Consider the following 115,343-nt stretch of genomic DNA (forward strand, 5'->3'; position numbering starts at 1 on the left):
TACTGATAATGTTTTACCTCTTGCCATGACTTAATTTACTAAGAATCATGGTTCCAAGATATTTTTTCGTCCTTTTTTTTACTAAAAATAAAGAGGGTGCCTCAATTACTTTTGAGACACCCTCTTTATATAGTTTAACCGGTGTACCGCAATTTTATTCTTCATCTTATATCAGGTAGCTGGATTAATGCTCACTTACAATAATTTGTCTACTGATCCAGGTGTCGTTGCTACGGATACGTAGTATATACATGTCTGCTGGCAAGTTGCTTACGTCGACGGATATATTGCTGGTTCCTGATGGATATTTTACAACCTTTTTAATATTGTTAAACTTATCAACGATCATAATCTCATTGATCTGGACGGGTTTCGCTGCCGCCTTAGTGTTGGTTTTAGCAGAAATCCTGTTTTGAAGACTGACAGTGATATTTGTGCTAGCTGGATTCGGAGAGATGAGGAAAACCCCCGGGTCTGCAACAAATACATCTAGGTAGGCAACAATAAAGCTACCACAGGTAGCTGGGTGATTTGATACAACTACGCCCACTGTTGTAGGAACACCTCCTACTCCTTGTGGCCATTCTGCCCTTATTTTATAAGAGCCGTCACCATTTCTGATGATAGCGCCCCCAGGCTGCCATTCATAGGTTGCACCAGCCAAAATAGGACTACATATATAATCGGAAATGTCGCCTGCAGCCACCATTGTTGGGCCCGTGACTCTCAGTTGGATCTGACCTACAGTTAATGAACCACTGGCTGCCAACGTCTGACCACAAGCAGAATTTACTGTCACAGTGATATTGGTATTTATATCGGTGCTGCCGGATGTTACAGTAACGCTGTTGCCGTTGCTGTTGGCTGGAATGGTGACAGGAGGTGTCTGGTTATTGATCTTTATACCCGGTTGGCTGGAATTCCATGTATAGTTGATGGCATTGGCATAAGGTTGTACTGTAAAGGTCGTTGTTGCATTACGGCACATCTGCGTCGGCTTTGTGGTAAAAACCGGGGCAGCGAGGCTGTTACTCGTAGGCCTTGTGACGTTAAATGTCTGGCTTGATGCCGGAAGATTTGGACAACCCGAATTACCAAACGAAATTGTTACCGTACCTGAGCTCGTATTGTTGATATTGTACGTTACATCCGACATTTTAATACCTGCCTGCCCATCATAAGGTGGTTGTATTTGTCCCACTTGTGGCCATCCGGCAGTATTGCTCCAGCTGATATTCGTAGCTTCGGCAGGGTCCATGCCATACTTGAAAGTATAGTTGCCGCTAAACTCACAAGGAATGCTTAGAGAAGAAGAAGAGGCACTTGTCATTTTAACCGTTACCTCCTTTACGAGATTGCCGACAGCAGGTGTTGTATTCTGACAGCTATAACTGGCCAGAATACGAAACGGGGCGCTGCCGGAGACTTGTGGAAATATAACGTCGATGTAGCTGTTGGTTCTGGATACAACCGTTACCGGTAGCGGCCCTTGTACATCTCCAAATATTACACTCGAACAGCCGGCGGGTTTGAACTCAAATCGTACGGTGGTATTAGGGCATACAGATGATGGCCCATCTATATAGGGGGGAGTTTGCGCTAATAATGGTAATTGAAGACAAATGAAAAATATGGCAATTAGCCATCGCATAGTAATAATGAATTTCATAAAAAGTGGGTTGAATTTGGTAAATGGTTAGGGAAAAATTGAAATTGGGTTTCCGGTTTAAAATATTGAGTATTCAAATATAAAAAATATTAAACTATTAAAGATGGAAGGTCGGTTATTTTATTATTACTTATACTTTGATTATAACTCAGAAGAGTATTGATACCAGAACTATCTTTTTCGAATAACTATATGTTAAACCGCACACCTCTATATCTTTTTAAGAATTTTTATATCTTGTGATACTTTTAGCTTGACTGGCTGTTTTTCAAAATAATAAAGACACGGGGACAATTGACCACATTTAACCACAGATGTGGGTATTTTAATCTTGGTACTATCACTAATGCTGCTTCCTGCATTAATTTAAAATCTGTTTGATGAAAAAAGGAGTATTCCTGTATCTGTTTTCATTAATGGCTGTGCTGCCTGCTCTTGCACAGATGAGGACACTTACAGGCACTGTCAAAGCCGAGAATAGCGGAGCACCGCTATCTGGCGTTACTATCCACATTAAGGGTACTACCTATCGTGTAGCCACCAATCCAGACGGCTCTTTTTCCCTGAGCATCGGAGGGACGCCTGAACTGCAATTCTCCATGGTAGGGTATGAAACCCACCAGGTGAAGGTTGCTGAAAATGTCTCCTGGCTGGATATAAAACTGCACCCCGCATCTTCCCGGCTATCTGAAGTGGTCGTGGTGGGATATGGAGAACAGGCGCAGCGGTATACAACTGAAGCTGTATCCGTAGTGAAAGCCAGCGAGATAACGAATGTACCGGCTGTATCGCCCCAGCAACTGCTGCAGGGACAGGTAGCAGGGGTAAACATGACCAATTCTTCCGGTTTACTGGGTAATTCCTCTCTCCTCCGGGTAAGGGGAACTGCTTCCATTACAGCCGGAAGCCAGCCATTGTTTGTGGTGGATGGGGTGCCGCTGAACGATGGTGCCTACAACACCCCCTATGGCGGTGGTGCCAATCTGAATCCACTGCTGGAAATCAATCCGGAAGATATCGCATCTATCAACGTGCTGAAAGATGCAGCAGCTGCGGCCATTTATGGCTCCAGGGGCTCAAACGGAGTGATATTAATAGAAACAAAGAAGGGGGCCCTGAACCATAAAACACAGCTTAAACTGGATTACTATACCGGTTGGGTAAGTCCTACGGACAAGCTGAAGGTCATGAACGGGGATGAATACCGTTCTTTTTACAACAACTATATCACCAAGGTAAAAGGCATCGCACCGGTCGATTTCCCGGCAAAAAGTACTGACTGGCCTTCCCTGGTCACCAGGACCGGCCGTACGAACAACTATGCGCTTTCTGCCAGCGGAGGAGACGAGAAGACCCGTTTCTATGTAGGAGGTAACTATATGGACGATGGCAACTATGTGATCGGTAACAATCTGCAAAGATTGTCCGGAAGACTGAACCTGGAGCATACCGCCAACAAGTACTTACAGCTGGGAGTTAACTTCAGTACTGCTTACACAAACATGGATCGTATTTACCAGGAGGGAAATTCCAGTGGCAACAACAACCAGCCACCTTATACAGCAGCCTTCCTCAATACGCCATTCACTCCCGCTTATACAGATGATGGCCAGTTTGCCAATCCGACCACCAATACACTCGCCAACATTGCATTAAGCACTAATAAATATTACACCCGCCGCAATACAGGCAATGCCTATGCAAAGGTGAATATCACGAAAGACTTCTGGGTAAAGACCGATTGGGGTATTGATCTCCTGGAAACAGAAGAACGTATCCGCAGGTCTGCTAAACTAACAGGCGCCACTACCAGTCCCGGTTCTGCCAGCCGTACCATCTGGCAGGATAACAAGTGGTTAAGCACTAACAGCCTGAATTACGATAAAAGGATCGGCAAAGACCATCAGGTAACGTTGTTAGCCGCGTATAGCTATGAGACGGCAAGATATGATGATATCAAGGCAACAGGTACGGGCTTCGTAAATGACCAGCTGCCCAATGTGGGATCGGCCGCGGTGACCACAGGTTCTGCTACCGGTAAGCGCTGGGCAATGGAATCTTACATTTTCCGTGGTAACTATCGCTTCCAGGATAAATACCTGTTTGAAGGATCATTACGCCGGGATGGTTCTTCCCGTTTCGGAGACAATAAGAAGTATGGTAACTTCTGGGCTGTATCCGGTGGGTGGATCATTTCACAGGAACAGTTTATGAAGGAGGTACGTTTCATCGACTACATGAAACTGACAGCCAGCTATGGTGTAACCGGTAATGACCGCATCAACTACTATGATTATCTGGGGTTATATTCTGCCAGTGACGCCAGCTATGCAGGACAGCCGGGATTAAGACCTACACAGATCAAGAACCCGAACCTGAGCTGGGAAGAAACCAAACAATTTGACCTGGGCCTGGCCGTAAATGCGCTGGACAACAGGATACAACTGACGGTGGATTATTATAGCAAGAAATCACAGGACCTGCTGTTGTACTTAGCAGTACCTTCTACAACAGGTTTTGGCTATGCCACCCGCAATGCTGGAAAAATGCGTAACCGCGGTGTAGACCTGCAGATAACAGGAGTGCCTGTACGTACAAAAGATCTTCAGTGGACTACGACCCTTAACCTGGGCTTTGTGAAGAACAAGGTATTACAGCTGTCTTCAGATACCAGGGATGAACAAGGAAGAAACTATATACTCAGTTCATATGGTGGTCAGCGTGTTATACAGGGCTATGCACTGAACTCGTTCTATGTACTCAATTATAAGGGTATTAACCCGCAAACAGGAGATCCTGAATGGTATACCAAAGACGGAAAAGCTACGACTACTCCTACTGCCAACGACCAGATAATAGCCGGCAATGCGATGCCGAAATTAACTGGCGGATTCAATAACACCGTACGGTATAAACAATTTGATCTGGGCGTTAATTTCTACTTCTCATATGGTAATAAAGTTATGTTGGATGAATTCCAGACCCTGGATAATGCAACACTGACTACTTCCAATCTGAGCAAAGACATGCTGAACTACTGGCAGAAACCAGGAGATAACGCATTTGCGCCGGCAGCAACCAGCGCTTCCTGGAAGACCATGCCGTTTTACCAGTTATCTACCAGACAGTTGTTTGACGGGTCTTACCTGCGCTTAAAGACATTGACATTAGGATATAATCTGCCATCAACGCTGCTGAGCAATACGCATGTATTGAGTGGCGCAAGGTTATATGTGCTGGGACAGAATCTCTGGACAGTAACAAAGAAGGAATTCCGTGGTGCTGATCCTGAGGTATCCCTGTATGGCTCGAATGGCCAGGTAGCCGGAGAGTCCTACTTTTCCCTGCCTCAACCTAAGACAATCACTGTGGGTGTGAACCTGTTATTCTAAAAAATGAAAACAGCCAAAATGAACGGGCAAAAAAAGATATTGATATGGCTGCTGGCAGGTCTTACCTGTACCAGCCTGTTTTCCTGCAGCAAAGACCTGGACCAGAATCCTGAGCAGCAGATTCCTACTGACGAGGTATTTACTTCCGGACCTACTGCTTTAAGCGCATTATATGGCGTTTATAGCCGCTCTCAACGTCCGGAGGTATGCGGAGGTCAGACGCAGATTATCGCCGATTTTATGGCAGATAATGTCAATTATGTGGGTTCTTCCATGAGTGATATCAGCAATTTCATCACGTCTCCTGCCAGCTCTATTGTGAGTGAGATGTGGCGTATTCACTTTGATGCTATCATGGGGGCCAATGCAGTGGTAGACAAAGTGCCGGGTATAAAGGACGCTTCGTTTACAGCGGCTGACCGGAAGATGTATATAGCAGAAGCAAAATTCATGAGGGCTATCCTCTATTTTAACCTGCTGAACCTCTTTTCGCAGCCTTATCAGGTATCGCAGGGTGGAGCACCTGGTATTCCGGTGGTAACCGCCGCTTTTGATGGTACCATTACCTATCCTGCCAGAGGTACGGTAAATGATGTACAGGCGCAGATAGAAAAAGATCTGCTGGACGCATTACCTGACCTGAGCGATACTTTCAGTGATCCTATGCTGGCAAGAGGCCGCGCTACCAAAGGTGCAGCAAATGCACTGTTGTCAAGACTGTACCTGTACCGTGAGCAATGGGACAAGGCCGCGCAGTATGCAAAAGCGGTGCTGGATGCACCTTACTATAAACTGGCCGGTGATTATGCTTTCTATGATGGCAATACAAAGGAAGATGTGTTTTCCATTCAGAATACAGAAACTGATAATTACGGTACTAACAGCCTGGCTGGGTACTATCGCCCGACAAGTGTCGGTGGCAGTGGTTTCTGCCCTTTTTCTCCTGAATTGATACAGGCATTTTCTGCTGAGGCAATTGACAAAAGATTTGCGATGAGTGATGAAGGTACCGCCACTAATCTCGAAAAGAGAAGATTCACACTGAAGTTCCCGGATGTATCTCCTGCAAAGGATAACGTACCGATGATCAGGGTGACTGAGATGTACCTGAACAGGGCGGAGGCATTGGCTGCTACAGCTGGTGTGAACCAGGAATCTATAGACCTGATGAACGCCTTGAGAACACGTGCAGGACTCCCGGAATGGACCATCAGCACTTTTGCTACCGGCGATGCGCTGATCACTGCTATCCTGAATGAAAGACGTAAAGAACTTTGTTTCGAAGGTCATCGCAGAATGGATGTATTAAGAAGAGGACAATCATTGCGTGCGAATGATCCGGATAAAAAAGCAGGCGCGGACAGGGTGATACTACCTATCCCGCAACGCGAAATAGATCTGAGCCCTTCATTGAAAGGTCATCAGAACCCTGGCTATTGATCTGATACCAGCTATTATACAAAAAAGGGCGGCTGTTCACAGTGAACAGCCGCCCTTTTTTTGTGTTCAGTTTCCCATTATACTCATATATGGTAAGCGGTGCTATCGCGCATAGAGATGGATATGCAAGGGTTATACGGAAACATTTTTCTTACATTATATTGAAAAAAATGTGCAGGATAATTTCGCGTGATTTCATTATATTGCATTAGAACGTATTGTGAGTATTTTGAACCAAAATCTGAATCCGAATTCCTTAGAGTGAACCCGATTACCACTTTAATTGCCCGACGAAAGGAATTGTAATTATTGTTTAACAAGTGAACTGACAACCCGGTTTTTCTCTGTAATGACTGATATGGGGGCTGCATTCCTATTACCTAAGGAGTAACCCACAACCCATCCTGCAGTTAAATCCGTAAAGCAGTAATGCATGTGTATATCCGCTGCACATGATTGCTGACGTGTCGCACTATCCTAAACATTCTTTTTATGTAGCAGAAATAACCGGACGTTTTTTCATCAATCAAAATCGCTTATGAAACACATTGTACTCCTATGGCTATTCGTGGCCATCAGCGTGATGCCCGCGCTTGCCCAAACACGAACGATCAAAGGAAAAATTACAGACGCCAAAGATGGCGCCGGCGTACCCTACGCCACTGTCAGGATCCAGGGGGCTAACAAAGGAACAACAACTGACCAGAATGGAAATTTTAGTATTGAGATCGGCGCCAATCAGTCGCTGATCGTTTCCTCCATCGGGTTTGCTGCGAAAACAGTGAAACCCGGTAATAGTGGGTCACTAATAGTGTCGCTTATTGCTGATAATATGCTGAGTGAATACATTACTACCGGTTATGGTAACACGAACAGACAAAGGAAAGTTAGCTCGGTTGCTGAAGTAGCTGGTGAGAAAGTGGCCAACACACCATTCGTTGATATTAACCAGGCCTTACAGGGTAGAGCAGCAGGTGTATTTATCGGCGGTGCATCCGGACAACCAGGCGCTGTGCAGAACGTAAGGATCCGCGGCGTGGGTTCTATCAGTGCCGGTGCTGCACCATTGTATGTAATAGATGGTGTTATCGTAGATGGCAGGGACATTAACGGTACTTCCGGTCTTGCCTTACAAACGAATGACCTGCTGGCTAACCTGAATGCCAATGATGTTGAAAGCGTTAACGTACTGAAAGATGCTGCAGCTACTGCATTGTATGGCTCTCGTGGTGCTAATGGCGTGATCGTGATCTCCACTAAAAAAGGGAAGGCCGGCGTTACTACTTTCTCTGCAAGAGCGCAGTATGGTACCGCAAAAGCCAGCTTCGGTAAATCCGGTATGTTATCGCCGGCGGAAGCACTGGCCTACGACCGCGATGTGTTGGCTATCAACGGCGCCACTCCTGCAGAAGTAGATCAGGAATTCCCTATGTCATTGATGCAGACTGCCTTTGACTGGCACAGCGCCGGTTTCCGCAAAGCAAGTACACAGGATTATGGGATTGCTGCTTCTGGCGGAACAGAAAAAACAAAGTTTTACATCTCCGGTGGATATCAGAACCAGGAAGGAACCGTGATCAATTCCTGGTTTAAAAAATATACTGTCATCTCCAATGTTTCACAACAGGTGAATGACCACCTGGACATTGCAATGAACCTGAACCTGTCGCAGAGCAACGCGAATAATGCAATGGGTGGAAACTATTACTCAAGCCCGATATTGGGAGCCTACTTTGTATCTCCTTTTCAGAGTCCCTATAAGCCCGATGGCTCATTGTATACAGGACTGGAGCCCGACTACAATGCCGCCAGTGGCGATAACTTCCTTTACTCCGTACCACTGAATGATAAACGCCTGACCAACTTCAGGGGCTTAGGCGGACTCACAGTAGGGTACCGTGTGTTTGACTGGCTGAAGGTGCAGGAAAAAGTGAACATGGACCTGGTATATGGTGAAGCTTCCCTTTTCTACGATCCTACTACCGGCGATGGTATCAATACTGCGGAACCTGCGAAGAGTGGTGAGATCTATAATGCGAATGTGAAGAACACGACACTGACCAACCAGTTGTCAATCAGTGGTGCCATTAAGATCAGTGAAGATCATCAGCTGGACTACCTTGCACTCACTGAATATAACAGGTTTAAATCAAGATCTATCAGTGCAGATGGTATTGGTCTTGTAACAGGTAAACTGAAAGCACTGGATGTTACTGCTGTTCCACAGGACGTAGGCGGTAACGGTACAGAATATACGTTCCTGTCATACCTCGGACAGTTGAACTACACTTTTAAGAACAGGTACAACCTGAGCGGTAGTGTAAGAACAGATGGTTCTTCCAGATTTGGTGTGAATAACCGTTATGGTACATTCTATTCTGTGGGTGCTTCCTGGAAAGCGATAGACGAACCATTTATGAAATCGCAGAAAGTCTTTTCAGATCTGCGTCTGAGAGGTAGTTATGGTGTGACTGGTAATGCTGACTTTGACAACTTTGTAGCAACCGCTTTGTATGATTATGGTACAGCTTATAATGGCGAACCAGGCAACGCTCCTTCCACAATTGGTAACAGAAACCTGACATGGGAACGGAACAAATCATTTAACATCGGTCTGGACCTTGGCTTCTTTAATAACAGGCTGACTGCTGTCATTGATGTGTACAGGCGTCAGACAGACGGACTGCTGATGAATACACCTGTGAGCTCCACCAGTGGCTTCCTGACACAGCCCGTAAACGTTGGTTCACTGGAGAACAAAGGTATAGAAGCGCTCATCACCAGTAAGAATATAGATGCTCCTTCCGGGCTGAAATGGACGACTGAATTGAACGTATCTACAAACAAGAATAAGATCCTCTCACTGTATGGCGGACAGGATGTATCTGCCTCTACCACACAATTACACAGAGTAGGTGAAGCAGTACAGAGCTGGTACCTGAATGAATGGGCCGGTGTTGATAAAGATAACGGTGATCCGCTATGGTATACAGCAGACGGCAAAACAACAAATAATATCAACTTCGCACAAAGAAAAATAGTAGGTAATAGTCAGCCGAAATTTATCGGAGGACTAACAAACACACTCTCCTATAAAGGTGTTTCCCTCAGCATATTCTTCTATGGCGTGACCGGTAATAAGATCCTCAACAGAACAAGGATACTGGGAGATGCTGACGGTGCTTATTTCGGATATAACTATGATAAGCTGACTACCAAGAACTACTGGCGGAAGGCTGGTGATATAGCAGACCGTCCCAAACCGATTCCCGGTGGTAATCATGGTGCTAACAATGCGCAGTCTACGAGATACCTGGAGAATGGTTCCTTCCTTCGTTTGAAGAACATCAACATTAGTTACAGTCTTCCGAAGAGATGGATGCGGGCTGTTAACCTGAGTGATGTGAAATTCTATGCACAGGCAGCGAATATCGCTACCTGGACAGGATATACAGGCTGGGACCCTGAGCAGGATATCAGCGCAATGGAGTTCTTCAGATATCCTCCTGCCAAGAGTATCACCTTCGGCGTAAACGTTAATTTCTAATTCAAGTAAAGAGCTTATATGAAAAAAATATTCGTGTATACTGTTATGTTAGTCCTGTTATATGCTGCTCAGGGCTGTAACAAAGAACTGACGCTTTCGCCGGCGGATAAGTTGCCGACGGATGAAGCCTTATCAAATATCAAGGGAGTGAACGCCGCTGTAAACGGTATGTATGCCGGGATGAGATCTACTGACTACTATGGGAGGAACTACCTGATATTGGGAGAGATCACTGCTGATAATGTATACCTTTCTACCAGCAACAGTAACCGTTTCCTGCCCAGCTGGCGATTGAGCTGGATCGTTTCAGATGTGGATGCCACTGCAATTTGGAACAGGGCCTATGCTATCATCTTAAGGGCCAACAATATTATTAATAGCGTGCCTGTTATCAGTGACGGTACTGAAGCAGAGAAAAAAGCGGCTAAGGGACAGGCGCTGTTTATCCGCGCACTGGCACACTTTGACCTGTTGCGTTTCTTTGCTGAGCCATATATTATCGGGGGGGGTACATCACTGGGCGTACCCGTGATAACAAAATTCGAAGTAGGCTTACCAGCAAGAAATACGGTAGACCAGGTATATGCACAGATCATTGCCGATCTGACCGAGGCCAAATCAATACTGGCTGAGGATATCACCGATCCTTTCAATGCCAGTTCCTTTGCAGCATCTGCATTGCTGGCCAGGGTATACCTGTATAAAGGCGATAATAACGCTGCCATCGCAGAAGCTACAAGAGTGATTAACGCAGGGTATGTTATTCAGCCGGCAAACAACCTGGCGGATTTTTACAATACACCTGGTACAAAAGAAGATATTTTCACTTTGAAGATATTGGACACGCAGACAGCTGGTTCTGACAACCTGGGCCAGATGTTTAGAAAACCAGGTTATGGGGATATACGCGTATCTCCCGACCTGGTGAATGTGTTGGAGCCAAACGATGCAAGAAGGGTTTTCATTTCTGCATTTAATGGCAGTCCTTCAGAATTTCAGAATAATAAGTTCACCGGCCAGCAGGGTATTTCAGGATTACATAGTCCTAAGATACTGCGCATTTCAGAGATGTACCTGGCGCGTGCAGAAGCGTATGCAAAGGCAGGCAATTACGTTGCAGCACTGGCAGATGTAAACGCGATCCGTACAAACAGGAATCTGGGAGCATTGGAGAATGTGGCAGACAATGCCGTACTAACAGCAGTGCTCAAAGAGAAACGTGTTGAGTTTATGTTTGAGGGGCATCGTTATTTCGACCTCTTAAGAAATAAGCTGGATATTGTTAGAACCCATTGTAATAATCCGGAGCAGTTGAATACGCCGAGATGTGTGATTGAAGCAACTTCTAATACGGCTATTCTGCCTATCCCGCAAAGGGAAACAGATGTGAACCGTAACATGGAACAGAATCCGGGGTACAAAAAATGACAGTGGCCAATCCCTAAATAAAAAAAAGCGTCTGCCAATTGGTGGACGCTTTTTTTTATGCGGTGATAATTTTATTTCAACACTTCCTGAAGCTTAGCCTGTAATTCAGGACCTCTTAATCCAACGGCAATTACCTTTCCTTCCGGATCGAGCAGCATGTTGGATGGAATAGAGTTCAGTCCGTATAAAGGCACTACTGCAGACTCCCAGAATTTCAGATCACTTACATGTGTCCAGGTGAGGCCATCGGCCTGTATTGCTTTTGCCCATGCCTCTTTGGTTCTGTCGAGAGATACACCGAGGATGGTGAAGTTCTTATTCTTGTAGGTGTTGTAAGCCTGTACCACGTTCGGATTTTCCATGCGGCATGGTTTACACCAGCTGGCCCAGAAATCTACCAGCACATATTTTCCTTTGAAGGAACTGAGGCTGGTGGCTTTTCCTGACAGGTCAGGCAGGGTGAAGTCAGGTGCAACCTGGCCGATCTTTACAGCGGTCATATTCTCTTCTTCGCCGGCCATCGCATCTGTTGCCGGAGAAGCATTCTTTTGAGATATTTCATTCAGCTTGTTGGTAAAGCTGGTGATCAGCGTATTTTCAGGAAAACGGGTCTTTATCTCGTTGATCACTTTCTGATCCTGCAGCAAAGTGGGCGTGCTCACCATACTTAACGCGAACGCAGCTACGGCAGGCGATTTTGTGTCTGTTGCTGCTTTCATGATGAACTGCTCAAGTTCCTGTTTTTTGGTTTCGAAAGCAGCCATCTTTGGTTTCAGGACACTGTCAGGTGTTTTAGCCTGATAGAGACTGTCAAGGGTTTTCATTTCTGCCGTCAGCGCCAGGTTCTTTGTGCTGGCCTCATTGAGCAGTTGCTGTATTTCTGAAGATGCTTCAGAATTTTCAATTTTAACCTGTTCCAGGTGATTGTAATCACCTTCGATGCTCATGGTACCAGCATCGAGTCCCAGCAGGATAAAGCGGTTATTCTCAGCAAAACGGATGCGGTAGAGCGCCTGTTCAGGGAGTATACCTTTCAGGGTGAATTTACCGCTGGCATCTTTTATCACAGCAGTATCCACCACCTTCGCTTCCTCAAGTGTCAGTTCCTCCAGATATATTTTGCCCAAAGGAGCGTTGTCTATATGTGCGTTGATAACAAAATCTCCCTTCTCTGTTTGTTGCGAACAGCTGGCCAGGAATAGTCCGGCTACTGCCCATAAAGCAAATTTCTTCATATTGATCAGTTATAATTATTTCAGTTTTTCTGCCAGCAGCTGATTTGTCAGTTTAGGATCAGCTTTGCCTTTGGAGAGTTTCATCACCTCTCCTACAAAGAGTCCCATCAATCCTTTTTTACCACTGCGGAATTCGGCTACTTTGTCCGGATACTTAGCGAGGACTTCATCAATAATAGGTGCAATGTTATTTGCATTGTTATCCTGAAGGAGGTTAAGGCGGGTAGCAATATCCAATGGCTGTTCTGCAGGGTGTTGCAACAGTTCCGGGAAGATGCGGGAAGAAGCGATGGAGAAGCTGACCTTTCCATCTTCAACAAGTTGTATCAGGCCGGCCAATGCAGCTGGTGCCAACGGGAATTCCGCCATAGACACACCCTGCTCGTTGAGGGTGGATTTAACGGGGCCCAGTAACCAGTTGGCCACTGCTTTATATGCAGGAATGATCGTGGCTACCTGAGAATAATAGTCTGCCGTAGCCTTGTCATCACAGATCACGCGGGCGTCGTATTCGGGCAGGCCGTATTGACTGACAAACCGTAGTACCATGGCATCCGGCAGTTCGGGCAGTGCTTTCAGGATACTGTCCAGGTATTCGTCTGTCAGATGGAAGGGCGCCAGGTCTGGTTCAGGGAAATAACGGTAATCATTCGCTTCTTCCTTGGAACGTAGGGAGAAAGAGGTGCCATTGCCGGCATCAAAACTCCTTGTTTCCTGCATGATGGTGCCGCCGCTTTCTACGATAGTGATCTGGCGTTTTATTTCTCCCTCTACCGCACGTTTTACGTTACGGATGGAGTTGAGGTTCTTTACTTCTACCTTGGTACCTAGTTTGGTCTCTCCTTTCAGGCGGATGGAGATATTGGCATCACAGCGCATGCTTCCTTCCTCCATGTTACCATCGCACACATCGAGCCAGCGTACCAGCCTGCGGAGGGTGGTCAGGAATGAATATACCTCGTCACTGCTATGCAGGTCGGGTTCTGTCACGATCTCTACCAGGGGAACACCGGCACGGTTGTAGTCCACCATGGTGAAAGATGGGTCCTGGTCGTGCATGGATTTTCCGGCATCTTCTTCCAGGTGGATGCGGTTCAGTTGGATCTGCCTTTCTCCGTTAGCAACGGGAATGGTGACGATACCTCCATCACAGATGGGGGCAGTATGTTGCGAGATCTGGTATCCTTTCGGAAGATCCGGGTAAAAATAGTTCTTACGGGCAAAATAGTTGTCCCTTTCAATCCTGCTCTGGCAGGCCAGTCCCAGCCGGATGGCATATTCCACCGCCTTGCGGTTCAGCATGGGAAGTGTACCGGGATGACCCAGTGTAATAGGACTGATATGGGTATTAGGCGCGCCTCCGAAAGCTGCACTGTCTCCACAAAATAATTTGCTTTCTGTCAGTAACTGGGCATGTACTTCCAGACCAATTACTACCTCATATTTATCAAAATCGATGGCTGCGCTCATGATGATCTTCTGCTATTAGCGCAAATATATATAATGAAGGGTAGAAAGGGGAATCCGGAGAATATTATTGGAATTTAACAAAATTTTAGTATTCTTGTGTTGCAGAACCATTCAACCTATATTCTGTTTTCCTATACCTCCCTTCCGGAATAAGCGAACAATCTCCACTTTTATCATTTTCAGTACCTTCAGGGTAGTATGAATACCCAGGATGTTTATAACGTACAGCAAGACTTTTTTGCGTCAGGCAAGACCCTGCCCTATACATTCCGCCGCCGTCAGCTTAAGCTGCTGAAAGTGGCTATTAAAAAGCGGGAAAAGGATATTTTAGCCGCTTTGCATGCCGACCTGCACAAACACCCTGTCGAGGCTTACAGCAGCGAAATAGGGTTCCTTTACGTCGAAATAGCCTATCTGCTCAGCAACCTGAAACGGTGGATGAAACCGGAAGATGTGAACAGTCCCTTTATCATGTATCCCAGCAAGAGCAGGATACACCGCGTACCCCTGGGACTCACCCTGATCATCGGGCCCTGGAATTATCCTTTTCAGCTGATCATGGCACCGCTGGCAGGCGCTATTGCCGGCGGAAACTGTGCAGTCGTCAAACCATCTGAACTGGCACCTAATACATCTGCAGTAATAGCTGCCCTTATCAAAGAAACTTTCGATCCGGCTTACATTACTGCCGTAGAGGGAGATGGTGGCGTGGTCATCCCCGATCTGATGCAGCACCGTTTTGATCATGTGTTCTTTACCGGAAGCGCTGCCATTGGCCGTAAGGTCATGGAACTGGCTATCCCTCACCTGACGCCTGTGACGCTGGAACTGGGAGGGAAATCTCCCGTGATTGTGGATGATAAGGTAAATATCCGGGTGGCTGCTAAACGCATCGTATGGGGAAAATTCTGGAACGCCGGACAAACTTGTATAGCGCCGGATTACGTACTGGTACACAGCAGTGTGAAGGAGGAGCTGGTAGCCGCCATGCAAAAGGCCATCGTTAAATTTTTCGGGAAAGACCCTGTTAACAGTCCGGACTATGCCCGGATCATCAATAAAAAAAGGTTTGCTGCCCTGAACGGGTATCTGCAACAGGGAAAGGTCCTGCATGGGGGAACTGTTGATGAAAATGCGCTGTTTATAGCGCCTACCCTGCTGGAAGATGTTGCCTGGGATAGTCCCGTCATGCAGGAGGAGATATTCGGCCCTATCCTGCCGGTGCTTACTTTCAGTGCCCTGGAAGAAGCTGTCAGGCTTGTTAAGCAGCAACCAAAGCCATTATCCCTGTACCTGTTTACAAAAAGAAGCGATACAGAAAAGATGGTTACTGAACAGCTGAGTTTCGGCGGCGGATGTATCAATAATACCCTCGGGCATTTTACAAACCCTGAACTGCCTTTCGGGGGCGTTGGGCAAAGCGGCATGGGGCAATACCATGGGAAATACAGTTTTACGACGTTTACACACCCGAAAAGCATCATGAAAACCGGTACCTGGATCGATATAGCGATGAAGTATCCGCCTTTCAAAAATAAGCTCAAAATAGTCCGCTGGCTGATGAGATAAGCGACTGATACTATTTTGATATGATGTTTTAGGCTAATAATATAGTTGTTAAAAATGCAACTAATTGTTTGTTAATTGATTATGTTTTTTGACCCCTCTTTTACCTGAGAGAACAAGCGTCGAAGAAGCGGAGAAGACGCGTCGAAGAAGCGACGGTAAAGCATAGAACAGCTGGCAATATAATACCAGTACCAGCACTCACTGCCATTTCCAAATAAGTAAGATTATACAGTTCAATACCTGCCTGGAGTACGGTCTTGTCGTACTCCTAAGCTAGTGTTATACCTGTGTGTTCTCTATGATAACTCATCTATAAACCATCATCCAGCCATATATAACCCATATATAACCCATATCTCTCGAATATGGATTATATATGGGTCATATATGGCTTATATATGGGTTATATATGGGTTATCTCAGGAAACACACTATGATAGCAGCTTTGCTGAGACGATATAAATACCTTGTTATGTACTGATTTATAAAGGAATGATCTTTATAGTAGATAAATGCATTATATCTCCCTTGCCATACCTTACACATGTGGTTGAGGTAAACCTTTGGTAAACCTATCCGGACATAAAAAAAGGATGCTTCCTGAGGGAGAAGCATCCTTTTTTTGAACAGCGTATCTACTTATAAATCAGCCTTATGCAGTTTCTTAGGGACTTTAATTTCCAAAGTCTTCTGCTGACCATTCCTTTTCACCTGGGCAGTGATGGTACCCTTATCCTTATTGGAGCGATAAGCATTGGCCACATCGCGGGTAGAATTAACATCGTCACCCGCCAGCTGCGTAATAATATCCTTCGCTTTAAATCCGGCTTTTTCAGCGGCGGAGCCAGGGGCTACACTCAACACCTCTGCGCCATTGCCCTCTTCGGTATCCTGTACGGACAATCCCAGCTTAGCGTCATTGTCCTCATTGAAACCACGGAAGTGGTTAGGTCCGCCAAATCCGGGGAAATTATCTCCGAAGTTAAATTCTCCGCGGGGAGCACGACGGAAGCCCTGTGCGCCACTACCACGAGGGAAGAGTTGCAGTGTGCCAACATCTTTTCTTTCATCCAGCGTAACTGTAGCTGTATTCTCTTTTTTGTCGCGCAGGTAAGTGATGGTCACCTTATCACCAGGATCGTGAGCGCCGATCTTTTCAAACAGGTCATGTGGTTCACTGATCTTATCCGCATCTACACGGGTGATGACATCTCCGGGTTTGATACCTGCTTTTTCTGCAGGACTCTCTTTCGCGACTTCTCGTACAGTTGCGCCTGCGGCTTCTTTCTTTTCAGTGAATACACCCAGTACCGCTTTCCCTGGCTTGATATCCATCATGCCACCGGCTGTATCATCGCCCTCATCGTCGTTGAAAAGCTGTACTCCTCCACGGGGGGCGAAGTTGAAGTTATTGCCATCTACAGGCCTGATGCGGCGTCTGTAAACAGAAAGATCCCCGTCTTTATAAGCATCCATTTTTTCCCCGTCTACCAGAACATTGCCATCCTTGATCTCGATGGTCACTTTCCCATCTTTGTTACTGTTGCGTTTGATAACGATCTCATCGTACTCTCCCAGTTTATCGCCCTTCTTATCCTGCGCGATCGTGGCAGAGCTAAAAGCAAAGCAGGTAATGCTTGCCAGTGTGAGGGTTTGCAATAGCTTGCTCATAATTTCCTCCTTTTTATATAGTGATATTGTAGTTAACAAAGCAAATTTAGGAGGGGTTGTAATAAACGAAAAGTTAAAATAGGCGAAGTGGGGAAGTATTGATGCCTAAAGAATTATTTTCGATAAAATCCCTATTGTTATTAGATCTATGAAAAGAAACATTCCGTTTAAAATAGACATCCCGGTGCCATGCACACAGTCATGGGACGATATGCATCCTGTGGATAGCGGGAGATATTGCGGACATTGTTCGAAGACAATAATCGACTTTACCAAACTCGCCGATCATGAAGTTGCAAGGATATTCCTTGATAGTAAAGGACCTATATGTGGACGATTCAGCGAAAGTCAGCTTAACAGGGATCTGTTGGCTATAGAAAAAGAACGGGCAAATGCCCTTGTGCCCGCGTTACTGGTGAGTACAGCATTGGCGGCAGGTATCGCCTCAAATGCCGTAGCCAATCAACACCCGGTAGATCTTGCTCCGCAGATAGAGCAAAAGGACACTACCGACGTGCCAGCTGGATCACAGGTAAGCAAAAGTGATACAACCGGAATGCCTGCGACAGAAGGGCCTATGCTGGTGCCGGATTCTCTTTCAAAAAACAATTGGGAAGTTGTAGTGACGAATTTGTGTATTGAACGTTTGAACATAGTTTCGACTGGTTACACGGCTACGTGGATCCCTAAATCAAAGCGTGAGCGCAGGAAAATAGAGCAGCAATATCAGAAGAAGCTGGCGGAGGCCGTCCGTTCAAAGCCTCTCCGGATAACCACATTACCTCCGGAGGATGATGTGAAGAAATAATGTAAGCTTTGTGACATAAAAAAAGAGGATATCAACACTGATATCCTCTCTCTGTATGTCTTGATTTTTCTAATCTCTTACAACATCGCCTTCACCTGTGTAATCACCTGATCCAGCTGACCCGCTTCCTGTCCGCCGGCAGTTGCGAATGATTTCTGTCCGCCGCCGCCGCCTTTGATGATCGGGGCGATCTTTTCTTTGATGATCTTCGGCGCTTCCAGGCCTTTCTCAGCTACCAGGTTGTCAGAGATCATGAGGGCCACATTCGCTTTACCGCCGATATTCGCTGCAAAGACCAGCACGTGATTCTCAATTTCATTCTTCAGGGCGAAGCACAGCTGTTTCAGCGCATCTGCGTTGTTGACATCTACGATCTTGCCGAGGAAGTTGATACCATTGATCTGTTCTACCTGTTGCTGCAAGCCGGCTGACAACTGACGTACCTTCTCCTGTTCCAGCACTTCGAGTTGTTTTTCGAGGGATGTTTTATCCTGGAGCAGGGTCTCAACAGCTGTGACAGGATCTTTTGGATTCTTGAGGGCTGCTTTGATCTCCTTCAGCTGTTTCAGCTGTGCATCTACAAATGCCAGTGCATTGCTGCCGGTTAAGGCTTCAATACGACGTACACCTGCAGCTACCGCGCTTTCAGCGGTGAATTTGAAGAGGCCCAGTTCTCCGGTAGCACCGATGTGGGTACCACCACAAAGCTCTACAGAGTAGGCGGGATCCATAATTACTACACGTACGATATCACCGTATTTCTCACCAAAAAGCGCCATAGCACCTAGTTTCAGGGCTTCATCTTTCGGCAGTTCCTGAATTACTACAGGTATATTGGCACGGATCTTTTCGTTAACAATGTTTTCAATTTTTTCAAGCTCTTCATCCGTCACTTTCGCGAAGTGAGAGAAGTCGAAGCGCAGATATTCCGGGTTTACCAGGGAACCTTTCTGTGCCACGTGTGTACCCAGTACCTGGCGGAGTGCCGCGTGTAAGAGGTGGGTGGCAGAGTGGTTCAGCGTGGTAGACTGACGGTTTTGTTTGTTGATCACGGCTTTTGCAGTAGTGGTAATATCTGCAGGCAGTTTATCTACAAAGTGAACGATCAGGTTATTTTCCTTCTTAGTGTCTGTTACGTTGATGGATTCACCATTGAAGGTCAGGGTGCCGGTATCTCCTACCTGTCCGCCGCTTTCTGCGTAGAAAGGCGTCTGGGACAATACCAGCTGGTACTGCTCCTTACCCTTTGCCTTGATCTTGCGGTATTTGGTAACGGAAGTTGCTGTTTCTGATAGTTCGTAGCCAACAAAAACAGATACCGGGTTCTCATCCAGTACGGTCCAGTCGCCCATATCCAGCTCAGTTGCTGCGCGGGAACGGGTTTTCTGTTCTTCCATGGCAACTTCAAAACCTTTCTCGTCTACAGAGAAGCCTTTTTCACTGGCTATCAGGCTGGTAAGGTCATATGGGAAGCCGTAAGTATCATATAATTCGAAGGCTGTTCTGCCGTCAACAGCTTTCTGTTTGGCATTGCCCATGAAGTCTTCTATTCTGCGGATACCACTTTCCAGGGTACGGAGGAAGTTATTTTCTTCTTCGAATACCACCTTGGTCACAAAGTCTACCTGCAGCTGCAGTTCCGGGAATACCGTGGCAAACTGCTGTGCCAGTACCGGTACCAGTTCATGGAGCAGGGGCGTTTTCCGGTTCAGGAAGGAATAATAATACCTCACCGCACGGCGGAGGATACGGCGGATCACATAGCCTGCGCCATTGTTAGAAGGTAGCTGACCATCGGCGATAGCGAAACAGATAGCGCGGATGTGGTCTGCCAGTACGCGGAATGCCACGTCCTGTTTACTGTCGGTACGACCGTATTTCAGCCCGGTCAGTTTCTCTGTATGTTCGATAGTGCCCGAGAAGATGTCTGTATCGTAGTTGGAGTTCTTACCCTGCAATACCCTTACCAGTCGCTCGAAGCCCATACCGGTATCCACATGTTTCGCAGGAAGTGGTTCCAGTGACTTGTCTTTCAGGCGGTTGAACTGCATGAATACGTTGTTCCAGATCTCGATCACCTGCGGATCATCGGCATTTACCCTTGTTTTACCATCCACCAGGGCTCTTTCACTATCCGGACGGCAGTCAACATGGATCTCGGAGCAGGGACCGCAAGGACCGGTATCTCCCATTTCCCAGAAATTGTCTTTCTTATTGCCCATCAGGATACGGTCTTCTGAAATGTGCTTTTTCCAGAAATCGTAAGCTTCCTGGTCTTTTTCCAGGTTTTCCTTTGCGTCTCCTTCAAAAACAGTTACATAAAGACGGTCTTTCGGTATTTTATAGACCTCTGTGAGCAGTTCCCAGCTCCAGTCGATCGCTTCTTTCTTAAAATAGTCGCCAAAGCTCCAGTTACCCAGCATTTCGAACATGGTATGGTGGTAGGTATCGATGCCCACCTCTTCCAGGTCGTTGTGTTTTCCGCTTACGCGAAGGCACTTCTGGGTATCCACCACTCTCTTCCAGGCCGCCGCCCTATTGCCCAGGAAGTAGTCTTTAAACTGGTTCATGCCCGCGTTGGTAAACAGCAGGGTAGGATCGTTTTTTACTACGATAGGAGCAGAAGGCACGATGTGGTGGCCTTTGGACACAAAAAAGTCCAGGAATTGCTGACGAATCTCAGGAGCTGTCATAAGTATTTGAAATAATTGGTATGTATTATAATTTTGTGTCACCTAAATGGCTTTAATTTGTATTTTAGGCCAACTAGTGGTGTTTAGAAAATTGACATTCAAAAGATTGCCCTTTTACGCTATTTCCATTAGGTTTGCACACCCTGCCGCCTGGGCGGAAGGAGTGCAAAAATATTGAAAAAGTCTATATACCCTCTCATCCATATCTGTTTAACCCTATTTAAAAGTAAAACAAGGGACTTCCATTGGGAATGTAGGTTCTGCTTAAATGCTTAAGGCCGGTACATGAAGAAGGTAAAATACTTTTATAATACACAGACACTGAAATATGAGAAGCTCGTAGTGTCGATGCGGGTGAAACTATTGAGGATACTGGGATTTGTCTCTGCTGCCATCGTAACAGGGTTTATATTTTTGTCAATATCCTATCGTGTACTGGATTCCCCCAAAGAAAAGAGACTACGACGGGAGATAGAGGTGATGAATGAGCGCTATGAAGCCATGGAAGACCGCATGAATGACGTAAAGTCCAAGCTGGCAGAACTGGAGCATCGTGATAATGAGATCTACCGTGTTATCTTCGAAGCATCCCCTATTCCGGACAGTGCCCGCGCGGGAAGTAAGGAAAAAGAGGAAGAGCTGACCCAGTTACAGTCATTCTCCAGCAGCGAGATCATTGCCAGTACCGGCGCATTGCTGCAGGAATTATTACACCGCATCGCCACACAGGCAAAATCTTATGAAAAGATCGACGACCTGGTAAAGAATAAACAGAAAATGCTGGCGTCTATTCCGGCTATTCAACCTGTGGCCAACAAAGACCTGAAACGTATCGCTTCCGGTTTTGGTTATCGTATTGACCCCATCTATAAAACTGTAAAATATCACTCCGGACTGGATTTCGCTGCTCCTGCAGGTACTCCTATCTATGCTACCGGCGATGGCGTTGTGGAAGATGCCAGCTCCAGCGCAGTCGGTTATGGTAACCACGTACTGATCAACCACGGTTATGGCTATAAGACATTATATGGTCACATGCTACGTATAAAAGTGAAACCTGGCGCTGTCGTAAAACGCGGCGAAGTACTGGGTTGGGTAGGTAGCACCGGTAAATCCACAGGGCCTCACTGCCACTATGAAGTAGTGAAAAACGGAGAAAAAGTTGATCCTGTATACTTCTTCTTTAATGACCTTTCGCCCGAAGAGTTTGACCGTATGTTGAAAATTGCCGCCTCTGGCAACCAGTCATTCGACTAACTTGTTAAAGCTGAACCTGCAATAACAGTGGAGAATTTTGTAATTTGGTGCCATGATGCAACAACTGGACCTCTTTTCTTCACCGGATCCGAAACCGAAACCGCCAGTACCAGAACCGGTACCTGAGCCGGTTACTGTTCAGAAGCCGCCTCCTAAGCCCTTGCCGGAGGTGGAGATTCCCGTGAAGATACAGGTGCAGATGCCGCCTGATAATCTCCCGCCCGTTCCTTTTACAGGCACAGGCACATCCGTTACGGCCATACAGCCACCGCAGAAAAAACGCGGCAGAAAATCATTGAAGGAAGTAGCAGATGATCCGGACCTGATGAAGGCGCTGGATGCTATTCCGCTGGATAAGCAATACTACTCAATCAGTGAAGTGGCAACGATGTTCCGTGTAAATACATCATTGATCCGTTACTGGGAAAATGAGTTTGATATTTTACAGCCTAAAAAGAACCGTAAAGGAGACAGATTATTCCGCCAGGAGGACATTCAGCATCTGAAACTGATCTATCATTTACTAAGAGAAAGAAAATACACCATTGAAGGTGCAAAGCAGAAATTAAAAGAAGATCGCAAACTGGCAGCCCGCAGTTTCGAAATGGTACAAGCTTTGCTAAAGGTAAAGGGTTTTCTAACTGAACTCAAGGAACAATTATAAAAATACATCATGCGATTGAAATCACTACTCCTGGTTGGCGGTCTGTTACTGTCAACCCTGACATGGGCGCAAACCACAGCAAGCCGTGCATCCAACGGTAAGAAGGCGCTGAAAGGAAAAATAGAAATGAAGACATTAATGAATGACAGCGCTTTTGCCTGGTTCTATACTGGTGTGAACGGATATCAGCCTAATGATAACATGCTGAACTACATCAAGGACAATCGCGGTAAATTCAATGTAGTGGCTGTAGTCGGTACATGGGAAGACCAGAGCCGCCAGCTGCTGCCTGCATTATATAAGATCATGATCCTCGGCGGAAGCCCTGAAGAACAGGTGCTGACCTATGGCGCTGATGAAAAACTGAACAGCGACGCTCCCATAAATTATAACGTAAAGAAACTGCCTACCTTCATTATGTTCCGCGACGGAAAAGAGATCGGTCGTGTAAGCGGAGAAGTGGGTGAATCCCTGGAAAGTGATATGGCGAAGATCCTGCTGAAAGCAAACAGGAAAGATAAAGACTGAGTTTAATTATCCAGTATAAACAAAAATCCCGGGCAGGTTAGCTGCCCGGGATTTTTTTATTTTTCGTGGATCTCCACTTTTGTACTTGACAGCTTCACACCCCTCTTTTCCATGATGGCAATCACTGCCAGGTTGATCTCGTTGCGAAGGGCATTGTATGGTACTCCCTCAATAACGGGCGTCAGGTAAATGATCTGGATCACATAAGTGTCTTTGGTGAATTCATTCAGGTTCACAATAAAGCCATCCTGCACTTTTTCATTGGCGGTCAGTAATTGTTTGATATCCTGCAGTACCTGCATCAGATTATCCGCAGGGGTATCGCCTGCCACTTCTACTCTCAACGCAGCACGTTGGTGCGTACGCAGGGTAAGGTTATCCAGCACACTATCCACCATCTTTTTATTAGGTACGGTCACATATGTTTTTTCCAGTGTGCGGATGCGGGTGCTGCGCAGGCCGATCTTTTCAACATTGCCCTGGAAGGAGTCCACTCTTACAGAATCGCCTACACGGAAAGGTTTATCGAAAAAGATGATAAAGGAACAGATCAGGTTCTCAATGCTTTCCTTGGCAGCGAGTGCAAGGGCAGCAGCACCGATACCGAGACCAGCAATGATCTTGTTCACCAGCACCGCACCGAAGAGGATACGTATGAAAGCGATAGCGCCAAAGATGAAGACGATGGCTTTAAAGAAGTCCCTGAAAAATACGATGAACTGGTTGTCAGTAATATCGTGCGACAGATCTGCGCTCTTACTTATCATGAGCGAGATAAAATCGATCACACGCAGGATGATCCATATAATAGATACAGTGAGCGCCAGTTCCATGAGGGTATGGAGCAGCAGCTTCAAGGTGAATCCATTGTACACGGGTACGTCCAGCTCTGGCGGGAAGTTCAGGTGATCGACCGTCAGCATGAAGGTGATCAGCAGCAGGAAGTACTCCAGTGGTACCAGCAACAGATGCGAAAATTCATGCTGGCCAATCTCGGGCGCCCAACGCCGTACCTCTTTATATAGCTGGGTAGCCAGCCATCTTGAGAGGTAACGTTTGATCATGGACACAAACAGCAATATAATTGCCAGTATAAAATAGTTTTGGATAGGGTTACCAAGTATAACCTGGTCGAGTAAATTGTTCATAGCTTACGTTTGCATTCTTCTGGGCGCGAAATTAGAGAATCCTGCGGCTTTCCTTCTCATCTATTAATGTTACTCCGGGTTGTCTGCCTTTTTCGAAACTGCCATATTTACCCTCAATGCCAAGTGCCATGGCACCATTCAGTGTAGCCCATTGTAATATTTCTTCCAGCGCAATATTTGAGTAGTGCCTGCGTATAGTCTGAATTTCCTGCCAGATAGATAACTGATGATTGGAGGCCAGGCTGTCGGTACCCAGGGTGATGGTACAGCCCTGACTGCGGAGCAGGCCTATATCAGGGATACGGTTCTCTATATACAGATTGGCCTGCGGACAGAGGCACCAGTATGCCCGGGGCGCCAGCTCCCTTGTATAGGCAATATCCTGTTCAGTAGTATAGGTATTGTGTACCAGTATTACCGGCAATTGCCTGAACCAGGGCAGCCATGCCGGCAGACTGTTGGTGCCGGAGGGGGTAAAAGCCGAAGCATCCATGTTGAAATGCTTGTAAAAGTCAAGGAAAGCGCCTGTTTTGTCCTGGTACAGGCTGTTCTCTGCTTCACATTCCTGGTTATGAATGCTGATAGGCATATTATCCGGCGTAGCTGACAGCAGGGAGAAAAGTGCTTCACTCACAGAATAAGGTGCATGGGGTACAATAGAGCAGGAATGTCCCGGACCATTTAATTCCCTGAACTGCCTGAGTATGTCCAGGCTATACTCATAACGTTGCTGCGCAAAACCGGGCACAAAGCCCATACATTCTATGAATGAGTGGTAGTACAGGGGGGAATCTTTCTTGAATGCCAGGGTGGCGGTCCCATTGCAAATGTCGCCTACGGCGCTGATCCCACTCTCCCACATCGCGGTAGCCGCCTGTTGCATGGCAGCCTCCTGGGCAAGGACATCCTGCTGTCCTCTTTTTTCCATCACACTCGTCAGGAATGCCGGGAGGCCCGTCCCTTCGGGTACAATCCCGCCCATATGGGATAATTCCAGGTGGCAGTGAGTATTAATAAAACCGGGACTCAGCAGGCCATTCAGCTGCTGTACATCATCGCCCGCCACACTCTCGTGCACAATATCCTGGACAATCCCCTTGTCAGATAATACCAGTACCATACTGCCGGGCAATAACTGCCGCCCGTTAAATAATGCCGTACCCTTAAATTTCAGCTGTTGAGACATGTAGTAATTATATTAATTTTGCGCCCAGTCAGAGGAGGTGGATGGCCAAAGGGCATTCATATCCTCCCAACAAAGATAATTATGATAGATAAACTTGATGCGATAAAGGGCCGTTTTGAGCAGGTATCGCTGGCGCTGACTAACCCTGAGATAGTTAGTGATAATAAACAATTCAGTAAGCTGAGTAAGGAATACCGTCAGCTGGAGAAGATCGTAAAGGCGCACGATGCCTACCTGAAGTTACTTGACAGCATCGCTTTTAATAAAGAAGTACTGGAAAGCGGTGATGACGAAATGAGGGAGCTGGCAAAGGAAGAAACCGAGTCCCTTCAGAACCAGAAGCTGGAACTGGAAGACACGATCCGCAACCTGCTGATCCCGAAAGATCCGCAGGATGAAAAGAATGCCATGCTGGAGATCCGTGGAGGTACCGGTGGTGATGAGGCGAGCCTCTTTGCCGGAGACCTGCTGCGTATGTACCTGCGTTATTGCGAAACAAAGGGCTGGAGCACCAATATCATGAGTGAGACTGCGGGCGCTGCGGGTGGTTATAAAGAGGTGGTTGTGGAAGTGACCGGCGATGATGTCTATGGCACCTTGAAGTTTGAATCCGGTGTACACCGCGTACAGCGTGTACCGGCCACTGAAACCCAGGGCCGTGTGCATACTTCTGCCGCTACCGTGGCCATCTTGCCCGAAGCGGAAGAGGTGGACGTAGATGTAAGGGAAGCCGATATCAAGATGGATACCTTCCGTTCCTCCGGTGCGGGCGGTCAGCACGTAAACAAAACGGAATCTGCCGTGCGCCTGACGCACATACCTACCGGTGTGGTAGTAGAATGTCAGGAAGGGCGTAGCCAGCACTCCAACAGGGATATTGCCATGAAAATGCTGCGTAGCCGTATATATGAAGCAGCAGTGCGTAAGCATGAAGAAGCGATCGCTTCACAGCGTAAAAGCCTTGTGTCTACCGGCGACCGTTCTGCCAAGATCAGGACGTATAATTATCCCCAGGGGCGCGTAACGGATCACCGCATCGGTATGACCATGTACAACCTGGATGCTTTCATGAACGGTGATATCCAGGAAATGCTACAGGCGCTGCAATTTGCTGAAAACGCAGAAAAGCTGAAAGTGGGCAGTTAATAATTATACATTACATTTGCGCGCATAATAATATTTAGTGAATTGGTATGCTTCCACTTTCAAAATCTGGCAGCATATTTGTCTATAGAAAACGCATAAGAACAACTAGCATATTAAAAGAACTTTAAATTAATTTAAGATGAAAAGAATAAATCCTATTGTAGCTATTGTACTGTCCGCATCGATGTTATTTGGTTGTAAAACCTGGCAAGGCATGGATAACACCAAGAAAGGCGCTGTAATTGGCGTTGGTGGCGGTGCTGCAACCGGTGCTATTATCGGTAAAGCTGCAGGTAATACTGCCTTAGGTGCTATCATTGGTGCTGCCGTTGGTGGTGGTGCAGGTGTATTGATCGGTAAGAAGATGGATAAGCAGGCGCAGGAAATCAAGAACCAGGTGCCAAATGCAACCGTTGAGCGTGTAGGTGAAGGTATCAATGTGACATTTGCTTCCGGCGTACTGTTTGGTTTTGACAAATCAGACCTGACTGCACAGGCACAGCAGAATATTAAGGAACTGACTACTATTCTGAATAAATATCCTGACACTTATGTACGTGTGGAAGGACATACCGATACTACCGGTACATACGACTACAACATGAAGCTTTCTGAAAGACGTGCAGTGGCAGTAAGTAACTTCCTGAAAGCACAGGGTGTGGCTGCTAACCGTGTGCAGGCTTATTGGTATGGTGCAACTCAGCCAGTAGTACCTAATAACTCAGATGCTAATAAGGCTAAGAACCGTCGTGTAGAATTCTCCATCTTCGCGAACGACAAGATGAAGTCTGATGCGAAGAAAGAATCTGGCCAGTAATAATATTGAATTGATAAAACTATCATACAGGGCCTCCGCTAATGCGGGGGCTTTTTTTTTCCGGAAGCTGTCACCTAATCTATGTTGGTTTTCAGATAATGTATTTAACAAACATAGATCGGCTCCAGCGGAGCCGTTTTGTTTGTAGCCCGGGGTGATAACCCCGGGTATGCCGATACCCCCTCGCCCCCCGATATCCCCAGGGTAACCCACTACCCCATTGGCACGATTTTGAGGCCCCATCAGGATATATGGCAGCTAACAATAAAACAATTTATACAGCATTGGCAGCCAATCTGCTGATTGCAGTGATCAAATTTATTTCCGGTGCAGCTACCAACAGTTCTGCGATGATCTCAGAGGGTGTCCATTCTGTGGTGGACACTACCAACCAGTTCCTGTTACTGTTCGGAATCAGGCGTAGTAAGCGTTCGCCTGATGAACGGAGACCTTTCGGATATGGAAAGGAAGTATACTTCTGGTCATTTATTGTGTCTATTCTCATCTTTGGTGTGGGTGGCTGTATTTCATTTTATCAGGGCGTTATTCATATTAAACATCCCCCGGTGCTGGAAGACCCCACCTGGAACTATATCGTACTGGCCTGTTCCCTTTTGTTTGAAGGTACATCGCTGGTAGTGGCTATCAGGGAATTTGACAAGGTGCGTGGAGAGCAATCCTGGTGGAAGGCCATTCATCGCAGTAAAGACCCCGCAAGTTTTATCGTGTTGTTTGAAGACAGTGCTGCCGTGACAGGATTGATAGTAGTTGCTATCATGGTATACCTGGGGCATCATTATAACAATCCGTACCTGGATGGGGCAGCGTCACTAATAGTGGGGATCATTCTCAGTATTGTATCTGTATTACTTGCACGGGAAAGTCACAGCCTGTTGATGGGGGAAGGTATAGCACCCGCTACGCAGCAGCATATCAGGAGTATCGTGGAAAAAGATCCGGCCATTGTGAAAGTACAGCATCAATTTTCTACTTATCAATCGCCGGAAGAAGTGATGTTGTTACTGCTCGTCACTTTCAGGGATGACCTGGATACGGAGGATATTAATGAGGCGATTACCCGTATCCGGAAGATGATCAGGGAGGTCTATCCGCTTATTCATTTTATCATCATTCAGCCGGAAAAAGCGGACAGGTAACTTATTTCAGCCACCACTTCCTTACAAGATTAAACGCGATGATACCTGCTATGGCGCCGACAGTATCTGCTGCCACATCACTCATGTCGAAGCTGCGGTGAATAGCAACATATTTCTGGATATATTCAATAGCGAGACCATAAAAGGATGCAGAGAGGGCAATGATAGTCAGGGTGAACTTAGACAGCTCCCTCTTTTGCAGATATACACCAAGGCACAGCAGAAACACTGTTCCACCAAATAGCCCGAAGTGTACGATCTTATCCATATGGATCTTCTCGAAAAAGGGAGAAGAGGGAATCTTCTCGCCGGGTATCGTACATACATATAGTACCATCAATATCCAGATAGTGGCTGGCAGATAGTATCGAATAATTTTCATTGCTGGCACCTGTATCAAGTTTAGTCCGTAAAGTTATAAGGTTATAAAGTTGTTGCCAACCTTATAACCTTAAACTTTGCCGGGTTATACCCTTTTTAACCTTTTATTAAAATATCGTGGGGAGTGATGAGCGGATTATTCGCCAACCAGCGCTTGATAAGCAGCAGCGTCCAGCAGACCTGCTACATCGGCAGGATTGTTAACGGTCATTTTGATCATCCAACCCTCGCCGTAAGGCTCCTGGTTTACCAGTTCCGGAGAAGCGTCCAGTTCCGGATTGAGCTCGTTGATAGTACCAGCAACAGGCAGGAACAGGTCAGACACAGTTTTTACAGCTTCTACGGTACCGAATACTTCTTCAGCTCCCAGTGTTTTACCAATAGTAGGAATGTCTATAAAAACGATATCACCTAATTCACGCTGTGCAAATTCAGTAATACCAATTGTCGCTGTATTACCTTCCAGGAGAACCCATTCATGGTCTTTGGTGTAACGCAGGTTTGATGGAAAATTCATGGCAAGTTTGATTTTAAGCGGTAAAATTAAGGAAATTCCAGTTGAGAATAGACGTACTAAAAGAAAAGGAATTTATGTATCAATCTTATTTTCATGGGTACATCTGTTAAAGGACGATCATGCGCATCTGTTTTTTGTGTGGCGATCTTGTCGATCACGTCCATTCCCTTCACTACCTGTCCGAATATAGTATAACTCTGGTCCAGCTGTGGTGTGCCGCCGATGTTCTTGTAATGTTCCCGCTGATCTACCGGTATCTTACGGCCTCCCAGGCGTGTCTGTTCCAGTTTGTCCAGTTGTTCGTCTGTCCACTTCTTTCCCTGTACGATATAGAACTGACAGCCGGAACTTGCTTTCGTGGGATTGTTATCACGTGCAGCCGCCAGTGCGCCTTTTATGTGATAAAGATCCAGCTCGAATTCGGCAGGGATGGTATAATTCACATCGCCGTTGCCTAGCATCGCGCCTGCCTGTGCGTGTTTTGACTCAGGATCGCCTCCCTGTATCATGAAAGTATTAATAACGCGATGAAAGAGGGTGCTGTCGTAGAAATGCGATTTTACAAGTTTGATGAAATTGTCCCTGTGTTGTGGGGTCTGATCATACAGTCTGATGATCATCGTGCCATAAGGTGTGATGATCTTTACTTTGCGGTTCTTCGCCATGACGGTACCAAATGAAAGTAATAATACCAGTAGGAGTAGCTGTTTTTTCATGCGGGTTGGGTTTATGATAGATGTTTTTTCATGAGCCAGTCTGTATCAGCCTGGTTGCCGATATGGAAGAAATGTTCTCCGAACTTTTCGAATCCCTGTTGCTGATAGAAACGGATAGCCTTGTGGTTATGTTCCCAAACGCCGAGCCAGATTGTTGAGATCGCGTTTTCTGCAGCAATCCGGTAACTGTGCTCAATGAGCTGTTTTCCCAGTCCCAGGCCCTGGAACTGCTTTAGTACATATATTCTCTCCACTTCCATCACAGGCGCGGGCAGTGGGCCATCATTGTCCGGTTGTTTGTACAGATTTAACTTCAGATAGCCGGCCGCTACATCCTGTTGCCAGAGTATAAAGAAAAGCGCGTCGGGACTGGTCATTTCTTCAGCCAGTACTTCCGGGCTTTTCTTATCATGCAGAAAGGTGGCGAGATCTTCCGGGGTATAAACGTCTTTAAAAGTTTCCGTGAAGGTCTGCTGTTCCAGTTGTACCAGTGTAGCCAGCTGGTTGGGTGTGATGGGGGTGATATGGTGTAAGGACATTTTGCTTATCCGGTTTAGTCAGAAGGGAAAGAGGAGCGCTGTCAGCGCCCCTCAAGATCGTCAAAGTAGGCGATGATATGTTCCTGCAGGAATCTTTCCTGCTCCATCATATTCATTTTAGGAACGGGTTGTGCCTCTTTAAAGTGAGGCCAGCCATCCTTATCATAGCCTTCCAGTTCAAAATAACCACTCTGGCTGAGCAGTGTACAGGTGGCCACATGCATGAGGTCCTGTTTCTGCTCTTTGGTGAATTTCTTTTTCATGTGGCCCAGCTCCTGGATGCCTATTAAAAAGAGTATTGCTTCCATGTTCGGTTTCTTTCCGAAACGTTCAGTCAGCATTTCCTCCACCCGTTTCCATTGCTGCGCGAATTCTTCCTGCATCTTCTAAATATTTAATTATGAGCTCCGTATGGAGAAGTTACGTTTGCAAATGTACGTTATAAAAAAAGATGATATAAATATGCTCAGGCTTTATTAATTTGGACGGATGAGTTAGTGAGACTTATGAATGACCATTTTCTGATATAAGGAAAACCTGAAAAACCGCAGTTCCCTGATAATCATGAACGTAATTCGTAATTTGTCATTTATAATGTTATTATTAACAGCATTTTAACGGGCAGATCCTGCGCTGGGCGTAAGGTATTACCGGCGGAATGTTTACTTTAGCAAACTTGTAAATAATAAATAAGCATGGAGAATACTTCGGATATCCGTCAATTGAACGAAAAGATCCATCAGGCCAGCGCATTTGTGGACCTGTTGAACCTGGAACTCGGTAAGGTGATCGTTGGTCAGCGTTACATGGTAGAAAGGTTGCTTATCGGCCTGCTGGCAGGTGGTCACGTACTGCTGGAAGGGGTGCCCGGTCTGGCAAAAACATTGTCCATTAAATCCCTGTCATCTGCTATTAATGCGAAATTCAGCCGTATACAGTTCACACCGGACCTGTTGCCGGCCGACGTGGTAGGTACGATGATATATAACCAGCAAAAGAATGAGTTTGTGGTGCGTCGTGGTCCGATCTTCGCCAATTTTATCCTGGCGGATGAGATCAACCGTGCCCCGGCAAAGGTGCAGAGTGCCCTGCTGGAAGCGATGCAGGAAAGACAGATCACCATCGGCGATACTACTTTCAAACTGGATGATCCGTTCCTGGTACTGGCTACCCAGAACCCGATCGAGCAGGAAGGTACCTACATGCTGCCTGAAGCGCAGGTAGACCGTTTTATGCTGAAAGTAACGATCGGTTATCCTACGAAAGAAGAAGAACTGCACATCATCCGTCAGAACCTGAATCCTCAGGCTACTGCGACCATCAACCCGGTAGTACAGCCTTCAGATATTATAACTGCGCGTAAACTGGTACGTGAAGTGTATATGGACGAAAAGATAGAACGGTATATCCTTGATATCGTTTTCGCCACCCGTAATCCTGAAGATTACAAACTGCAGAAACTGAAACCACTGATCTCTTATGGTGGTTCACCAAGGGCAAGTATCAGTCTCGCCATGGCAGCTAAAGCATATGCATTCACTAAACGCAGAGGATATGTGATCCCTGAAGATGTACGCAGCATCTGCTTTGATGTAATGCGTCACCGTGTGGGTCTGACCTACGAAGCGGAAGCTGAGAATGTAACCAGCGAGAACATTCTGAGCGAGATCCTGAATGCAGTAGAAGTACCTTGATAGGTGCTGTGTGACAGCGATGTGAATCATTATTCATTTTAATCATTACCGGTGGATACTGCAGAAATACTAAAAAGAGTAAGGCGACTGGAAATAAAGACCAGGGGCCTCTCCAATCATATATTCTCAGGGGAATATCACAGTGCATTCAAAGGCCGTGGTATGTCTTTCAGTGAAGTAAGGGAATACCAGTTCGGAGATGATATCCGGTCTATTGACTGGAACGTGACAGCGCGTTTCAATCACCCGTTCGTAAAGGTATTCGAAGAGGAACGTGAGCTGACGGTGATGTTAATGGTGGATGTGAGTGAAAGTTCCGTCTTTGGTACCGCCAGGCAGAACAAACGGAACATGATGACCGAATTGTGTGCCGTACTCGCATTTTCCGCTATCAACAACAACGATAAAGTAGGCGTTATCTTCTTTAGTGATGGCGTAGAAAAATACATCCCGCCTAAGAAAGGTAAATCGCATATCCTGTTCATCATCCGTGAACTGATCTCTTTCGAACCTAAACGCAAAGGCACCAATATCAAAGAGACACTTCGTTTCTTCAACAACGCCAACAAGAAAAGGAGCATCGTGTTCCTGATGAGTGACTTCTTAACAGGTAGTTACCAGGATGCACTGAACATTGCATCCAAACGGCATGATATGGTGGGCGTTCACATTTACGATCAGCGTGATAAGGAATTGCCTTCTGTTGGCCTGATCCAGATGAATGACCTGGAAACAGGTGATCGTCAGTGGGTGGATTCTTCTGATAAGAAAGTGCAGCAGTATTATACACAGCAGTTCCATCAGCATGTACAATATTGCCGTAACTCTTTCAAGAAAAGTGGGGCAGAGCTTATCAGCATACGTACGGATGAAGATTATGTAAAAGCCTTACAATCCTTTTTCGTAAACAGGTGATAGTTTAAAGCTGAGCAAGTACTAATATGGTTAAACCTATTATAGTTAAACGTCTTATTTTCTTTTTCCTGCTGGGATTCGTACTGGCGCCTTTCATCTCTTCTGCACAACAACAGATAGATGTAAAAGCGCAGGCAGATACTGACAGGATACGTCTAGGGGAGCAGGTAAAATTACACCTGTCTGCCAGCATGCCGCCGCAAGGCATGAATGTGGTATTCCCGCAGATCCCGGATTCCTTCGGACATTTTGAGGTAGTACGCCGTTCCCCGCTGGATACCACCGCGCAAGGTAATACGAAGCTGTTGGGTCAGACCATTGTGCTGACCAGTTTTGATTCCGGCCGCTGGGATATTCCGGCACTGCGTTTCGACCTGGTGAGCGGTGGCAATATTACTGATTCCGCTTTCACAGGGCCACTCAGCATCGATGTAAACACTGTTGAAGTCGATACTACAAAAGCTTTTAAGCCTATTAAAGGCGTACGTACTGTTGGTTGGAGCTTCTGGGATTACTGGCTGTATTTTGCTATTGGTATTACAGTCGCGCTGGTAGGCGTAGGACTGTTCGTGTATTTCCGCAGCAGGCCGAAAAAGGTAGTTCCTCCTCCTGTAGTGGCTGTGGTGCCGCCTTACGAAATAGCATTGCAACAGTTGGAGCAGCTGAAATCGGAGAAGGTTTGGCAGTCAGGAAATATCAAACAGTATTATACCCGGCTTACCGATATTCTGCGTACTTATTTTGAGCACCAGTTTAACATTCCGGCGCTCGAACAGACATCAGAAGAGTTATTGCAACATATCAAGCCTGTCACCATTCTGAATCAGCAGCGTGATAAATTACGCGCGCTGTTAAGTCTGGCCGATCTGGCGAAGTTTGCGAAAATGACGCCATCTCCGGAAGAGCATGAAGGCGCTATGCAGCATGCACAGGAAATAGTGGCATGGACGAAGCCTGCAGTGGAAAAAGCTGTAGCCGCCGAAGCCGGAAAAGAAGAAACAAAGCAGTCTGCGTAAGTAGGTCGCTCCTCCTTCAAAAGAGAAATTATTATTAATAAATGGATTTTTCGATCTGGAAAAGTATTGAATTTGCCCACCCAGCCTTCTTCGGGCTACTGGCGCTGATACCGGTAATGATCTACTGGTACATCGCCCGGCAGCAGCGCCGGCAGGCAGCCATGGAAATGTCTTCCCTGCAGGGATTGAAAGGATTACCTGTTTCGTGGAAGGTGACCATGCGTCCCGTATTACTGGTACTGCGCCTCCTGGCTTTTACTGCACTGGTAGTAGCGCTGGCCAGACCGCAAACAAGCAATACCTCTGAAAGCATCGATAGTGAAGGGATAGACATCGTGATGGCAATCGACATTTCAGGTAGTATGCTGGCACAGGACCTGCAGCCAGACAGGCTGGAGGCTGCAAAGAAAGTAGCGATGAATTTTGTGGACAGCCGTATCAGCGACCGTATTGGTCTGGTGATCTTCTCAGGAGAGAGCTTTACACAATGCCCCATCACAACAGATCATGGCGTACTGAAAAATCAGATCGCACTGGTAAAGAGTGGTATGCTGCAGGACGGTACTGCTATTGGTATGGGACTAGCTACTTCTGTAGACCGCTTACGTACCAGCAAGGCGAAGAGTAAAGTGATCATCCTCCTGACAGATGGTGTGAACAATACAGGTCTGATAGATCCGCTCACAGCACTGGAAATCAGCAAGGCATTTAAGATCCGCGTATATACGATCGGCGTGGGTACGGTAGGAAAGGCGCCTTTCCCGATGACTATGCCTGACGGTTCTATACAGATGCAGATGCAGGATGTACAGCTGGATGAGCCACTGATGAAAAAGATATCTGCTGAAACAGGCGGTAAATATTTCAGGGCTACCAACAACAAAGAACTGGAAAATATCTACGGTGAGATCGATAAACTGGAGAAAACGAAAGTAGAGATCACTTCCTATAAACGTTTTGCAGAACATTTCTTCCCGCTGGCGATGCTGGCACTGGCATGTATACTACTGGAAGTGGTGCTGAGATATACAGCTTTCAGAAGTCTGCCGTAAAATAATTACATAAAAAAAGCAGGCCCCGGAGAATTTTTTTCCCGGGGCCTGCTTTTTTTATCTATCCTACACAGCCGCGCCACTGGCGGGCTAATCGCCGCGAATGATCTCGTTGGCTGATTTCATGATTATCATACTGCGCTATGACCATGTAGCCTCTGAAGGAGCTGAGCCACGCGACTTCTCTGTAAGTGTTCAACTGATCCGAAAAACCCCCTAACTTTACAGCCTGAATCACTAAAAAGAGAATTTGCAAGCAACCATTTACAAATCCACCGGAAGCTGGTATACAGCCAAAACAACTACGGGAGAAGCATTCCAGGCCCGTATCAAAGGGGTCATGAAGATTGATGAGGATATTACCTCTACAAACCCTATCGCTGTGGGCGATGTTGTGGAGATTGTGCGGGAGGACGGAGATGCCACTGCACAAAATGCCATGATCACGGAGATAAAGGATCGCCGGAATTATATAGTGCGCAGCTCTCCTCATAAAAAGAATCAGAAACATATTGTGGCTGCCAACCTGGACCAGGCCATGTTGATCTGCACCGTGAAGGAACCACGCACTTCCAATGGGTTTATGGACCGCTTCCTTGTAACGGCGGCAGCCTATCACATCCCTGTGATACTGGTATTTAACAAAAGAGATATTTATAAAGAGAAAGACCTGGACAAGTTTGCCGAATTACAGGCATTGTACGAAGACATTGGGTATAAAGTACTGCTGGTGTCAGCCGAAAAAGAATCTGGTATAGACGAGTTAGTGGCTGAGATGAAGGATAAGACCACGCTGATGGCCGGGCATTCCGGCGTAGGTAAATCTTCCCTGATCAATCGGCTGCTGCCGGGCCTTGACCTGCGTACCAAGGCCGTGAGTGGATGGAGCGGGAAAGGACTGCATACTACTACTTATGCAGAGATGTATGACCTGCCGGCAGGTGGTAAACTGATTGATACGCCGGGCGTACGTGAGTTTGGTATTGTAGATATTCCCAAAACGGAGTTATCGCATTATTTCCTCGAAATGCAGGCTTATTTACCCCAGTGTCAGTTCAATAACTGTCTGCATATCAATGAACCGGGATGTGCCGTAAAGGCGGCGGTAGAAGCCGGAGAGATCGATGTGAACAGGTATGTCAGTTATGCATCCATCCTGGAAACCATACAGGAAGAGCAATACTGATCACTATCGCGGTTAAAGCGTCTGACCGATAATAATTATCGATTCTTTTTCCTTTTGGGCGCGCTCATTTCGTCCAGCAGCTTCTCAGCCCCCCAGTTCTTGCGGGGAGTAGGACAACCTGTTTTCCTGGTACGGCAGGCGGATAGTCCGATGAGGGATATCACCAGTACGAAGAGTAAAAATCTTTTCATAGGATGCTGTATTAATTAAAATACCCGGCCATTCATCTGCCTGGATGAAGACTTATTTTGTTTTACATTCTTAGTAGAATAGTAGTTGTTGCTGGGGCAACCGGTGCGCTCTACCTTACAGCTGGCAGCAAGCATACCGCACACCACCATTAGTAGTAATAGTTTTTTCATAAGGCAAGGTGATTATTAGATGCAAGATAATTAAAATATGTCATTTACTTTCCGGCGCGTCCTTAAACCAGCCGGAGTACATGATATAGTTGTTGGCAATGCGGTCTATCTCGCCACTGATAAGGGATTGACTGATATCTTTCACCTTTTTGGCGGGTACGCCTGCATAGATGGAGCCGGGTTCTACCTGGGTTCCTTCCAGCACAACGGCGCCGGCGGCGATGATGGTATTACTGCCAATGTGTGCATTATCCATCACGATAGCGCCCATGCCTATTAATACGTTATCTTCCACTGTGCAGCCATGCACAAGTGCATTATGTCCGATAGAAACGTTGTTACCGATAATAGCCTGTGTTTTCTCATAGGTGCAGTGAATGACAGCACCGTCCTGCACATTTACCTTATTTCCCATCCTGATGCTGTTCACATCTCCGCGGATCACTGCATTGAACCAAACGCTGCACTGGTCTCCCATTACCACGTCTCCTACAATTGTTGCATTAGGCGCAATAAAACAGTCGTTCCCTATTGTTGGCAGTATTCCTTTAACCGGTAAGATGACAGGCATATAGTAAGTTTTAACGCAAAAGTAAAGAAATTCGTATAGGTCTGCTGTCAGCAGGATGCAGCACCGGTATCTTGTCAATGCCCTACTGATTCTTTAATGTATTTTTGCCGCAGCATGAATAACAGACAACTCTTTTTACGTCATGTGGCCCAGCTGTCAGATGCGCCAATGGCACTTGAAATAGTGAAGGCATCCGGTATGTATATGTGGGATACCGAAGGCAAAAAGATCATGGACCTGATTGCCGGTATCAGTGTGTGTAACGTGGGACATTCACATCCTGCTGTAGTGGACGCTATTAAAGAACAGGCGGAACAGTATATGCATCTGCTGGTATATGGAGAGCTGATCCAGTCGCCACAGGTGGGCTTTGCTACCTTATTAACACAGCACCTGCCGGCATCTCTCAATAGTGTTTATTTCACCAATTCAGGCGCTGAGGCGGTGGAGGGCGCGATGAAACTGGCCAAACGTTATACCGGGAGGACAGAGATCATCGCTTTTGAGAAGAGCTATCACGGTTCTACCCAGGGTGCTATGAGTATTATGGGAGATGAGGCCTGGCGGAATGCTTACAGACCATTATTGCCTGACATACAGCACCTTACTTACAATACCTGGGAAGCAATAGACCAGATTACCGATCGTACGGCTTGTATCATACTGGAAACGGTGCAGGCGGAAGCTGGCGTACGGGTGCCGCAGAAAGAATGGCTGCAGGCCATCCGGGAAAAATGTACCGCTACAGGTACCCTGATGGTATTGGATGAGATACAGTGTGGCCTGGGACGAAATGGCACTTTATGGGCCTTTGAGCAGGCGGACGTAGTACCTGATATCCTGTTACTGGGAAAAGCACTGGGAGGCGGTATGCCCATGGGAGCTTTTATTGCTGATAAAGAGATCATGTGGAGCCTGACCAATAAACCGGTACTGGGACATATGACCACCTTTGGCGGTCATCCTGTGATCTGTGCAGCGGGGATGGCGGGTTTTAAGGTATTGCTGGAAAGCAACCTGATAGACACTGTGAAGGCGAAAGGGCAGTTATTTCACCAATACCTTCAACATCCGGCTATTAAAGAAGTCCGTTCCCTCGGACTGATGATGGCCGTTGAATTTGAGAGCTTTGCGATGAATAAAAAGGTGATAGATGCCTGCATCGAAAGAGGTTTACTGACCGACTGGTTCCTTTTTGCGCCGGAATGCCTGCGTATTGCTCCCCCCTTGATTATCAATGAGGAAGAGATCCGACAGGCGTGTAAGATCATTATAGATGTGCTGAATGAGGTAACGGATGTCCGTTAACACTAGTTATAATGAAAAAATATATTTTGTCTTCTCAGCGAAATATGTAACTTTGATGTACAAAGTACTTTAAGTATGACAGATCAGCAACACCTGGAGGCAATAAGTGATATCAGGCGCATGATGGAGCGGAGCACCCGTTTTCTTTCCCTTAGTGGATTGAGTGGCGTTTTTGCCGGCGTATCTGCGCTGGCTGGTGCGATAACCGCTTATGCCCTGTTCCAGTCTTACTATGCCCGTTGGGAAGTAAGGGGGCATTATGATGATGCTGACTTTTCCATGCTTCGTTTGCAGCTGATCTTATTGGGCTTTGGTGTGATGGCACTGGCGCTTTGCGGAGGTACTTACTTCACCTGGAGGAGAGCCAGACGGAATAATGTTCCTATCTGGGATGCCACTTCCCGTAAAGTACTGATCAATGCATTGATCCCGATGATGGCCGGGGGCGCTTTTATTGCCGGTCTGATATATAACAGGCTGGATGTGCTGATCGCTCCCTCCTGTCTTATATTTTATGGTATGGCATTATTGAATGCCAGCAAGTATACAGTCTCTGATATCCGTTACCTGGGTATTGCTGAAATAGGACTTGGCATATTAAATGTTTTCTTTTTGCGCAGAGGGCTTTATTTTTGGGCTATCGGTTTTGGTGTGTTGCATATATTGTATGGCATCATTATGTGGTGGAAATATGAGCGGCAGACAGCTGTAGAATAAAATCCGGTGCAGATCGGAACTAAGTGGAAATAATAAAGACGTACTCGTGAACAATCCCATAGGTAACTTAAATAAAATATTTGACAGTCGTATACGGCTTGGGGTGATGAGTATCCTCATGGTGAATGAGGAAGTCAGCTTTAATGACCTGAAGCAGATGCTCGAACTGACAGATGGTAATCTGGCTTCCCACCTCAGTACACTGGAAGAAAATGGTTACCTCAAAGTGCATAAAGGTTTTATAGGACGTAAAACCAATACCACCTATTCTATTACGAAAGCTGGTGAAAAAGCTTTCAAAGGCCACCTGGCCGCACTCGAAAACATGATCCGCTCTATGGAGTAATTTTTTTTGTACCTACACTTTGAATCTCAAAGCACTTCTAAATATAGTTATATGCAAACAAGTAACATCAACGAACCTAATCCCCTGCCTCCCGGCCAGCCTTCTTCTGCTACAGGAAACAGTTCACAGGACATTAACGAGCGGCCTTCTTTCTTTGAACGCTATGCCTATGGTATCAAAGCATTGATCATCGGTATGCTTGTAATATTCCTGTTAATTCCCACAGCTATGATCATGGGGCTTATTTCAGAAAGAGAGCAGCGCCAATTTGAAGCCAAAGGAGAAGTGAGCGGGAAGTGGGGCGACGCACAGACCATTACGGGGCCGGTGCTGGTAATACCCTACTACAGCAAACCAGGGGTCACATCCACAGCAGTATTCCTGCCGGAGAAACTGGCCGTAAACGGTGAGCTGCTGCCGGAAATACGCCGGCGCGGGATCTATGAGGTGGCCGTATACAGTTCACATTTACAGATCTCCGGCGCCTTCTCCGCACTGGACCTGAACAGCTTAAATATTGATCCTTCAACGGTGTTATTGAAAGACGCCTACCTGGCTGTCGGCATTAATGATATGCGAGGTATTACGAACCAGGCCGGTGTGCAATGGAATGGACAGAATTTCTATTTCAATCCGGGCATTCCCGCTACTAATCTGTTTGAGAATGGTATGCAGGTAAGAGTACCATTGACCATGTCAGACTCCGGCATTGTAGCCGGCAACTTTGCTGTCAATCTGGATTTAAAAGGCTCCGCCCAGCTGTATTTCTCTCCTGTAGGAAAAACAACAACTGTTAACCTGAATTCCAATTGGAAGAATCCCAGCTTCGACGGCGCCTTCCTGCCTAATGCACACAATGTGCATGCAAAAGGCTTCACTGCTTCCTGGCAGGTATCCAACCTGAACCGCAACTTCCCCCAAAGCTGGATCGGCGCCAATGCCAATCTGCACTCGGCAGATTTTGGCGTGAAATTATTCCTGCCGGTGGATACTTACCAGCAATCTACCCGTGCTGTGAAATACGCTATCCTGATCATCGGTCTTACATTCCTGGTATTCTACTTTATCGAGTTGTTATACCGTTCGGCTGTTCATCCATTACAATATATATTAGTCGGCGCGGCATTGTGTGTATTCTATACCCTGCTGATCGCCCTCGCAGAACAACTGAATTTTAGTATTGCATACCTGATCGCCGCTGTATTGACTATTCTGCTGGTTGCGGCATATACGGCCAGCGTATTGCGAAGCAGCCGAATGGCTATCGGTATAGGAGGTGTATTAAGTCTGCTTTATGGGTTTATTTATGTCATCATCCGTTCCGAAGACCAGGCACTGCTTATGGGTAGTCTGGGACTGTTTATAATACTGGCTATTGTGATGTACTTTAGCCGGAGGATCAAGTGGGGAGAATTATAAAAATTATAAACAGTTATACTCATGCAAGCCGGTCGCTATCTGCAACAGCGTTTAAAAAGTTTTAAATATGCCTTTCAGGGAATCATCGCATTTCTCCGCAGTGAACCGCATGCACGTATTCATGCTGTAGCAACGGTGCTCGTGGTAGCGGCCGGCTTTTATTACAGATTATCTGCCAATCAGTGGATCGCCATTCTGATAGTAACGGGAATGGTATGGGTCACAGAGATGTTGAATACAGTTGTTGAAAAGATCATGGACCATCTATCTCCCGAATACCATCCCAGGGTGAAATGGATCAAAGACGTGGCGGCAGGTGCAGTACTTATTTCGGCTTTGATAGCTGTAATCACAGGCGCTGTCATTTTTATCCCTATCCTGTGCTAAAAGAAAAGGGTCTCGCTTTATGCGAGACCCTTCCATATATTGAAGTTCTTTCTTCTTAGAAATCAACTCCCATTCCGAAGTACCAGATTGGTTTGCCACGGAAGAATGCAACCATCGGCCAGCCTGCATCTACTCTCAGGAAGTAACCGGCGATAGTTGTACGGGCGCCGAAGCCATAACCACCTACAAATGGTCCGAGGAACCCTTCTTTCACTTTCACTGTTATACCGCTACCATTGTCGTAGTAAGTGTAGTTCGCATCTTTAAAGCTCAGTTTCTCGTTCCATGCAGTACCGATATCCACAAAGCTGGTCACCTGGAAATTACGTACGATCGCTGAGTTAATAGGCCTGTTCATAAAGGTAGCGAACACCGGCAGACGTAACTCTGTATTAAACACCATTACATTATTACCGTTACGTGCATTCTGTTTGTAACCACGTAATGGCGTTGCCAGTGTCTGGTATGCATAGTTGGCATTCATATTCACTGGTGTATTGGTATTGATCTTAGGATTCAGCCAGTTGTCGGTACCACCCAGGTAGTACAACAACTTACGGGTACCCCAGGATAAATCTGCGGAGAAGCGGCTGGCCCATATAAAGTTGCGGAAGATGGATTCATAATGTCTCACATCAATGCCCATATTATAGGTGAACTTGCCCTTGCCTGCAGCCGCTCCCTGGTCGAATACATCATTCAGGTTACCGTTGATCTGTGCGTTCATATCACCATAGATCTTGTAACGGGTACCATGCCAGATGTTGATAGCAGGGTTGATGGTATTGTCATACACATATTCCAGACGTAACAACGCGTAGTTGTCGGCATAATTTTTCATCTTCAATGTCGTCTCATCAGAACCGGCTATGACGAATTTATCATTACGGAAGCCTGCCTGTAAACGGATGCTTCTTGCCTGATCAAATGGATAACGTACCTCGAACTGGAAGAGATTGGTCTTCATCTTAGCCGGATAATCCAGCGGGTTGCCCGATGTGTCGAAGCCAATACCACTGTATTTATCTACTCTGCGGTAGTAAGTGAATTTATAATCAAAGCGTTTTTTGAGATAAGAAGCAGAGATGAAGTATTCAGTACCATCCAGGCTTGAAGGGAATCTGAATCCACCATTGATCTTAATATCTTCGAACAGATCACTTACACCTATGCGGATCAGGCCATTCACAGGATCAACAAGCCTGATAGGACCGGAAGGAGGACCAGTGAATGGCTGATACCTGTTGATCAGGATAGAGTTATCTAGCTGGAGTATCAGGTAGTCTGATGCGAATTTCAGTTTATAAGGGAACAGCTTGGCTTTCTTCAATACAGGCTCCATCAGCGGGATCTGTGATGCTTGCTGGGCCTCTGCTGCCACACTTGAATCCTGTGCTTCTTTTCCGAACTCACTCTGGAAGAAATCGTCATGTTTTACAGTATCGACCTTCACTTTTTCATGGTAAGTCGGCAGACCCAGACGAAGGCTGTCTTCGTGCATCTGACGGGCTCTGAAAGTTGTAGGGCGACTGTTTACATTCCTTTTGCGCAGTGTTACTGTATCAATCCTCAGCTTTTGGAGGTTCTTAAAACCATATTGCTGGATCACCTGTGATACTTCGCTTTGGTCGCCTGCTCCTCTGGATTCTTTGATACCATAAGAATAGTTCGACATCGGGAAGGTATAAGTAGAGTCTTTGGTGAGCGATACTGCCATTACGGAATCAGGTGCGGTAGCACCGTATTCTGCCAGTGCTGAATCCAGGTCAGCCTTTTCAGGGTTATGCAGGATCTCTGATCCGACGAAGAAGAGGGAATCTACTCCTGTTCTTTCTGTCTTAAAGAAACCGGCATAACGGTTACGGATACCGTTAACGTCCGATATAAAGGTAAAGTGTGTGTTATTGTATTGCAATGGCGAACGTGCGTCACCGTATTTCATGTCTGTCAGCTGGGAGATCTGTTTGTCAGCGCTCTTGTTCCAGTTATCGACCAGGAAGATATTGTAATGACCTGCCGGCAGGACGGTATCTCCGCTTTTAGCGGTTGGAGATGGCCTGTTGGAAGAATAGATAATCCCGCTTTTGCCAGGGAAGGCAACGAAGGAAGGATCCAGGTCATCATACACATCGTTGGTGATCTGTTCTGCAGTCTGTTTTGTGATGCTGTAAGTGTAGATATCTGTATGACCGTTCTTCACCGCAGAGAGCAGCAGGGAGTTATCGTATTCGAAGAAGTACTTCATATCGATCACCCTGTCAAAGCGTGGGAGGTCTTGTCTTGTAGTGGTTCTGCTAACGAGGTCATATACCATCAGCCTGGTTACGCCCTCATGTTCGTAGATAATAGCCAGGCGGTTACCTTTCTGGTTCCATGCCAGTAATGGATAGTTAGGATCCAGCTGGCTGGCCTGCATTCTCACCCCGCTACGCAGCAGTATTTTAGGTTTCATATCGGCGAACTGTACCTGTACTTTGTACAATCCTTTGGAGAATTCCACCACTGCATACCAGTTGCTCTTCGGATTGGCCTGGAAGCGGTAGAAGTCAGACTTCTTCAGTTCCCTGGCGGCAACCGTACGGGCGCCACGGGTGCTCTGACGGCGACGGCGGTTATCGTCCTGGTAACGTTTGGCGTTGAAAACCATGAAGTCCTTCAGCGCATTTTTGGGCTTCTGGTTCAATACCTGCTCAAATCCTTTTTTCAGTCCGCGGTTGATGCGTGAAATATACATCAGGTAAGGCACAGCGTCCTTACCATATTTACTTTCTACATAATACCAGAAGGCGTGTCCGGCCAGTGTGGGCTTTTCATAAGCCAGCTGATAGAAGTCCTTATACCTGCCTGACTGGATGGCGTCTTTCAGTTCATCATCCAGCTGGGTATTCCAGTTTTGGGCAGCATAGGCTACAAATCCATCTGTGAACCATTTAGGGAAATCAATCAATACTGCATTACCGGCAAACTCTCCGATATCTTCTCCAAACAACAGGTTTTCCAGCATCACACGGGCTATCCCTTCCCGGATCTGCTTGTACAGGTGTTCGTGATCACCATCGAAGTACACGATCAGTTTATTACCCACCAGCTTGGTGATACCACCGGTATTCTGCCAGTCAACGCCAATGCCTATATTGGATTGCTTCATTTCTCCGAAGCTGTTGTACACGACAATATTTACCCGCTGACGGAAGGTAAACTCCATGAATTGTTCCAGCTGTGGCAATTCCCTTTCTGCTACCTGTGCTACGTATTTCCCTAATTCAAGACCGTTCTGGCTGAAGTAAGTATTAAAATGACGGGTTTGATAGTAACGCCATTTAAAATTCTTATGCTGTATGCGGTTCTGTCCAAATTCCACGGTATTGGTCTGTGCCTGGGATAGATACGAGCCAAGTAATAGGGTACCGGTAATTAATAACCTGGTAGTAAGTCGGTTCATACAGAAAGTATTGATAATATTGCGTTCTGAATTAAAAATAGCAAAAATCGGCAACAATGATGGAAATACAACATTTCACCTTTAATCCGTTTCAGGAAAATACCTATTTACTCATTAACGAAAAAAGGGAATGTATAATTATAGACCCGGGCTGTTATTTTGAAGAAGAAAGGAAACAATTACTCACGTATATCGAAAAAGAGGGTTTGAAAGTTACACGGCTCCTGAACACACATTGCCACCTTGACCATATTTTCGGTAACAGACTGGTTGTGAAGACCTATGGAGTTGGCCTGGAAATACATCCGCAGGACAAAATTGTACTGGACCGTTCTCCTGAAATAGGCAAAATGTATAATGTTCCCTTTGAACCTTCTCCAGAACCTGTCCGGTTTCTGGAAGACGGAGAAAAGATACGCTTTGGCGATGATGAGCTGGAGGTGTTGTTAACTCCTGGTCATTCGCCGGGGAGTGTGTGCTTTTATTCCGCCAGCCAGCAATTCCTTATTGGCGGGGATGTGCTGTTTTACCAGAGTATTGGCCGTACAGACCTGCCTGGAGGCAGCCATCAAACTTTAATTAACAGTATTCAGACGAAATTGTTCGTATTGCCGGATGAGGTAAGGGTATACCCGGGCCACGGACAGTCTACTACCATTGGTTTTGAGAAGCTGTACAACCCTTTCCTGCAGTAAGTACTCAGACTCTTCAGGACAGTGCAAGGTTTAAAGCCTGCTCACAAATTTTCCGATAAAAGGCAAGCGGGAAAACTCCTTCTTTTCCATTTTAAGCAGGAACCAGATATAGCCACAGAAGAAGAGGGTGGCTACAAACAGGGATAAGGGCTTCAGTGCATATACATCACCCGGCGACAGCAGGGTCCTGTTCAGGATGTCGTACATGTAATAAGTCAGCACTGCGCTTACTATGTAAGTGAGGATACGTGGAAGATGGTATGGTACCGGATAATACTTCTGTCCCAATATATAACAGATGGTCATCTGGGCAAAATAGCAGACCATAGTGGCCAGCGCTGCACCAAAGTAGCCCATTACAGGGATCCACCACCAGTTCAGCAAAAAGGCCAGTACTGCGGTAATGATGGTGATCATCGCACCTGTTTTTGTCCGGTCGGTCAGCTTGAACCAGATGGTGAGGTTGTAGTAGATGCCCAGGAACATATTGGCCAGCAGCAGCACAGGAACGATCTTCATACCAGGATAATACTCCGGTCTGCGCAGGAAGGTTTTCCAGACGTTCAGGTACAGGCTTACAAAGAGGAACATCATGCATAACATCACCACAAAAAGTTTCATGATGCGGGCATACATCTTCTGCGGATCCTTGCCTTCTGCCTGCTTAAAGAAAAATGGCTCGGCGCCTAACTTAAATGCCTGTATGAACATGGTGATCAGAATGGCCAGTTTGTAGTTGGCGGCATAGATCCCGATCAGCTCTTTTTTATCTGTCATATTATTTCCCGGCAGGAATTCCGGCAGGAACCATGCCCTGTCGAAGGTCTCATTGACCATGCCAGCCATTCCAAAGAAGATCAGCGGAATGGAATAATTCAGCATCGTTTTCCACACTGCCATATCAAACTTCCAACTGATACGCATCATTTGAGGCAGGAACAATAACAGTGTGATACCGCTGCCCAGCGCATTGCTGAGGTAAATATAGCCTATCTGGTTTCCGGAACGTATATCCGGCAGCCAGGTCTGACCTGCAGCATACATTTTCGGTATGATGACCAGGAAGAGGATATTGAATCCGATGGTGGTAAGAATATTCGCCAGGCGTATAACCGCATAACGGACCGGCCTGTTCTCCAGTCGCAATTGGGCAAAGGGTATGGCCGTCAGCGCATCACAGGCCATGACCAGCACCAGGTAGGTAAAGAATACCGGATGTGTGTCAAGCCCGCTCAGTTTACCAATATAGGAATGAATGATCGGACCCCGGAAGAACAGGAGTATGATCGTAAAACTAATGGTAGAAAACAGTAATGAGATAGTGGAGGTACTTAAGACCGTCGAACTGTTCTCCTTTTTGGCGAACCGGAAGAAGGCCGTCTCCATACCATAGGTCAGGATGATATTCAGGAAAGGGATATAAGCATATACAGTAGACATCTCCCCGTACGAAGCCTGTGTCATCAGCTCCAGGTAGAGCGGCGTAAGGAAGTAGTTAAGGAGCTTGCTCGCTATGTTACTAAAGCCGTAATAAATAGTCTGTCCTGCCAGTGATTTTATACTCAATTCCCTAAAATTTTAGCCAAAATTAATTATTCCAGCCCTTTCCTGCGCTGTTGTTTTTTCTCCGACAGCCTTTTCTTGAATTGGATACGCTTTTCCTTCACTGCTTTGGAAGGTCTGGTAGGCACCCTCTTTTTGGGTTTGATGAGGGCTTTATTCACCAGTTCGTTCATCTTTTTTACTACCAGCTGTTTGTTGCCCAGCTGGGTGCGTTCTTCCTGTGAGCGTACCTGCAGCAATCCTTCTGCATTGATACGGTGCGCCAGCTTTTCCTGCACCAGTGTTTTTTGTTCTTCGGTTAACAAAGATGAAGCGGCAATATCAAAATAACCCTCCACCATGGTCTCCACCTTATTCACGTTTTGTCCGCCCTTTCCTCCGCTCCTGGCGGTGCGGAAGGTAATTTCGACGGAAAGATCTACACTCATTTAATTAACGTTTCTTTATAATTGATTATCGTAAATTAACTAAAGGTAAATGATTTTATTTGCCGTCCATCCTTATAAATCCTGTGTGCCATGAATTTCTTTACATCTGTACAGTTACGCATTCTTAAAACCAGCTGGATTCCTGTGTTGATCGTTTGTGTGATCCAAAAGAGTGCTGATAGCATATTTCCATCCATATTATCACTTAGCATCGGGACGCAATATGCCATATTCCTGGCCCTGGCCACACTCGGTATGGTGATATGGGAAGCTGTCATAAAAAAGGATGTGAAACAATTTGGTGTATTGGCATTCGTGGGACTCCTGGCTTTCGGTTTACAGTTTGTGCTGAATGAGTTCCTGAAAGCTAATAACAGCCAGCAAAATACTTCCCTGATCTATTATTTCAATTCCTTTGCGGTCTTACTGGTGATCATTATTACCCGCTTCTATCTGAATGGCATGAGCGATAAAATAGGCGCAGCAGTACTGGCCGCGGCCATCTATTTTGTAATTCCTAAAACAGGTAGCCCAACTGGCGGAATCCCGATAGGCTGGCTGAATGCATCCGGGCTCTGGATAGAAGTCGTGAAATCCCTTGCTTTTGTGCTGACAACCTTCGGTACCTTCATCTCTTACTACTCGATCATTTTCCTGACGGAGAACAGTTTCAGATGGCCGGCATTTTTTATAAAACTGCAGTCCCGTATACAAACCATCAGCGGATGGGAATATTTTTTCATCTTCCTGGCTATATGGTTTGTTTACATGGGTAGCATTGGTGAACTCACCTATTTAATGGCCAATTTCTTTGAAGGGACAGTATTACCATTTGTCGTTACTGCTTTTATTATTTTCAAATTATTGCTGGCTGTTTTGTGTGTATATTCTCTTGCGGGATTGTTGAGGAATATCGTTACCAGCAGAGCTGTGACCACTGGAGAATACAATCCCTGGCTGATCGTGATGCATTATATTCCCGTGATCAATATTGCCGCGGTGATAAAACTCTTGTTTGCTGATGACAAACCGGCTATTGCTGAAGAACATGCAGCATTGTACCTGGAAGCTGACAGGCATGCTGCCCAGCAGGCGATGATCATTGCAGGTATTACAGTAACCGTATATAATATCTATCACATGCTGACAGCGCCCACCGGACTGGGATTGCCGGTTATCGGACTGCTGGGAGCATTATATCTCTTAAAGATCTTCGCCTATATAAAATTGCGCAGCAGCAGAACTTATCTGCTATTGGTAATAGCGCTGAATGTAGCCACTATACTTTTTGCATTGAATGAACAGCTGGTGTTATCCCTGGCATTTCTCTATCTCTACTACTACCTGATGCAGGAACTGTTTTATCCCAAACTGGAAATAGAAGACACGATAAAAGTAACGGACCCGGAAGCTGGTGATATTTTCACACATACCGCATAAATACTTTAATTTCCCGGCGCAATTAAAATAACTTACTACACATATGCGTGCAGTTATACAACGTGCATCAAGGGCATCCGTGACCGTAGAGGGCAGTGTTACCGGAAGTATCCAGACAGGATTGCTGGTGTTGCTGGGCATTGAAGACGCTGATGATACAGAAGATATTACCTGGTTAAGTAATAAGATCGTCAACCTCCGTATTTTTAATGATGAGGAAGGCGTGATGAACCGCTCTGTAAAAGAAGTGGAAGGAGATATTCTGCTGGTGAGCCAGTTTACCCTGCATGCTGCCACCAAAAAAGGGAACAGGCCTTCTTATATAAAAGCCAGTAAGCCGGATGTAGCAATTCCCCTGTATGAACAGATGATCAGCCAGTTGACTTTTGATATGGGAAAAACCATTGCTACCGGTATTTTTGGCGCAGACATGAAGGTAGAACTGTTGAACGACGGCCCTGTTACGATCATTATAGACACGAAATCAAAAGAATAAATCATCAATATGACCATCCAGGAAGCACAGGAAAAGATCGATGGCTGGATCAAAACCGTCGGGGTGCGCTATTTCAGCGAACTGACCAACATGGCCATCCTGACAGAAGAAGTGGGGGAAGTAGCCCGCATTATGTCCCGCAAGTATGGTGAACAATCCTTTAAGGAATCCGACAAACAGAAAGACCTGGCGGATGAGCTGGCGGACGTACTGTGGGTATTACTATGCATCGCCAACCAGACAGGGATCGATATGACCACCGCCCTGGAAAAGAACTTCGAGAAGAAAAATATCCGCGATGCCAGCAGGCACAAGGACAATGAAAAGCTCCAATAAGGCAGGTTTTTTGTTAAAGCTATCATATGAAGATCATCAAGAAAGTAAAGACCTTCTGGCAGATCCTGAAACAGACTTTTCACGATTTCATGGACGACAAGGTGCTCAAACTCAGCGCCGCTTTATCCTATTATACCGTTTTTTCTATAGCTCCTATGCTGATCGTGATCATCACGCTATGTGATGTGTTTCTCGGGAAAGAGGCGATCGAAGGAAGTATATATGGGCAGATTAAGAGCATGGTGGGGAGCGATGCCGCCCTCCAGATCCAGCAAATGATCAAAAATGCCGCTCTCTCGGGCGACTCGGGCTGGGCAACCACAGTAGGTGTCATTACCCTGATCATCGGTGCTACGAGTGTATTCGGTGAGATCCAGGACTCTATTAACTTTATCTGGCAGCTCAAGGCCAAGCCCAAGAATGGTCTGGTCAAGATGCTGCTTAACAGGCTGCTGTCGTTTTCAATAGTCATTAGCCTTGGATTTATCCTGATGGTATCCCTGGCATTGAACGGTATTATTTCATTGTTCAGCAACCAACTGGCCATCTATTTTCCACAGGTGACAATCGTTTTGGTGTACATTATTAACATGGTGCTGACCTTTGTGATCATCAGTGTGCTGTTTGCCATCATTTTCAAGGTGCTGCCTGACGCAAAGGTGCAGTGGAGGCATGTTATCATCGGCGCTGTGACCACCGCTATCCTGTTCATGATAGGAAAATTCGCTATCGGGCTGTATCTTGGTTCCAGTAAAGTGGGTACTGCTTATGGGGCGGCTGGTTCCATTGTGATCATCCTGCTTTGGGTATACTATTCGGCCATTATCCTGTACTTTGGAGCCGAGTTTACTCAAGTATATGTACAGCATTTCGGCGGAAGGATCAGGCCAAATGAATATGCAGTATATGTCAAGGAAGTACCTGTGGAAACTGATGAATTGCCCTTAACGGCCCCAATTGAGAAAGAAAAAGGTAACTAAACGCCATCTTTAAATCCGAAAACCCTTATTATATTTGCGCCACTATGGCTACAGATCAGAACAAATTCCAGGCGATCATCTCGCATTGTAAAGAATATGGCTTCGTGTTCCAGTCCAGTGAAATATACGACGGCTTAAGTGCAGTATATGACTATGGCCAGAACGGAGCTCAGTTGAAGAAGAATATCCGCGACTATTGGTGGAAGAGCATGACCCAGATGCATGAGAATATCGTCGGGATAGATGCTGCCATTTTTATGCATCCTACTACCTGGAAGGCATCTGGTCACGTTGACAACTTCAGTGATCCAATGATCGACAATAAAGACAGCAAGAAACGTTACCGTGTAGATCATCTCATAGAAGGCCATGCTGAAACCTTGTCCAAAGAAGCAGGTGATGCGTTAATTGAGCAGATGGATAACCTGCTTAAGGACAATGACTTTGCAGGACTCAAAAAGCTGATAGAAGATAATAAGATCAAGTGTTCCGTAAGTGGCACTGTTAACTGGACAGACGTTCGTCAGTTCAACCTGATGTTCTCTACCCAGTTGGGAAGTGTGACCGATGAGGCAAGTGAAATATATCTGCGCCCGGAAACTGCCCAGGGTATTTTTGTAAACTTCCTGAACGTACAGAAAACCGGCCGTATGAAGATACCTTTTGGTATCGCACAGGTGGGTAAGGCTTTCCGTAATGAAATCGTAGCCCGTCAGTTCATATTCCGTATGCGTGAGTTTGAACAAATGGAGATGCAGTTCTTCATCCGCCCTGGCACCCAGAAAGAATGGTATGCCTACTGGAAGGAAGAGCGTCTGAAATGGCATCTCAGCCTGGGTACATCTCCGGAAAAATACCGTTATCACGATCACGTAAAGCTGGCGCACTATGCTGATGCTGCTGTGGATATCGAATTTGACTTCCCGATCGGTTTCAAAGAGGTGGAAGGTATCCACTCCCGTACTGACTTTGACCTGAAGAGCCACCAGGAATACAGCAAGAAGAAGATCCAGTACTTTGATACAGAAACCAATCAGAATTATATCCCATATGTGATAGAAACTTCTATTGGTCTGGACCGTATGTTCCTGCTGACAGTTTGCAATGCTTACGCTGAGGAAGACCTGAGTAAAGATGGAAAAGAAGACAGCCGTGTGGTGATGAGATTCCCGGCAAAGCTGGCGCCTGTTCAACTGGCGATCTTCCCGCTCACTAAAAAAGACGGTTTACCTGAATTAGCGAAGGAACTGATGGATAAATGCAAATCTTCGTTCTACTGCTTCTATGAGGAGAAAGATGCCATCGGTAAGCGCTACCGCCGTCAGGATGCCATCGGTACACCATTCTGCGTAACGATCGATCATCAGACCAAAGAAGATAACACCGTTACCATCCGTTACCGCGACAGTATGGAGCAGGAAAGGGTGCCAATGGACAAAGTGAAAGAGATCGTGCTGAATAAGATCAACGAATAGAAAATAAAAACATCATAGAAAAAGGCTCTCACCAGCGGTGGGAGCCTTTTTTATTAAGATATATAGTGATATGTAGGTTAGCCATACAGCTCCTGGTGGATATCATGCCTGTCATACCCCATAGCCAGTATCCGCTGTTTAGCTTCATCTATCATTGCCTTCCAGCCACATAAAAAGAAATGGGCGGGCTGCTTGCGGGCCAGCTCTTCATAGATCAGGTGCACATACCCCTTGCGCCCGGTCCATAGATTGTCTTCCCGGGAAAGGGTGGGTATATAATGAAAATCAATCAGTTCCTGCTCCAGTTGACACATTTCTGATGCATAGAGCAGATCACATTGCTGCCGGCAACCATAAATGAGATGGATGGGCGGATGTGCCAGATCGTGCGCCTTGATATACTGGGCCATCGACCGGAAGGGAGCAATACCGGTACCGGTGCAGATGAAGAACAGGTCCTTGTCCAGTTGTTCCGGTAGCGTAAAATGTCCCAGCGGTCCCTTTAGTATCAGCTCGCTACCCTCGGTGATCTCATTGAACAGATAAGTAGTGCCTGCGCCACCTTCCAGCAATACAATGACCAGTTCGATGGTATTGGTGCCATCGGGCGGGGAAGCAATGGAATAGCTGCGCCAGCGCTTGTTCTTTTGTTCATGTATGGGGAGGTCGAGGGTGACAAACTGACCAGCCTTGAAATCGAATTGCTCCTTTTCGGGGATCTGTATCCAGAACCGGCGTGTATTATGCGTTTCCTGTACGATACGGGTTACCTGCCCTTTATACCATTGGTCCAGCATTTGTGTGGAATTTATACTAAATATAACCAAAATTGTCCATAGCCCGCTAGCCTCGAGGAGTATGAGTGGCGCTGGACAAATGCAGTAATTCCGTATCTTTGCAACCCTCATGAATATACAGGCTGTTTTACAACTGTACCAGCGAGATTCCCGCCTGCAACAGCTGGTGAAAGGGATACATTTGTCCGATCCACAGTATTTTCAATTAACAGGACTAACCGGAAGTGCCACCACATTTATAGCAGCGGGAGCGTGGGAGCTGGCCAATTCCGTGAATCATCTTTTCATTCTTAACGACAAGGAAGAGGCGGCCTACTTCCATAATGACCTGGAGTCATTAAGTCAGGCGCTGGATATCTTCTACTTCCCGGACTCTTTCAAAAAAGCCGGCTACTTTAACGAAATCAACAGCAGTCATAGCATGCTGCGTACGGAAGCGCTCATGAAGTTCTCCGGACAGGCTGTACATAAAAAGATCCTGGTGACCTACCCGGAAGCGCTCTGGGAAAAGGTGGCCGCCTCCGTGGCCTTCAGCAACAATATGATACAACTGAAGGTCGGGGACGTGCTGAAAGTGGACGGATTGCTGGAGCAACTCGTTAGCTGGGGTTTTGAATATACCGACTTCGTGTATGAACCGGGACAGTATGCTGTCCGCGGGGGCATCCTCGATATCTATTCCTTTGGTAATGAGAAACCTTACCGTATTGAACTGTTCGGTGAAGACATTGACTCTATCCGTCTTTTTGATCCGGAATCGCAGCTGAGCGAACGCAAGCTGACACAGGTGACCCTCATAGCCAATATGGATACGCAGGGCCTGAATCACCAGAAGACCTCTCTGCTGGAGTTCCTGCCCGAGAATACCATCGTCTGGATGAAAGACCCCGGTTATGTACAGGATGTGGTGCTGCAGCTGGAAGAAAAGCTGGATGCATTCCTGCAAACCGGTCAGCCGGTAAAGGTAGGCGACGATGAGAAGATAGAGCTGGGAGAAGCTGATTTCGTAAAAGCACATCCGCTGATGCAGGAACTTTTGCGCAGGCATTGTGTTGTGTTCAGCAACCGCCAGTGGTGGGAAGAAACGAACCGTCCCTTTACTCCGCTCAACTTCGAAACACAGGAGCAACCGGTCTTTAACAGGCAGTTTGAAATGCTGATCAAAGACCTGGATGCGCACAACAAGAATAAGTATTCCCTGTTCATCTTTGCCGAGAATGCCCGCCAGCTGGAAAGGCTGCGCAGCATCTTTGAAGATCTGAAGGCAGATTTTACATTCTATCCCATCCCGACTCCCGTCAGCCATGGTTTCATAGACCATACGCTGAAACTGGTATGTTATACCGATCACCAGATCTTCCAGCGTTACCATAAATACAAGGTAAAGCAGGCATACAACAAGAATAAGGCGATCACCATGAAAACCCTGCGCGAACTGCAGTCAGGCGATTTTGTGACGCATATTGATCATGGTGTGGGTATGTACAGCGGTTTACAGAAGATTGAGGTAGGTGGTAAAATGCAGGAAGCGATCCGCATTATTTACAAGAACAACGACCTGCTGTATGTAAACATCAACTCCCTGCATAAGATCAGCAAATACTCAGGTAAGGAGGGTGTGGAACCACGTGTGAATAAACTGGGTAGTGATGCATGGGATAAGCTGAAAGAGAAAGCGAAGACGCAGGTAAAAGATATCGCGAAAGACCTGATCAGGCTCTATGCTGCCCGTAAGGCCCAGCAAGGGTTTGCGCATACAATGGATACTTACCTGCAAACAGAGCTGGAAGCTTCTTTCCTATATGAAGATACACCTGACCAGAGCAAGGCTACAGCCGATGTGAAAAGGGATATGGAATCGCCTTCGCCGATGGACCGCCTTGTATGTGGTGATGTAGGCTTTGGTAAAACAGAGATCGCCATCCGTGCTGCCTTTAAATCCATCGTGGATGGTAAACAGGCTGCTGTACTGGTGCCTACTACGATCCTGGCATTCCAGCACTATAAGACCTTTGCAGACCGTCTGAAAGACTTCCCTTGTACAGTGGATTATCTAAACCGTTTCAAGTCGGCGAAAGAGAAAAAAGAAACCCTCCAGAAACTTGCAGAAGGAAAGATTGATATCATCATTGGCACCCATGCACTACTGGGGAAAGAAGTGAAGTTCAAGGACCTCGGTGTGCTGGTGGTGGATGAAGAACAGAAGTTCGGTGTATCTGCCAAGGAAAAGCTGAAGCAGCTGAAAGTGAATGTGGATACGCTGACGCTAACCGCCACACCAATTCCAAGAACGTTGCAATTCTCGCTGATGGGCGCCCGTGACCTGTCTGTGATCAATACACCACCGCCTAACAGGCAGCCCATAGAAACGGAAGTGCATGTATTTGATCATGACCTGATCCGCGATGCGATCTACTATGAAACAGAGCGTGGTGGCCAGGTGTATTTCGTGTACAACAGGGTGAAAGGATTAGGTGAAATGAGCAGCCTCATAAAAGGGTTGTGTCCTGATCTTTCTGTTGCCACTGCGCATGGACAGATGGAAGGCCATCAGCTGGAAGAAGTGATCCTCGATTTTATTGACAGGAAATATGATGTACTGGTATGTACCAACATCGTGGAAAGCGGTGTGGACATTCCAAACGCAAATACCATCATCATCAATAACGCACACCACTTCGGATTAAGTGATCTGCATCAGTTGCGTGGACGAGTAGGCCGTAGCAATAAAAAGGCTTTCTGTTATCTGCTGGCGCCTCCTATGAGCACACTGCCTGCCGATAGCCGTAAAAGATTGCAGACGTTGGAACAACACAGTGAGCTAGGTAGCGGCTTCCAGATCGCTATGCGTGACCTGGACATCCGTGGTGCCGGTAACCTGTTGGGTGGTGAGCAGAGTGGTTTTATGGCAGAGATTGGATTTGATATGTATCAGAAGATCCTGGATGAGGCGATCCGTGAACTGAAACAGAATGAATTCCGCGATCTCTTCAAGGAACAACTGGAAGAGAAGAAGGATTTCGTAAGTGATTGTACGATCGATACGGACCTCGAAATACTGATCCCTGACAGCTATGTGGAAAGCATACAGGAACGTCTGAACCTGTACCAGGAACTGGATAATATTATCATTGAAAGTAAACTCCAGGCGTTTGAAGCAGAATTGCAGGACCGTTTCGGACCAGTGCCGGAGCCTGTAAAAGACCTGCTCTGTATGATCCGTTGTCGTTGGATGGCGATCAAGCTGGGCTTTGAAAAGATGATGCTGAAAGACGAGACACTGCGTTGTTATTTTATCAACAACCCGGATTCTCCATACTTCGAATCACCGACATTTAATCATATCCTCACTTATCTGCAAACGAGAGTGAATAATGCGAAGCTGAAGCAGGTAGGGAAGAATTTCATGCTGGTGGCAGATCGTATCAGGTCAATGAGTGACCTGTATGATTTCCTGAAAGCGATGGAAGATGCAAGGAATGATTAAGAATGTGAGTGAAGATCATAAAACAGGAAAGGCGCGAAGTATTTCGCGCCTTTCCTGTTTTATCTGACTATTGTTACAGTTCCTCTTCTGCTGAATAATCTGCCCTTGTAATCCGTTCCCTGTATCATCCAGACATATGTGCCTGCCGGCAGGGGCGTTCCTTTGAAATTGCCATCCCAGGTAGCAAAAAGAGATTGTGTTCTGAATACCTCCTGTCCCCATCTGCTCCATACACAGAAAAAATCCAGCTGGGATACACCGGGTGAGATGGCCCGGAAAACATCATTACGACCGTCATTATTGGGCGAAAATGCCGTGGGTACATAGAAGTCCGGACCGGCATAAACTTTCACGTTTAGGGTATCTATTTCAACACAACCTTCAGACGAAGTCACAGTAAGGTGATAGACCTGGTCCTGTTGAAGGTAGGCGACGGGATCAGCTATACCGGGATCTGTGAGTCCTGTGGTGGGCGACCATGTAAACTGAAGGCCGCTCCCGTTGGTCCGGGCATTCAGCTGTAAGGGCTCACCGCGGGCGGCGAGGGTATCATTGCCAGCAAACAGGTTGATATCAGTGATATTAACAGGTACATAAGATGTATCAGAAAGACAGCCATCAGTACTTGCCACATGTAATGCAGCCTGATAGGCACCTCCTGCAGGATAGATGTAGTTGAGCTGCTGCCCGCTTTGCTGCTGTCCGTTACCGAAATCCCAATACCATTGTAACAAAGGTACCAGGGGTGTCTCATCAGTGCCGGTAAAGCTAATAGGCTGACCAATACAGGCATTCTCTCCCGTAGCGCTGATGCGCGGCGTGGGATATACCTTGCTTGCCTTTTGCATACTGGTGCTGCAGCCTTGGGCAGAGGTGGCCTGAAGCTTTATCTTATAAGTGCCTGTGTCAGTATATGTTATAGAAGGTTGTTGCGCAGCCGATATCTGTCCATTGCCGAAATCCCAGTCCCATTGCCGGATGGTGCCTACGCCTAGTGTTGTTTTATTGGTAACAGTAACGGAACGGTCGGTGCACAACTGATCGATCGTAAAGTCAGTTTGTGGATAAGTACCGATGGTCACATCCTGTTTCATGGTATCTGAAATGCAGCCGCCGTTATCTTCAATCACTAAACGGACTTCGTACTTTCCTGGTTTGGTATAGAGATGTGGTGGTGGATTGGCGTCAGCAGAGGTAGTACCATCGCCAAAATCCCATAGGCGGCGGGTAATGGAGCCAAATGATTTGGAATCATCACCAAATACAATAGGGGCGCCCTCACAAAATAACTGGTGATTATCAAATCGTAACTGAGGCCTGAGGGCAGCACAGAATTGCTGTTTGTTGGCGCTTCCACCGGTAGCAGAGCCAAACCCCCAGTATACCATTGGTTCTCCGCCAAATATATCAGCTACCAGATCTTTTTGTACGGAGACGCGTAGTGCACCATCAATGCTTACTTCCAGCAGTTTGGTGGTGACATCCCATTTGATCCGGAAAATATGCCAGCTGCAGTCTTCGATATTGTCGTTGCCGTCCAGCGCTGTCACAGGCCCTGCCAGGTTATTGGAAGTGAGATGGGAGATATCGCCATTCATCTGAATAGATACATGGTCAAATGGAGGGTCTCCGTCAGATGCATTCTGCCAGGTATCTATCAGTACCCCGAGTGAAGGGCTGATATTCTGAAACCCGATTCCCCGACCTGTTGCCCCAAGATTGGTGCCCTGCGTCTGTAGTATAAAAGCAATCCCGTCTGCGCCCGTCTGGTCCTTGCAGCCAAGATTTACATCAAAGTAATAATCAAAAGAATTATTCAGGCTGATCTTGTTTTTATTCCACGCAGTACCGCTCGCATTCATCACATCTTCAGTCAGCACATAGCAGTTGCATGACTGCTGGGTAGCTGAACCATTCAATATGTACGGGGTTTGTAACTGCGCGGATAATGATAAGTTGGACAATAACAGCCATGATAATCCAGTAAAAAGTTGGAATAGTGTTTTCATAGGATTATAGGCGTCAGTAAGATAAAAAAAATAATCTGTGTAACATATAGAGACCTGAAACGTTACAGGCTCATGACCGATATATCATTTATCGTAAAGTATTGTATGCTGGTATTCCGGAAAATATTTTACCCCTTTTATGGAATCATGATATAGAGTAGCATCATATAGTCAAACAACGGAAACCATAACATTCAATTAACATCAAATCACAACAGTATGAAAAAGGTAATGTTTTTACTGGCAGGATTATTCGTAGCATCATTAAGCCAGGCGCAGCAGACAGACAACAAGCCCCCTGTTAAAAAGATCGAAGTAACAGGCTCCGCAGAAATCGAGATCACACCAGATGAGATCTATCTTGATATCGCGCTGCGCGAGTATAAGAATAAAGGAGTAAAAGTGGAAATGACCACACTGGAAATCCAGTTGCAGAAAGCAGTGAAAGAAGCAGGTATTCCGGCATCCGATCTTACTATCGCCAATGTATTCGGTACCAACTATGACAATTGGTGGAGCAAAAAGAAGAAGGATCCTGATTTCATGGCGCGTAAGCAGTATCGTTTGAAACTCAGCAACCTGGATAAAGTAAATGATATCCTGGGTGCAGTAGATGCTGAAGGTATTGAAAGCGTAAATATCAGCAGCTATACCCACAGCAAAATGGAAGATTACCGCAAGCAGGTAAAGACCAAAGCATTACAGGCTGCAAAGGCAAAAGCAACTTATATGCTGGAAGCTATCGGTAATACAATTGATGGTGTACTGGAAGTACAGGAGATCAATACCGACAACTATTCAGATGTTCAGCCAGTTGTATTCGCCGCTAATAGCTTTGCACGTTCCGCTAACGCTGAATCAGCAGATGCATCTTCTTTCAAAAAGATAAAAGTACGCGCTGAAGTAAGAGCAGTCTTCTTTATCAAATAATAACCTGTAGCATAATAAAAAAGGGAGCTCACTTGATGTGTGGCTCCCTTTCCTTTTTATAGTGATGTTTAATTATCCCACCATACTTTGTCCGTCAGTTTTGCTTTCTGTAGTTCCTGTGGATTCGCAGTGATCTCATTCAAAGGATACAGGAACCTGCGGGGTAAACTTGTTACCTGGTTGTTAGTGATCATCTTTAAGATTGGATAACCTGTACGACGCCAGTCTACATAGTTTTCGGTAGAAAAGAAGTTTGCTGTATTTTTCTCTTCAATGATCAGCTGTAATGCATTGCCTGCAGTCAATACTCCTCTATTTGACAAAAATGTTTGTGCAGCAGCACCAGTAGTATCAACACCCAGTTTCAGCAGATTGCCTGCAACAGCCTGCCGGAATACTGGTTGTGCGGCCGCATATCCGGCAGTGATGTACGTTGCTTCCGCTTTCAGGAACAATGCTTCTGCTGCATTCACTATATATACCTTGGATGAAATACCACCATAAAAACTACCTGCTACTGAAAAGTCTTTCAGATTACCTGCGCCTGCACCGATCACATTACCTGTATATAAGCCAGTATTTTCTGCTTTACTGACCAGGTAAGGTAAACGCGGATCATTGTGCTTTTTCAGCGAATCTACGTAGTATGAAGAGAGTACCAGGGTAGATGTATTATAGAAGTGCAGGTACCATGCATTAGATGAGGTAGAAGTGCCATTGTAGCTGAATGCACAATCATCATCGTTGCCGGTCATCCCGTTGGATAATGCTGTTAGTGCAAGATTGGCCTGCGTCGTTGCATTATACCCCGGCGCTTTTGTAAGGTGCATATAATAACGCGCCTTCAATGTATAAGCCATCTTTACCCATTTTGCCATATCTCCTGCATAGTAATAATCATCTGCACGGGGAGTAGCACCTGTACCTGAGTTCAGTTGTGTGATGGCATCATCGAGCAATGACTGGATCGATTTATAAATATCTTCCTGTTTATCATATGCCGGTGTTGTATTGCCTGTTCCGGAGAATGCCTTAGAGTAGGGTATATCTCCCCACAGGTCTGTGGCTGAGCCCAGGGTATAAGCTGTCAGTACTTTTGCAATACCTGCATACATGAGGTTACCATTGGCGGTAGCCTGCTTGTTGAGTATGCTGAGGTTGTTCAATACTACTACATAGTGTGAGTTCCAGAAGTCATCAAACGTGGAGCTGGTCACCATGTAGTTCACTGTATTAGGCAAAGGCTGATTAGGCACGCAGTTCTGCATCCACTGGTTGACAAGACTGGCTGCATTACCTGCTGCTATGTATTGGGAAACGCCTGCCTCCAAAGGCGCCAGCAATAAGTTTTCAGAGACGTCTGAAGGTACATTTGAGTTCTGATTGACATCGAGATATTTCTTACATCCTGACAACGTGATAACCGCCAGCATGCATATATTAATGAACGATCTTTTCATATAGCAATGATTTACTAGAAGGTGAATTTTAACGTACAGTCAAATGACCGGGAAGTAGGAGCAGAGAATGTGTAAACACCCAATCCGCCGTTACCAGCGCCCCATGAATTCACTTCCGGATCACCGCCGCTAAAGCTGGCGTCTTTATGTATCCATAGGTTACGACCTGTTAAGACGATAGATGCATCTCTGAAAGGCATTCTGTGCGAACCTTTGCTAAGTGTATAAGAAAGACTTACGTTACGCAGTTTGATATATGATGCATTCTGTATCGCAGCTTCTGTGATACCGCTGATCTGCTGGAAGTAACTTTGTCCTGTAACAGATACTTTGTTAGGTGCGCCTGTTACGTCGCTCACACCGGGTACTACCCTGTCTTCTCTCTTTGCTGTAGCAACGGCAGTACCATAATACAGGCCATAACCATCATCAGAGTTCAGTATATCCCCACCTTGTTTTGTATCAAAGAAGAAGCTCAGACCAAATTGTTTGTAACGCAGCTGGTTGGTAATACCTCCTATCCATTTTGGTGTAATATTACCTACTACATCGAAATCGCCGGAAGCATAAGGTAGGCCTGCATCATTGATGCGCAACTGGCCATCAGCTGTGCGTGCGTATTTGGTACCATATATAAGGCCCCATGGTTCGCCTTCCTTTGCATAGATACTACCAATACTTGTTTGTGTCAGTCCACCGCCGATGTGCTCAACTTTCTGTTTAAGCTTGGTATAGTTCACTGTTACGTCCCAGTTAAAATCCTTTGTTCTTACAGGAGTAAGTGTTAATAACACTTCAATTCCTTTTGTAGACATCTTCGCAGAATTGATGGTAGTGCTGGCATATCCGGTGGAATTAGCCAGTGAGATGTTTTCTACGATACCTTGCGACATACGTCTGTCGAAATAAGAAGCTTCCAGCCCTATCCTGTTGTTCAGTAATTTCGTTTCCAGTCCCAGTTCAAATTCTTTCTGTAATTCATTTTTCAGATTCGGATTGCCTAATGCAGAACTAACCAGGAAACCGTTCTGTCCATTATAAGGAAATGTGAGATTACTGCTTACATCACCATAAATAATCGCCTGGTAATAAGGAGTAGTAGTAGCGTACGGCTTCACGTTATCATTACCCACAGAAGCATATGATGCTCTTATCTTACCAAATGGAATGACGTCTTTCAGCTTATCATGGAATAATTCTGAGAAGATAAATCCGCCGGCTATGGAGCCGTATGGGTAGTATGTATTTTCAGAAGATAATACAGAGCTTCCATCATATCTTCCTGTGAGTGACAATACCAGCATGCGGGCATAGTCTACTTCTGCCTGTGCATAAAAACCAACTTTCCTGCGCAGGGTTTGTGATTCTGTATAAGTTACAGAAGAGGCACTCGCCATATTGTAATAACCTGCTTTTGCAAGGCCAAGGCCCAGTGCGGTCATGTAGTCATTGTGCTCAGAATAAACGTTGTTTCCTAACAGCAGACTGGTATTGGTTTTGGCGCCGAACTGTTTCTTCAGTTGTACAATGAAGTCGTGGTTGAACTGTCTGAAGTTTTTGTTGTTGCTATAAGTCAGACCACCACTGTATGTAATATCTTTCATGTTCACGTGATAGCTTTGCTGATCTGCATAGATATCAGCACCTGCCCTTTCTGTAACAGATAACCAGTCAAACGGCGAATATACCAAAGTAACTACCGGCAGGAATCTGTTCACAGTTGTGGAGTTCAACACATTGTCCAGTACCCAGTATGGATTATTACGGCTGTTGCGGTATAAACGTTGTGAGCCATCAGGATTGAGATATGGTTTCAGATCGTATGATACAGGTGCAGTAAATACAGTCCACAGCGGTGATTCCAGACCATATCCTTCAGGCATTTTATTATTCTTGACAGTACTGTAGGTCAATTGAAATGTAGCATTCAGTTTGTCCAGTATCTGTGTACTGTATTTAGTGAATACACTATGGCGGGCATAAGATGTTTTGGGTATAGTTCCTTTCTGATCAAAGTAAGAATAGGACATGAAATAATTGGACGAAGCATTACCACCGGATACACTGACAGTGCTGTTGGAGGTAACACCTGTGCGGAAAAATTCTTTCAGCGGATTGTGAGCTTTAGCTTTTTGTCCGTTGATGGTTAATGTATCCATACGCGGTCCCCAGGATGTACTCATCTTGGTGGTCTCACCATCAGCATATACGCCTTTATTCCCTTGTGTATAGGTATATTGCCTGTCAGGGAAGATAGTGTTTTCAAAAGAAAGACCGGAAGACAATGTCAGCACCGGTTTACGGCCTGCAGCTCCTCTTTTGGTGGTAATGAGCACAACGCCACGTGCACCGGCAGAACCGTATAAAGCAGTAGCAGCAGCACCTTTCAGTACGTTGATGTTTTCGATAGTAGCAGGGTCTATGTCGGCCAGTCTGTTGGAACCTGCACCTCCATTGTAAGTACCACCGCTTTCATCATTGTTGATGGGCACACCGTCCATTACGATCAATGCCTGGTTTTCGCCGGAAATAGAAGTAATACCACGTATCACGATACGCGCAGAGCTACCGGGCATACCGGAGGAGCTGGTGATCTGCACACCGGCTACTTTACCAGTAAGCGCGTTTAGTACATTTGGCTCTTTCGCCCGCAGTATTTCATCGCTTTTTACTTCCTGTGCGCTGAAGGTGAGATTCCTTTTTTCTTTCCTGACACCCAATGCAGTTACTACGACTTCATTCAGATCACTGGCGTTTTCTGCGAGTGTAATGTCCAGATGTTGCTCACTGCCCACCGGGATCTCTTTTACAGTGTATCCTACCGCACGTATAAGGAGTGTTGCCCCGGGGCCTACTTCAAGTTTAAATGATCCATCCTGTTTGGTAGTTGTCCCTTTTGAAGTGCCTTTAATAATGATGGAAGCAAAACTGACTGGCTGTTTTTTTTCATCGGTCACTGTGCCTTCTATTCCCCGCGACTGTGCATTTATGGAGGAATAGACCAGCAGTCCCGCAAGCAATGCCAGCAGGTTAAATAAGATTCTTTTCATACAACGAGATTAGATATTGGTTTTTGTGAATTCCCCTCTCTAAATAACTTATCCCGTCATCTGCGCAAATGACTTAAAATGATGTGTACTCAAATGTAATAGCAGAATGGGGCTAACCTTTTTATGATTCTTGACTATCTATAGACGGATATTAACCAAAAAAAAAAGTCCCGCCTTGAGAGGCAGGACACGATGGAAAAAGATTTCAAAAAAAACGATGATCAATTAATGTTTACTCTAAATGTTCCGTCCGTTAATGGCTTTTCTGTTTCGCCATTGTTTAAAATGCCGTCGAATGTGCCTTCGGCATATCTACTATTTATGCTTGTAATTTTTATTGTAGCGCTGGTACTTTCATAAGCTTCGGCGCCTGATACAGAGTTAGTGAACACGATATTGGCATGTTCTGCTGCTGTAAAGGTGCCTGTTTTTAATGTGTCGGGGAAAACAACCATAATTGCAATGGCGCTGTTCAGGGTGCCGGTTAAACCCTGTATGAGCAGTACTTTCTTACCTATGCCGGTGGTGTCAAAAGCATCTCCGTAGGAAGTGTTTGCGGAGAAAGATTTACCGTCAAATTTAAAAGTGCAGGATCCGGATGCCTTAGCTACTTCTTCCTTATCACAAGACGTGAAAGCGATCAGACACAGACACAGGAATCCCAGGAGGGAATTGAGTTTCATAGGATAGGTAATTTCTTCAGGTATAGTGATAAATAGGACTGCAAATTAGTTACTTTCTGATGAATTAAATAAAATATTTATAAGTTTTTTAACAGCTATGATACAATAAACAGAGAAGTGTCTGGAAATGAAAGACATAAAAAAATCAGCAATCGGGCGTTCAGGACCAGGATTAAGTGTTAATGCTCTAAAGTGGACTAGTTGATGGGGGATAAACTGAAAATAAAAAAGCTGCGGATGTATTTTTCCGCAGCTTTAAGTTATTTATAGGAGCAGGTAATTAGTACCTGCGCTCATGTTGTTAATTGAAATTAGGCGTCGATCTTCGCATATTTTGCATGTGACTCGATGAATTCCCTTCTTGGAGGTACTTCATCACCCATCAGCATACTGAATACGCGGTCTGCTTCTGCAGCGCTTTCGATAGTTACCTGCTTTAAGGTACGGTTATCGGGGTTCATGGTAGTTTCCCACAGCTGTTCTGCGTTCATCTCACCAAGACCTTTATAACGTTGGATCGTTACGCTGTCTTCTTTACCGTTGGCTATTTTCAGGATAGCTGCTTTACGATCTTCTTCTGTCCACGCGTAGATCTGTTCCTTGGCTTTTTTCACCAGGTACAATGGCGGCTGTGCAATGTATACATAACCCTGTTCCACCATCGCCTTCATATAACGGAATATAAAGGTCAGGATCAGTGTGGCGATGTGGCTACCATCCACGTCAGCATCCGTCATGATGATCAGCTTGTGATAGCGTAGTTTGGAGAGGTTGAGGGCCTTATCATCTTCTTCTGTACCAATGGTTACCCCAAGGGCGGTGAAGATGTTCTTGATCTCCTCGTTCTCATATATCTTATGCTCCATGGCTTTTTCCACGTTGAGGATCTTACCTCTCAGTGGCAGGATAGCCTGGAAGCTACGGTTACGGCCTTGTTTTGCTGTACCACCCGCGGAGTCACCCTCAACGAGGTACAGTTCACATTTTTCAGGATCATTTTCAGAGCAGTCAGCCAGTTTACCCGGTAATCCGCTACCACTCAATACGCTCTTACGCTGTACCATCTGGCGCGCCTTACGGGCGGCTTCGCGGGCTTGTGCTGCCAGTACCACCTTGTTGATGATGATCTTGGCTTCACGGGGGTGTTCTTCCAGATAAGCTTCCAGTACGGCAGCTACAGAACTGTCCACCACACCCATTACGTCAGAGTTCCCCAGTTTGGTTTTGGTCTGACCTTCGAACTGTGGTTCAGGTACTTTCACGCTGATGATAGCGCTCAGACCTTCACGGAAGTCGTCACCGGTGACCTCTATTTTGGTCTTTTCGAACATTTTGTTCTTATCACCATAGCTTTTGAACACGCGGGTAATTGCACGGCGGAAGCCGGACACGTGTGTACCACCTTCAATGGTATTGATATTATTTACGTAGGAGAAAATATTCTCACTGAAGGAATCATTATAGACTACAGCTACTTCCACCGCTACATTGCTGGAAGCATCGTGTGTTTCCACGAAGATCGGGTCAGGCAGCAGTCCGTTACGACGGCCGCTACGATCCAGCATCTGTACAAATTCGACGATACCGCCTTCGCTGTAGAAGGTTTCAGATATAGAATTACCTGCTTCGTCCTTTTCACGGTCGTCGGTCAGGGTGATCTTGATCTTACGGTTCAGGTAAGCCAGCTCACGGAGACGGCCTGCGAGGATCTCGCGGTTATAAGTTGTGTCTTTAAAGATCTCGTCGTCTGGCTTAAAATGAACGGTGGTACCTGTAGTATCAGCCTCACCGATCTCACGTACGGCGTACTGGGGAACACCACGCTGGTATTCCTGTTCGAACAGTTTGCCCTCACGGCGAACTGTTACGTGTAACAGGTTACTGAGTGCGTTTACGCAACTCACACCCACCCCGTGCAAACCGCCGGACACCTTATATGTATTCTTATCAAATTTACCACCGGCGTGCAGTACGGTCATTACCACCTCGAGTGCGGAACGGCCCTCTTTGGTGTTCATACCTGTAGGAATACCACGGCCATCATCCACAACACGGATAGAGTTGTCCTCGCAGATCGTTACTTCAATATTTTTACAATAACCGGCCAGTGCCTCATCTATCGAGTTATCAACCACTTCGTACACCAGGTGGTGAAGTCCTTTTATGCCGATGTCACCGATGTACATCGCCGGGCGTTTACGCACGGCTTCGAGTCCCTCAAGTACCTGTATACTATCCGCGTCATATCCTCCCTGTGCAGGTGTAGTTATTTGCGCTATTTCTTCGCTCATATTTGGGTGTAAAGTCTGTTTAGAATTGGATTCTCGTGAATTGTGCAAAAATACGAAAAATGAGCCTTATTTCAATATTTAAGAGGTGCTTTTTGAATCGTTGATATCCACATATTTCAGATAGGGGAATTTTCGCCCAAAGCGGTCTCTTTTATACCGGTAAATAAGGTTTTCCAAACCAGGTTAAAAAAAGACTTTTTGGCGTCCCGCTCATAATGAGGGTGCGCCAGCCGGGTTTCTCCGTTGTCCGGATTGCTATCCTTGATGATCAGCGCGTTAGCCAGAAAACTCATTAGCCCTTTCCTTTTGAACTCATGCGTACCCTCCTCTTTTTTCAGAATATTCACTTTCAGATTGCTGTAAATGAATTTTACCTGGCCGGAAGCCCTGCGTTCATTGCCAGTTATGCTGAAGCTCAGGTCGTCAATATCGCACGATTTCACTTGTACCATAGCCAATGGCTTCAATACTGGATTCAGGTCTTTCCCGTCCATGCTTTTTACCTGTCCTGAGACGCCGAATGCGCCCAGGGTATCTCTCATAGAGAAGTCAAAATGCACCTTCAGTTTCCCGCTATTCATCAGGATCGCGTTAAGATCGGCCGTGATATGGCTGTTTTTCGCAATCATGCTGTCTATATTGGTCACATTGCGGAATAGGCCATGCACCTGTTTGATGCTCAATTTACCCGCTTCGTCCGATTTCGGATTGATCTCTGTGTATGAAATATCAGTTTTCTTCCCCACCAGGCTATCTATATATATAGGTATCGCCAGTTTTTTGAACAGCTGATTGGGGTATTGTCCTAGTTTATTGCCAGGCGCCTCCGGCAGTTTACGGTTATGATAGATATCCAGGATCCCGTTACTGATGGTCAGCTTATCGGCCCATATCACCTGGTGTTCCAGCAACATGCGTGGCTGCAGCCGGGCCAATTCTATATTACTCAGTTTTACGTCAAAGCGGTCACGCTGGGTTTTGGAACGGATATCAAACTCTGTCCGGGGGTACCGGGGTTCTACGGCAAACTGGCCGATGCGTAGTGTCTGTTCCTCAGCGCTGTAATGTACATCCTGCACGTGCATCCAATAAAGACTATCCGGAGTGCGGTACCGGTATTCCTTCAGGGCGAATTCATAGTTCCGGGCATAAAGGAAACGGGTTGGGTCTTCCAGCGCCACGGAATCTATCAGAAAGTCATTTACCTGTATACCCAGGTTTTCCAGGTGTGTTATTACCAGGCTGCTATCCCGTTTTACGATAGTGTACCTGAGATTAGTATTATTCAGCTGGAGGGAACCGAGATAGAGTGATTTTATTTTTGAAGAGATATTCTGATACGCATTTTTCCGGACGGTCGTGTCTTTGTTCTGCAGGTTCAACTCCAGCAGGACAACGGGATTGCTAAACACCAGGGAGCTCGCATTAAGTTCCTTTTTCATGAAATAACGCCATGCCCTGAAGTAGCTGAGAGACACATGGTCGGCAGTAAAGCTGTAAATCAGCTTCGGCGCCCTTTGTTCGTTCTGCAGGCGCTTATACACCTCCGGATCTCTTATCAGGCTTACCTTTTCCAGGGAAAGGCTGCCGGTGATGGGATTCAGGTGGAGATCCGAATAGCGCAGGGTATACAGGCTATCCGACATGTCGAGGATATAGGCCCTTAACTGCCATTGGATCTCTTTATTCCAGCGTTGCCCAATGTACCACGCTGTGCCAAGCACCAACAGTATTAATATGGCTATTGATAGCACTACCTTTTTCCAGATCCGTAGAATAAATGGTCTTTTCTGCATCATATACAATTAAACGAAATTCATACCAATAGTCCCCTATAAGAAATTGCCCGGTCTGGAAAGAAGTTCCTGCTGACCATCGCCCCAAAAAATATTGAAACTTGTCAATGAATGTTAAGTGTCTATTTTTCATTAAATTAGATGTGATTTCTACACTTTTTAGGCGTTTTCCGTTTGTAACCTGAATGTCAAAACGTTTCTGAATAAAATTTGAATGCCTATTTTTGTGACGGATTTAACAAAACGAATGGCGTGAAAGAGGTACAGGACATATTATCATTGGCTATCCGGCAGCCCGCTATGAGCGATCAGCTGCTATTGGCAGAAGACGACGCCGTTACGGTGCCGGACTGTCTCGATTTTACTTTGCAGCGATTTACGTATGATCGTCCGTTGCCGGTAGAGGATGTGGCGATGGTGGTATATCAGCCGGCCAAAAGAGGGCAGACTGCTGCTATCGAATTACGCTATTGTGTGGCAGGCAATAAATATTGCCAGAATCCGGGTTGTACTGACCGTGTATGTGTGGATGGACATAAAGATAACTGTGTACAGAAATCTCCTTCCATCGACATGATCACTGTCCGTTTCCAGCCTTCCTTCATACAATCACTGCAGAAAGGGGCTACTAGTTCTACCCTTTTCGACATGCAGTCCCGCAAGCCTTTTGTTAAAACGATCCAGCCCAGTACCAAATCCAAAGAGGTATTGGAGCAAATGGTGCATCATAATTATGATGGCGCCCTTAAAAACATCTTCCTCCAGAGTAAAGCGCTGGAACTCCTCCTCTTCAGTTCAGACCAGTTTGTTCAGAATGACACCGACGACCGCTTTGGTTGCCGTTTCCTGACGCAACTGGAAGACCGCGAAAAGATAGAAAAAGCCAGGGATATATTACTGGAACAATTGGATGCGCCTATCACCATCCGTGATCTGGCCCGCCGGGTTGCTATGAACGAATGTTACCTGAAAAAAGGTTTCAAGGCGATGTACGGCACCACCATCTATGATTATTTCCAGAAAGAAAGAATGGAGAAGGCGAAGAACCTGTTGTATGAAAGAGGGATGTCAGTTTCCGAAGTGGCGATCCTGATGGGATATTCCTGTATTTCCCATTTTTCTACAGCATTTAAGAAACATACAGGTTTGAAACCATGTGAGTTGTTGTTGAGGTAGTTAGAGGTCAATTGTTAAGAATCAAACTTATTATATATAACGATCCCGCTCTGGTCAGAGCGGGATTTTTTATTGGGAGGTAATGGTGTCCGGAGGCATGGTGGTACGCCCCGCGTTGCAAATTTCGCGTGGGCGCCCATTTTCGTTTCCCGGGGTTATCACCCCGCGCTACAAACAAATGAACCCGGGGTTATCACCCCGCGCTACAAACAAGGGGACTCCTACGGAGTCCTATTGTGGTTTGTTAATGGCGCGAATGATGACCAATAAGAGATGTAAATGATTGATTATCAAAATATTCATTTTTACGACACATACTTTTCCCGATTTGATCAATTGTTTTCCCGAATACACAAATGGTCCCCGGAATATTGGTGTTTCTTTGTATCACGATCGGCAGATATTTATCCTGATCTTCCTTATAAGCTTCCTTATCAGATTTGACCATGGTGAGAGCTTACTGGGCAAAAATGAGTAAAGCCATTAATTTTTTTTGCACCTCATCAGACACCCAATTTTGACCTTTTGGAAAAGTGCAGTTTTTGCCAGGTAAGCTTTCTACCGTAATTACATAAAGCCGTCTCGTCTCAAACGAGACGGTTTGTGTTTTATATAACCTCGTTCCTTATTAACTATATGCCAGTACCCCCATTTTGTAGAATATTCGTTTCTCTTACCCAATATTGGAAGGTATCCCGGTGTATTTATTCGCTTAAGATTCGGTAGAGGGTTAGTGGAGGCTATATCCTATAGGCCCATTACTATAGCATTATAGGCACTTCCTATAGCCACGGCTATAGAAAAGTGCCTGTAATGTAGGACTAGAGAGCCTATAGGATATAGCCTCCACTGAACCTCTACTAAATCTCTACCGAAGCCGGACATGGTAAAAGCGCATTAACAATACGATAATCATTTGCGGCACCAGGACTCCATCATGAGTCCTGTCGTTGTAGTGCGGGATGACAACCCTGGGGAACGGAAATGGAATACGTGTCCCCGCGGTCCCAAGACGTCATCAAACCATATTGGACCACCGCCTGATATTATTTTAACACAATACCCCTATTCGAACAAGCGTCGAACAAGCATCGAACAAGCATCGAACAAACACCGGCGTCAATCTGATACAAAAAGTACAGAGCTGCCTGAGAGAACAAGCAGAGAACAAGCAGAGAAGATGTTAGCCACATCACCACTGTACGTTGCCTGTCAGGACGTCAGACAGTTGTCTATGACATTATGTATTAAAAAGCGACAACCAACCTGCTAGATGTCAGATAGATAGAGAAGGATTAGTTACTGGAAATAGTAAATAGAGAAAGAAATGTGGGGGTATCAAAGTGTGCAAAAAAAGAAAACCCCGCCCAAAAGAGCAGGGTCTGTCCTATTTATCCCTATACCTATGAAATACTAATTAATGTGGTTATTATTCTGTAACGGTTCCATTTTCATTAATCAACACCACTTTCTCAACACCGTTATCCTGAATATTAACCTTATAATATGCAGCTACATCTGATCTTTCAATTTTCCAGCCATCCTTTATAGTGGCGCTTGGATATTTTGATCTGAGTGTAGAGGATACTGCTTCTGGTATCCTGTCACCTGCATATGAACTACGGGTAGCTACCCATTTACCATCTGCGTCATATTCGGCCATCGTCTTTACGTCTTCTTTTGTAAAGTTTGCGACCCAATGTCCGCTATAGTTCTTTGACCACTTTGCTTCCGAGCCTGAAAAATTCTGCTGAAACGCATCTTTTACAGCTACGGGAGCGACAACCTCTTTAGCAACTACCTTCTTTGTTTTTTTTGCTGATTTCTTTTGTGCAAAAGTTGTGCCGGAAGATATGAGTGCCACACAAATTATTAATACTAACTTTTTCATAAATAATCAGATATGGTTTTTCAATTGGGTTAAGTTTTTCAACTTATTTCTTCCGTCGTAGTTACCAAAACAATGCCAAAAAGGCTAGCAACGAACTAATGCCCGGTAAAAATACAAAAAAAACCACAATTTAAAGCAAATCTGACTTTTTTAGTGGGCAAGCCTTTTTCCAGGCTGCTCTAAAATCCGTAACTTTGCAGAATTTTAATCAACTTATTTTATTAACGTCAAAGGGCGGAGAATTGTTTTATGGCCAGCAAATATCAGGAATATAACCAGCTGAATTTACCGCAGATAGAAAAGGATATATTGGCGCACTGGGAAAAGATCCAGGCCTTCGAGAAAAGCGTGTCCCTACGCGAAGGCGCTACTCCTTTCGTATTTTATGAAGGTCCGCCTAGTGCGAATGGTATGCCTGGTATTCACCATGTTATTTCCCGTACCCTGAAAGATCTGGTGTGCCGCTATAAAACAATGAGCGGTTTCCAGGTAAAACGTAAAGGCGGTTGGGATACCCATGGATTACCTGTGGAATTGGGTGTGGAAAAAATGCTCGGTATCACCAAAGAGGCGATAGGAAAAACTATTTCTATTGAAGACTATAATAAAGCCTGTCGTACAGAAGTATTAAAATTTAAAGACAAATGGGACGACCTGACCCGCAAGATGGGCTACTGGGTTGACCTCCAATCTCCATATATTACTTTCGAGAACAACTATATAGAAAGTCTCTGGTGGTGTCTGAAAGAACTCTATAATAAAAACCTGTTATATAAAAGTGTCAGTATCCAGCCGTATTCACCGGCTGCCGGTACTGGTCTCAGCTCCCATGAGCTGAATATGCCAGGTTGTTATAAAGAAGTGAAAGACACGACCGTGGTGGCGATGTTTAAAGCCCTGGAAGGTGATAAATCTGCTTTCCTGTTTGAAACAGCCAGAAAAGTTGATCCGGCAGCAGAAGTGTTCTTCATGGCCTGGACCACTACTCCATGGACTTTGCCATCCAATCTGGGTCTGACAGTAGGCGCTAATATAGAATATACCCTCATCCGTACCTTCAATCCTTATACACATCTGCCGGTCTTTGTTGTAATGGCAAAAGACCTGATCGGCAAATACTTCAAGAAGGAAGGTGAAGACGGTGATTTTGCTGCTTATAAAGAAGGAGACAAGATCATTCCATGGCAGATCCTCTCTGTGTTCAGAGGTAGCCAGCTGGAGAATATCCGCTATGAACAATTGTTGCCATATGTGCAGCCGGAAGAAGGTGATCCGTTCCGCGTGCTGTTAGGAGACTTTGTGACTACAGAAGATGGTACTGGTATCGTACATACCGCTCCTGCTTTTGGTGCGGATGACTATCGTGTAGGACAGAAATACGGTATCGGCATCATGACGCTGGTAGATCGTCAGGGTAAATTCCTGGATGAAGTAGGCGAATTTGGCGGCCGCTACGTGAAAAATTATAAGAGTGATCCGGAATATAAAGATGTGGATGTTGACATCTCTGTGAAGCTGAAGAAAGAAAACCGGGCGTTCAAAGTAGAGAAATACGAACACACCTATCCACATTGTTGGCGTACTGACAAGCCGGTATTATATTATCCGCTGGATGCCTGGTTCATCCGTACCACTGCTGCCAAGGAGAAAATGGTGGAATTGAACAAAACCATCAACTGGAAACCTGCCAGCACAGGTACCGGTCGCTTTGGTAACTGGCTGGAAAATATGGTGGACTGGAACCTCAGTCGTAGCCGTTTCTGGGGTACTCCGCTGCCTGTATGGCGTACTGTTGCTAATAAGGATGCGAACGATCCAGAGGCTGCCGTGCAGAAATGCCTGGGCGCAAAAGCTGAATTACAGGGTGCGCTCCTCTTCGATAAGAAGGATGCGTTTAAAGCTGATGTACTGAATGAAGGAAGTGAGCTGAGCAAACGCATTGCTGCTCATAATGCTAAATATGAAGGTAAAGGTGAAACTGAACAGAAAATGTTCACTGTGGATATCGATGCCATCAGAAAGAAGATCGTGAAAGAAGAGATCACCCTGGTGGATCTTGGATTGGCTAACTGGTACCTGACAGCTTTCGTAAAAGAATATTGTGTTGAAGTAACAGCGGAAGTATTAGAGACTATCGATCTGCATAAACCAATGGTTGATAATGTCATCTTTGACCATGAAGGCCAGTTGATGCACCGCGAAGCAGACCTGATAGACGTATGGTTTGATAGTGGAGCGATGCCTTATGCGCAATGGCATTATCCATTCGAGAATAAAGAAGAGTTTGCGAAGGGGTTCCCGGCCGATTTCATTGCAGAAGGTGTTGATCAGACACGTGGATGGTTCTATACCCTACATGCCCTGGGAACGATGTTGTTTGACAGCGTGGCTTATAAGACGGTTGTATCAAACGGACTGGTGCTGGATAAGAATGGTGTTAAGATGAGTAAGCGTCTGGGTAATATTGTGGATCCGTTCGCTACACTGGAACAATTTGGGGCGGACGCAACACGGTGGTACCTCGTTACCAACGCTTCTCCATGGGATAGCATGAAGTTTGATATTGAAGGCATCCGTGAAGTACAGCGTAAGTTGTTCTCCACCCTGTACAATACGTATAATTTCTTCGCCATGTATGCAAACCTGGACAGCTTCAACTTCAAGGAGGCATACATCCCGCTGAAGGAACGTCCGGAGATAGACCGCTGGATCATTTCCTTGCTGAACACATTGGTGACAGACGTAACAGGTTATCTGAATGATTATGAGCCTACCCAGGCGGGCAGGGCCGTGCAGGCTTTTGTTGACGAGCACCTGAGTAACTGGTATGTGCGCCTGTGCCGTCGCCGCTTCTGGAAGGGAGAGTATGCTCATGACAAGATCTCGGCTTACCAGACCTTGTATGAGTGTCTCGAAACACTGGCCGGTTTAATGGCACCAGTGTCACCGTTCTTTGCAGATTGGTTATTTGGCAACCTTAATAGTGTGAGCAATCGCCATGCGGATGCTTCTGTACACCACATGAATTTCCCTGTTGCCGTAATAACAGCGATAGATGCCGACCTGGAGGAAAGGATGCAGTTGGCACAGGATGTATCTTCACTGGTATTATCGCTGAGGAAGAAAGTGAACATTAAAGTGCGCCAGCCGTTACAGAAGATATTAATACCTGTTCAAAATGCTCATATAAAAGAGCAAATGGAAAAAATAGAGGACCTGATAAAAAGTGAGGTGAATGTGAAAGGTATTGACTATCTTACGGAAACGGAAGGTTTCATAAAGAAAAAGATCAAGCCGAACTATAAGTCCCTGGGTGGAAAAATGGGGGCAAAGATGAAAGCCGTTGCAGCAGCTATCAGTGCATTCTCAGCAGCAGATATCGCATCCCTTGAACGCAATGGAGAATTTATCCTTCAGGTTGAAGATGAACAACTACCTATACAGTTATCGGACGTAGAGATCATTTCAGAAGATATTCCCGGTTGGACAGTCGCAAATAAAGGCGCCCTCACGGTAGCGCTTGATATTACTATTACACCTGAGCTGCTGGATGAGGGTAATGCCCGTGAATTGGTGAACCGTATACAGAAGATCAGGAAGGATAGTGACTTCGAACTGACTGACAGGATACACGTTAAAGTGGCAGTAATAGACAGCCTGAAATCGGCGATTATTAACTATAATGACTATATTTGCACGGAAATTTTGGCAGATAGTCTGGAAATAGTGCCGGAATTACAGGAAGGTATTGAAATAGAAGTAAATGATTTGACATTCAACGTATTAGTTAACAAAAAAAGCTAATCCCATGGCAACAAGCAAGAAAGTTGCTATTAAGAAGACCCAAAAGGCAGCAGCAACACCGGCCAAGAAAACTCCGGCGAAGCAGACAACACCTGCAAAGAAGGCTGTGGCAGTTAAGCCTGCTACCGCCAAGAAAGCAGCAGCTCCGGCAAAACCGGCCGTCAAGACTTCTACGCCCAAAGTTGCTACCAAACAGGTCAAACCAATTGCAAACTCGAAAGTTGTTGCCAGCAAATCAACGGTTTCCCAGACGGCTTCGTCCAGTAAATCTGTAGTAAAGAAAGCACCCATAGCAGCTCCGGCGGTGCAACCCGTAAAGAAAGCAGCAGCTACTGCTAAGCCTGCAGCTTCTTCCGCGAAAGTGCCTGATATAAAGAAAGTGGTGACGCCGAGCGTTACTGCAGATAAAGACAAACAAATTTCCAAGCCAGAAGAAAAAGCAGTAATAATGCCAGTAAAGAATAATAAAGAAGATAAAGACAAAGGTGTTGCAAAAGACGCCGTTAAAAAAACAGCGGACAAAATGCAAAAAACTGAAAAGGCAGCGCCAGCGAAAGCTGAAAAGCCTGCTGAACGTGCTGAAAAAACTGACAAAAAAGGCGGCAAAGCAACTACATTAGTCACCTACCAGCCAGAGTTCACTAAATCAGTACTCGACCAGCCGGAACAACCTGCTGGCCCTGTTTACCGTTATAGTGACGCTGATCTGCAGGAATTTAAAGACCTCATCCTGAAAAAGCTGGAAGCAGCTAAAAAGGAACTGGTATACCTGCAGGGCCTCATTACACGTAAAGATGAAGCTGGTACAGATGATACTGAAAACAAATACATGAGCATGGAAGATGGCAGCGGCTCCCAGGAAAGGGAACAGCTCAACCAGATGGCCAGCCGTCAGATCCAGTTCATTGATCACCTGGAAAAAGCCCTCGTGCGTATCGAAAACAAAACATACGGTATCTGCCGTGTTACCGGTAAGCTGATCGATAAAGCCCGCCTGCGTGCTGTACCACATGCTACGCTGAGCATCGAAGCGAAACTGGCGAAAAGCAAATAAGGAAAACAACCGAATACCGGTTCGATCATATTAAAGATCCTGATCTACAAATCCGTTAAGCACACAAATGGCACTGCCACTGTGCGAAAGCGGAGGGCAGATCAGGATTTTTTTGTGCCATAAAAAAAGCGTCCCCCCTGTTTAAAGAAGGAACGCCAGTGTAAATAAACAGGGGCTTCAAGGAGATTATCTTTATGAAACCACTGGTTTCTTGCTTTTACTAATATGCCTGGCCGCAAAGTATAACAATCCTGCGGACGCTAATCCGATAAGACTGCCTACACCTATCCGTCTCGCCTGTTTCTTGCTGATCGCTGGTAAGCGGAGCTTAAACCTCTCAGGACTGGCCTGGGCTATCTGCAACAACGGTTCCATCCATGGGCCGGGAATAATTTTATCGGCAACTTTTTCTGTGTCGGGGCTTACTGCATCAAATGCGACACCAATTCCTGCTTCTTCGAGTAGTTGTATGCCATCAGAACCGCTGCCTACATAAATAATGTTCTGTGACGTGACGTGGTATTTGCCTGCAATATAGGTTAATATATTGCTCTTACAATAAACGGCGGGCTGCGAAGGTATATTTTTATCGGGACACAGAAAATATTCCGGGATCGTTACCTCTCCGGTAGCCACGCTATTGTACAGGTGCAACTTGTTCGCAAAGGCAAAATCCATCCCTAGCTTATTTTTAATATGGCGCGCCACACATTCAAAGCCATCCGTAATCACACCACAGGTATATCCCCTTTTCTTCAGCTCCCGCACTACACTCTTGATATCTGGTACCAGCGGAATGGTATCTGCTACCTCCAGCAATTCTGCCAGATTCCTGTCCTGGAACAGGTTGGCCGTATGCTCCAGGATGACTGCCGGATCAGTAAAATGCCCCCTGATCTGTTGCAGGGAATGGCTAAACCCAAATTCCCTGGCGGCTGCCATAAGATAATCTTCTCCGAAGATGGCCTCGTCCAGGTTAAAGATGACCATCTTGTGCAGCTTGTCAATAGATTCCAGGATGGAATACTCCATCTGCTCCCTGATAATGTTGATCTTACCCAGGGTCTCCAGATTCTCCTGGGGAATATTTTCTGCCTTCCGGAGAATGGTGCGGGATACTTCCCTTGACATTTTACTCAACTGTTCCCAGGTCTGCATCGCATTTTCTACCCGTCCGATATTGGCTTCAACAATATGAGCGCCCATCAGGTGCATATCTATCAGCAGGCCGATGTCCACACCATAATCATTTTCAAAACGGACTTGCGACAAGAGCGATTTTCTCGCTGCGATCATACCACTGAGTGGCTGATTGAAATTGGCCAGTTCCGGGAAAAGAATACTCAGCAATGGTTTGGCTACCAGCTGGGTAACCCTGCCCGCCTGCCGCTCGAAATAGGATTTTACAAAGTCTGCTTTACCTTCTATGATAGGGTCTGTCAGCAGTTCTACAATATTGTCCGGATAAGTAAGGATGTCGCCATCCACATACATCACGATATCACTTTTCGCTGCCATCATTCCCTCCCGCATGGATATACCCTTGCCCCGCTGACTGCTGGTGATCACGCGCACTTTCTCCTTTAATGCTTCCTCTACGGAATTATCATTGGAGTTGTCATCTACCACAATGATCTCGATCTTTCTAGTTGTCTTTTTGATGGTTTTTATTACCTGACGTAACGTTGCGCCTTCATTCAGAACCGGAATAATAATGGAAATCATAGGCGAATGCTTGGTTTTTAAGTGAATAATCAGCCTATAGTAAAATAAAACAGCCCATAGACCGTATCTGACATAGGGCCTATGGGCCGCAAAAATAGGGCCATAGCAGGGGCTGCTGTGTGAATACTATTTGAACTCCTGCATCTCTACCAGCTTCCTGTAAATACCATTGTTGGCAATCAATTGATCATGCGTACCTTGTTCTTTGATCTCTCCTTTGTCCAGTACCACGATCTCATCGGCATGCTGAATAGTAGAAAGACGGTGTGCAATGACGATAGTGGTGCGATTTTCCATCAGTCTGTCCAGTGCATCCTGCACCAGCTTTTCAGATTCTGTGTCCAATGCGGAAGTTGCTTCGTCGAGTATGAGAATAGGAGGATTTTTAAAGATAGCGCGTGCGATAGTCAGGCGCTGACGCTGGCCGCCACTGAGTTTCATACCCCTGTCGCCGATAGAGGTATCATAACCGTTTTCAAGCTGCACAATGAATTCATGGGCATTGGCGATCCTGGCTGCGTTGATCACCGCTTCTCTGTCAGCGTCGGGCTGACCGAAGGCGATGTTATTGAAAACAGTATCATTAAAGAGTATAGCCTCCTGGGATACCATGCCTATCAATGCGCGGAGGTCATGCATTTTTACATCACGGATGTCCTGTCCATCAATTTGGATGCTACCGGAAGTAACATCATAGAAACGAGGGATCAGATCGGCCATGGTGGATTTACCAGCACCACTTTTACCTACCAGTGCAATCATGCGGCCTTTGGCTATTTCCAGCTGTACATTCTTTAGTACCGGGCCCAGTTCTATGTTCTTTTCTGTTGAATTTGCTTTATAGGAAAAGGAAACATTGTCAAATCTGATCTCACGTTCAAAGCCGGACAGTGCTTTTGCATCTGGTTTATCAACAATAGTATTGGCCTGGTCAATGATGCGCAATACCCTGTCGCCGGCAGAGATCCCTCTTGGTAAAGCTGTAAAGGCGGTACCGATTGATTTGGCAGGGGCCAGGATCTGGAAATAGAAACCCAGGTAGGCAATGAAGGCGCTTGCCGTCAATGTATTGGATCCTGACAGGATCAGGTTCCCTCCATACAGCATAATCACGATTACCACCAATACGCCTAATATTTCAGATACCGGAGACGCCATCTCACGCTGATTCTGCATCGCCCTTATCGTATTGGCATAGGCAACATTATCCTGGTGGAATTTGCCCTTGATGAATTTCTCGGCATTGAACGCCTTGATGATACGTACGCCTGATAAGGTTTCCTCTGTGATATTCAATATTTTACCCAGGATATTCTGTCCTATGTTGGAATGTTTTTTCAGCTTTTTAGAAACGGAACTGAGGACCAGTCCGGAGATAGGAAAGAATAACAGCGTGAAAAAGGTCAGCTCTTTCGAGATGTAGAACAGGGCAATGAAGGTGGTTATGATCACCAACGGATCACGAAGAATAGTCTGTAGCGCAGTGATCACGGAGTTCTCCACTTCTACCACGTCACTACTGAGCACCGACAGCAGGTCGCCTTTGCGCTCATTATGGAAGAATCCCAGGGATTGTGTCGTGTACTGATGAAATACGATCTCTCTCATCTTGCGTACGATGTTTACACGCATACGTGTCAGCACCTTCTGACTCAGGTAGCCGAAAAGGTTTTTCAGTAGTATGCTGATGAAGAGGATGATACATACATATACTAATACAGGGAATTTATTACCATTATACCTTCTGAGCAGGTCTGACAGATAATAATAGAAAACATCCTTGAAATAAGCCGCCGTCAGGGAAAAAGATGGTAAATGTGTCACTGCTTCCTGGTGGCCGCCGGTACCAAACAGTGCATCCATCAAAGGAATGAGCAATGAAAAGTTCATCAAGCCGAAAATGGTATAAAGCAACACATATACAACATATTCCGGAATGTAGTGGTGATAGGGCTTCGACAAACTCAGCAACCTGAAAAAAGTCTTCATCTTACGATTATTTATCTTGTCTGTTTATCCTTTCCGGAAGCAGGAGCCGATTTTATATCTGTCAGCACATGCCCGTTTCCTTATCTTTGCCGGAGAAGATTGAATTAAGGGTGCAAGTTAATACAATCTCAAATCTTAAAATATTATGCAGGAAAGCAAAAGACAGAAACAGATAGGGCAGCTGTTACAGAAAGAACTCAGCGACATCTTTCAGCGTATGGGGTTTAACGTACTGGAGGGAGGCATGATCTCCATCTCCGCCGTACGTATGACGCCAGACCTGCTGGAGGCAAGGGTGTACCTGAGTATGTTTCAGATAGCCGATAACCACGCTATGGTGAACCGGATCAAGGAAAGAATGGGTGAGATCAAGAAAGAACTGGGAAATCGCGTAGGCAAACAATTACGCCGTGTGCCCGAGATCTCACTGTTCCTCGATGATACGCTCGATTACGTGTTCAAAATGGAAGAACTGTTCAAGAAGATCAAGGACGACGAAGGAGGGAAGGAAAACAACTAAAATTGTATCAAGTTGATCTGGCAGTTCGCATCCCGTTATTTCAGGGCTAAAAAAAGTACCAATGCCATCAATATTATTGCCTGGGTTAGTGTATCGGCTATTGCTGTAGGGGCAGGTGCGCTGATCGTTATCCTCAGCGTATTTAACGGATTTGAAGGACTGGTGAAATCTCTCTATACCACTTTTTATCCTTCGGTGAAGATCAGCGCGGTGACTGGCAAAAGTATTACGCTTACGCCGGCACAATTGAAACAGATCGCTGGAGTGAAAGGCGTCGCGGATATGACGGAAGTTGTGGAAGAGAAAGCGGTATTACGTTACGGAGAGGGTGATCAGACCATTGCCATTCTGAAAGGAGTGGACGGCAACTACAATAAGGTGGCCGCTGTAGATAAAAGTATTGCCCATGGTAAATTTGATACGGGTGAAGAAAACGGTTACAAGGCAGTACTGGGAATCGAACTGGAAATAGCACTCGGCGTGGATCTTGAACGGGATATGACACCTATTAGTGTATATCTGCCCCGTCGGAATGTGAAGAGCTTTACGACGCCGGAAGAGGCGCTGGGTAGTGGCGTATTATATCCCGCGGGATCTTTTGCCATCCAGCAGGAGTTCAATAGCAAGTATGTGATCACAAATATTGCCTTCATGCGCGGGCTGCTGGGGATGAAGGACGATGAGATGTCGGCGCTGGAGGTGAAAGGCATACATGGTCTGGACGACATGGTGCTCAAGCAACGGTTGCAGGCATTACTGGGGAATGGCTATACGATTGAAACCCGCTATGAGCAGAACCAGGCATTGTACGCCATTATGCAAACAGAGCGCTGGGCGGTATACGTCATCATGAGTTTCATCCTGATGATCGCAGCATTTAATATGATCGGCTGCCTCTATATGCTGGTGATGGAAAAACAAAAGGATATCACTATCCTGAAAGCGATGGGTGCGCGGCCACGATTGATCACACGTATTTTCCTGATGGAGGGAATGATCATAGCTGGCATAGGGACCCTGATCGGATTTGGGATCAGTATCTTATTCTGCCTGCTGCAGCAGAAGTTTGGATTGATAACGCTGGAAGAAGAGTCTTTCCTGGTGAGTGCCTACCCGGTAAGTATGCAGGTGAGTGATTTCATCCTGGTCAGTATTACCATTATCGTGATAGGACTGGGAGCCAGTTGGTATCCTGCGCGGAGGGCCGGTCGTCAGGATATCGAACTGAAGGCGACCTGATAGCTGCGTAAGACATACATGATATAAATAAAAAAGCATCCGCCTGAGACGGATGCTTTTTTATTTATAAATATCTTCAGAAAAGGGCTCCGGGAGCGTTATGTAAGATCACAATACTTCCCATATTGGCTGTCTGTAAAGATATCTCCCCGGGGGAGTTATACTATGCAGATAGTCATTCCCGATTCCAACTGATCAATCAATTAATAGTCGCCCAATTCTGTTGCCGGTAACTGTGCGAGTGCTTTAGCCAGCTGCTCATCGCTTGGAGCGATACCATGCCATTCGTGATGACCTTCCATGAAGTCAACGCCCTTACCCATTACGGTTTTCATCAGGATTACGATAGGCTGTCCCTTGCCGGTTAAGCTAATTGCTTTCTCGAGGGTAGTAACTACTTCGTCCATATTATTACCGTCCATGTGCAGCACTTTCCAGCCGAAGGCAGCAAATTTAGGTTCCAGGTCGCCCAGGCCCGCTACATCTTCTACTGTACCATCGATCTGCTGGCCATTCCAGTCAACCGTTACGATGAGATTGTCAACTTTATGATGGGGAGCAAACATGATAGCTTCCCAGTTCTGACCTTCTTCCAGTTCACCATCACCGTGGAGGGAGAATACGAAACGGTCATCATTATTTAACTTTTTAGTCAGTGCAGCACCAATGGCTACGCTCATACCCTGGCCGAGGGAACCTGAAGCAACCCTTACACCTGGCAGGTGTTCATGGGTGGTAGGGTGACCCTGAAGGCGGGAATTGAGTTTACGGAAAGTAGCCAGTTCTTCTTTGGGGAAATAGCCGGCGTGGGCTAAAGTGCTGTAGAATACTGGTGAAATGTGCCCGTTTGAAAGGAAGAACAGGTCCTGATCTCCACCATCCATGTCAAAAGGCTGCGGCTTATGCTGCATAACTTTGAAATAAAGGGCAGTAAAGAAATCTGCACATCCTAAAGAACCGCCTGGATGACCGCTTTGGCAGCCATGCACCATACGAACTATATCCCGTCTTATTTGTGTTGCTATGTCTTTCAACTGAGGCATGATAATTGCAAATTTTGAATTGCTAAATTAATAGAAAAATTAGATAGATTCCTGGCATATTTAGTCTCTAAGCTAATAGTTTTTAATGATTCCGGGAACCAAATCTATTTAATTTCCTATTTTTTTGATACACATTTGATTGAAATTAATATCTTTGTAATAATCAAGCCCCTCCCAACATGGAGAATGTTTTAATTGCGACCGTCCTGAGTTTTGTTATAACCTATTTTGCAATCCCTGTTTTGATAAGGGTTGCGGAGTTGAAACATCTTTATGACGAACCAGACGAACGGAAATCTCACAAGGCTCGTATACCAACTTTAGGGGGTATCGGTTTTTTTTCAGGATTTGTGATGGCATCAGCGGTATGTGTACCGACTTTTGCTGATTCCCCTTTCCAATATATGGTGGCTGCATTCATCGTAATCTTTATGGTTGGGATGAAAGATGACATAGTGGGACTTTCTCCGCTTAAAAAACTGATTGGTCAATTAATGGCCTCATTTGCCGTAATATACCTGGGTAATTTACAGATCAGCAGTATGTATGGGATCATGGGCATTGATGCACTTCCTCCACATTTCAGCCTTTTACTAACTTATTTTACTTTCCTGGTTATTATAAATGCGTTTAACCTGATCGATGGTGTAGACGGTCTTGCCGGTAGCATTGGTATGCTGGTATCCGGTGTATTGGGTACCTACTTCCTGTATACAGGCGAATTGCTGTACGCGGTAATGGGTTTTGCCATGGCAGGTGGCCTGGCAGCTTTCCTTATCTATAATATTTCTCCTGCACGTATATTCATGGGGGACACAGGCTCCCTGATGGTCGGACTGGTAAATGCCATCCTGGCTGTCAAATTCATTGAAGTTGCCGGTAATCCCGCCGGTAAACTGCCTGTCACTTCTGTACCTATCGTGGCAATCGCTATCCTGATCATGCCGCTGTTCGATACATTACGTGTGTTTGCCATCCGTATGATGCATGGAAGATCTCCTTTCTCTGCTGACCGTAACCACATTCACCACTATCTGCTGGAACTGGGTCTGAATCACAAACAGACCGCCGTAGTAATGGTGATGATCAATGCAGGTTATATCGCCCTGGCTTTTGCCCTGCAGGACATCGGTTCTGGTTACCTGTTGAGTGTCATCCTGGTATCAGCGTTGTTACTTACCGGCATACTGTACCAGATGAAAAAGAGAAAGGAAGCTATGTTGCGGGCGCTTACTGTATCCGCTATCAAGGATGCAGCCAGTGAAACGCAAACGACGGTTACTCATCCCAAGATCCTGCGCGTGAATACGAAAGGTATCCTGCAGGACAAGTAATTTCAGGCCCGGTTACCCTTAACCGGCGCCCTTCCCTTTGTAACAACTTTCCAATTTCAGATAAATCCTGTAGGTTTGCAGGCACTTAATTATTTTTTGCTATGCAAGAAGATCTAACGTTAATTATAGACGACGCCACCGAAACCATGCAAAAGGCCATCGCACATCTGGAGGTGGAACTTACCAAGATCAGGGCCGGTAAAGCTAACCCACAGATATTAGATGGAATTACGGTAGAATATTATGGCGCGCCTACTCCCCTTGCGCAGGTAGCCAACATTGCAGTGGCGGATGCCCGGACCTTGACTGTTCAGCCATGGGAAAGGAATATGCTGCAGCCAATCGAAAGGGCAATTATTGCATCTAATATTGGCATTAACCCACAGAACGACGGTCAGATTATCCGTATGTTCCTGCCACCGTTGACTGAAGAAAGAAGAAAGGAATTTGTAAAACGTGCCCTCGGTGAAGGTGAACAGGCGAAAATTGCTATCAGGAACATCCGCAGAGATGCGATCGAAGCAATCAAAAAATTACAAAAAGATGGTCTGAGTGAAGACACTGCGAAAGACGCAGAGGCTGATATCCAGAGCCTGACCAACAAATATATTGAGATAGTGGACAAACACACTGCCCAGAAGGAAAAAGAGATCATGGTGATCTAAATCCAATGGGAAGAAAGCATTTAAACAAAACGCTGGTCCGTCAGGATCAGCGTTTTGCTTTATTCACAATATATACGCCCGCCAGTATAACGCCCAGACATAAAACCTGCAGGAAAGAGATCCGCTCCCCCGCCAGCAAGCCCCAGCCAATAGCAACCACCGGCAATGCATAAGTAACCATCGAAGCGAATAAAGCGCCGGCCTTATTGATCAGGATATAAAATAATACGGAGGCTATACCGCTACCCAGTATGCCCAATGTAACACTGGCTCCCATTGAACGCCAGGGAATTGCAGGACCTGATAGTAAAGAGAAGAAGTCGGTGTATAGCAGAATAGGTAATGCAAAAATAGCGCAGAAGAACAGTGCTATAGAGCCCAGCTGTAAGGAACTGTATCCTTTCAGGTAATGATGTACCAGGGCGATGTTGACGCCATAGCAGGCAGTGGCCACGACGATCCATAAGCCATAGTACCAGTAGCCGGTATCTACACCTTTCACCACAAAGAGCAATACGACGCCCAACAGACCAATAAAAATACCCAGCAGCTGCTGCCTGACAATAGGTGCGTGGAAAATGAAAAAGCCTGCCAGCAGTGACATCAGTGGTACAAGACCGTTTAAGATGCCCGCCAGCGCGCTGTCAATACGGGTTTCTGCAATACAGAACAGGTAAGCCGGTAAAAGATTACCCAGAATGCCGGACAGGATAATGACAGGGATTTTATTCAGCGGCGTCTGACGAATGAACTTGAAGAAAAACGGTAGTAAGGCTATGCCTGCACTAAACAGGCGCAAGCTGGCTACCTGGTAGGGTGAAAGCGCTTCCAGACCGATTTTCATCAGTATGAAGGAACTACCCCAGGTTAATGATAATAACAGGAAAATACTCCAGTTGACGGCACGGCTGTTCACACAAGATTGTTTTAAGTCAGCAAAGGTCCGTATATTTTGTTACATGACTGAGTAGAAATTATGGGGATACAACACTTCGGAGTATATTTTGTTACAGTTACATGAACTTAACCCTTAACTGATGAACAAGATCAATTTATCAGATATCAGTACAAGAGCCCCTGAAGGAATGGACAAGAAAGCTGTTAAGGCAGTTACCCAGGAAATAGTACAGGAGCTGGATGAATTACAGAACCTGTTATTTGCAGAACATAAACATGCCGTGTTGGTAGTATTACAGGGCATGGATGCCAGCGGTAAAGATGGGCTTATCAGGAATGTATTAGGCAATATGAATCCCCAGGGCGTAAATGTACGCGGATTTAAAGCGCCGACAGAAGAAGAAAAAGACCACGATTTCCTCTGGCGTATACATAGGTTTGCGCCCGCAAAAGGAATGATACATGTGTTTAACCGTTCGCACTATGAAGATATCCTGGTGCAACGCGTACATAAATGGATCGATGATGAAACAGCCGTGAAGAGAATGCAGGCTATCAACGATTTTGAACGGCTGCTGGTGGAACATAACAATACAGCTGTCCTGAAATTCTATCTGCATGTATCAGAAGAAAAACAGAAAGAGCGACTGAAAGAAAGAATGGAAGATCCACATAAAATGTGGAAATATAATAAGAATGATTCGACAGAAATCAAGCTACGGAAGGATTATCTGAAAATGTATGAAGACGCGATCGAGCACTGTAATGATGTAAAATGGATCATTCTGCCATCAGATCAGAACTGGTATAAAGAGTACGTTGTAGCACAAACGTTAAGGGACACACTTCGTTCTTTCAGGATGGAATATCCGAAACTATAGTAGTAAAATATTAACAGTTATATAGTTATAAAGTATAATAATTATCTTAGCCGCAGATTGTCTTCACCCTTAAAAAGTTTATTATGTCGTTCTTCAAAGAATTTAAAGAGTTTGCCACCAAAGGGAATGTTATTGATCTGGCTGTCGGTGTTATCATTGGTGCTGCTTTCGGGAAAATTGTTTCCTCATTGGTTGATAATATATTCATGCCAATACTGGGAATCCTTACAGGTAAGGTAGACTTCAAAGAAAAATTCTTTCAGCTGGACCACAGCAAGGGCACGGTAGATACGCTTGAAGCAGCAAAGACAGCCGGTATTCCGGTAGTATCGTACGGTGTGTTCATACAGAACTGTATTGATTTTGTTATCATGGCGTTTTGTATCTTTCTGCTGGTGAAATTTATCAATCGCCTCACCAGGAAGAAAGAAGAAGCACCTACCCCAGCTGCGCCTGAGCTATCAACACAGGAAAAACTGCTTATGGAGATCCGTGATGTATTGAAGAATAAGTAATCTTATATACTACGCTGGCCCGGAGTTTTGGAGCATGTCGCTGTCACTGCAGCGACAATGCTTTGGGCCAGCTGCCTTTATATCCCGTCTGGGAAAGTTCCCCGTTAGTTTCCTATTTTTGCGGCCACGTTTCTATGACGTGGCTTGTTCGTAACGCCAATTAGCGACAATATTTATCTACTGCCATTAATTAAATGTTTATACTGATGAAAAGATCCGTTCTGACTATTATTTGTTTTTTGGTATGTTCTTCATTGCTCTATGCACAAAGTGACTGGATGAAGACATCCCGGGAAGAAGCCAGCGGAAAGATTAAAAAGGATGCCAACGACACTGTACCTTTCCTCTGGAAAAAAGGAGGCATTTTTAATGTGAATATTAACCAGGGAAGCCTGACAAACTGGGCTGCAGGTGGTGACAAATTCTCCTTCTCAGTAGCATCTAATCTGAGCGCATATGCTTTCTATAAAAAGGGAAAGAATAACTGGGATAACGTGCTGGACCTCGCTTATGGTTATGTGAACACTACCAGTCTTGGCGGCCGTAAAAGCGATGACCGTATCGGCGTTACTACAAAGTACGGTTATGAAGTAGGCAAGAACCTGTACCTCAGTGCCTTGCTGGATTTACGTACCCAGTTTACTGATGGTTATTTATATCCATCTTCTGATACCGCAAAACCAACATTGGTATCCCGTTTCTTTGCACCTGCCTACATCCTGGTATCACCAGGTCTTGATTATAAACCCAATGACCAGCTTTCTGTGTTCTTCTCACCCGTTACTGCCCGTTATGTGGTGGTGATGGATGATTATTTGGCAGCGCAGGGCGCCTTTGGCGTGGACACCGGCAAGCACGTAAAAAATGAGTTAGGTGCTTATCTGACGGTTAACTGGGTAAAGACCCTCGCCAAGAATATTGTGTATAAGACAAGGATGGACCTCTTTTCCGACTACAAGCACAATCCGCAGAATATTGACCTGTTCTGGACCAATAGTCTGAACCTGCAGGTGAACAAACATATTTCCGCCAATGTATCCGTAGATATGATCTATGACGATGATGTGAAGGTGTTTAAAAATGAAAAGACCGGGGTTATGGGACCCAGGTTGCAGGTCAAGCAGGTGATCGGGGTCGGTTTTACGGCCAAGTTCTGACGAGCGGGGAAATTTCGTTATTTTTGATGGCTTTCACTTTCAGCGGGTAGCAGCTCAGTTGCCGGGAGATAAGTGAAAGCCATACGTAACATTATGAGTGACAACTCTTACAAGATAAAGCTGCCCCAGTTCGAAGGGCCATTTGACCTGTTACTCTTTTTTATAGAGAGGGACGAGCTGGACATTTATAATATACCCATTACGACCATCACCCAGGATTTCCTGGATTATATACATCATCTGGAGTCACTGAACATTGAGCTGGCCAGTGAGTTTATCCTTTTCGTGTCTACCCTGATGCGTATCAAGGCTAAAATGTTGCTGCCCCGTAAAGAGCTGGATGAGCAGGGACTGGAAATAGATCCGCGTCAGGAATTGATCGACAAGATCCTCGAATACAAACGTTTCAAACAGGCAGCGGCAGAACTGGCAGAGAAGGAAGCAGAACGCATGTTGCAGATCAAACGTGGTAATATCCAGAAAGAACTGTCTGCCATCGGGGAAATCACCAGTGAGGGAACAGAGGTACAGACCCTGACACTCTTTAAGCTCACCAAGACATTCGAAAAGGTGATGCAGCGTGTAAAACAGCGGGAAAACAAGCCACAGCACGTCGTATATAAGTATGACTACACCATGGAAGGCTCCCGTGAGTATATGATTGACCTGGCCAGCAGGGAAAAGACAATGGCTTTTGAAAAGATCTTCGATCTGTGCCGGGACAGGGTGCATGCCATTTTCCTGTTCCTGGGGATGCTGGAACTCGTGCAGATGAAATATCTCGGAATTATGGTAGGGGAAGGCAGGAATAACTTTATTATTGATTACATTGAGCCTGAAGACCGGGAAGTGGAAGTACCCGGTACATTTGAATGAGTGAAAAACGTGCACATATAGAAGTAGTACCACTCCCCCGGTATGCGCAGACAGATCCCAAGTTTGTGGTGTCCGGTCTGTGTGAATTGGGAGATGACTTCTTCGCCAGCAATGGCATTCCTCACCGGCACGACTTCTATACCATCTACTGGATCAAAAAAGGGCAGCTTATCAATACTATTGACACAGTAACGCATGCTGTGAAAAAGAACACCCTTTTCTTTCTGGCTCCGGGACAGGTACACAAAATGGAGTTCAGCGAGAAAATAGAAGGATATATGATCGCATTCCAGGATGCTTTCATGTGTCTGAAAGACCAGGCAGCCACCTTGATGGGCATTAATTCCTCTCTTTTCTTTAATAATCAGTTCAGCAGTGTTATTACCCTCACGGCAGAACAGGAAAAGGATTTTGAGATGGTGGTGCATATGCTGATGAAAGAGGTCAATGAGCAGGCTGCGGATTATGAAACGGCATTTCATGGCTTATTACGGTATTTCCTGGTGCTAGCCTCCCGTATTAAGGGCAGCAGTATGCTGGCGGCGCCGGAACAGCATGCCAGCCATAACAGCTCTTTATTCCTGCAGTTTAAGAACCTGATCGAAGAAAAATATACAACCTTGAAGAATGTGTCGGACTACGCCGGCATACTCCATATAAAACCGGTTTTGCTGAACGAGATCAGCAAACAGCTGTCAGGTATCACCGCGGGAGAGCATATCCGCAACCGCGTTATCCTGGAAGCACAACGCTATCTTTATAATACAGATCTTTCCGCCAAAGAAATCGCTTATAAACTGGGTTTTGACGACCCTCACTATTTCAGTCGCTTTTTTAAGAAATATACCAATCAGACTCCATCAGAATTTAAGGATGCCTCACGCGCGAGCGTTTAAACTAGTGTAAAAAGAACGCCCTAAGAAAAAAGTACACCTATTAAGTCATTCTATCCATTTCAAACAGTTGTTGCAACGTGTAATTTTGTATTGTCTTAATGAAACAGAGATAACAGCAAAGACGGAAGAGGGAGAATAAAGCAGAATGGCACAGTATAGGTGAAGATGTTTATTGCTAATCAATCTTTTAGAAAGACACTCTGAAACAACGCATACTTAAAAAAACACTAAACTTAAAAACACTTAAAGTTATGGCAATCTGGAAAATCGACCCAATGCACAGTGAAGTAGAATTTAAGATCAGACACCTTATGATCAGTAACGTGACTGGCTACTTTGGCACATACGATGCAACTGTGGAAAGCAGCAATGACGACTTCACTGATGCTAAGATCACCTTCGAAGCAGATGTTACCAGCATCTCTACCAAAAACGAACAACGTGACGAGCACTTAAAGACAGAAGATTTCTTCCATGCAGCGCAGTATCCTAAAATCACTTTCGTTTCTACCGGTGTAACTAAAAAAGGTAGTGATGAGTATAAAGTGACCGGCGATCTGACTATCCGTGGTGTTACCAAACCAGTAGAACTGGAAGTAGAATACAATGGCATCCAGCAGGATCCATATGGTCAGACAAAAGCAGGTTTTGAAGTCAAAGGTAAGATCAACAGAAAGGATTTCGGACTCACATACAGTGCAATAACTGAGACGGGTGGTGTTTTGCTGAGTGATGAAGTGAAACTGCAGGCTGGAGTACAGCTCGTAAAACAAGGTTAAGCGTAACATAAATACAACATACTGGCGTCAGTCATTGCAGTTAAATGTCTAATAGCGTGGAATAAAGAAGTTAAGACAGGAGATTGTGTGTAAGCAATGGCGTGGAGAAAGAAGTTTTTTTGAGGATGATTGCCAGAAATAGTGTAGGCCGGGTGAAACATTTCACCCGGTCTTTTGTTTTCAGCAGGTATGTAGAGAAAAGTCCCCGAAGGAATACCCTTTCTTAAACAAAAAAAGAAATAGTAATTTCAGCTCCATAACCACCTTCAATTCACTTTATTCATTAAACTAATCAAACGTTTTAATCATGAAAAGATCTGCATCCGCCAACTGGAAAGGTACCGGTAAAGATGGAAAAGGTACAGTAAGTTCACAGTCTGGTGTATTAAGCAATACAGCATATTCTTATAAAAGCCGCTTTGAGGATGGTACGGGAACAAATCCTGAAGAGCTGATAGCAGCTGCGCATTCAGGATGTTTTACTATGAAGCTGAGCTTCCTGTTGTCGGGAGCAGGTTTCACTCCTGAAAACCTGGACACGAAAGCTACCATTACACTGGATAATGGTGCTATTACAAGCAGCCACCTGGAATTGAAAGCAACTGTTCCCGGACTGGATAAAGCTAAGTTTGCTGAGCTGGCAGAAGAAGCAAGAACTAACTGCCCTATCTCCAAACTACTGAACACAGAGATTACACTGGATGCCGAACTGGTATAAGGCAATCGCATTTATAAAGGTCCCGTTCCCTTCACCAGGAACGGGATTTTTTATTGTATAAATAGTCCACTCTTTTCATCAAGCAATCCATTTACCGGCCTGCATCTAATGAGGATATTTGTATTGTAAAAGGAAAAAAGATTTATGGAAAAGATCATTCACAGAGCAGATTCAAGAAGCTTTGCCAATCATGGTTGGTTACAGAGCCATCACACATTCAGCTTTGCAGGTTATTACAATCCGGAACGCATACATTTTGGTGCATTACGTGTACTGAATGACGATACAATTAAAGGTGGAATGGGGTTTGGAACACATCCGCACGACAATATGGAAATAGTGACCATACCACTCAGCGGTGCACTTGAGCATCGTGATAACACAGGCCGGCACGAGATCATCCGCAGTAATGAAGTACAGATCATGAGTGCCGGTACCGGTATATCGCATTCTGAATTCAACGCCTCCAAAACAGACCCTGTTACCTTGTTACAGATATGGGTATTCCCGAAGCTGCGTAACGTAAAACCACGTTATCAGCAGCAGGCATTTGATCTTGCAGACAGGTTGAATAAACTGCAGGTGGTTGTATCGCCTGAAGCTAACAGCGATGCCTTGGGAATCAACCAGGACGCATGGTTTTCTTTAGGTCATTTTGAGGAAGGACAAAGTGTAGACATTGCACCAAAAATGGCACAGCATGGCAGTTATCTGATGGTGCTGGAAGGTGAAGTGGAAGTAGCAGGAGAAGTGTTGAAACGGCGTGATGCTATTGGGCTAAGTAACTATGATATGGCAACAGTGAAAGCACTCAAAGCGGCAGACTTTTTGTTGATCGATGTACCGATGAGTTGATTAACATTACCCAAAAAATATTTTGCTATGAGTACTGCAACCACAGACATCGGACTTGAAAAGAAAACATCAAAGGAACTGGCTCAGAAACTGAATGCGCTGCTGGCAGCCTACCAGTTGTTCTACATGAATGTGCGAGGATTTCACTGGAACATACGTGGTGATAAATTCTTCACCTTACATGTGAAATTTGAAGAGTTATATACAGATGCATTGACGAAGATAGACGAGATTGCAGAGAGAATATTAACGCTTGGTTTTACACCTACGCATGCATTCTCTGATTACATAGAACAATCAACTATAGAAGAGATCAAGAATGAAGGGAAAGATATTGTGTGTGTGCAGCATGTACTCTCTGGTCTGCAATCATTGATCGAGATTGAAAGAGAAGTGGCTGCTGTCAGCAGTGAAGTGGGCGACGATGGTACCAACGATCTTATCACTACTTATATCCGGGAACAGGAGAAGCTGGTATGGATGTATAATGCATATCTGAAATAATCATCGGGGATAAAGAAAGGCTGTTATATAGGAAGAATATACTTCTTATATAACAGCTTTTTTATTAAAGTAATAAATAAACGCAAGCTGCAATTCCTGGTACTTAATTCCTAATTCCTAATTGAAAAAAGCTTTGTAACTTAGAAATGTGTTACGGACAAATATTGTATTGCTTAATTATATCACGTTAAAATCAATACACATGGAAGTATCCGCACAAACTTCAGATCTCGAACAGATCAATAGCTGGAAGGACGAAGTAAACAGTACCAGGGAGTCCCTCCGGTCTATGCGCAGCCAATTAGAGCAATTGTCTATCAGTAAAACTGATGACGAGTCCCTGGCTCAGATAGAGCACTTCCAGAATCAGTTCATCTGTCAGGAAGAAAAAGCAGATGAATTACGTCATGATCTGAAACAATCAGCTCGAAAGATATCGGATAACGGGAAACCTCTCATATTGCATGACGACCGTCCCGTAGATGATTTTGATGTGCTGCAGGACCGTATGCATACATTCAGAAAACTGTACAATGAGTTACGGGATGAGTTTAAAGCTTTCAGCGCTTTTTCGTAAAGCAGATAAAGCTTATATCTCGATCACTACTGCTGCACTAACCGCATAACCGGTGCAGGTAAGGACGAAGCCCTGCTCAATTTCTTTGTCCGTCAGCACTTCATTCAGGGCCATCCACACTTCACCTTTCGTACAGCGGGCAGTACAGGAACCGCAAACACCGCCTTTGCAGCTATACGGTATGGCGATGCCTTGTGCAAGCGCCTCCCCAAGTATATTGTGATTGCCGGGAATGGAGAGCTTGTGCACTCCCCCTCGCAGATGTAATTCCACGTTTTTCATGGAGCTATCTTCCGGTGTGCCTATTCTTGCCAACTGAGGGGCCGTATTTACCACGAAATTCTCCTTATGCAGCTGCTCTTCTTCAAAGCCCATGTAAGTGAGCGTTAAGAGTATCATGCGCATGTATTCAGGCGGACCGCATACAAAGAACTGGGCATCTGCTGCCCGGTAACGGAGCTGTTGTTGTACCAGCGGCTCCAGCGACAGATTACTTAGCCTGCGTACCATATGTTCTGAATCATTGCTGAACAGAAGGATAATATGCAGCTGCTGGGGGAACTGTTTAGCAAGTTCCTGTAAGTGCTTGTGGAAGATGGTACGCTCTTCAGAAGTATTGCTGTAAATAAGCTTAATATGGGCGCCAGGCTCATTATGGAGTATATCCTTCAAAAGAGAAAAAAGAGGCGTAATACCGCTTCCTGCACCCAGCAGAAAGATATCCCGCGGTGAGGACGTATGCCCGGGTAAGGTAAATCGTCCGGAAGGCAGTAAGGCGGTAACCTGATCGCCGGCTTTCCAGTAATGCAGAATGTGACGGCTTATTTCCCCGTTCTGTTTCTCCCGGATGGTAACGGATGGATATGGATCAATACCAGGGGCAGAACTGAAAGAATAAGAGCGCCTGTATTCTGTGCCGTGCAGGTAGATCAGAAAGGTAATGAATTGGCCTGCCTGGTATGCAAGCGGTCGTCCGTCGATCGTTTCCAGCCTGTAGGTAAATGCATCCTGTGTCTCTGCTATGACCTCCCTGATGCGGAGGTGTATATACAATTCATCCATGCTATAAAAATAAGGAAGCCACCTGTATGAACAATGTCACAGAGGTGGCTTCCTATGTATTTTTATTGTGCTGACTGTATTATCAGGCAGTAACAGTGATTTTATTCTTCAACATGGCGCGTGCAGCACTGGCAATACCAGTAGCATCATAGCCACATTCACGGTGCAGTTCTTCCGGTTTGCCATGTTCTACAATACGGTCAGGAATACCCAGCATGCGCACGTCTGCTTTGTAGCCGTGGATCGCCATGAATTCAAGTATAGCGCTACCAAAGCCGCCTGTTACAGCTGCATCTTCTACGGTGATCACTTTATCAAATTCGCTGAATATTTCATGCAGCAAAGCCTCGTCCAGTGGTTTCACGAAACGCATATCGTAGTGGGCGGGCTGTAAGCCGTCGGCCAGCAATTCTTTGCAGGCTTCCACTACAAAGTTGCCCGGATGGCCCAGAGACAGGATGGCAATATCTTTACCGCTGCGCAGCTTGCGGCCGGTACCGATCTTTATTTCCTTAAATGGCTGCTTCCAGTCAGGCATTACGCCTTGTCCTCTCGGATAGCGGATCACAAAAGGCATCTGCTGGGTAGGCAGCTGGGAAGTATACATGAGGTTGCGTAATTCCTCTTCATTCATCGGTGAGCTGATGATGACATTAGGTACGCAACGCATATAGGCAATGTCATAAGCGCCATGATGGGTCGGACCATCTTCGCCTACTACGCCGGCACGGTCCAGGCAGAATACCACAGGCAGCTTCTGGATAGCTACGTCGTGTAATGCCTGGTCATATGCTCTTTGCATGAAGGAAGAGTAGATATTACAGAACACGCGCATACCTTGTGTAGCCAGACCGGCAGAAAGGGTTACGGCATGCTGTTCACAGATACCCACGTCAAAGGCGCGATCCGGCATTTTTTCCATCATGAACTTCAGGGAAGAGCCGGAAGGCATGGCGGGTGTAATACCCATCACGGTCTTGTTCTGCTCTGCGAGTTCTATAATGGTATGACCGAATACGTCCTGGTATTTGGGTGGCTGTGGCTTATCCGGCTGCTTCTTGAAGATTTCGCCGGTAATTTTATCAAACAGGCCCGGAGCATGCCAGGTGGTCTGGTCTTTCTCCGCCAGCGCATATCCCTTACCTTTTGTGGTCACGATATGCAGCAGTTTCGGGCCGGGAATATCTTTCAGGTCCTGGAGGGTATCCACCAGCTTCACGATATTGTGTCCGTCAATAGGACCGAAATAGCGCAGCTTCAGGGATTCGAACAGGTTACTGGAGCTGGATACGACGCCTTTCAGACCGGCTTCCAGTTTGGAGGCCATGTCGCGGGTAAAGCGTTTACCTACAGGCAATTTGCCCAGCAGGTTCCATACGTCGTCACGTAGTTTGTTATAGGTAGGAGAAGTGGTAATGTCTGTCAGGTATTCTTTTAATGCGCCAACATTTGGATCAATGGACATACAGTTGTCATTGAGTATGATCAGCACATTGGCGTTGGCCACACCTGCATGGTTGAGGGCCTCGAATGCCATACCTGCCGTCATGGCGCCATCACCTATTACGGCAATGTGCTGACGATCTGTCTCCCCTTTGTATTTGGAGGCGATGGCCATACCCAGTGCGGCGGAAATGGAGGTAGAGGAGTGCCCTACTCCGAAGGTATCGTACTCGCTTTCATCCCTTTTCGGGAAGCCGCTGATACCATGATATTTACGGTTAGTATGGAAAACGTCTCTCCGGCCTGTCAGGATCTTATGACCATAGGCCTGGTGTCCTACATCCCATACAAGCTGGTCATATGGGGTATTGAATACATAGTGCAGCGCCACACTCAGCTCCACAACACCCAGACTGGCGGCAAAATGGCCACCATGCACACTAACAACATCAATAATGAACTGGCGGAGTTCTTCACTCACCTCGTGCAGCTGCTCTTTACTGAGATTCCGCAAATCGGCAGGGGTTTCGATCTTGCCCAGCAATGGGCCCGGCGTTATATTCATACTTCTTGATGCAGGATTTAAGTAAGCAAAAGTACAAATTAAAGCGCTAATCTACATTTATTCCATACATCAGCACATTTGGACTTCTGCCATGCCGGAAACCCACTCATAACATTTGCAGTAAGGTGGGCTAAGCACATCGGTATTTTTGAAATGTAGCAGTAGTTTACTAATTTTCAGATAGATGTTTAAACGAATATCAAGATATTGGTGGTGTCAGATTTTGGGCTGGACGACATATGCAGTAGTCAATCTTTTCTTTGCCTATTCATTTGCGGGCTCATTTGGCTCATTCTATCTGATAAACCTGCTGATGATCATGTTCTTCGGGATACTGGCCACGCATTTGCTACGGGTGGTCATCAAACGGTTAAATTGGTTTCAGTATAGTTTTGAGGGCCAGATGTTGCTTTTCTTTGGCCTTACGGTAAGCGCGGGACTCATTATTTATGTAGGTATTACTACAGCGGGGAACATGTTCAGGTATTCGTGGCAGCAGCGGGGCCTGACAGACCAGAAAACGCTGACCTTCCTATTACCCATATTTACTCTCACTGCCATCTGGTGGCTGGTTTATTTCGTGTGGCACTATATTGAGCGCAGCCGTAACAGCCAGGTGGATAAACTGAAACTGGAAAGTACGGTCAAGGAACTGGAGCTGAAAACGATCAAATCCCAGCTGAACCCTCATTTTATCTTTAATGCACTGAACAGTATCCGGGCATTGGTGGATGAGAATCCGCAAAGGGCCAGAACTGCGATCACGGAGCTGTCCAATATCCTGAGAAGCTCTATGCAGGTGGAAAAGGCAGAAACAGTGAACCTGGAGAATGAGTTGGACATAGTAAAAGATTACCTTGCATTGGAGAATATCCGGTTTGAAGAGCGGTTGAAGGTGCAATATGATATTGATCCGGAAACGCTGGAACTGCCTATACCGCCCATGATGTTGCAGACATTGGTGGAAAATGCCATTAAACATGGTATTTCCCGCACAGTGAGCGGGGGAACGGTTATGATCGGCTCTCATGTAAGGGACATGCATCACGAAATTACCATAGAAAATACGGGACAGATAGGAGGAGAAGAAACAACGGGACATGGTTTTGGCCTGCAAAGCACCAGACAGCGGTTGAGTTTGTTGTATGGGAGTAAAGCGTCATTTAATATTTATAATAAAAATGAGGAAACGGTTGAAGCAAAAGTGCTGATGCCGTTGTTTTAGTAGTATTATTCGCGCCAAGTTTAAAAGTAGTTGCTCATGAAAAAAGCTTTGATAATCGATGACGAACGCCTGGCCAGAAGCGAGCTGAAAAAATTACTGGCTGACCACCCTGAAATAGTGGTAGTGGGAGAGGCCGTAAATGCAAAGGACGGACTGGAAAAAATTGAAACACTGCATCCTGATCTGCTTTTCCTGGACATACAAATGCCAGATAAAACAGGTTTTGATTTGCTGGCAGAATTGGAAAAAGCGCCACAGGTGATCTTCACCACTGCTTATGATGAGCATGCACTGAAAGCATTTGAATACAATGCGCTGGATTATTTGCTGAAACCCATAGAGCCCAAACGGCTGGCGGATGCGATCCATAAGTTGCATCAGCTGGAGGAAAAGGAGCGGCAGTTGGAAGCCGGCGCTATCCGGACGATCCTGTCAGAAAATGACCAGGTATTTGTAAAGGACGGAGACCGGTGCTGGTTTGTAAAACTCCAGGAGATCCGCCTTTTTGAAAGTGTGGGCAACTATGCCCGGGTGTATTTTGAAGGAAATAAGCCACTGATCCTGAAGTCTTTAAATGCTTTAGAGGAACGTCTGGACGAACGTACCTTTTTCCGGGCCAACAGAAAACATATTGTGAACCTGCGTATGATCGAGAAGATCGATACCTATTTCAATGGTGGTTTACTGCTGGAAATGCGCGGAGGGGAAAAGATAGAAGTGAGCCGCAGGCAGGCAGTGAAATTTAAAGAGATGATGAGCCTCTGAAGGATGTTGGGAGAGAAATCAATTTCTTATAAGGGCTTTGCCGGGACTGTACAGCTTTTAAAAGAGTGCCTTACGGCTGCCAGGCGGTAGCCGGGGTGTCAAAATAAAAAACGCTGATTATCGTAGTGAATACGGTAATCAGCGTTTCTCTTTTAAGGTGCATTATTTTAATACTGGTGCAGCCGCGTGTACTGCATCAGCCATTTCTTTGATCAGAGAGGTCTCTTTTTCAATAGCGTTTCCTACAACGATAATATCGGCGCCGGCCTTGCAGTTAAGGTAAGCCTTCTCTGCATCGCGGATACCGCCGCCTACTATAATAGGGGCCGATACCTGGCTGGCTACGCGTGCTATCATGCTTTCACTGATAGGTTTACGGGCGCCGCTGCCGGCATCCATAAATACTACCTTCATGCCAAGCATTTCTCCTGCGATAGCCGTACACATGGCGATGTCGTCCTTGTCGGCAGGAATAGGCGTCGTATTGCTGATATATGAAACAGTGGTGGGGGCGCCGCCATCAATTAAGATATAACCGGTAGAAATAACTTCCAGACCGCTTTTTTTGACAGCGGGAGCTGATAACACATGTTGTCCTATCAGTAATTCGGGATTACGACCAGATATTACGGACAGATAGAGCAATGCGTCAGCATAGCGGGAAACTTGCGATGGGCTGCCAGGAAACAATACAACAGGAATATCACATAGACTTTTAAACTGTTGTACGCATTCATCGAGATGATCTGTGATCACAAGACTGCCTCCCAGAAAAATGTAATCTACTTTCGCTACTGTACATTTCGCCGCAAGGTCTGCTATACCAGCAGGAGTTACCTTGTCCGGATCAATCAGAACAGCAAAAGATTTTATCCCCTTCGCCTTTCTATCGATAAAAGAGTTGTATATTTTATTGTGCATTAAAATAGCATTGTTCCGGTTGTCGCAAATGTATAAATTTTTCAGTAATAAGCCACATTGTTAGTTAAATATGCATATTATCCATTTTTTATTCATGAAACTCCCCGCCAAGCAAGGGTTCTGCTCGTTTATCGTACAATCTTCAGGCCATTTCCTGTTTGTAAACCAATGAAAACCAAAAAGGTTAAAAGGACATCATATCAAATAAAAATATACTTTTTTAACTGCTCCAGCAAGTACTTAAATGAGCTCGAAAGCCATTCTGCCGGCCTCGTCATGTGATTTATCCGAAGAAAAGGTGCTTAAAATATCATCAAAACAGGCCCGGCTGTAGTGAATTTTAGGGCTTGTTAACGGATTTAGCAAAAAAGAGAAAATGACTTAAATGCAATATGGTAAAGGGTTTTAGCTATTGTTTGCCCCTGTTCTTTGTTAATGATTTGTTATTGTGGCCTGAAAATTTCAAAGAAAAATAACATGAGCTTACATTTGTATTCAAATAGGGTTTTCATAGGATAGTAACAAATTGAGGGCGCCTTTCCAGGTGCCCTTACTATTTCTACCCATTTCGGACTATCGGCCTATTTACTGTGAAAATTTAATCTCCTCTTTTACTGGTCAGTTTTAGCAATTCACAATAGTTTTTCATCGTCTGTTCACGTGTTTACGAATTTCTGGTTGTTTTCACCCGCCTTTCCTGTAATGTTCCCGGAAGACAGTTTATGTTTATTTTAATATATCCGTAAAAGAACGGGTTTTGGATTTTTAACAAACATTTTAATTTTTTACCAGCTATTTAAAAAGACATACGACAAATTGAAGAATTTCAAATATTTATGGGATCGTCTATGTTGCAATAAATATTTATTATATTTGTTATTGTATTAATTTTATTATGGTTACTGTCCTATGAAAAACCAAATATTTCCTACAGGCGTGAATCATCATGCAATGTAAAATGACTCTCGAAAGCAATGGTTTATCCATTGCTTTTGTTTTTTCTGCCGGATCAGCCGCTTTTCCAGTACAATTAGTTTGGGATTTATAATTTTGATTTTGTATTTTTAGTCTTACAAATTTTTTACACTATGAAAAAGCTGTTGTTCCTGCTGTTGGTAAGTTTAGCCTCAGCTGCATCAGCAAGCGCAAATAGCGAAAAGTGGAAGGACGAGGACAAAACAAAGGCTGCGAAGGAGAAAGAAAAGGATAAGGAGGGGGATAAACCCGGCAGTAAGAATGCTAATTGCGATGATAAATCAGTAACATCTACCAAAGTCGCCGCTGCCAGACCAGGCAGGGTTGAGGAGTATGTATGGATGTTACCCAAAGATCAGGATGGTGATAAAATGTACGAAGAGGAGCTCAAGAAGGGAATTGTAGATCTCTACAAATGGTACCTTCAGAATGAGTCCCGTATCAACAATAATGACGTTTTAAAGACGACCGGCAACCAGCTGGCGTTCCCGTTTAAAGTTGATGCTAAGACCCTCCAGCAGTATTTTCAGTTCGTAAAAAATAATTTTCCCGGCTTAAGTGAGGATGACCTGTCTGATGACGCCTCCTCTGTTAAGAAACAACCAGTTGCCAACCGGAAAAAATATGCACCTGTCAGCAGAAGAGACGATATGGAGAGTCAGATGACACTCCCTGTTAATAAATAAAAAGTTTGCCTTGCCATAATGCATTTTTTGGAGTTTAGTTATAATAAGGAGGAGGTATTGAATGCATTACGCTATCATTTCTTGCAGCGGGGAGAAATAAAAGTATTCCGAAACACACTCTTCATCCTGCTGGCCTTTACAATGGCCGGATATGCTTTCAAATTAGTTACAGTTGGTGCCCTCATTGGTATTGCAGCCATGGTGCTGCTGATTATTGCGGTATTCTGGTTTTTGTTGCCCGTGTCCATCTACAATAAAGCCGCTACCTTCAAAGACGATATTCACCTGAAATATTCAGAAGAAGGAATTACTATATCCACCCGCACCAGTGAACATCAACGGTTGATTTCCTGGAGCACATTTACCAAAGTAGTGGAAGCTAAAAACTTTTTCTTCCTTTACCGGGGTAAAAAGAACTTCTTCCTGGTTCCTACCAGCGCATTTAAATCAGAAGACGCACAGAAAGAATTTAGCCGCCTGGCTAATGATAATATCAACTAAAAAGCCCCGGCCAGAAGGCCAGGGCTTTTGCCATCATCTCGGATAGCGGGAATTTATGAAGGATAGTTGTGTTTGTTAAAACTTGTCCCACCAGCTCTTCGTTGCTTTCGTATCTCCGCCGATATCACTGGCCGCTTTTTTATATGCTGCCGCATTCTGTGTCTGCTCTCCTAAAGGATAAGTAAGACGGGACGGCACAAACTTCACATTCTGATCTAATGAGCCGGAATAAGGCGGTATGAATAATGAATCGCCATTCGGCTTTTTAAAGTCGAGACGAAGGCGCTCAAACCATGCCTGGAAGCCCTGTGGATATAAAGCCAGCCATTTCTGCGTACCGATCACATTTTTCCAGTCGCCGGCAGTATAAGGTACAGACGCAACATATTCATCAACACCTGCCGTAACGTTCCAGTAAGCCATAGATGCCCTGATACCGGCTTCATACCAGCTGGCAGCCGGTTGCCCTACTGACCAGCCCCTTGCGGCCGCTTCTGCCAGAATAAAGGCTACTTCCGGGTATGTCATCAGGATGCCAGGCATGGTGGCAGAATATATCTGTGTGCCTGGGTAGGAATAATTATCAGGTGCTAACCTGCTGGGATCATTGGCACTGATACCATATACGAGCCCGGTGATCAGACCTGTAGCCTTAGCTGGTCTTGCATATACCGCCAGACGAGGATCATTGGTGCCCTTCATATAGTCCACCAGTGTAGTGCTGACAAAGAAATCCAGCACTTCCCTTTCAGAATCATTTAAAGGAAACTTATTCGGTGCAGTGGCGAGATAGGCAAATTGTGCATTGTCACCATTGCTGGTCATCGCTGACTGGTAATGGGCTTCAATTACTGCTTTTGCCTTTTCAGGTGCAACATCTGCAACACGGATTGCTAAACGCAGCAGTAAGGAATGCGCCAATGTCCGCCATTTGGCAACATCACCATTATAGATCACATCACCGGAAGTAAATGTAGGTTGTGCCGGATCCAGTGCAGTGATCTGCTGCTGTAAGGTGTCAATAAGTGATGTGTAGATCGACTCCTGACTGTCATACGCGGGAGTGATATTGGCGCCCTCTTTTAAGGCCTGTGAATAAGGAATATTCACATAGGAGTCTGTCAGGATCTGATATAGCCAGACTTTTAATATCGTAGCAATCGCATTCTGGTTTTTAGCGGCCGGATTATTACCACTTGCATTGTTAAGCGCAATGATCTTGTCCAGGTTATGCAGCGACACATACATAAAATTCCAGAAGGCCGTATTGTTATTTTCATCAATCGCATACTGGCTGTCTCCTACCCTTGAGTTGCCGGACCAGTACTGTGCATAGTGCATACCGATATAACCATTCTGCAGCGTACTGTAGAGATAGTCCATCGCATTTTTTTCTGCGCCGGTCAGCAGGTATGCGGGAGAGGTTGTAGTAGGACGGGTAGGATCGTGGTTAATGTCATCCAGCTTTTTACACCCTGCCATCATCACAAAGATGAATAATACCGGCCATGCGTATATTAAGAATCTTTTCAGCATTGAATTCAGTTTTAGAATGAAACATTCAGGTTAACACCATAAGAACGCAGTGAAGGCAATGCACCACCTTCAATACCCTGGATATTGGATGATGAGTTCAGGATATTGGATGGATCCACATTCGGTGCATTGGATTTGATCAGCCAGAGGTTACGTCCATATAAAGAAATACGGGCGCTTTGTGCATGCACTTTTTTGAACCATGACTCAGGTAGATTATATCCCAACTTCACCTCACGCAGATAGATATAGCTCGCGTCATACAGATTAGCCTTGCTCAGCGTTTTACCTTCGTTGTTCTGGAAATAGGTAGCCGCATCCAGTACTACTTCATTGGGCCTGCCTTCTTCTGTTACGCCCTGAGCAATGATACCTTTTTCCCTTACGCCGTTTGCGGCAGTAATATCCAGCAAACCGGAGCCTTTACCATACATGTTGGTGTAAGAGAAGAAATCACCGCCATGCTGGAAGTCGACGAGCGCCGAGAGGTAAACGCCTTTATATGTAAAAGAGTTGGTCACGCCACCTACATAATCAGGATACGCGTTACCGATAGGTACCGGATGGTCTGTGATCTTGTACAGACCATCTGAACCTACAATCTTCCGGCCCTGTGCATCATACACATAATCAGTTCCCAATATCGTTCCCATTGGTTTGCCTACATAAGCAGCTACTGATACCCTGGTTGTTCTGCGGTCTGTACCGATCAGTAATACCGGCAGGGAGCTGTTATACTGAGGAATATCCAGATTTAGCAGCTTATTACGGTTACGTGCGAGATTCGCAGTAATGTCCCAGCGGAAGCCATTTTTCAGACGGATAGGATTCAGGTTCAGTCCTATTTCAAGACCGCGGTTCTGTACACTACCACCATTCACAATGGTGCTGGTAAAACCGGAAGCAGAAGAGATAGGTAATGGAATGATCTGATCTTTGGTGATCCTGTCATAGTAGGTAACATCAAGACCAATATGATCATCCCAGAATTTCAGGGAGATACCTGTTTCATATTCTCTTGTGCGCTCTGGTTTTAGTGTCTGGTTGTATTTAACAGAAGTCAGCTGTGTAGCCGGGAAATTGCCGAATGGTGGAATGAACTGGTATGTATCATAGATCTGGTAAGGATCGGTATCGCTACCCACCTGTGATACGCTGGCCCGCAGTTTACCAAAGCTCAGCCATTTCCAGTCTTTCAGCAGATCTGAGAAGACGAAAGAGGCTGACGCAGATGGATAGAAGTACGGATTGTTTTTACTCAACAGTGCAGAGCTCCAATCAGCACGGCCAGTCAGTTCGAGGAACAGGAAATTCCTGTAACCAAGTGATGCGGTGGCAAACGCTGAGTTGATCTGTTTTTCATAGAACTCATCTATTGGAAGAGCAGTTTGCAATGAGTTGTTCAGATTATATACACCCGGAATGATCAGTCCGCCTACAGTGCTACCGCCGGTGGTGGTCCATTTGCGATGCATGATGTTACCTCCCAGCAATGCATTCAACTTAAAGTCCTTGCTGAGCTCTTTATTGATGTTTGCCGTTAACTGATAGTTCATTTCCCTGGAGGTACGTACACGTTTGATATAACCTCCTATCAGGTAGTCTTTCGCAGTTCTTTCTTCTTCCAGTGTATTATAATCATCCATAAACACCCTGCCGCTGATCGTCAGCCATTTGCTCAGATCCCAGTCCAGTCCTGCATTACCAAATATACGGTTGCGGCTGTCTGTTTCATAGTCCATGTAACGGTTCCAGTATGGGCCATTGCTGGAAGCAACAGCAGGATCACTCCATGATTTGCGGTTCCAGGTGATCTGTGATCCATCCGAGTATTGGTATTGTTTCTCCTGATCCATATCCAGCTGACGTTGACCATACATGGTGAACTGCAGGGTGGGGTTAGGACCAGTGAAACCTGTACCCGGACGGGCTTTCGCCTTCATGGCAGTATAATTCAATGACGCCACGCCGCGGAGCCCTTTCGTTAATTCATAGCCGCCATTAAAGGAAAGATTATTACGATTCAAAGAAGCATTCGGTAATACGAATATCTGATTCATATTACCATAAGAAAGACGGAAATAGCCTTTGTCGTTATTACCGGCCATGGCTATATTGTTGGTGAGGGTGTACCCCGTTCTGTAGAAATCCTTCACATTATTTGGATGAGCCACCCATGGTGCCGTCTGGCCGAAGTAAGGATTACCCTTGTTCTTGTCCCACGACCAGTAATGACGTACCTTCTGTCCATCCAGCTTTGGTCCCCAGGAAGCATCATCATAATATTTCACTAACAGATCATAGCGACCCTTACCATCGTTGTTATCGTATGTGGCATGTGCCTCATCGATGAACGCCTCAGGATGCTGATTGTAATAGAGTGTATCAAATTTTCCACCGGTACCACCACCATATTCATTCTGATATTTAGGTAATACATATACTCTGTCTACCTGTGCATTGATGCTATAAGTAACACCTATACCGCTGGACACTTCAGGACGTTTCTTAGTAGTGATCAGCATTACACCATTTGCACCGCGGCTGCCATACAGTGCGGTAGCAGCAGCACCTTTCAACACAGAGATGTTGTCGATATCTTCAGGGTTGATATCCTGCAGAGAGCTACCAAAATCATAACCACCACCGCCATTCAACTGACCACCCTGGTTGGTATTATTATTTATAAATGGAGTACCATCTACAACTATGAAAGCGTTATTGTCGCCCAGGATAGACTTTACACCACGGATAGTGATCTTCGTAGATCCACCCATGGAACCTGTATTGGTATTGATCTGCAGACCGGGAACTTTACCTGTAAGGGCATTGACAAAGTTCACTTCCTTTGCTTCCTGTACCGCATTTCCATTTACTTCTTCTACAGCGTAGCCAACAGCACGTGTATTTTTCTGAATACCCAATGCCGTTACTACTACTTCTTTGAGCGCTTTCTGGTTAGCAGATGCAGATGCGAGGCGTACTGTCAGTTGTTCTCTTGAATCAAGCGGGATCAACTGTTCAGCGTAGCTGACAGAAGCAATTTTGATGGTATCTCCCAAAGATGCTTTTAACGTAAACGCACCATCTGCACTTGTAGCGACCGCTTCCTTCGTAGAAAGATTTACGACTTGTGCGCCAGGAATCGGTGTACCACCGGTTTCTTTTACCACACCTTTCAGGCTAAACTGACCTGCTTCCTTTTTAAGTTTATTCGAATCGGCAGGAAGGATCAGTGCGGTATCACTTTTCGGCTTAGTTGTCGTATCAGCGGCCGTTTTAGCCGCCGAATCTTTCTTCGGTCTTGATGTATCAGACGAAGGTGTGACGACTACAGGCGATGCAGTTGCGGGTTTAGTAGTGTCTTTCTTCCCCGACGAGGAAGGTGTGATAACTACCGGACTGGTAGTGGGTTTTACAGTGGTATCTTTCTGCTGAAAGCTAACATTATCTGTAATAAACGGCTGATATCTGGTTATCTCAGCACTGGTTCCGTAAAAGGAGTGGTTAACGCGTGTGCCTGCTTTTATGGGTTTCACACTACAGAAAAAGGCAAAGCACAGCCACAACCAGTTGAGTACATGGCTTCTCATCTTATATGGTAAGATTTGGTTACAAATTTTTTTGAAGCAGGTGACTGCTTCTATCTATATTATATGATAAACTTCTCTGCTAATTACAATACAATCTAACCAGCTGTTACAATGAGCCCGGAGCTGATATTTGTTAAAAATGTGTATTCACGCACTGTTCATACGATCATGAGTCGACGGCCCATACGCTTAATATCATTAAGTGTATAGACCTCCTGGCGCGGTTGTACGCTGATTTCTTATTTGATCTGAAATGAGGATGCGACAGCTACTATGATGTTTGTCATTCCCCTTAGTATATAATGTACCCTGGCAATGGTTCCCGCCTCAACAGCAATCCCTTCTATCGCGTTGTATATCAAACACCTTGCCAATGGCATACTCTGTAATATAGGCTAACATTGAGTATTGCTAATTGAAGTAGTTTGCAATGATCTTATCTACTGATTTAATAACGAGTAGTTCATCGTTGATGGCAAGTGCATTAGGGTGAGTATCTGTACAAACAACTCTTTTTATGATGCCACTTTTTTTGATCTTATCAAAGCCATTGCCTGCAAAAATACCGTGTGTGGTAATGACTGCTATTTCACAGGCACCTGCCTGTAGATACGCTTCTGCAGCGTGTAGGAGAGAGCCTCCCGTGCGGATCATATCATCGTAAATGATCACCAGTTTATCCTGCACATCTGCACTGATGGCAGTAATATGTGTTTCTTCTCCTGAGAGGCGTTTTTTGAAAACGAAAGCTGCTGAAACATGCAGATCATTGGCTAATGATTCTACCCATTTTGCGCGGCCTGCATCTGTACTGGCCAGCACAAATTGACGACCTGCTGCTATTTCCAGGGCTGCTTCCTTTACCAGGTCCTTGCCGTATAAATGCACCGGGCGGATAGCACTCTCAAAGTAGTAAGTAATACCATCCACATGCAGGTCCATCATCAGTACTTTATTACCCGAACTGGTGGGAGGCAACGCAGAGAACAGCATCGCCCTGGTTTTGGCTTTCACGATCTCTCCCTTTTTTACGGCCCGCTCCATCGTGGAATAACCAAAAAAAGGGATCACAATATTAATAGCACATGCTCCCTCCTGGATACAGCCATGAGCAATGTCAAAAAGTTCTAATGTTTCCTTGTCGTCAATAGTACCGCCTACGAGAATGACCTCTTTGTTGGCAACGTTGCTCGTTATCCGGTGATAATGCTCCCCATCCGGAAAATCCTGAATATCCAGTAACCCTTCTTCCCATTCCGGCACGAGGGATAATAATCTGTCTTTCAGATACTGATAACGCTGCGTTGCAAATAAGATCCTGTGAGGCATATTCTTTGAAATAAGGAATAAAGATAATAATATAGTTTTTATATACAGATTATCAACCCGGTAAGCAGAAACTTATTTGCCGTTCGGCATGAACTGTTGAGTTATTAGAAATAAAAATCCTAAGTTTAATGCTTGTTTTCCACAAATTCTGGACTGTAGTCTGTCGACGGGGAACTATTTTTTAACTTTTCATTTGCGCTGGGAAAACTAAATTTGAGCGATGCCTAGACGATTTTTACAACTTTCCGGTAGCATCGGAGCACTGTTTTTGTACCTGTTATTCTTTCTGCAGCATGCCAATGCGCAAGTAAGGGTATCTGGTATGGTGGCAGATGCAGATGCCAGAACAGGGCTGCCGGGGGTGACTATTATTAACAAATCTACCCGGAGCGGAACCATCAGTAACGAAAGCGGCCGTTTTTCCATTGACGCGATGCCGGGCGATACCCTTGAATTTTCCATTCTGAGTTATTATAGAAAGAGCCTTACAGTTCCTACCACCTCCATGTTCATTAACGTCTATCTTACCCGCCAGGTAATCGGCCTGGGACAGGTAACCGTAGTGGGAAAGGACTATAAGCATGATTCACTGGCCACCCGTGAAGAATATGGCAAATATTTCAACTATCATAAACCAGGAGCGATGGATGTGTTAAAAACACTTCCTTCCAACCCTATTACAGCCCTCACCTACCTGGTGCCCAGCAAGGCGCGTAAGCGTAAAGAACACTTCCAGGAACAGCTGGTATACTGGGAAAAGGAGAAGTTCATCGACAACCGCTATAATCCTGAATTGGTGGAAAGAATGACCAAATTAAGCGGAGATGAGCTGGATACTTTTATGCTGAGGTACAGACCAGGGTATCAGTTCTTGCAGGAGGCCACTGAGTATGACCTGATGTTGTTCATAAAAGAGAGCTTCAAGCATTACCAGCAAGATAAGGCCCATATGCCTGCAAAGAAAGAAGAACAACAATAAGTAACTAGTAGTTATATAAAATAAAGAAGGGTCCGTTTTAAACGGACCCTTCTTTATTTTATCGTCTATTGTTATTTTACGAGCGCCCCATTCAGCCTGAGCAATTGTGTTTCTGCCAGCTTAACGTTATATCGGGCATTGATCAATCTGTTATAGGCATCTTCCAGGCTTTGCTGTGCTTCCTTCATTTCTATCACTGTGCTTACTCCCTGTCGGAAACGCTCCATAGCTACCATGACGTTTTCTCTTGCCAGTCCCAGATTTTCATCTTCCAGTGTAAGAGCAGTTTTGTAGTACTCGTAATCTTTGAATGCAGTGGTCAGCGAAAGATCTACGAGGGTGCGTGTATTTTCCAGTGTCAGCTGCTGATAGCCTACGTTTAGCTTGGCAGCGTTTACTTGCCTCTTAACATTCAGTCCATTGAAAATGGGAATAGTAGCAGAGAAACCATAGCTTATCACGCCATTCTGGTTATAGATAGGGCTGAATGAGTTTGTCGCTGCGTTGGAATTAACCCTTGAATAGTTATAGGCTGAGTTGAAATTGATCACCGGGAAATAATCTCCTTTGCTCTCTTTCAGTTGTAATTGAGATACCCTGAGGTTTTGTTGTGCCACCATCAGGCCGGTGTTCTTTTGCAGTGCTTCCTGCCTTAATCCGCCGTAAGAAAGCTCCATATTCAGCGGAATAGTGTCCATCACATCATATTGCGTGTTGCCGGCATCCACTGCCATCAGCTGATTCAATGATGCCTTGCTTTGTTCTATCAGCGTTTGTTGACGCAGGTAAGAGGCTTTCAGGGCATTGTAGTCAACTTTTGATTGCAGCCAGTCTGTCTTAGGCCCCAGTCCGGTCTGGAATTTAGCATCGGATAGTTTTACCCGTTCTTCTGATATGGACAGTTGCTCTGAAAGATTGCGCAGTTGTTGCTTCTGCTGTACTACATTATAATAGCCGGCAATAATGTTAGCCACGGTGTTGATCACCTGGTCTTTTACCGCCAGCTCACCAAGATCGCGGAGTGATTCCAGTTTCTGTCTGGTAGCAAACATCTTCAACCCGTCGAATAAGGTCCATGCAAGACTTACATTGGCGCTTAGCGTGGTGGAGTGAATACCACTGGTATCGCGCTTGCTGCCGTTGGCAAATTCCTGTTTAGTCCGTGTGGCGTTCCATACTTTATTGGCAGTACCATTTACACGTGGCGCAAAAGCCAGATTAGCATAGGCATAATCGTTAGCGGTGATGGCCGCATCATTTTTTGCCAGACGGATATCGTAGTTATTCTTTAATGCCAGGTCTATCGCCTGTTCAGGCGTAAGCACCTGCTGTGCATGTACAGCGGTGCCCAGTAATAAAGAGAAATATAGAAGTGTACGTTTCATTTAATTGCTGATGTTTATGCATGCACAGAGGCAGGCGCGGCGGCTTCTTCTTCGTCAATTTTGTCAGATACAGGTTTTCTCCTGGATAAGAAAGTATACATGGCCGGTATTACAAATAATGTCAGGATCAGTGAGAACACGATACCACCCACAATCACGATACCCAGTGGAATACGGCTGGTAGCCGCAGCTCCCAGTGACATCGCGATAGGCAATGCACCGAGTGCCATCGCCAGGCTCGTCATCAGGATCGGGCGCAGACGCATAGCAGAAGCTTCGATCGCTGCCCTGGCTTTGGTGTATCCTTCATCACGTTTGTGATTCGCAAATTCCACGATCAGGATACCGTTCTTTGTAACAAGACCAATCAGCATAATTACGCCGATCTGTGAGAAGATATTCCAGGTCTGGCCAAATAGCCACAGGGAGAACAATGCACCTGCAAATGCCAGCGGTACTGTTATCATGATGATCAACGGATCGACCCAGCTTTCAAACTGCGCGGCCAGTACAAGATAGATCAGCACAAGCGCCAGTATCAACGCAAACATGGTGTTGGAGCCGCTTTCTGCATAGTCGCGGGAAGAACCTGCCAGCGCATATACATAGTTATCATTCAGTACGCCCTTCTGTTTCAAACGACCGTAAATGTCATACATGGCGTTGATACCATCACCGATCGTTTTACCGGGCGCAAGGCTGGCTGAAATCGTAGCTGATTTATAACGGTTAAAGTGATAAATAACAGGAGGACTTGTTTCTTCTTCTATTGTCACCACGTTATCCAGCTGAATAGCTTCACCGCGGATGTTACGCACATAGATGTTCTGCAGGTCGGTCGGTTTATCGCGGCTGCCACGGTATACCTGTCCCATCACCTGGTATTGTTTACCGTTGCGTATGAAGTAGCCATAGCGCAGGTTACTCAATGCCAGCTGCAAGGTTTGTGAAATATCATCTACAGATACACCCAGTTCGCTTGCTTTGGCGCGGTTGATCTGGATACGTAATTCCGGCTTGTTGAATTTCAGATCTACGTCAACAGCAGCGAAGGTGGGATCATTATTAGCTTCTTCCAGGAATTGCGGTAATACGGCAGAAAGACTGTCAAAGTTGATATGCTGGAGTACGAAAGCCACAGGCAGACCGCCACGGCGCCCTACCTGGATGGTCTGTTGCTCGATGGCAAACACTTTGCCTTCAGGGAAACGGAACATGTTGCGGTTCACCATATTCACGATCTGCTTTTGTGAGCGGAGACGTTCATTTGGCTCTGTAAGCACTACGTTCGCAAAGCCCGAGTTGGCCGCACCTGTACCACCAAAACCAGGAGAGGTAACGGAAATGAGTATCTTTTTTTCAGGAATGGAATCAACCATGAATTGCGTGAGGTTATCCATGTATTTTTCCATATAATCGTAAGAAGTTCCTTCCGGAGCAGTAATGGATAGGCGGAACTGGCTGCGGTCTTCTATGGGCGCCAGCTCTGACTGCAGATTTTTGAATATGAAATAGATCATTGCAATACAGGCCACTACAATCAGGGTGGCTATCCAGCGTATACGCATGAATGCCTCCAATGTTCGCTGATAGCCTGATTCCATACCTGTGAAGAAAGGTTCTGTCTTCTCATAAAACCAGGAATGTTTGTGTGTTTTACGACCCAGTTTTACGTTCAGTACCGGTGTCAGCGTCAGGGATACAAAGGCAGAGACCAATACAGCGCCTGCCACCACGATCCCGAATTCCCGGAACAACCTGCCCACAAATCCCTGCAGGAATACGATCGGCAGGAATACGAAGGCCAGTGTGATAGACGTCGCAATGACCGCAAAGAAGATTTCTTCCGAACCTTCTTTTGCCGCCTGCATACGCGGCATCCCTGCTTCTATCTTTTTATAGATATTTTCCGTGACCACAATACCGTCATCTACCACCAGGCCTGTAGCCAGTACTATTGCAAGTAGTGTCAGGATATTTATCGTAAAGCCGCAGAGGTACATGATGAAGAACGCCGCAATGAGAGATACCGGAATATCCACCAGCGGACGGAAGGCCATGAGCCAGTCGCGGAAGAAGAGATATATAATAATGATCACCAGCACTAATGCCACGATCAGTGTCTCTTCCACCTCTTCAATAGACTTGCGGATGAATTTAGTATTGTCGATAGCGATGTTGGTAACAAGATCATCCGGAAGGTCTTTCTTCAATTGCTCATAACGTTTATAGAACTCATCCGTTATAGCCACATAGTTAGAACCCGGCTGAGGTGTTAAAGCAAGCGCGATCATCGGAACGCCGGATTCTTTCAGGATAGTTTCTTCATTTTCCGGGCCGAGTACGGCTTGCCCTACATCGCGGAAGTGAATTACATTACCATTTACATTTTTGATGATCAGGTTATTAAAATCTTCTTCTGTGTTTAAACGCCCAAAAGTACGTACAGTCAGCTCTGTAGCATTACCTGCGATCTTACCCGAAGGCAGCTCTACGTTTTCTTTGGCAAGCGCAGCCTGTACATCTGTAGGGGTAAGGCTATATGCAGACAAACGGGCCGGGTCCATCCAGAGGCGCATGGCAAATTTCTTTTCACCCAGGATGCGGATGGAGCTGACGCCGGGAATGGTTTGTAGTCTTTCCAGCAATACGTTGTTAGCGTATTCGGTGATTTCCAGCTGATTGCGGACGTTACTCTGCACTGTCATGGACAGGATGTAGTCAGAGTTGGCGTCTTCTTTAGATACAACGGGTGGCGCATCAATATCGGGCGGCAGGCTACGGAGTGCCTGTGATACTTTGTCGCGCACGTCGTTGGCAGCAGCCTCCAGGTCTATACCCAGTTCAAACTCAACGGTAATATTACTGGAGCCCTGGCTGCTGGAAGAGGATATATTCTTGATACCGGCTATACCATTGATAGATTTCTCCAGTGGTTCGGTGATCTGTGTTTCTATGATATCAGAGTTGGCGCCTGCATAGGAGGTGCGTACGTTCACGATAGGGGGATCAATGGCGGGAAAGTCCCTTACCCCCAGGAAGTTGAATCCCACCACGCCGAATATCACAATGATGATATTCATCACGATAGCGAATACGGGACGTTTAAGCGATAGCGAAGGGAGACTCATTGAAGTATATTTAAAGGTCTGCAGACGCTAGCCGGCAGACGCGTTGTTATTATTAAGACCTGTCTATTTAATCTCGTTGTACTTAAGGACCATTTTGGGCCTGAGCTGCATGATGCCACTTGTAATAACAGTATCACCGGGGTTGAGTCCGCTGGTAACCTGTACATTGTCCGCATTGCGAATGCCTGTTTCTACTATTACAAATTTCGCTTTTCCACTGTCAGCGATAGCCACTTTTTTATCGCGTGTACCCGGAATAACGGCCTGTGTGGGTATCATAAGGGCATCAGGCATATTTTTCAATGAGATCAGCACGCGGGCAAAGGCGCCGGGAAGTAATTTGCCGGCGTTTGGCACAAGGGCCCTTATTTTAATAGTACGTGTAGAAAGGTCGATTTTAGGATCGATGGCATAGATACGGCCTTTATAGGTTTGCTGGTCGCCCGCAACCTTGAAATCCACCTGGTCTCCCTGGGCGATGGCTGTACGGTATTTTTCCGGAACGGAGAAGTCTACTTTCAGCGGATCGATCTGTTGGAGGGTAGTAATAATAGTAGTAGGGGTTACGATAGCGCCAAGGCTGACGTTTCTTAGACCCAGTCTGCCGGAAAAAGGCGCCCGCAGTTCTGTTTTCTGTAACTGGGTACGTGTATACTCAATATCCGCGCCGTAGGCACTTACCTGGTTGCGTGTCACATCTACGTCCTGCCGGCTGATACCGTTGATCTTTAAGAGGTTTTCCTGTCTTTCAAGGGTTGTTTTGGCCAATTGACGCTGTAATTCCAGTTTCTGCAACTGGGCTTTCAGGTCTTCATCATAGATCTTTACCAGCAGGGTTCCCTG

90 protein-coding genes and 1 pseudogene (1 of these 91 running past the window's edge) are annotated in these 115,343 nt (G+C 45.6%); 52 read left to right on the plus strand and 39 right to left on the minus strand.

What is annotated here, in order from left to right:
• Positions 1-184: 184 nt before the first annotated feature.
• The gene (locus CLV42_RS30885; RefSeq protein ID WP_106605807.1) at positions 185-1,669 is read right to left on the minus strand and encodes a T9SS type A sorting domain-containing protein; all 1,485 of its coding nucleotides are present in this window, start codon (positions 1,667-1,669) and stop codon (positions 185-187) included.
• Between the two features lie 380 nt (positions 1,670-2,049).
• On the opposite strand from CLV42_RS30885, the gene CLV42_RS30890 reads away from it, so the two are divergent.
• From CLV42_RS30890 to CLV42_RS30905, 4 genes are all read left to right on the plus strand, one after another.
• Positions 2,050-5,061 (plus strand): SusC/RagA family TonB-linked outer membrane protein, encoded by a 3,012-nt coding sequence (locus CLV42_RS30890; RefSeq protein WP_106605808.1) that lies wholly within the window; start codon positions 2,050-2,052, stop codon positions 5,059-5,061.
• 3 nt (positions 5,062-5,064) lie between these two features.
• A complete protein-coding gene (locus CLV42_RS30895; protein ID WP_211303565.1) occupies positions 5,065-6,501 on the plus strand; it encodes a RagB/SusD family nutrient uptake outer membrane protein in 1,437 nt (478 codons plus the stop codon).
• Between the two features lie 538 nt (positions 6,502-7,039).
• A complete protein-coding gene (locus CLV42_RS30900) occupies positions 7,040-10,048 on the plus strand; it encodes a SusC/RagA family TonB-linked outer membrane protein (protein ID WP_106605809.1) in 3,009 nt (1,002 codons plus the stop codon).
• Positions 10,049-10,066: 18 nt separating this feature from the next.
• Complete coding sequence (locus CLV42_RS30905; RefSeq protein ID WP_106605810.1) at positions 10,067-11,476, plus strand: RagB/SusD family nutrient uptake outer membrane protein; 1,410 nt, start codon at positions 10,067-10,069, stop codon at positions 11,474-11,476.
• A gap of 71 nt (positions 11,477-11,547) precedes the next feature.
• Here the strand turns inward: CLV42_RS30905 and CLV42_RS30910 are convergent, their stop codons facing one another.
• On the minus strand, positions 11,548-12,711 hold the full coding sequence (locus CLV42_RS30910; RefSeq protein WP_211303566.1) for a TlpA disulfide reductase family protein: 1,164 nt from the start codon (positions 12,709-12,711) through the stop codon (positions 11,548-11,550).
• Between the two features lie 15 nt (positions 12,712-12,726).
• Positions 12,727-14,181: an Asp-tRNA(Asn)/Glu-tRNA(Gln) amidotransferase subunit GatB gene (gene gatB, locus CLV42_RS30915; RefSeq protein ID WP_106605811.1), complete on the minus strand. Its 1,455-nt coding sequence runs from the start codon at positions 14,179-14,181 to the stop codon at positions 12,727-12,729.
• Between the two features lie 198 nt (positions 14,182-14,379).
• Between gatB and CLV42_RS30920 the strand changes: the two genes are divergently transcribed.
• Entirely contained in the window at positions 14,380-15,750 is a 1,371-nt protein-coding gene (locus tag CLV42_RS30920) for an aldehyde dehydrogenase (protein WP_106605812.1), read from the plus strand.
• Between the two features lie 639 nt (positions 15,751-16,389).
• On the opposite strand, the gene CLV42_RS30925 is transcribed toward CLV42_RS30920, so the two are convergent.
• On the minus strand, positions 16,390-17,421 hold the full coding sequence (locus tag CLV42_RS30925; RefSeq protein ID WP_106605813.1) for a PDZ domain-containing protein: 1,032 nt from the start codon (positions 17,419-17,421) through the stop codon (positions 16,390-16,392).
• Between the two features lie 148 nt (positions 17,422-17,569).
• On the opposite strand from CLV42_RS30925, the gene CLV42_RS30930 reads away from it, so the two are divergent.
• Entirely contained in the window at positions 17,570-18,229 is a 660-nt protein-coding gene (locus CLV42_RS30930) for a hypothetical protein (RefSeq protein ID WP_106605814.1), read from the plus strand.
• A 77-nt stretch (positions 18,230-18,306) separates the two neighbouring features.
• Here CLV42_RS30930 and alaS read toward each other — a convergent pair whose 3' ends face one another.
• Positions 18,307-20,922 carry an alanine--tRNA ligase gene (gene alaS, locus CLV42_RS30935; RefSeq protein WP_106605815.1) on the minus strand — a complete coding sequence of 872 codons (2,616 nt, stop codon included), beginning with the start codon at positions 20,920-20,922 and terminating at the stop codon, positions 18,307-18,309.
• Between the two features lie 285 nt (positions 20,923-21,207).
• Here alaS and CLV42_RS30940 point away from each other — a divergent pair, with 285 nt between their 5' ends.
• Genes CLV42_RS30940 through CLV42_RS30950 form a run of 3 tightly spaced genes read left to right on the plus strand, consistent with a single transcriptional unit; the run spans position 21,208 to position 23,371 of the window.
• The gene (locus CLV42_RS30940; protein WP_106605816.1) at positions 21,208-22,179 is read left to right on the plus strand and encodes a M23 family metallopeptidase; all 972 of its coding nucleotides are present in this window, start codon (positions 21,208-21,210) and stop codon (positions 22,177-22,179) included.
• A 52-nt stretch (positions 22,180-22,231) separates the two neighbouring features.
• Positions 22,232-22,843 (plus strand): MerR family transcriptional regulator, encoded by a 612-nt coding sequence (locus CLV42_RS34365; RefSeq protein WP_245901781.1) that lies wholly within the window; start codon positions 22,232-22,234, stop codon positions 22,841-22,843.
• 9 nt (positions 22,844-22,852) lie between these two features.
• The gene (locus CLV42_RS30950; protein WP_106605817.1) at positions 22,853-23,371 is read left to right on the plus strand and encodes a thioredoxin family protein; all 519 of its coding nucleotides are present in this window, start codon (positions 22,853-22,855) and stop codon (positions 23,369-23,371) included.
• Between the two features lie 56 nt (positions 23,372-23,427).
• On the opposite strand, the gene CLV42_RS30955 is transcribed toward CLV42_RS30950, so the two are convergent.
• Together CLV42_RS30955 and CLV42_RS30960 are read right to left on the minus strand one after the other, a co-directional pair.
• Positions 23,428-24,519 (minus strand): mechanosensitive ion channel family protein, encoded by a 1,092-nt coding sequence (locus CLV42_RS30955; protein WP_106605818.1) that lies wholly within the window; start codon positions 24,517-24,519, stop codon positions 23,428-23,430.
• Positions 24,520-24,550: 31 nt separating this feature from the next.
• Entirely contained in the window at positions 24,551-25,705 is a 1,155-nt protein-coding gene (locus CLV42_RS30960; protein WP_106605819.1) for an amidohydrolase family protein, read from the minus strand.
• An 81-nt stretch (positions 25,706-25,786) separates the two neighbouring features.
• On the opposite strand from CLV42_RS30960, the gene prfA reads away from it, so the two are divergent.
• The 3 genes from prfA (at position 25,787) to CLV42_RS30975 (ending at position 28,825) form a co-directional block, all read left to right on the plus strand.
• Positions 25,787-26,851 (plus strand): peptide chain release factor 1, encoded by a 1,065-nt coding sequence (gene prfA, locus CLV42_RS30965; RefSeq protein WP_106605820.1) that lies wholly within the window; start codon positions 25,787-25,789, stop codon positions 26,849-26,851.
• Positions 26,852-26,990: 139 nt separating this feature from the next.
• Complete coding sequence (locus CLV42_RS30970; RefSeq protein ID WP_106605821.1) at positions 26,991-27,668, plus strand: OmpA family protein; 678 nt, start codon at positions 26,991-26,993, stop codon at positions 27,666-27,668.
• A gap of 251 nt (positions 27,669-27,919) precedes the next feature.
• A complete protein-coding gene (locus CLV42_RS30975) occupies positions 27,920-28,825 on the plus strand; it encodes a cation diffusion facilitator family transporter (RefSeq protein WP_106605822.1) in 906 nt (301 codons plus the stop codon).
• Between the two features lies 1 nt (position 28,826).
• Here CLV42_RS30975 and CLV42_RS30980 read toward each other — a convergent pair whose 3' ends face one another.
• The 5 genes from CLV42_RS30980 to CLV42_RS31000 form a co-directional block, all read right to left on the minus strand.
• Entirely contained in the window at positions 28,827-29,207 is a 381-nt protein-coding gene (locus CLV42_RS30980; protein ID WP_106605823.1) for a VanZ family protein, read from the minus strand.
• A gap of 135 nt (positions 29,208-29,342) precedes the next feature.
• Positions 29,343-29,723, minus strand: coding sequence for a glycine cleavage system protein GcvH (gene gcvH / locus CLV42_RS30985; RefSeq protein ID WP_106605824.1), 381 nt, complete (start codon positions 29,721-29,723; stop codon positions 29,343-29,345).
• Between the two features lie 56 nt (positions 29,724-29,779).
• Positions 29,780-30,439 (minus strand): peptidylprolyl isomerase, encoded by a 660-nt coding sequence (locus CLV42_RS30990; protein ID WP_106605825.1) that lies wholly within the window; start codon positions 30,437-30,439, stop codon positions 29,780-29,782.
• Positions 30,440-30,450: 11 nt separating this feature from the next.
• Entirely contained in the window at positions 30,451-30,978 is a 528-nt protein-coding gene (locus CLV42_RS30995) for a GNAT family N-acetyltransferase (RefSeq protein ID WP_106605826.1), read from the minus strand.
• A gap of 41 nt (positions 30,979-31,019) precedes the next feature.
• Entirely contained in the window at positions 31,020-31,361 is a 342-nt protein-coding gene (locus tag CLV42_RS31000) for a hypothetical protein (RefSeq protein ID WP_106605827.1), read from the minus strand.
• A gap of 312 nt (positions 31,362-31,673) precedes the next feature.
• Here CLV42_RS31000 and CLV42_RS31005 point away from each other — a divergent pair, with 312 nt between their 5' ends.
• The 5 genes from CLV42_RS31005 (at position 31,674) to rsgA (ending at position 36,841) form a co-directional block, all read left to right on the plus strand.
• Positions 31,674-32,672 carry an AAA family ATPase gene (locus CLV42_RS31005; RefSeq protein ID WP_106605828.1) on the plus strand — a complete coding sequence of 333 codons (999 nt, stop codon included), beginning with the start codon at positions 31,674-31,676 and terminating at the stop codon, positions 32,670-32,672.
• 51 nt (positions 32,673-32,723) lie between these two features.
• The gene (locus CLV42_RS31010) at positions 32,724-33,587 is read left to right on the plus strand and encodes a DUF58 domain-containing protein (protein WP_106605829.1); all 864 of its coding nucleotides are present in this window, start codon (positions 32,724-32,726) and stop codon (positions 33,585-33,587) included.
• Positions 33,588-33,613: 26 nt separating this feature from the next.
• On the plus strand, positions 33,614-34,603 hold the full coding sequence (locus CLV42_RS31015; protein ID WP_106605830.1) for a hypothetical protein: 990 nt from the start codon (positions 33,614-33,616) through the stop codon (positions 34,601-34,603).
• Positions 34,604-34,644: 41 nt separating this feature from the next.
• Positions 34,645-35,655, plus strand: coding sequence for a vWA domain-containing protein (locus CLV42_RS31020; protein WP_106605831.1), 1,011 nt, complete (start codon positions 34,645-34,647; stop codon positions 35,653-35,655).
• A 250-nt stretch (positions 35,656-35,905) separates the two neighbouring features.
• Entirely contained in the window at positions 35,906-36,841 is a 936-nt protein-coding gene (rsgA, locus tag CLV42_RS31025; RefSeq protein ID WP_106605832.1) for a ribosome small subunit-dependent GTPase A, read from the plus strand.
• A 35-nt stretch (positions 36,842-36,876) separates the two neighbouring features.
• Here rsgA and CLV42_RS34070 read toward each other — a convergent pair whose 3' ends face one another.
• From CLV42_RS34070 to CLV42_RS31030, 3 genes are read right to left on the minus strand one after another with little or no spacing between them, the layout of a single operon-like run.
• Positions 36,877-37,032, minus strand: coding sequence for a hypothetical protein (locus CLV42_RS34070; protein WP_170117717.1), 156 nt, complete (start codon positions 37,030-37,032; stop codon positions 36,877-36,879).
• 15 nt (positions 37,033-37,047) lie between these two features.
• Positions 37,048-37,203: a hypothetical protein gene (locus CLV42_RS34075; protein ID WP_170117718.1), complete on the minus strand. Its 156-nt coding sequence runs from the start codon at positions 37,201-37,203 to the stop codon at positions 37,048-37,050.
• A gap of 40 nt (positions 37,204-37,243) precedes the next feature.
• Complete coding sequence (locus tag CLV42_RS31030; protein WP_106605833.1) at positions 37,244-37,774, minus strand: gamma carbonic anhydrase family protein; 531 nt, start codon at positions 37,772-37,774, stop codon at positions 37,244-37,246.
• A gap of 114 nt (positions 37,775-37,888) precedes the next feature.
• Between CLV42_RS31030 and CLV42_RS31035 the strand changes: the two genes are divergently transcribed.
• The 5 genes from CLV42_RS31035 (at position 37,889) to CLV42_RS31055 (ending at position 41,951) form a co-directional block, all read left to right on the plus strand.
• Positions 37,889-39,082, plus strand: a complete 1,194-nt coding sequence (locus tag CLV42_RS31035; protein ID WP_106605834.1) for an aspartate aminotransferase family protein — start codon at positions 37,889-37,891, stop codon at positions 39,080-39,082.
• A gap of 75 nt (positions 39,083-39,157) precedes the next feature.
• Positions 39,158-39,799: a hypothetical protein gene (locus CLV42_RS31040; RefSeq protein WP_106605835.1), complete on the plus strand. Its 642-nt coding sequence runs from the start codon at positions 39,158-39,160 to the stop codon at positions 39,797-39,799.
• A 46-nt stretch (positions 39,800-39,845) separates the two neighbouring features.
• A complete protein-coding gene (locus CLV42_RS31045) occupies positions 39,846-40,145 on the plus strand; it encodes a winged helix-turn-helix domain-containing protein (protein ID WP_089829004.1) in 300 nt (99 codons plus the stop codon).
• A 51-nt stretch (positions 40,146-40,196) separates the two neighbouring features.
• Entirely contained in the window at positions 40,197-41,564 is a 1,368-nt protein-coding gene (gene creD / locus CLV42_RS31050; protein WP_106605836.1) for a cell envelope integrity protein CreD, read from the plus strand.
• A 21-nt stretch (positions 41,565-41,585) separates the two neighbouring features.
• A complete protein-coding gene (locus CLV42_RS31055) occupies positions 41,586-41,951 on the plus strand; it encodes a diacylglycerol kinase family protein (RefSeq protein WP_106605837.1) in 366 nt (121 codons plus the stop codon).
• Positions 41,952-42,006: 55 nt separating this feature from the next.
• Here CLV42_RS31055 and CLV42_RS31060 read toward each other — a convergent pair whose 3' ends face one another.
• Positions 42,007-45,393 (minus strand): hypothetical protein, encoded by a 3,387-nt coding sequence (locus CLV42_RS31060; protein ID WP_106605910.1) that lies wholly within the window; start codon positions 45,391-45,393, stop codon positions 42,007-42,009.
• 56 nt (positions 45,394-45,449) lie between these two features.
• Between CLV42_RS31060 and CLV42_RS31065 the strand changes: the two genes are divergently transcribed.
• Positions 45,450-46,088 (plus strand): MBL fold metallo-hydrolase, encoded by a 639-nt coding sequence (locus tag CLV42_RS31065; protein WP_106605838.1) that lies wholly within the window; start codon positions 45,450-45,452, stop codon positions 46,086-46,088.
• Positions 46,089-46,118: 30 nt separating this feature from the next.
• On the opposite strand, the gene CLV42_RS31070 is transcribed toward CLV42_RS31065, so the two are convergent.
• On the minus strand, positions 46,119-47,654 hold the full coding sequence (locus CLV42_RS31070) for a lipopolysaccharide biosynthesis protein (protein WP_106605839.1): 1,536 nt from the start codon (positions 47,652-47,654) through the stop codon (positions 46,119-46,121).
• Positions 47,655-47,680: 26 nt separating this feature from the next.
• Positions 47,681-48,058, minus strand: a pseudogene (gene arfB, locus CLV42_RS31075) (alternative ribosome rescue aminoacyl-tRNA hydrolase ArfB); the annotation flags it as partial.
• A gap of 111 nt (positions 48,059-48,169) precedes the next feature.
• Here arfB and CLV42_RS31080 point away from each other — a divergent pair.
• The 5 genes from CLV42_RS31080 to CLV42_RS31100 are packed head-to-tail and all read left to right on the plus strand — an operon-like array spanning position 48,170 to position 52,806.
• Positions 48,170-49,519 carry a hypothetical protein gene (locus tag CLV42_RS31080; RefSeq protein ID WP_106605841.1) on the plus strand — a complete coding sequence of 450 codons (1,350 nt, stop codon included), beginning with the start codon at positions 48,170-48,172 and terminating at the stop codon, positions 49,517-49,519.
• A gap of 43 nt (positions 49,520-49,562) precedes the next feature.
• A complete protein-coding gene (dtd, locus tag CLV42_RS31085) occupies positions 49,563-50,015 on the plus strand; it encodes a D-aminoacyl-tRNA deacylase (RefSeq protein WP_106605842.1) in 453 nt (150 codons plus the stop codon).
• 9 nt (positions 50,016-50,024) lie between these two features.
• Positions 50,025-50,351: a nucleotide pyrophosphohydrolase gene (locus tag CLV42_RS31090; RefSeq protein ID WP_106605843.1), complete on the plus strand. Its 327-nt coding sequence runs from the start codon at positions 50,025-50,027 to the stop codon at positions 50,349-50,351.
• 26 nt (positions 50,352-50,377) lie between these two features.
• The gene (locus CLV42_RS31095) at positions 50,378-51,331 is read left to right on the plus strand and encodes a YihY/virulence factor BrkB family protein (protein ID WP_106605844.1); all 954 of its coding nucleotides are present in this window, start codon (positions 50,378-50,380) and stop codon (positions 51,329-51,331) included.
• A gap of 44 nt (positions 51,332-51,375) precedes the next feature.
• Positions 51,376-52,806, plus strand: coding sequence for a glycine--tRNA ligase (locus tag CLV42_RS31100; RefSeq protein ID WP_106605845.1), 1,431 nt, complete (start codon positions 51,376-51,378; stop codon positions 52,804-52,806).
• A 77-nt stretch (positions 52,807-52,883) separates the two neighbouring features.
• On the opposite strand, the gene CLV42_RS31105 is transcribed toward CLV42_RS31100, so the two are convergent.
• The gene (locus tag CLV42_RS31105; protein ID WP_106605846.1) at positions 52,884-53,603 is read right to left on the minus strand and encodes a ferredoxin--NADP reductase; all 720 of its coding nucleotides are present in this window, start codon (positions 53,601-53,603) and stop codon (positions 52,884-52,886) included.
• A gap of 109 nt (positions 53,604-53,712) precedes the next feature.
• On the opposite strand from CLV42_RS31105, the gene mfd reads away from it, so the two are divergent.
• Complete coding sequence (gene mfd, locus CLV42_RS31110) at positions 53,713-57,090, plus strand: transcription-repair coupling factor (RefSeq protein ID WP_106605847.1); 3,378 nt, start codon at positions 53,713-53,715, stop codon at positions 57,088-57,090.
• 59 nt (positions 57,091-57,149) lie between these two features.
• On the opposite strand, the gene CLV42_RS31115 is transcribed toward mfd, so the two are convergent.
• Positions 57,150-59,099, minus strand: coding sequence for a lectin-like domain-containing protein (locus CLV42_RS31115; RefSeq protein WP_106605848.1), 1,950 nt, complete (start codon positions 59,097-59,099; stop codon positions 57,150-57,152).
• A 219-nt stretch (positions 59,100-59,318) separates the two neighbouring features.
• Between CLV42_RS31115 and CLV42_RS31120 the strand changes: the two genes are divergently transcribed.
• On the plus strand, positions 59,319-60,029 hold the full coding sequence (locus tag CLV42_RS31120) for an SIMPL domain-containing protein (protein WP_106605849.1): 711 nt from the start codon (positions 59,319-59,321) through the stop codon (positions 60,027-60,029).
• A 68-nt stretch (positions 60,030-60,097) separates the two neighbouring features.
• Here the strand turns inward: CLV42_RS31120 and CLV42_RS31125 are convergent, their stop codons facing one another.
• The 5 genes from CLV42_RS31125 to CLV42_RS31145 all read right to left on the minus strand — a co-directional run bounded on the left by CLV42_RS31125 (position 60,098) and on the right by CLV42_RS31145 (position 69,309).
• Positions 60,098-61,489, minus strand: coding sequence for a SusD/RagB family nutrient-binding outer membrane lipoprotein (locus tag CLV42_RS31125; protein ID WP_106605850.1), 1,392 nt, complete (start codon positions 61,487-61,489; stop codon positions 60,098-60,100).
• Positions 61,490-61,503: 14 nt separating this feature from the next.
• Positions 61,504-64,539 carry a SusC/RagA family TonB-linked outer membrane protein gene (locus CLV42_RS31130; RefSeq protein ID WP_106605851.1) on the minus strand — a complete coding sequence of 1,012 codons (3,036 nt, stop codon included), beginning with the start codon at positions 64,537-64,539 and terminating at the stop codon, positions 61,504-61,506.
• Positions 64,540-64,760: 221 nt separating this feature from the next.
• Positions 64,761-65,222: a hypothetical protein gene (locus CLV42_RS31135; RefSeq protein WP_106605852.1), complete on the minus strand. Its 462-nt coding sequence runs from the start codon at positions 65,220-65,222 to the stop codon at positions 64,761-64,763.
• 311 nt (positions 65,223-65,533) lie between these two features.
• Entirely contained in the window at positions 65,534-67,513 is a 1,980-nt protein-coding gene (gene gyrB / locus CLV42_RS31140) for a DNA topoisomerase (ATP-hydrolyzing) subunit B (protein ID WP_106605853.1), read from the minus strand.
• A 116-nt stretch (positions 67,514-67,629) separates the two neighbouring features.
• On the minus strand, positions 67,630-69,309 hold the full coding sequence (locus tag CLV42_RS31145; RefSeq protein ID WP_146154532.1) for an AsmA family protein: 1,680 nt from the start codon (positions 69,307-69,309) through the stop codon (positions 67,630-67,632).
• A 252-nt stretch (positions 69,310-69,561) separates the two neighbouring features.
• Here CLV42_RS31145 and CLV42_RS31155 point away from each other — a divergent pair, with 252 nt between their 5' ends.
• Positions 69,562-70,485, plus strand: a complete 924-nt coding sequence (locus CLV42_RS31155) for a helix-turn-helix domain-containing protein (protein WP_146154533.1) — start codon at positions 69,562-69,564, stop codon at positions 70,483-70,485.
• Positions 70,486-71,914: 1,429 nt separating this feature from the next.
• Here the strand turns inward: CLV42_RS31155 and CLV42_RS31165 are convergent.
• Positions 71,915-72,376, minus strand: a complete 462-nt coding sequence (locus CLV42_RS31165; RefSeq protein WP_106605858.1) for a PepSY-like domain-containing protein — start codon at positions 72,374-72,376, stop codon at positions 71,915-71,917.
• 249 nt (positions 72,377-72,625) lie between these two features.
• On the opposite strand from CLV42_RS31165, the gene ileS reads away from it, so the two are divergent.
• A complete protein-coding gene (gene ileS / locus CLV42_RS31170) occupies positions 72,626-76,180 on the plus strand; it encodes an isoleucine--tRNA ligase (protein ID WP_106605859.1) in 3,555 nt (1,184 codons plus the stop codon).
• 4 nt (positions 76,181-76,184) lie between these two features.
• Positions 76,185-77,234: a TraR/DksA family transcriptional regulator gene (locus tag CLV42_RS31175; RefSeq protein WP_106605860.1), complete on the plus strand. Its 1,050-nt coding sequence runs from the start codon at positions 76,185-76,187 to the stop codon at positions 77,232-77,234.
• A gap of 192 nt (positions 77,235-77,426) precedes the next feature.
• On the opposite strand, the gene CLV42_RS31180 is transcribed toward CLV42_RS31175, so the two are convergent.
• Together CLV42_RS31180 and CLV42_RS31185 are read right to left on the minus strand one after the other, a co-directional pair.
• Positions 77,427-78,959 carry a glycosyltransferase gene (locus CLV42_RS31180; protein ID WP_106605861.1) on the minus strand — a complete coding sequence of 511 codons (1,533 nt, stop codon included), beginning with the start codon at positions 78,957-78,959 and terminating at the stop codon, positions 77,427-77,429.
• A gap of 126 nt (positions 78,960-79,085) precedes the next feature.
• Positions 79,086-80,948, minus strand: coding sequence for an ABC transporter ATP-binding protein (locus CLV42_RS31185; RefSeq protein ID WP_106605862.1), 1,863 nt, complete (start codon positions 80,946-80,948; stop codon positions 79,086-79,088).
• A gap of 145 nt (positions 80,949-81,093) precedes the next feature.
• Here CLV42_RS31185 and rbfA point away from each other — a divergent pair, with 145 nt between their 5' ends.
• Positions 81,094-81,468: a 30S ribosome-binding factor RbfA gene (rbfA, locus tag CLV42_RS31190; protein ID WP_106605863.1), complete on the plus strand. Its 375-nt coding sequence runs from the start codon at positions 81,094-81,096 to the stop codon at positions 81,466-81,468.
• Between the two features lie 12 nt (positions 81,469-81,480).
• Positions 81,481-82,707, plus strand: a complete 1,227-nt coding sequence (locus CLV42_RS31195; RefSeq protein ID WP_106605864.1) for an FtsX-like permease family protein — start codon at positions 81,481-81,483, stop codon at positions 82,705-82,707.
• Between the two features lie 203 nt (positions 82,708-82,910).
• On the opposite strand, the gene CLV42_RS31200 is transcribed toward CLV42_RS31195, so the two are convergent.
• A complete protein-coding gene (locus CLV42_RS31200) occupies positions 82,911-83,750 on the minus strand; it encodes a transketolase (RefSeq protein WP_106605865.1) in 840 nt (279 codons plus the stop codon).
• A 404-nt stretch (positions 83,751-84,154) separates the two neighbouring features.
• Between CLV42_RS31200 and CLV42_RS31205 the strand changes: the two genes are divergently transcribed.
• Together CLV42_RS31205 and frr are read left to right on the plus strand one after the other, a co-directional pair.
• The gene (locus tag CLV42_RS31205) at positions 84,155-85,084 is read left to right on the plus strand and encodes an MraY family glycosyltransferase (protein ID WP_262510018.1); all 930 of its coding nucleotides are present in this window, start codon (positions 84,155-84,157) and stop codon (positions 85,082-85,084) included.
• 101 nt (positions 85,085-85,185) lie between these two features.
• Entirely contained in the window at positions 85,186-85,749 is a 564-nt protein-coding gene (frr, locus tag CLV42_RS31210; RefSeq protein WP_106605867.1) for a ribosome recycling factor, read from the plus strand.
• 46 nt (positions 85,750-85,795) lie between these two features.
• Here frr and CLV42_RS31215 read toward each other — a convergent pair whose 3' ends face one another.
• Positions 85,796-86,665 carry a DMT family transporter gene (locus CLV42_RS31215; RefSeq protein ID WP_106605868.1) on the minus strand — a complete coding sequence of 290 codons (870 nt, stop codon included), beginning with the start codon at positions 86,663-86,665 and terminating at the stop codon, positions 85,796-85,798.
• Positions 86,666-86,786: 121 nt separating this feature from the next.
• Here CLV42_RS31215 and CLV42_RS31220 point away from each other — a divergent pair, with 121 nt between their 5' ends.
• From CLV42_RS31220 to CLV42_RS31265, 10 genes are all read left to right on the plus strand, one after another.
• Entirely contained in the window at positions 86,787-87,527 is a 741-nt protein-coding gene (locus CLV42_RS31220; RefSeq protein WP_106605869.1) for a PPK2 family polyphosphate kinase, read from the plus strand.
• An 83-nt stretch (positions 87,528-87,610) separates the two neighbouring features.
• Positions 87,611-88,042, plus strand: a complete 432-nt coding sequence (mscL, locus tag CLV42_RS31225) for a large conductance mechanosensitive channel protein MscL (RefSeq protein WP_106605870.1) — start codon at positions 87,611-87,613, stop codon at positions 88,040-88,042.
• A 206-nt stretch (positions 88,043-88,248) separates the two neighbouring features.
• Positions 88,249-89,199 carry a DUF3078 domain-containing protein gene (locus tag CLV42_RS31230; protein ID WP_106605871.1) on the plus strand — a complete coding sequence of 317 codons (951 nt, stop codon included), beginning with the start codon at positions 88,249-88,251 and terminating at the stop codon, positions 89,197-89,199.
• A 93-nt stretch (positions 89,200-89,292) separates the two neighbouring features.
• Positions 89,293-90,075 carry a segregation and condensation protein A gene (locus CLV42_RS31235; protein ID WP_106605872.1) on the plus strand — a complete coding sequence of 261 codons (783 nt, stop codon included), beginning with the start codon at positions 89,293-89,295 and terminating at the stop codon, positions 90,073-90,075.
• A complete protein-coding gene (locus CLV42_RS31240) occupies positions 90,072-90,971 on the plus strand; it encodes a helix-turn-helix domain-containing protein (protein WP_106605873.1) in 900 nt (299 codons plus the stop codon). Before CLV42_RS31235 ends, CLV42_RS31240 begins: the two co-directional genes overlap by 4 nt.
• Positions 90,972-91,222: 251 nt before the next feature.
• Entirely contained in the window at positions 91,223-91,750 is a 528-nt protein-coding gene (locus CLV42_RS31245; protein ID WP_106605874.1) for a YceI family protein, read from the plus strand.
• A 307-nt stretch (positions 91,751-92,057) separates the two neighbouring features.
• Positions 92,058-92,468 (plus strand): OsmC family protein, encoded by a 411-nt coding sequence (locus CLV42_RS31250; RefSeq protein WP_089828967.1) that lies wholly within the window; start codon positions 92,058-92,060, stop codon positions 92,466-92,468.
• Between the two features lie 144 nt (positions 92,469-92,612).
• Positions 92,613-93,323, plus strand: coding sequence for a pirin family protein (locus CLV42_RS31255; protein WP_106605875.1), 711 nt, complete (start codon positions 92,613-92,615; stop codon positions 93,321-93,323).
• Between the two features lie 27 nt (positions 93,324-93,350).
• The gene (locus tag CLV42_RS31260) at positions 93,351-93,827 is read left to right on the plus strand and encodes a Dps family protein (RefSeq protein WP_106605876.1); all 477 of its coding nucleotides are present in this window, start codon (positions 93,351-93,353) and stop codon (positions 93,825-93,827) included.
• 202 nt (positions 93,828-94,029) lie between these two features.
• Complete coding sequence (locus CLV42_RS31265) at positions 94,030-94,404, plus strand: hypothetical protein (protein ID WP_106605877.1); 375 nt, start codon at positions 94,030-94,032, stop codon at positions 94,402-94,404.
• A gap of 12 nt (positions 94,405-94,416) precedes the next feature.
• Here CLV42_RS31265 and CLV42_RS31270 read toward each other — a convergent pair whose 3' ends face one another.
• Both CLV42_RS31270 and dxs read right to left on the minus strand, forming a co-directional pair.
• The gene (locus CLV42_RS31270) at positions 94,417-95,466 is read right to left on the minus strand and encodes an iron-sulfur cluster-binding domain-containing protein (protein WP_106605878.1); all 1,050 of its coding nucleotides are present in this window, start codon (positions 95,464-95,466) and stop codon (positions 94,417-94,419) included.
• Between the two features lie 82 nt (positions 95,467-95,548).
• Positions 95,549-97,474 carry a 1-deoxy-D-xylulose-5-phosphate synthase gene (gene dxs / locus CLV42_RS31275; protein WP_106605879.1) on the minus strand — a complete coding sequence of 642 codons (1,926 nt, stop codon included), beginning with the start codon at positions 97,472-97,474 and terminating at the stop codon, positions 95,549-95,551.
• 184 nt (positions 97,475-97,658) lie between these two features.
• On the opposite strand from dxs, the gene CLV42_RS31280 reads away from it, so the two are divergent.
• Together CLV42_RS31280 and CLV42_RS31285 are read left to right on the plus strand one after the other, a co-directional pair.
• Positions 97,659-98,699: a sensor histidine kinase gene (locus CLV42_RS31280; RefSeq protein WP_106605880.1), complete on the plus strand. Its 1,041-nt coding sequence runs from the start codon at positions 97,659-97,661 to the stop codon at positions 98,697-98,699.
• A gap of 36 nt (positions 98,700-98,735) precedes the next feature.
• Positions 98,736-99,464, plus strand: a complete 729-nt coding sequence (locus CLV42_RS31285; RefSeq protein ID WP_106605881.1) for a LytR/AlgR family response regulator transcription factor — start codon at positions 98,736-98,738, stop codon at positions 99,462-99,464.
• Positions 99,465-99,626: 162 nt separating this feature from the next.
• On the opposite strand, the gene CLV42_RS31290 is transcribed toward CLV42_RS31285, so the two are convergent.
• Positions 99,627-100,385, minus strand: coding sequence for a geranylgeranylglyceryl/heptaprenylglyceryl phosphate synthase (locus CLV42_RS31290; protein WP_106605882.1), 759 nt, complete (start codon positions 100,383-100,385; stop codon positions 99,627-99,629).
• Between the two features lie 1,088 nt (positions 100,386-101,473).
• Here CLV42_RS31290 and CLV42_RS31295 point away from each other — a divergent pair.
• Both CLV42_RS31295 and CLV42_RS31300 read left to right on the plus strand, forming a co-directional pair.
• A complete protein-coding gene (locus CLV42_RS31295; RefSeq protein ID WP_106605883.1) occupies positions 101,474-102,046 on the plus strand; it encodes a hypothetical protein in 573 nt (190 codons plus the stop codon).
• An 18-nt stretch (positions 102,047-102,064) separates the two neighbouring features.
• Positions 102,065-102,547, plus strand: a complete 483-nt coding sequence (locus tag CLV42_RS31300) for a YcxB family protein (RefSeq protein ID WP_106605884.1) — start codon at positions 102,065-102,067, stop codon at positions 102,545-102,547.
• Between the two features lie 75 nt (positions 102,548-102,622).
• Here the strand turns inward: CLV42_RS31300 and CLV42_RS31305 are convergent, their stop codons facing one another.
• The 3 genes from CLV42_RS31305 to prs form a co-directional block, all read right to left on the minus strand.
• Positions 102,623-104,083, minus strand: a complete 1,461-nt coding sequence (locus tag CLV42_RS31305) for a SusD/RagB family nutrient-binding outer membrane lipoprotein (RefSeq protein ID WP_106605885.1) — start codon at positions 104,081-104,083, stop codon at positions 102,623-102,625.
• Positions 104,084-104,094: 11 nt separating this feature from the next.
• Complete coding sequence (locus CLV42_RS31310) at positions 104,095-107,676, minus strand: SusC/RagA family TonB-linked outer membrane protein (protein ID WP_106605886.1); 3,582 nt, start codon at positions 107,674-107,676, stop codon at positions 104,095-104,097.
• A 411-nt stretch (positions 107,677-108,087) separates the two neighbouring features.
• Positions 108,088-109,005, minus strand: coding sequence for a ribose-phosphate diphosphokinase (prs, locus tag CLV42_RS31315; RefSeq protein ID WP_106605887.1), 918 nt, complete (start codon positions 109,003-109,005; stop codon positions 108,088-108,090).
• Positions 109,006-109,225: 220 nt separating this feature from the next.
• Between prs and CLV42_RS31320 the strand changes: the two genes are divergently transcribed.
• Positions 109,226-109,984: a carboxypeptidase-like regulatory domain-containing protein gene (locus CLV42_RS31320; RefSeq protein ID WP_106605888.1), complete on the plus strand. Its 759-nt coding sequence runs from the start codon at positions 109,226-109,228 to the stop codon at positions 109,982-109,984.
• A 71-nt stretch (positions 109,985-110,055) separates the two neighbouring features.
• On the opposite strand, the gene CLV42_RS31325 is transcribed toward CLV42_RS31320, so the two are convergent.
• The 3 genes from CLV42_RS31325 to CLV42_RS31335 form a co-directional block, all read right to left on the minus strand.
• Positions 110,056-111,369 carry a TolC family protein gene (locus tag CLV42_RS31325; RefSeq protein ID WP_106605889.1) on the minus strand — a complete coding sequence of 438 codons (1,314 nt, stop codon included), beginning with the start codon at positions 111,367-111,369 and terminating at the stop codon, positions 110,056-110,058.
• A gap of 14 nt (positions 111,370-111,383) precedes the next feature.
• Entirely contained in the window at positions 111,384-114,500 is a 3,117-nt protein-coding gene (locus CLV42_RS31330; RefSeq protein WP_106605890.1) for an efflux RND transporter permease subunit, read from the minus strand.
• A gap of 63 nt (positions 114,501-114,563) precedes the next feature.
• Positions 114,564-115,343, minus strand: partial view of an efflux RND transporter periplasmic adaptor subunit gene (locus CLV42_RS31335; RefSeq protein WP_106605891.1) — the 3' portion only. It continues 312 nt past the right edge of the window; only the last 780 of its 1,092 coding nucleotides appear in the window; its start codon lies off the right edge, out of view; it ends in the stop codon at positions 114,564-114,566.

This window comes from Chitinophaga ginsengisoli, from assembly GCF_003014595.1.
GTDB lineage: Bacteria > Bacteroidota > Bacteroidia > Chitinophagales > Chitinophagaceae > Chitinophaga > Chitinophaga ginsengisoli.

Bases quoted from the DNA above. Each gene is read 5' to 3' on its own strand.
- CLV42_RS30885 (WP_106605807.1), bottom strand. From the start codon at position 1,669: ATGAAATTCATTATTACTATGCGATGGCTAATTGCCATATTTTTCATT.
- CLV42_RS30890 (WP_106605808.1), top strand. From the start codon at position 2,050: ATGAAAAAAGGAGTATTCCTGTATCTGTTTTCATTAATGGCTGTGCTG.
- CLV42_RS30895 (WP_211303565.1), top strand. From the start codon at position 5,065: ATGAAAACAGCCAAAATGAACGGGCAAAAAAAGATATTGATATGGCTG.
- CLV42_RS30900 (WP_106605809.1), top strand. From the start codon at position 7,040: ATGAAACACATTGTACTCCTATGGCTATTCGTGGCCATCAGCGTGATG.
- CLV42_RS30905 (WP_106605810.1), top strand. From the start codon at position 10,067: ATGAAAAAAATATTCGTGTATACTGTTATGTTAGTCCTGTTATATGCT.
- CLV42_RS30910 (WP_211303566.1), bottom strand. From the start codon at position 12,711: ATGAAGAAATTTGCTTTATGGGCAGTAGCCGGACTATTCCTGGCCAGC.
- gatB (WP_106605811.1), bottom strand. From the start codon at position 14,181: ATGAGCGCAGCCATCGATTTTGATAAATATGAGGTAGTAATTGGTCTG.
- CLV42_RS30920 (WP_106605812.1), top strand. From the start codon at position 14,380: ATGAATACCCAGGATGTTTATAACGTACAGCAAGACTTTTTTGCGTCA.
- CLV42_RS30925 (WP_106605813.1), bottom strand. From the start codon at position 17,421: ATGAGCAAGCTATTGCAAACCCTCACACTGGCAAGCATTACCTGCTTT.
- CLV42_RS30930 (WP_106605814.1), top strand. From the start codon at position 17,570: ATGAAAAGAAACATTCCGTTTAAAATAGACATCCCGGTGCCATGCACA.
- alaS (WP_106605815.1), bottom strand. From the start codon at position 20,922: ATGACAGCTCCTGAGATTCGTCAGCAATTCCTGGACTTTTTTGTGTCC.
- CLV42_RS30940 (WP_106605816.1), top strand. From the start codon at position 21,208: ATGAAGAAGGTAAAATACTTTTATAATACACAGACACTGAAATATGAG.
- CLV42_RS34365 (WP_245901781.1), top strand. From the start codon at position 22,232: ATGATGCAACAACTGGACCTCTTTTCTTCACCGGATCCGAAACCGAAA.
- CLV42_RS30950 (WP_106605817.1), top strand. From the start codon at position 22,853: ATGCGATTGAAATCACTACTCCTGGTTGGCGGTCTGTTACTGTCAACC.
- CLV42_RS30955 (WP_106605818.1), bottom strand. From the start codon at position 24,519: ATGAACAATTTACTCGACCAGGTTATACTTGGTAACCCTATCCAAAAC.
- CLV42_RS30960 (WP_106605819.1), bottom strand. From the start codon at position 25,705: ATGTCTCAACAGCTGAAATTTAAGGGTACGGCATTATTTAACGGGCGG.
- prfA (WP_106605820.1), top strand. From the start codon at position 25,787: ATGATAGATAAACTTGATGCGATAAAGGGCCGTTTTGAGCAGGTATCG.
- CLV42_RS30970 (WP_106605821.1), top strand. From the start codon at position 26,991: ATGAAAAGAATAAATCCTATTGTAGCTATTGTACTGTCCGCATCGATG.
- CLV42_RS30975 (WP_106605822.1), top strand. From the start codon at position 27,920: ATGGCAGCTAACAATAAAACAATTTATACAGCATTGGCAGCCAATCTG.
- CLV42_RS30980 (WP_106605823.1), bottom strand. From the start codon at position 29,207: ATGAAAATTATTCGATACTATCTGCCAGCCACTATCTGGATATTGATG.
- gcvH (WP_106605824.1), bottom strand. From the start codon at position 29,723: ATGAATTTTCCATCAAACCTGCGTTACACCAAAGACCATGAATGGGTT.
- CLV42_RS30990 (WP_106605825.1), bottom strand. From the start codon at position 30,439: ATGAAAAAACAGCTACTCCTACTGGTATTATTACTTTCATTTGGTACC.
- CLV42_RS30995 (WP_106605826.1), bottom strand. From the start codon at position 30,978: ATGTCCTTACACCATATCACCCCCATCACACCCAACCAGCTGGCTACA.
- CLV42_RS31000 (WP_106605827.1), bottom strand. From the start codon at position 31,361: ATGCAGGAAGAATTCGCGCAGCAATGGAAACGGGTGGAGGAAATGCTG.
- CLV42_RS31005 (WP_106605828.1), top strand. From the start codon at position 31,674: ATGGAGAATACTTCGGATATCCGTCAATTGAACGAAAAGATCCATCAG.
- CLV42_RS31015 (WP_106605830.1), top strand. From the start codon at position 33,614: ATGGTTAAACCTATTATAGTTAAACGTCTTATTTTCTTTTTCCTGCTG.
- CLV42_RS31020 (WP_106605831.1), top strand. From the start codon at position 34,645: ATGGATTTTTCGATCTGGAAAAGTATTGAATTTGCCCACCCAGCCTTC.
- CLV42_RS34070 (WP_170117717.1), bottom strand. From the start codon at position 37,032: ATGAAAAGATTTTTACTCTTCGTACTGGTGATATCCCTCATCGGACTA.
- CLV42_RS34075 (WP_170117718.1), bottom strand. From the start codon at position 37,203: ATGAAAAAACTATTACTACTAATGGTGGTGTGCGGTATGCTTGCTGCC.
- CLV42_RS31030 (WP_106605833.1), bottom strand. From the start codon at position 37,774: ATGCCTGTCATCTTACCGGTTAAAGGAATACTGCCAACAATAGGGAAC.
- CLV42_RS31035 (WP_106605834.1), top strand. From the start codon at position 37,889: ATGAATAACAGACAACTCTTTTTACGTCATGTGGCCCAGCTGTCAGAT.
- CLV42_RS31040 (WP_106605835.1), top strand. From the start codon at position 39,158: ATGACAGATCAGCAACACCTGGAGGCAATAAGTGATATCAGGCGCATG.
- creD (WP_106605836.1), top strand. From the start codon at position 40,197: ATGCAAACAAGTAACATCAACGAACCTAATCCCCTGCCTCCCGGCCAG.
- CLV42_RS31055 (WP_106605837.1), top strand. From the start codon at position 41,586: ATGCAAGCCGGTCGCTATCTGCAACAGCGTTTAAAAAGTTTTAAATAT.
- CLV42_RS31060 (WP_106605910.1), bottom strand. From the start codon at position 45,393: ATGAACCGACTTACTACCAGGTTATTAATTACCGGTACCCTATTACTT.
- CLV42_RS31065 (WP_106605838.1), top strand. From the start codon at position 45,450: ATGATGGAAATACAACATTTCACCTTTAATCCGTTTCAGGAAAATACC.
- CLV42_RS31080 (WP_106605841.1), top strand. From the start codon at position 48,170: ATGAATTTCTTTACATCTGTACAGTTACGCATTCTTAAAACCAGCTGG.
- dtd (WP_106605842.1), top strand. From the start codon at position 49,563: ATGCGTGCAGTTATACAACGTGCATCAAGGGCATCCGTGACCGTAGAG.
- CLV42_RS31090 (WP_106605843.1), top strand. From the start codon at position 50,025: ATGACCATCCAGGAAGCACAGGAAAAGATCGATGGCTGGATCAAAACC.
- CLV42_RS31095 (WP_106605844.1), top strand. From the start codon at position 50,378: ATGAAGATCATCAAGAAAGTAAAGACCTTCTGGCAGATCCTGAAACAG.
- CLV42_RS31100 (WP_106605845.1), top strand. From the start codon at position 51,376: ATGGCTACAGATCAGAACAAATTCCAGGCGATCATCTCGCATTGTAAA.
- CLV42_RS31105 (WP_106605846.1), bottom strand. From the start codon at position 53,603: ATGCTGGACCAATGGTATAAAGGGCAGGTAACCCGTATCGTACAGGAA.
- mfd (WP_106605847.1), top strand. From the start codon at position 53,713: ATGAATATACAGGCTGTTTTACAACTGTACCAGCGAGATTCCCGCCTG.
- CLV42_RS31115 (WP_106605848.1), bottom strand. From the start codon at position 59,099: ATGAAAACACTATTCCAACTTTTTACTGGATTATCATGGCTGTTATTG.
- CLV42_RS31120 (WP_106605849.1), top strand. From the start codon at position 59,319: ATGAAAAAGGTAATGTTTTTACTGGCAGGATTATTCGTAGCATCATTA.
- CLV42_RS31125 (WP_106605850.1), bottom strand. From the start codon at position 61,489: ATGAAAAGATCGTTCATTAATATATGCATGCTGGCGGTTATCACGTTG.
- CLV42_RS31130 (WP_106605851.1), bottom strand. From the start codon at position 64,539: ATGAAAAGAATCTTATTTAACCTGCTGGCATTGCTTGCGGGACTGCTG.
- CLV42_RS31135 (WP_106605852.1), bottom strand. From the start codon at position 65,222: ATGAAACTCAATTCCCTCCTGGGATTCCTGTGTCTGTGTCTGATCGCT.
- gyrB (WP_106605853.1), bottom strand. From the start codon at position 67,513: ATGAGCGAAGAAATAGCGCAAATAACTACACCTGCACAGGGAGGATAT.
- CLV42_RS31145 (WP_146154532.1), bottom strand. From the start codon at position 69,309: ATGCAGAAAAGACCATTTATTCTACGGATCTGGAAAAAGGTAGTGCTA.
- CLV42_RS31165 (WP_106605858.1), bottom strand. From the start codon at position 72,376: ATGAAAAAGTTAGTATTAATAATTTGTGTGGCACTCATATCTTCCGGC.
- ileS (WP_106605859.1), top strand. From the start codon at position 72,626: ATGGCCAGCAAATATCAGGAATATAACCAGCTGAATTTACCGCAGATA.
- CLV42_RS31175 (WP_106605860.1), top strand. From the start codon at position 76,185: ATGGCAACAAGCAAGAAAGTTGCTATTAAGAAGACCCAAAAGGCAGCA.
- CLV42_RS31180 (WP_106605861.1), bottom strand. From the start codon at position 78,959: ATGATTTCCATTATTATTCCGGTTCTGAATGAAGGCGCAACGTTACGT.
- CLV42_RS31185 (WP_106605862.1), bottom strand. From the start codon at position 80,948: ATGAAGACTTTTTTCAGGTTGCTGAGTTTGTCGAAGCCCTATCACCAC.
- rbfA (WP_106605863.1), top strand. From the start codon at position 81,094: ATGCAGGAAAGCAAAAGACAGAAACAGATAGGGCAGCTGTTACAGAAA.
- CLV42_RS31200 (WP_106605865.1), bottom strand. From the start codon at position 83,750: ATGCCTCAGTTGAAAGACATAGCAACACAAATAAGACGGGATATAGTT.
- CLV42_RS31205 (WP_262510018.1), top strand. From the start codon at position 84,155: ATGGTGGCTGCATTCATCGTAATCTTTATGGTTGGGATGAAAGATGAC.
- frr (WP_106605867.1), top strand. From the start codon at position 85,186: ATGCAAGAAGATCTAACGTTAATTATAGACGACGCCACCGAAACCATG.
- CLV42_RS31220 (WP_106605869.1), top strand. From the start codon at position 86,787: ATGAACAAGATCAATTTATCAGATATCAGTACAAGAGCCCCTGAAGGA.
- mscL (WP_106605870.1), top strand. From the start codon at position 87,611: ATGTCGTTCTTCAAAGAATTTAAAGAGTTTGCCACCAAAGGGAATGTT.
- CLV42_RS31230 (WP_106605871.1), top strand. From the start codon at position 88,249: ATGAAAAGATCCGTTCTGACTATTATTTGTTTTTTGGTATGTTCTTCA.
- CLV42_RS31235 (WP_106605872.1), top strand. From the start codon at position 89,293: ATGAGTGACAACTCTTACAAGATAAAGCTGCCCCAGTTCGAAGGGCCA.
- CLV42_RS31240 (WP_106605873.1), top strand. From the start codon at position 90,072: ATGAGTGAAAAACGTGCACATATAGAAGTAGTACCACTCCCCCGGTAT.
- CLV42_RS31245 (WP_106605874.1), top strand. From the start codon at position 91,223: ATGGCAATCTGGAAAATCGACCCAATGCACAGTGAAGTAGAATTTAAG.
- CLV42_RS31250 (WP_089828967.1), top strand. From the start codon at position 92,058: ATGAAAAGATCTGCATCCGCCAACTGGAAAGGTACCGGTAAAGATGGA.
- CLV42_RS31255 (WP_106605875.1), top strand. From the start codon at position 92,613: ATGGAAAAGATCATTCACAGAGCAGATTCAAGAAGCTTTGCCAATCAT.
- CLV42_RS31260 (WP_106605876.1), top strand. From the start codon at position 93,351: ATGAGTACTGCAACCACAGACATCGGACTTGAAAAGAAAACATCAAAG.
- CLV42_RS31265 (WP_106605877.1), top strand. From the start codon at position 94,030: ATGGAAGTATCCGCACAAACTTCAGATCTCGAACAGATCAATAGCTGG.
- CLV42_RS31270 (WP_106605878.1), bottom strand. From the start codon at position 95,466: ATGGATGAATTGTATATACACCTCCGCATCAGGGAGGTCATAGCAGAG.
- dxs (WP_106605879.1), bottom strand. From the start codon at position 97,474: ATGAATATAACGCCGGGCCCATTGCTGGGCAAGATCGAAACCCCTGCC.
- CLV42_RS31280 (WP_106605880.1), top strand. From the start codon at position 97,659: ATGTTTAAACGAATATCAAGATATTGGTGGTGTCAGATTTTGGGCTGG.
- CLV42_RS31285 (WP_106605881.1), top strand. From the start codon at position 98,736: ATGAAAAAAGCTTTGATAATCGATGACGAACGCCTGGCCAGAAGCGAG.
- CLV42_RS31290 (WP_106605882.1), bottom strand. From the start codon at position 100,385: ATGCACAATAAAATATACAACTCTTTTATCGATAGAAAGGCGAAGGGG.
- CLV42_RS31295 (WP_106605883.1), top strand. From the start codon at position 101,474: ATGAAAAAGCTGTTGTTCCTGCTGTTGGTAAGTTTAGCCTCAGCTGCA.
- CLV42_RS31300 (WP_106605884.1), top strand. From the start codon at position 102,065: ATGCATTTTTTGGAGTTTAGTTATAATAAGGAGGAGGTATTGAATGCA.
- CLV42_RS31305 (WP_106605885.1), bottom strand. From the start codon at position 104,083: ATGCTGAAAAGATTCTTAATATACGCATGGCCGGTATTATTCATCTTT.
- CLV42_RS31310 (WP_106605886.1), bottom strand. From the start codon at position 107,676: ATGAGAAGCCATGTACTCAACTGGTTGTGGCTGTGCTTTGCCTTTTTC.
- prs (WP_106605887.1), bottom strand. From the start codon at position 109,005: ATGCCTCACAGGATCTTATTTGCAACGCAGCGTTATCAGTATCTGAAA.
- CLV42_RS31320 (WP_106605888.1), top strand. From the start codon at position 109,226: ATGCCTAGACGATTTTTACAACTTTCCGGTAGCATCGGAGCACTGTTT.
- CLV42_RS31325 (WP_106605889.1), bottom strand. From the start codon at position 111,369: ATGAAACGTACACTTCTATATTTCTCTTTATTACTGGGCACCGCTGTA.
- CLV42_RS31330 (WP_106605890.1), bottom strand. From the start codon at position 114,500: ATGAGTCTCCCTTCGCTATCGCTTAAACGTCCCGTATTCGCTATCGTG.